The organism is Halorientalis litorea (assembly GCF_023028225.1).
In the GTDB taxonomy this organism is placed as follows: Archaea; Halobacteriota; Halobacteria; order Halobacteriales; family Haloarculaceae; genus Halorientalis; species Halorientalis litorea.
Genome location: NZ_CP095482.1, coordinates 1753267 through 1863235, shown reverse-complemented (window position 1 = coordinate 1863235; position 109969 = coordinate 1753267). Strand labels below are relative to the sequence as shown.

Sequence of the window (109969 nt, the reverse complement as noted above, 5' to 3'; positions counted from 1 at the left end):
GCGTGTCCGGTTCCTTCCGGGCGTCCACGAGTTCGATGAGTCGTGGCAGACCCTGCGTCACGTCGATTTCCGCGACACCCGCGTAGTGGAACGTGTTCATCGTCATCTGAGTCCCCGGTTCCCCGATGGACTGGGCACTGACGGTTCCCACGGGGTCGAGCGGGTCCACGCGTGTGTCGATGTACCGGTTCTCGACGGCTTTGGCGATGTCGTCGGCCTGCTCGACGGTCACGCCGTCGCGGTCCTCGATGGTGCTGTACACTTCGTCCTTCAGCCGTCGCGGGAGTTCCGTGTCCTCGACGACTGCTTCGATGTCCTCGGATACGTCGTATTCAGTCATTGTATCACCTGTTGTCAGTCGTCGCTCTGGGCCATCCACCACTCGTCTGCGTGTTCCGAGAGGTTGGTCGGCTCGGCCTTCTCACCGAGGAACCGCTGTTTCTCGGTTTCGGAGGCGAACTCGGAGTCGACGATGCGGTCGGCCACTTGCTCGACGTCGATTTCGCTGTCCGCCGAGGAGGACACCTTCACCGGACTCGTCCCGTCCTCACCGAACTCGAACTGGACGACCGTATCGGATGTATCCCGGACTGTCCCGTCGTACTGAGCCTCCAGTTCCGACAGCGCGTTGATGAGCCGTCGCTGGAGGTACCCGGATTTGGACGTCCGGACCGCCGTGTCGACCAGTCCTTCGCGGCCACCCATCGCGTGGAAGAAGAACTCCCGCGGGTCCAGACCGCCCCGGTAGGAGTGCTCCACGAAGCCGTGGGCCTCCGCCGAGAGGTCGTTCGGTTTGTAGTGGCTGAGCGTCCGGTCCTCGTAGCCGCGGTTGATGCGCTCGCCCCGAACCGCCTGCTGACCGACACAGCCGGCCATCTGGGTCAGGTTGAGCATCGACCCACGCGCCCCGGACTCGGCCATGACGACGGCCGGGTTGTCGTCGTCGAAGTGTTCCCCGGCGATGTCACCGGCGGAGTCACGGGCCTTCCCGAGCGTCTGCATTATCTTCATCTCCAGCGTCTCGTCGACGGTCCGACCCGGCAGGGATTCGAGGTCACCGCGCTCGTAGGTGTCGATGAGTTCCTGCACGCGGTCGTAGGCGTTCCCGATGGCCTCGTCGATTTGGGCCTCGGCCTCCGGTTCGATGGACTCGTCGTCGATACCGATGGAGAACCCGAAGTGCATGATGGACCGCATCGCCAGCGACGCGACTTCGTTCACGAAGATGCGCGCGCGCGTCTTCGAGTACACTTTGGCGATGGTGTCGACGATTTCCCCGCCGAACGCCCCGACGGCGTCCTCGTCGATGGTCCCTTCGAGCATCTGCCCGTCCTCGATGACGACGGTGTCGCCGGCCGAGGACGTGAACTCGACGTTCAGGTCGTCGGGCAGCAGTTCCGAGAACAGCGTCTGGCCGGTCCAGTAGGCCGTTCCGTCCTCGTCCTCGCCGTCGGGTTCGGGCAGTTCGTCGATGCGCGTCGCCCGCAGGAGGTCGAGGGCTTGGGTCTCGTTGAACTGCGGGTTCTGGTTGGTCAGCAGGTACGTCCCGCTGATGTGGTCCTGAATGGCACCGATGATGTTCTCGCCGAACCGCGGGCTGAGCATCTGTTCTTGCACGCGCATCAGGACGCGGGCCTCGGCACGGGCCTCCTCGTTCTGGAGGGCGTGCATGTTCATCTCGTCGCCGTCGAAGTCCGCGTTGTACGGCGGGCAGACGGTGGTGTTCAGCCGGAACGTCTTGTACGGCATCACGACCACTTCGTGGGCCATGATGGACATCCGGTGGAGCGACGGCTGGCGGTTGAAGATGATGATGTCCCCGTCGACCAGGTGCCGGGAGACTTCCCACTCGGGTTCTATCTTCTCGGCCAACTCCTCGCAGTTCTTCTCGGTGACCTTCAGGCGACGGCCGTCCGGCCGTTTCACGTAGTTCGCGCCGGGGTGTGCCTCCGGCCCGTTGGAGACGTAGCGGCGCGCCTCCGCGAGGTTGCGCTCGTTGACGTTCATCGTCTGGGTCATCTCCGTCGCCACGCGGTCGGGCACCCCGACCTCGTTCAGCGAGAGCGTCGGGTCGGGCGAGATGACCGTCCGTGCCGAGAAGTTCACGCGCTTGCCCGACAGCGAGCCACGGAAGCGACCCTCCTTACCCTTGAGTCGCTGGGAGAGGGTCTTCAGGGGCCGCCCGGAGCGGTGGCGTGCCGGCGGCGTGCCCGAAATCTCGTTGTCCATGAAGGTGGTGACGTGGTACTGCAGCAGTTCCCAGAGGTCCTCAATGATGAGTTGGGGCGCGCCGGCCTCGCGGTTCTCCATGAACCGCTGGTTGATGCGGATGATGTCGACCAGCTTGTGGGTCAGGTCGTCCTCGCTCCGCTGTCCGTTGTCGAGCGTAATCGAGGGGCGAGCCGTGACCGGCGGCACGGGGAGGACGGTGAGAATCATCCACTCGGGCCGCGAGCGGTCGCCGTTGATGCCCAACACGCCGATGTCCTCGTCCGGGATGTCCTCGAACCAGTCCCGGATGTCGGAGGGCATCAGCTTGTTCATGTCCTCCTCGGTCAGGTCCACGTCGAGCACCCGCTCGATGGCCTTGCGGTCCTCCTCGCGGGGGCGGAACTCGCCGCTGAGGATGTCCTGAATCCGGCTCTGGTCGATGCCGGTCTCGTCGGCGAGTTCGACCGGCGAGACGCCGCGGTCGTCCTCGTCGTCGGGGTCCGGCTCCATCGCCTCGGCGATGCGGTCCGCGTACTCCGAGGACAGCACCTGTTGGACCTCGTAGTAGGTGGTCGGCTTCTCGTGGTTGATGTCGTACTGCTGTTCGCCACAGAACGGACAGTGGTCCTTCTTGCGTGCCTGTCGGATGGCGGCCTTGGTCACGTCGTTGAGGTCGTTCCCGAGTTCCCGCGTCCTGTTCAGGCGGCCCGTGAACTCCTCGCGCTCCTCGTCGTCGAGACAGAGCCGGGAGCAGGACCGACAGGTCCCGCGGAGCAGACGACGGATGAGTTTCGCGAACCCGACGTGGATGACCGGCGCGGCGAGTTCGATGTGCCCGAAGTGGCCGTTGCACGACCCGGAGTGTTTGCCGCAGGTCTTACACTCCAGTCCGGGGTCGATGACGCCGAGTCGCGGGTCCATCAGCCCCATGTCGATGGGGAAGCCGTCGTCGTCGTAGGTGTCGGCCGTGATGACCTTCGTGGCACTCATGTCGCGGTACTCCTCGGGGTTCATCAGGCCGAAGCTGAGTTTGCCGATTTTCTTGGGTGATTGGGTACTCATACTGCGTCCTCCAGTTCGATGCGCGGGGCGATGCCCAGCGCCTTCATCTCGTCCAGCAGGAGCTTGAACGCGTAGGACATCTCTATCTCGTGGATGTCGGTCTCCTCGTCACAGTTCGGGCAGTACACCCGACGCTGGTCGACGTTCTCGACGGCCGCCATGCCACAGTTGGCACAGACGTATATCTCCTCGCGGTCGGACTCGTCGAGCAGTCGCTCTTTCAGCGTCATCGCCGCACCGTGACCGATGAACACGTCCCGTTCCATCTCCCCGATACGCAGGCCACCCTCGCGGGCACGCCCTTCCGTGGGTTGGCGGGTCAGCACCTGCACCGGGCCACGCGAGCGAGCGTGGAGCTTGTTCGAGACCATGTGGTAGAGCTTCTGGTAGAAGATAGTCCCAACGAAGATGTCGGCCTCGATCTGCTCGCCGGTCACGCCCGAGTACATGACCTCCTTGCCACTGGATTTGAAGCCCTTCTCTTCGAGGCCGGCCCGGAGGTCCTCCTCGTCCTCGCCGGTGAAGGCCGTCCCGTCGACACGGCGGCCCTCCAGCGAGCCGACCTTGCCGCCGAGCATCTCCAGCACGTGGCCCACCGTCATCCGGGACGGGAGCGCGTGCGGGTTGAGGATGAGGTCGGGGACGACGCCCTGCTCGGTAAAGGGCATGTCCTCTTGGGGTGCGATGTGGCCGACGACACCCTTCTGTCCGTGCCGTGAGGCGAACTTGTCCCCGAGTTCGGGGACGCGCTGGTCACGCACCGACACCTTCGATAGCTTCGAGCCGTCCTCGCCCTCCATCAGGGTGACGGTGTCGACGATGCCGGATTCGCCGCTCCGCATCGTGACGCTCGTCTCCCGTCGCTTCTGGGGGGAGAGACCGCCCATGTCGTCCGGCTCTTCCAGAAAGCGGGGCGGACTCGTCTTGCCGAGCAACACGTCGTTCTCGCCGACGCGAGTCTCGGGGTTGACGAGGCCGTCGTCGTCGAGGTGGGTGTACGCCTCCTCGCCGCGCGCGCCGCGCACGTCGTCGTCCGGTATCTCGAAGCGGTCCTCCTGTCCGCCGGGGTACCGGCGTTCCTCGCCCTCGTAGGTACGGAAGAAGTGCGAACGGGCGAGTGCCCGGTCGACCGACCCCTGGTTGAGCACGAGTGCGTCCTCGATGTTGAACCCCTCGTAGCTCATCACGGCGACGACGAAGTTCTGTGCGGCGGGGCGTTCGTCGTACCCGATTTGCTCGGTCGTCTGGGTCTTGACCAGCGACAGCTGCGGGTAGTGCAGGAGGTGTTGGCGCGTGTCCGGCCGAATGCGGTAGTTCGCGCTCGGCAGCCCGAGTGACTGCTTTATCATCCCCGACCCCATCGTAATCCGGGGCGAGGCGTTGTGTTCGGGGTAGGGAATCATCCCGGCACCGATACCGAAGATGAGTTGCGGGTCGATCTCCAGATGCGTGTGGTCCGCGGTTACGTCGTCCTCCTCGACGGCGACGAGGATGTCTTCCTCCTCCTCGGCGTCGATGAACTCGACGTAGCCCCGGTCGACGAGTTCCTCGAACTCCAACTCCCCGGCCTTGACGGCCGCGACTTCCTCGTCGGAGATGAGGGGTTCGCCGTTCTCGACGACCAACAGCGGGCGGCGTGCCCGCCCGGCGTCGGCGTTGACGATGACCTCGCTCGTACGTTCTTTGACCGAGACGTTCACCATCTCGCTGACGTCGCCCCGGCGGCGTGCCTGCCGGATGTCGTCCGCGAGTTTGTGCGGGTCGGGATGGGTCCCGACCAGACTACCGTTGACGTATACTTTCGCTTCTCGTCCCTTGCTCATGTTAGTCGTCCGCTGGCTGCTGGTCGATAGACTCGATGCCGGGGATACCCTGCACGCCCATCGACGCGAGTTCCTGTTTGAGTGTCTGTTCGTCCTCGACGCTCTGTGACAGTTCCATCGCCTGCGCGAAGTTCTTCACGAGGCCACAGTTGGGACCCTCCGGCGTCTCGGAGGGGCAGATGCGACCCCACTGGGTCGCGTGCAGGTCACGCGCCTCGAAGTGGGGCTGGCTCCGCGAGAGCGGCGAGCGGAGGCGTCGCAGGTGCGAGAGAACCCCCATGTAGTCCGTCCGGTCCACGAGTTGTGAGACACCGGAGCGGCCGCCGACCCAGTTCCCCGTCGCGATGGGGTGTTCCAGCCGTTCGGTCAGCACGTCCGACCGCACGACGGTCGAGACGGAGAGTTGCCGGTTGCGCATGTTGGCGCGTTCGAGTTGGTACTTCACGTCGCGTGCCAACTTGTTCAGCGCGGTGCGGAACAGGTCTTTCATCAGGTCGCCGCTGACCTTCAGTCGCTTGTTCGCGTAGTGGTCCTTGTCGTCGGAGTCGCGGCGTTCGAGCGCCAACTCGAAGCAGGCCTCGGCCATCCGGCAGAGGTAGTACGCCTTGTTGATGCGGACCTCCTCCTCGTCCACGCCGTCCTCGTGGAGGTGCGGGAGGAGATACCGGTCGATGACGTAGTTGGCGCGTTTGAGTTGGTAGTTCTTGCCCTGCCCGGAGGCGACACGTTTCCCGAGTTCCTCGATGGCACCCTCGGTAGATTGGACCTCCGCAGCCTCCAGGTTCTCCAGCATGAACTTCACGATTTCCGGGTCGTCGCTCACGCGGTGGACGATTTCCTCGTCGGACTCTAGTCCGAGCGCGCGAACGAGCGTGACGAAATTGATAGACCCGGAGACAGAGGGGAAAGAGACTTCGAGAAGGCCGTCGCGCGTCCGCTCACAGAGGACGAGCGCGCGGTACCCTCGTCGCTGGCTGAACGTCTTGGCGACCTGAATCTCGTCGCCGTACTTCGTGTCGTACTCGGCGAGAATCTTGTTCGGCGCGAGGTCCTCGCTGGTCATCAGGACGCGCTCGGACCCGTTGACGATGAAGTAGCCACCGGGGTCGGCGGGGTCCTCGCCGATGTCGATGAGTTCCTCGTCGGTGAACCCGGAGATGTTACACTTGTCCGACCCGACCATGATGGGCATCCGCCCGATTTTGGTCTCGGTCTGGTCGACGACGTGTTCCTCCTCCTCGATACCGCCCTTGATGATGGCCATCTCCATGAACACCGGCGCGGCGTAGGTGATGTTCCGGAGACGGGCCTCTTGGGGGTAGAGCAGTTCCTCGCTCCCGTCGGCCTCCCGGACGCGGGGCGTGACGACCCGCACGTCGCCGAGTTCGACGAAGACGGGTTCCTCGCCCTCCTTGTCGCCGATGTCGGTGTCGATGGTCTCTTTCTCGTCGACGACTTCCTGCATTCCCCGGCCGAGGAACGCGTTGAACGACCGGAAGTGGTGTTCTGCGAGCCGTTCCCTCGAAAAGTACTCACGCGATATTTCGCGTCTGTCTTGCGTGTTCATTATTCTACCACGAGCCGATAGACGACCGCCCGGTCGGTCGTTCGGGAGTCTCGGACGATTTCGACGACGTCGCCAACTTCCGCCTCGGTCGGCACCGCCGCGTCCGTCCGCTTTATTTTCGGCAGGTCTGTGCGCTTGATGTCGTACTCGTCGAGCACGTCCTCTACAGCGTCGTCGTCGAGGACGTTGTGCTCGGGAACGAGTTCGTGTTCGCTTACGTCTACCATGTGTTGTGGCTGGACTTGCTGGAGAAAGTTGGTGTCACGAGATACTACAGCCACGTTGCGTATGCGACCATTTAAGACTTGTCAAAACACGCGGCGCACGGCTATCCGGCCCGAGCCGCCCGTGTGGCGGCGGGGGCAGAACGGGCGTTTCTACCGTTATAGATGTGAACTTCGCACAAAGGCGTTTGGGTTGGTTGAACGACAGTGGCTACCGGCACCGTCAGCCGTGGGAACCTCTCACGACGCGTCTCGGTTTGGAAAGCCTTAATACCAGAACCGGGAAAGGAGGTAATGCGTCGGCCCGGGTGGTGTAGTGGCCCATCATACGACCCTGTCACGGTCGTGACGCGGGTTCAAATCCCGCCTCGGGCGTTCTCTGACGCGAACAACACGGCGAGTACCTCGTGTACTCGCCACCGTGAGCGTCGAACCGTCGCCAGCAGGATTTGAACCACGGAAAGCCGAGCGGCGCGAGGGTTTGCATCGGGTTCAAATCCCGCCTCGGGCGTTCTCTGACGCGAACAACACGGCGAGCATTGCGTATCCGGTTCTCCGAGGAAAGACCGTGAGCGATGGCGTGGCAGTTACGAAACGCAAATACCGCTGGGGCGTGTTCTGAAGAGACAACTGCATGTTGGAGCGTCTTCAGACACAAGTCGGGAAGGAAGACCGTGACCTGACGATTCTGCGGGTCATCGTCGCGGACGGTCCCATCGGAATCGTAAAAATCGCCGAGCGGACCGGGTTGCCGGAACACAAGGTACGGTACTCGCTGCGGATGCTCGAAAACGACGAGTTCGTCGAGCCGACGCCGAACGGTGCGATACCGGCCGACGACATCGAGGAACGGCTGCGGCAGGTCAACGAAGGCGTCGACCGCCTCACCGACCGCCTCGGCGAGGTGCGGGACGCCTTCGACGGCGACGAGTAACGCGGGACGCCGGGACGAAGTTACTTAACCCGTCCGGCACACGACGGCATACGATGGGGGTCAGAGACGCCGAGGAAACGTGCGCGGCCGTCCTCGACGAGGTACAGTCGGCAGTCATCGCGAACCGGTCGTTCCTCGAAGAGGTGCTGACCGGCCTGCTCGCGCGCGGACACGTCCTCCTCGAAGACGTGCCGGGCGTCGGTAAGACACTGACAGCACGCAGTCTCGCGACCGCGTTGGGATTGGGGTTCTCGCGGGTCCAGTTCACGCCCGACTTGCTCCCGGCGGACGTGACCGGAACGAACGTCTACGACGAGCAGGACGGGACGTTCGAGTTCTCGAAGGGGCCGATATTCGGCAACGTCGTGTTAGCCGACGAGATAAACCGGGCACCGCCGAAGACCCAAGCCGCGCTGCTCGAAGCGATGGAGGAGGGGCAGGTGACCGTCGACGGGGAGACACACGAGTTACCCGACCCCTTCTTGGTGATGGCGACGCAGAACCCGGTCGAACAGGAGGGGACGTTTTCGCTGCCGGAGGCGCAACTCGACCGCTTCATGATCAAAAGCGAGATGGGGTACCCCGACCGGGACGGCGAACTCGAACTCCTCGCGCGGCGGGCCGACCGGTCGGCACAGGCTCCGTCGGTCGAACCGGTCACCGACCGGGAGGCGGTGACGGCACTCCAGGCGGCCCCGGAGTCGGTCACCGTCGAGGAGAAAGTGCGCGAGTACGTGGTCGACCTCGGGCGGGCGACGCGGGAGGATAGCCGGGTTTCGGTCGGTGTCTCACCGCGTGGCATCCAGCGGTTGTTCGAGGCCGCCCGTGCCGTCGCGGCCATCTCGGGCCGGGAGTACGTCGTCCCGGACGACGTGAAACGGGTCGCACCGGCCGTGTTCGCCCATCGACTCGTGCTCACCGCGGAGTCGAGCGTCCGGTCCGTGTCGAAGCGGACGGTCCTCGCCGAGGTTCTCGACCGGGTTCCGGTCCCCAGCGTAGACCGGTAGTTACGCCCGCAGGGTCGAGAGCAACGCGACTGCGGTGACGGCCGCGAGCGCGCCGGCGACGCCCGCCGTCGACGACATCGCGGGCGCGAGGAGTTCGTGTTCGACGACCGCATCGACGGCCATCGACGCCACGACGGCGAGGACGCCGATGCCGACACTCGCGCCGGCGTGGACGAGTTCGCCGCGCATCGTCGCCGCGCCGTCGGGCAGTTCCTCCCGCAGTCCGGTCGCGTACTCGCCGGTGTCCCAGACGAGAATCGAGAGGACGACGGCCACCACGGCGAGGGCGGCGGACCCGCCGAGGAGTGCCAGTACGAGTGCCAGCGCGAAGACGGTCCCCGCGCCGAGTGCCGGAGCGAGCGCGCGTTCGGGGACGATGGGCGAGGCACCGAGCACCAGCAGAACGGTGAGGAGGGTTCCAGCGACGACGAGGGCGGCGACGGTTGTGAGGACGACTACCGGGAAGACGCCACCGGCGAGGAGCGATTCGACGGCAGGGTGTCCGACCGCGAGTGCCTGCGCGCGGAGTCGCTCGGCCGGGACGGCGTACTCGAGCGCGACGCCGGCGACGAGCACGGCGGTGAGGACGCCGGCGGCGGCGAACCCGTACCGGCGGAAGTCGGCGTTCGAGTAGCGACGGGCACGGCGGCGGACGCGCTCGGCGAGCAGGACCGCACCGACGAGGCCGAGCCAGACGACGAGGGTGACACGGAGCCAGACGGCCGTCAGCAGGTCCGCGACGACGGCACCGACCGGTGGGCCGAACAGCCGGGCGATAGCACCCGGCGTTGCCGTCCCCGAGAGGACGGCCGCGGCGTAGAGGGCGGCGGAGACGCCGGCGGTGACGAGCGTGGCCCAGCCGAGTGCGGTCCCGACTTCGTGTGTCCGCGCGGAGACGGCGGGGCGTTGCCGCGGTGGTGCGAGTTTCGTGAACGGAAGCGTGACCACGGCGACACGGAGCGTGAACAGCGAGAGGACGATGTACAGGAGGACGGTCAGCAGCGCGAGCGACCCGGTCGGTGCGAGGAGGAGACGGGCGACGGCGAGTACGGGGTCGGGGCTGTCGACGGCGAGTCGTGTCACGAACGAGGCGTCGCCGAGGGTAGCGGCGGCAGCGACCAACCCCACCGCGAGGAGCGGCCCGAACAGGCCGAACAGGCGGCCGAACGACGTGGCCAACAGCGTCGCCGCATCGCTGGGCACGATGGTGAACGTCGCGGCGAACGCGCCACCGGCGACGAGGAGGACGGCGACCCCGGTCAGGTGACCGAGCGGCGTGGCGGCACCGGCACCGAAACCGACACCGGCCCCGAGCGCGGCAGTGAGCAACGCGGCGGCAGGCACGACGACGAACCCACCGACGAACAGCGGACGAACGCGGTCGCTGGCCAGTGCGACGAGGCCGACTGCGAAGCAGACGCCCCCGGCGGCCGCGAGCGCGGTGAGCCGGCCGCCGAACAGGCGCGCCCCGACGAGAACCACGGCCGCGAGGGCCAGCGTGCTGCTGGCCGCGTCCGAGACGTGGAGCGTCGAGAGCGTGGCCCACACCCTGTCGGAGAGTGACGACCCGCTTTCGACAGTGAGGCGGTCGGTTTCCGTCCGGGTATCGGGGTCGGCGGTCATCGTTGCCACCGCCGTTCGTGGGCCGCGAGGGTCGCCGCGAGCGCGGCGTCGAGGGTACTGTCGGGCGACCAGTCGGTGACCGGGACGCCGAGTCGGTGGAGCGCGCTCGTCCGTGCCCGGCGGCCGAGGGCCGTCGCGGCCTGTCCCGGCGTCGCGTCGTCGTCGGGCGTCGGGTCCGGGCTGAGGACGCTCACCGGGACGTGGTTCGAGACGAGCGTCTCGACGAGGGCGACCGGAACGTCGTCGACGAGCGGCGTACAGAAGACGACCTGCGTGTGGTCGGAGAGCCGCGATACCAGTTCCAGTCCACGAGCGGTCCCCGCATCCGCACCGCTCCCGTCGGTTGCGAGCGCGGCGGTCGGGCCGACCGTGTTCGAGCCGTCAGTCGGCGGCTCGTCACCGGAGACGCCGTCGAGGAGCGTCCGCACCGCGGCCTCTGTGCCGTCGTCACGGCCCGGCGTCACCCAGTCGTCGGCACCGTCGGCGGTGAGCATCGTCACCCCCACCGGGTCACCGGCGTCGGTCAGCGTCAGGAACCCGCGGGCGGCCGCGTAGACTGCCAAGTCCGTCGTGGTCGGCCCACCCCCGGGCGGGGAGACGGCGGCGGCCGCCCGGTCGTCGACGAGAAAGAGGACGCGTGCGGCCCGTTCCTCCCGGTAGGTGACGGTGGTCACCTCGCCGGTCCGGGCGAGGCGTCGCCAGTCGATGCGGTTCGTCGGGTCGCCGCGGTGGTACTCGCGAATGCCGTGGAACGCAGTACCGTCGCCCCCGGTGTCGGTCAGGTGGCGACCGGTGAGGCGAGTGTGTCTGTCCCGGAGCGGGAACTCGTCGAGCACCGTGTCACAGGTGAGCGTCGTCGCCCCGTCGGGGTCCAGACGGACCGTCTCGACGGCCGTGCCGGGGAGCGTCCGCGCCCTGAGTGTCACCGTGCCGAACTCGTGGGTCCCACGCGGTGGGAGAACCTCGTAACTGACCGTCGTCGACTCGCCGGGCCGCAGGGCGACACACGCCGCGGGCGTGCCGCCGACCACGGGGACCCCTTCCGGGACGTCGTCGACGAGACGCAGGTCCGGGGCCGTCCGGTCCCCGTCGTTGGTGACAGTCACGGCGACAGTCACGCGTTCGCCGGGGTCGCTGTGGTCGTCGCTCAGCGTCCGCTCGACCGACAGAGACGGTGTTTTCGGGGTGGTCACGGCACCGTAGAGCGCGTACACCAGCGGCGGCAGTGCCAAGACGAGAAACACGGGGTCGGCGACGAACAGGCCGACGGCACTGGCGACGAGCGTCCCGGCGAGCGCGCCCTGCCACCGTGAGACTGTCCTCATCGGTGTCCCTCCGTCGTGTCGGCGGAGCCGTCGGCGGCGACGGCGTCCGGGTCGGTGTCGGGCGTGTCGGCCCCCTCCCGTGCGGTGTCGTCACCGAGCGCGTCGATGGCCCGGAGCGTCCGAACCGTCTGTCTGTGGAACGGCCCCTCGTCCGAGAGCGCGTCCCGGACCCAGACGCGCCACGGCACGGACGGGGCCTCCGGGCCGCCGACGAACGCCGCCGCGGCAGGGTCGTCAGTCCACGTGCCGGATTCGACCGCGAGGGCGGCCGTCGACCGGTCACAGCGGGCGGCCTGTTCGTACACGTCGATAGCGAGGCGTCGGAGGTCCGACCGGACTCGGGCCTCGGCCTCGGCGGTCTGTTCGCCGACGGCACCGGCGTCCGAGAGGTGTCTGTCGAACGCGTCGCCGGCGACTGGGCCGTGAGCTTCGACGTCGTCGTTCGTGGGCATCGGCGGCAGTGAGTCGGAGCTCGACGCCCACAGCCATCGACCGGCGGTAGCGACCGCGACGAGGGACGCGACGCGCCCGAGTGACTCGACGGCAGGAACGTCCGCCAGTACCGACCGGACGGGTCCCGGGAGCAGACCCGGGGCGAACCCGGCGAGTGCGGCCAGCGCGAGTGCGACCGCACCGAGGGCGACGACGAGTGTCGTCCGAATCATCGGCTACCCCCACCGTCGGTGAGCGTCGGGTCGTCGTCCGCGTCGGCGAGTTCGCGTTCGGCCTCGGTCACGTCGTCGACGTACTCGCTCGCGTCCCGGTTGCCGTACTCGACGGCACGGACGGCGTCACGGAGCCGCCGGACTGCCGAGCGGGGGTAGCCAGCGGCGACCGCACGCCGCGCGAGTTCCCCGGGCGTCTTCGTCGTGGTGTCGGCGACCGGCACCCGTGTCTCGAACTCGCGCCACGCTCGCCGTACCGTCGCCGTCGCGTCGGCGGCGTCGGGCGTGTCGTCGGCCGCGGGCGTCTCACGTTCGACTGTCGCGTCGGTGGCGTCGAGTGCGGACGGGCGAACGCGGGCGGCCGTCGCCGTCAGCGCGGCCACGAGACCGGCCACCGCGGCCCATATCCGTCCGGGAACTGTCCCGACCGCCGGCAGCGAGAGTGTCGGGCGGGACGGAACCCCGATAGCACGGAGCGAGGAGACCCGTCGGAGGATGTCCCGAAGTGCGGTCCGGACGTGGCCGAGGCGAACGGTGGCATCGCGAGCGAAGCGTTCGCCACGGACCGCGAGGGCAATCAGCGCGGCGACGGCCCTGCCCGGCAGTCGGCGGAGTGTGACGGCGATCTGTCGGTGGAACGGCCGACCGGCGATGTCGGCGCGTCGCCACAGCCACGCCCCCGCGGCGGCGAGCGCGAGGACGAGGGCGACCAGCGCGCCGGCGGTACCGAACCGGTAGTGGACCGGCACGGTCCGGGTCAGTCCCGCGGGCGTCTCGGCGGTCAGCGTCGCGCCCGTCGCGACCGGCAGACCCACGCTAGCCCGGCCGTCGGCACCCGTCTCGGCCGTCGCGTCCCCGACGGTCAGGGTCGCCCCCTCGACCGGACGGCCGCCGTCGGTCACTGTCACCGTCACCGACAAGCCGGGCAGCGCGAACCCGGACGTGTTCACCCGAACGTCGGCGAGGCGGAGCGTCCGGTTTCCGGACGCCGCACCGCGCGTGACGGCGACCGTGGCCGTCTCGTTCACGGGTAGCGTCACCGAGCGTTCACCCGCCGCGTCCGTCCGGCCGACGCTGTTGCCGTCGAGGGTAACGTTCGCGTCGGCGACCGGTACGTCGGCGATGGTCGCGGCGACGGTCACGGACTCGCCGGGGTCCGTCTGGCCGCGCGTCTCGATGGTGATGTCGGTCGGAAGGTCGAACACGCGGCTCGCGCCGTCGGCGTCCCCGGCTGGGTCGGTGGCGTTGACCGTGACCGCACTCGCGTACGGGACCGGTCCGCGGAGCATCCCCGACGCGTTCGTTGTCCCGACCGGACGGCCGTCGAACGTCACCGCGGCGTTCGCCACGGGGTCACCCTCACGTTCGACGCGGACCGGAACCGGACGCCCCGGGACTGGGTCGGCGGCGAGCGAGATTCGGTAGGCTGTGCCCGCCGAGTCGAACGTCTCGCCCGGACTGCCGGTTTCGGCGTGGTCGTAGCTGTCGGTGTTCGTCCCGTCGTCACCGTCGGGTCCGTCGGTTGATTGCGTGTCCGTCTCCGACTCGCCAGCGGAGTCGCCCCCGTCGGCGGAGTCGCCCGTGTCCTCGCCGGTGGCCCCACCGGTGGAGCCGCTCTGTGCGGCCTGTTGGAGGGCCTCGGACTCGGAGGACAGTCGGTCGCGGCCCGGGGTCGGGTCGAAGCGGACCCATCCGGTGTCCGGGAAGTACACTTCGACCCACGCGTGGGCGTTCATGCCGCGGACGAGGTAGGTGTCGTTCCCCTGCGGTTGGCCGGTGGAGTAGCCGACGGCGTAGCGCGCCGGAATCCCCTGTGTGCGGAGCATGACGGTCATCGACGTGGCGAAGTACTCGCAGTAGCCCGCGTCCATCTCGAAGAGGAACTGGTCGACCACGTCGCCGCCGTCGTGACTGGCGTCGAGCGAGTACCGCCGATTGGCTTCGAGCCACTCCTCGATGGCGACGGCCGTCTCGTAGGGCGTGTCGGCGTCGGCGGTTATCTCGGCGGTCCGCTCGGCGACGCGGTCAGGCACCGAGTCCGGGACACTCCGGTACCGGAACCCGACGCGGTTGGGGTAGCCGGTCCCCGCGTCGCGGAGGCGCGCTTCGTCCCGCATCGGGACGCTACTCTCGACGGTGTAGGTAGTGTTCGCCGGGAGTCGTCCCGGTGCCCGAAGCGCGCCGCGGTCGGTCACCGTGACGCCGTCTGCGAAGGACGCGTCGATGTCCGTGGGCTGCCACATCGCGGGGAGTACCTGCGCGGGTTTGCGTAGGGTGTACCGCTGTTCGACGGTCCGGCGGCCGTCGGTGTCGGCGGTCGGAGACGCGGGCAGCGAGCGTGTCTCGCCGCTCAGGCCCGCGTCCCACCCGGACCCCGTGTACGTCGCGTACGCGCGCGCTCGCCAGTACCCCGGTTCCGGACTCTGCACGAGGAAGTGAGGCGTCAAGGACTGACTTCGGAGACTCTGGCTCACACCATCGGACGTGGAGCCGACACCGGTCTGTGGCCCCGCTTCGAGCGCGCCGAACGACCCGCCGTCGCCGGCCCCCCCGAAACCGCTGCCAGCAGAAGAGCTACTCGACGGCAGTCGGCCGAACAGTCCGGAAACGAACGAATCACCGCCCGTACCGGACCCGCCCGGCAGCGACGCATCCCCCGGACTGCTCCCCGGGAGGCCGTCCGATGCAGGCGACTGAGGCGTGCCCCCACCGCCCCCGGGGAGGACAGCAGCACTCAGTAATAGCCCGGCGGCGGCGAGGAGAACGACCGCGATGTGTGCCGTTCCGTGGATAGCAGACCCGTCTTCGGAAGACATTGTGAGGGCACCGTCACGACGTGGAATCTACGGTCGTGACCGCGTTGTTGTGTTCCACCGACGGACCGGCGTGGTTAAACATTGTCGGGGAGTTATCAGCGGTGATTTTACCCGTCGAGGACGGCGAGCAGGCGGTCGATATCGTCGCGAGTGTTGAACACGTGGACGGAGGCGCGGGCCGCCTCTGGGTCTGGAATCGAGCGGACGACGACCCCAGCCTCGCCGGCGCGCTCGACCACTGCGTCCGGGTCGTCGGCGTCGAACGTGACCAGCCCCGACTCGTACTCGTGGGGCGAGCGCAGGCGGTCACCCAATCCGTCCTTGAGGTAGTCGGTGAGGTCGGCCACCCGGTCCTGAACGGTGTCCATGCCGACGGCGCCGATAGTGTCGATTGCCGTCCGCAGGGCGGCGTGCGGTGCCGGCGAGGTGGTCCCGATTTCGAGTTGCCGCGCGCCGGAACGGAGGGACGAGTCCGGCCCGCCCATCGACTCGACGCTCCGGTAACTGGCGCGACGCGGCTCCAGTGTCTCGGCGAAATCGGGCGCGACGTACAGCATCCCGGCCCCCCACAGCCCCAACAGCCACTTGTGCCCGGCCGCGGCGACGGCGTCGGCCCCCCACTCGGTCACGTCGATGGGGTGTTGGCCGGGCGACTGGACGGCGTCGACCACGACCCGTGTCCCCGCGTCGTGGGCGATATCGACTGCCTCGGCGACGCGCAGGCGCGTCCCGTAGTTCCACGAGAGCGAACTGAGACAGAGCAAGCGGGCGTCGGCGACGGCGTTCTTCAGCGCGTCGAAGTCGAGTCGCCCTGCCGTCGTCTCCAGCACCCGCGTGTCGATGCCGTGAACGTCGGCGGCGCGCTCCCACGGCAGGACGCCAGCCGGGTGTTCGAGGTCGGTGTAGACGACGGTGTCGTCGGCGTCCCAGTCGACGGCGGCCGCCACCCGCGAGATGCCGTCGGCGGTACTGTTCGTGAGTGCGATGTCCGTCTCGTCGGCCCCGAGAAATTCGGCCACTCGCTCGCGCGACTGCGCTAGTTCGCCGAATCCCACGTCGTAGGGGTCGCCGGTTGCGTGGGCCTCGTACTCGTGGCGTTCCAGACACTCGGTCGCGGCGTCGACGACGCGGCGCGGACTCGGGCCGCTCGCGCCGGTGTTCAGATAGGCCGTCTCCTCGACAGCGGGGATGTCCGCCCGCAACGTCTCCGGGTCCATGGCGGGCGTTGGAGTGCTAGAGGTTTGAAACCCGCCGTCGGAGGCGGGGCAACCGAGCGCAGTTCGGGCCGCCGCTCACGCCGTGACGATGTGGTTTTCGAGCGTCCCCAACCCCTCCACCGAGATGGCGACGGTGTCGCCGTCCTGCAGGAACTCCCCGATTTCGAGGCCACACCCCGTTCCGACGGTCCCACTCCCGAGTACGTCACCGGGGTACAGCATCTCGCTGTCGGAAGCGTGTGCGACGATGTCGCCCCACGAGTGCCCCATCTCGCCGACGGTGCCCTCTGACCAGACCGTCGTGTCGCCGTCGGCGTCGGTCACCTCGATGGCGAACGACGCGTTCGGCAGGTCGAGTTCCTCGGGCGTGACCAGATGCGGCCCGAACGCGTTGGCGAAGTCCTTGCCCTTGGCGGGGCCGAGCCGACCGTTCATCTCCCGGCCCTGTTCGTCCCGGGCCGAGAAGTCGTTGAACAGGGTGAACCCGGCGATGTACTCCTCGGCGTCGGCGGCGTCGATGTCCCGCCCGCGCTTCCCGACGACCGCCCCGATTTCCAGTTCCACGTCCATCAGGTCCGAGTACGCCGGCCAGACGACCGTCTCGCCCGGCCCCACCACCTCGTCGGCGTTGCCCTTGTAGCAGACCGGGATGTCGTACCACACGTCGGGCACCTCGCCCATCGCGTTCTGGACGTGTTCCTCGAAGGCCATGTAGTCCCGCAGTGAGTTGGGCCGCGGGACCGGTGCCAGCAGGTCGACCGTCTCGGGGTCGTACCGAAGTGTTGCCCCGTTCGGTCCCGTCTCGGCGTCGCTGTCGGGGACCGTCTCGACCACCGCACGGGCAGCCTCCAGCGCGCGCGTCCCGCGCTGGAGGAACGGGACCATCTCGGGCGGTGCGTGGGTTTCGGCCACCGCGCCCGGTGTCGCGTCACCCTCCCGGTCGAGGACGTGGGCGTACCCCGCCGTCACGTCGAGCAGTTCCCCGTCGTGTGCCACCCCGACCCGTCGCACCGGGCCGACGGCCGTCTCGACTGCGAACGTCGCGAGTCGCATGCTCGGTGACGCGCGCGCCACGAGTGTAATAGTTTGTCCGTCACCCGAGCGCGCCGGCCAGCGCGGCCCCGAGCGCGACGGCCGCGAGCGCGCCGCCGAGGTTGGCCGCGACGACGACGAGTGCCCGTTTCCGGTCGCCGGTCTCGAACAGCCGAACCGTCTCGAAGGTGAACGTCGAGAACGTCGTGAACGCGCCACAGAAGCCAGTTCCGAACAGCAAGCGGAGCGACTCGTCGACCGGTGCGGCGACCAGCGCGCCGAGGGCGAAACTCCCGAGGACGTTCACCGCGAGCGTGTCCGCCGTCCGGGTGTCGATGCGTTCGCCGAGGAGGTGGCGAGCCAGCGCGCCGAGGACGCCGCCGACGCCGACGAGGAGCGCGGAATTCACTGTGACACCCCCCGTGCGACCCAGCGGCCACAGACCACCGCGACGAACCCGAGCGTGTAGTTCAGTCCGACGTTCAGGGCCGCGAGTTCGGGCGCGAGCGCGGCCGTCTCGCTGGCGAACGTGCTGTAGGTCGTGAACGAGGAGAGAAAGCCCGTCCCGACGACCAGCCGCGTCTCCGCGCTGAGGACGCCCGCGAGGTGGGCCTCGTAGAGGAGGACGCCGAGCGCGAAACTCCCGAGGACGTTGGCCGCGAGCGTCCCCCACGGGATGACCGTGGCCGGGAGCGCGAGGGCCACGGCGTATCGGAGGACCGCACCGAGGAACCCGCCGACGGCAATCAACACCAGCGGTTCGGCGCGGGCGAGCGCGTGGTCTGCTCCGTCGGCGGCCGTCACACCCGGACCTGACACAGCGGCTACTCGACAGTTTCGATGTCGCTGGCGCGCGGACTCGCGCCGCCGTGGGGGGTCGCCCGCTCGCGCACCTGCACGGCGTGGACCGACTCGGTGGCGTCGTCGACGACCAGCACCGCACCCGGCCGCGTCGGCATCCGCGCGGCGAACGTCTCGGTGGCGTACGACGGGCGGGCCGCCGCGAGGGCGTCGCGGTCCGTGCTGTCGGTGAGCCGGTGGGCGAGGACGAGGTCGGACTGGGAGAACACCACGTCGGGCAGGGCGGCCGGTCGCTGTGTCGCGGCGACGAGACTCACGCCCGGTTGGCGGCCGCGCGTGAGGAGCGTCCGAAGCGCGGGGCCGGCGACGCCGTCGAAGAAGGCGTGGGCCTCGTCGACGAGCAGCCACGGGAGGCGGTCGGCGTCACCGTTCACCCGCGCGTCGTAGAGTGAGTGTGCGACTGCCGCGAGGACGGCGTTCATCGGCGCGCGCGAAAGCCCCGAGAGGTCCAGCACCGTGACGCCGGCCGTGTCGAGCGTGTCCGTCGTCGTGGCGTCCGGGTCGAAGATGTCCCACGATGCCGCCAGTCGGAGGTGATTGCGCGCGCCGCGGCGGGCGGCGGCCGACGCGTCCGACTCGGCGACGGCCGCCCGCATCGCCGGGAGCGTCGTCGCCGTCGCCGCGGCCTGCCAGACGACGGTCCCGGCCGGGTCGGTGGGGTCGAGGTCGAGTACCCGGCACCACGACGCCGGGTCGAGCGCGTCGGCACGTACCCGTGGGTCAACGACGGTGGCAGGCACCGCGTCGGTACCGGCATCGGAGGTGTCGGCCAGCGTCGGGAACACCCCCATCGGGTCGGCGACGACCGGGGCGAGTGCCTCGGTCCGTGCCACTTCCTCCGCGAGGACGCCGAGCGTGTAGGACTTCCCGGACCCGCGTTTGCCGACGACCGCCGCGGCGTGGGGGCCGTCGAGGTCGATGCCGACGGCCTCACCCCGACTGCCGTCCCGTGCCCGGTAGTAGCCGAGCCACCCCGTCGGTCCGTCCCCCCGCTCGCGCCCGATGACGTGCATGCCCCGGGCTGGTCACGGCTCCGTACATAAACGTGGGGCCGGGTCGCGGGGACCTGTCCGGTAGTAAGGTTCTTTGCCGTCTCGCTCGGGATATCGGTATGGACCGCCGTGGGGTGTTGCGGCTACTCGCGCTCTCGTCGCTGGGGCTGGCGGGGTGTAACAGCGACTCGAACGGTGGTCGGTTCAGGAAGGAGACCACCACCGACGGTCGAGAGACGGTCACCGAGACGCTGTCCGAACCCGCGAGGGACGTCCTGCGCGTCGCCGCCGGTGTCTCGCTCGTCGACGGCGCGTGGACGGTCCGCGTGTCGGCGGGGAACACTGCCGACGCACCCGCGACTGCTGAGTTCACCGGCGTCGTCAGCCTCGCCGACGACGGCGGCCGTATCGAGTCGGACCCGGTCGAGCAGACGGTTCCTCCCGGTGAGACGACATCGTTCGACATTCCTCTTGCCGCGCCCGGTGACCTCTCGTACACCGAGGAGACGACGCTCCGGTACGACGGGTTCGAACTCCGGTTGCTCGTGGACGGCGAGCCGAAATCGGGCGTCTGCCCGGATGCCGAGACGGTCGTTCCGACCGGTAACGGCTGTGCGTACCGGAACCCCAATCGGACGTACGTCACCGTCGAGTACGACGGGGACTGGGAGGGGTCGGTCAACGCCGACGCGTTCAGCACGAGCGTCAGCAGAGCCGAGGACGGCGCGCAGCCGGGCTACGACACCTCGTACATCGACGTGGGCGACGACGCGGAGACGGTCGCCGCGAGCATCTTCAAAACCGACGACGGCGACGGCGAACTCGTCGTCAACGTCCACAACGACGGCATCGTCGTCGCCAGCGACAGCACGACCGACCCCGATGAGATCGTCCAAGTCACTGCAACCCTGTAGTTCAAGTGGGAAGCCGGGACCAGCCCCGGCCATGTTCGAACGATTCACCGAGGACGAACGCGCAATCGAGGGACTGCCCATCAGACTCGTCATCGCCCTCGTCGTGGGCGTCGCGAGCCTCAGCGTCATGATGAACACCATCGCGGGACTGGAGACGCTGGGCGTGACGGAACTCGACGCCACGCCGGAACCCGAAGTCGTCAGCCCCGGTCAGCAGACGGTCACGGTACGGGTCGTCACCCCGCAAGGCGACCCGGTTTCGGAGGCCACCGTCGTGGCGAAGGGCGGGACGGCCACGCTCGCGAACGTCTCGACGGCGAGAACCGGACCCGACGGCAACGCGACGCTGACGCTCGACCCGAGCCTCGGGCCGAACCAGCGGGACGGCGTGGTCGAGTTCGACATCAAGCCACCGACTGGGGGACAGTACACGGACCGGCGGGCGAACACCAAACTGCTCGTCGTCTCCGCGTAGTCAGGCGTGTTCGTCCCAGTCTATCCACGTCTGTTCCCAGCCGTAGCGTCGCTCCGCGTCCCGGCGTTCGAACTCCCGGTCCTCGCGGCGGGTCCGGTTCCGCTCGGGAGTGTCGGCCTGCTCGCCCTCGACGAGCATCGGCTGGAAGGCGACGCCGCCGAGGCGTTCGACCACGGTGCCGTGGCCGGCCGCCAGCCGGCCGTCGCGCTGGTCGCCGTTCTCGACGACGGCGAGGGACTGTTCGTGCGTGCCCAGCGGCATGACGAGACGGCCGTCGTCGGCCAACTGGTCGAGGAGTGCCCGCGGCGGTTGGACGGCGGCCGCCTCCAGCAGAATCCGGTCGTACGGGGCGTACTCCGGGAGGCCGTCGGCCCCGTCCCGACGGTCGACGAGGACGCCCCTGTACCCCGCGTCGGCGAGGTTCTCGCGGGCGTCGTAGACGACGCGGCGCGTGATGTCGATGGCGTGGACGTCGCGTTCGCCGACGATTTCGGCGGCGACGGCCGCGGTGTATCCCACACCGACACCGACGACGAGAACCGAGTCGTCCGGGTCGGGCGAGAGGGCTTCGAGCAGGCGAGCCGCAGTACTGGGCGCGAGGACGCGCGTCCCGAACCGCTCGAACGGGCGGTCGGCGTAGGCTCCCCGGTCGTCCGCGACGAACTCGTGACGCGGAACGGCCCGCATCGCCACGCTCACCGCGTCGCTCCGGACACAGCCTTTGCTCTCGTGTTCGAGGCTGTCGACCATGTCGTCCCGCAGTACCGCGGGGTCCATGTCCTCCGCTCCGAACTCGACGTATATCAACCTCGCGGAGGGGCGGTCGGAGTCACTGCATCGTCACGAACCGGACGCCGCCGTGGTCCTCGCGGTCGAGCGACCCGTCCTCGCGGCGGCGGGCACGGACGAGCGTCTGGCGGTGGTCGCCGAGTGGCGCGAGGAGGAGACCGCCGGGTCGGGTCTGCTCGACGACCGGTTCCGGGAGTTCGGGCGCGGCACAAGTCAAGTACACCCGGTCGTAGGGGGCGTGTGCGGCCCATCCCTCGGCACCGTCGCCGACGCGAATCGACACGTCGCCGTACCCGAGTCGGGCGAGACGCTGGCGGGCCTGTTCGGCGAGTCGCTCGTGGTACTCGATGCTGTAGACGTGTTCGGCTCCGACGAGTTCGGCGGTGACGGCGGCGTGGTACCCACAGCCGGTACCGACTTCGAGCGTGTCGTCGCCCGCCCGCAGGTCGAGCAGGTCGGCCATGACCGCCACCATGTGCGGGGCACTGATGGTCTGTCCGTCGCCGATGGGGAGTGGGGTGTCCTCGTAGGCCGCGTGACGTTTGCCCTCAGGGACGAACTCGTGTCGCGGGACGGTCTCGAGGGCGTCGACCATCGCCGCGCGCCGGGCCGCCCAGTCCATGCTACCACGCCGACCACGCGGTACTAGTCTCGTCGCGGACGTACAGCCGGTTCACGTCCTTGGCGACGACGGTGTCGCCGTCGTAGTCGAGTTTGTCGAAGTCGTACCCAGCCGCGTCGTCGCGGACGTGGATGCCTTCGACGGTAAATTCGAGGTCGCCGAGTTCGTCGGTCTCGCCGACGACGAACTCGTAGTCGCCGGGGACCTGTAGCGTCAGGCTCTCGGTGGCGTCGTGTTGGCCCCCCTTCGGGTGTTTGGTGACGTTGACGCTGACGTTCTCTACCTCACGGGTCCAGACGGTCTCGACCTCCGACGCGGGCGCGGATTCGGTCCGGCCCTCGTCCAGTTCGAGGCTGGTGATGCGGACGGTGACGATAGCCACGTCCGTCTCGGCGACGAACTCCTCGCCGACGGCCAGTTCCTCGTCAGCGGGAGCCTCGACGGTGGCGGTGAACGATTCGCCGTCCTGTGAGATGACCACGTCGAGGTCGGTCGTGTCCTCGGTCGGTGGCGTCTCCTTGTGGACGTGTTGGCATTCGGTACAGCGGACGGTCACCCGGCCGCCGCCGGTGGAGAGTACCTCGTGGGCCGTCTCGACGGCGGGCGAACAGGCGGGACAGGTGAGGGCAATCCTGTCCGGCAACTCGGAGTGGCTCATACCCGGGCGTACTCGGTGCTGACGTAAAAGGCCGCTGAACGGACGAGTCCACGTCGTGGGCACGTCTCGGGGCCGTCACGCTGGCACACAATTTAGTGGCGAGACGTGGTACCGGCGGATATGCGACCGCGAACCGCCCGCTGTCCCTCCACGCGAGAAGCGCGTCTCGGCACACGACCGAACACCGCACGCGAGGCGTCCGATGGCTGACGCGGACACCGCTCCCGACACCGGCCGACTCGCCGTCTTCGTCGGTGTCCTCGTCGTCCTCGCGGCGGCCGTCGTCGGCGTCGCCCGACTCGTCGACGTGAGCGTCGTCACGCTCGCACCCGTGTACATGTTCACGCCGATGGTCGCTGGTCTCGCGGTCTGTTTCGGGCGGAACGTCTCGCTGGCGTCGGTCGGCGTGAGCGCGCCGCGGACGTGGTGGTTCGTGGCCGCCGCCGTGGGCGCGCTTCCGCTCGTCGGGTTGACGCTCGCGCTCGCCGTCGCCGTCCCCGGCGTCGCGTTCGACGCGTCTGTCGACCCGGTTCCGGGAATCCCCCTCCCCGGTGGCGTCCTCGGCGTCGTGGCGACGTTCGGCTTGGTCCTCGGCCTCGGCGTGACAGTCAACGCGCTGTTCGCCTTCGGCGAGGAGTTCGGCTGGCGGGGGTACCTGCTGTGGGAACTCGCACCGCTCGGCTTCTGGCGGGCGTCGGCACTCGTCGGTCTCGTCTGGGGCCTCTGGCACGCGCCGATAATCGCCGCCGGGTACAACTTCCCCTCGTTCCCGCTGGTCGGCGTCGGCGTCATGACGGCGGCGTGTCTGTCCTTCTCACCGGTGTACACCTACGCCGTCGTCCGGGCCGAGTCCGTCTTCGCCGCCGCCGTCCTCCACGGCGTGTTCAACGGCTCTGCCGGCATCGTCGTCGCGCACGCCGTCGCCGAGGAGACCGCCATCACGGAACTGGTCGCGAGTCCGGTCGGCCTCGCCGGCATCGCGGCGTTCGGACTCGCGGCGGGAGGCATCGCACTCACCGGAACGCCGACACTCTCCCGCGGGTTCGCCGACAGTGAGCGGCCCAGACGGGCGACACAGCGGACGACGGCTGGGGGCGATTGAGGGCGGCCGTTCAGACGCCCTCGGGGAGGTCGATTTCCTCGCCGTCGACGGTCACCGTCGGGTCACGGAGGACGCCGTCGAGGTGAATCGGGGCCTCGGTGTCGCCGCCGATGCCGTGGTCGTCGCCGATGGCGACGTGGACCGTCCCGGCGGCCTTTTCGTCGAGGAGGACCGAGCCGACGAGTTCGGAGGCGGCCACGTTCGTCCCGATGCCGAGTTCGGCGAAGTTGTAGGCGGCGTCGCCCGCCGTCGTCGCGGCCTCCTCGACGGCCGCTCTGAGGTCGCTGTCGTGGATGGCCGTGACCTGCCCGTCGGCCACGTCGAACGCCATCGTCCGGTCGGCGTCGAGCAGACCGGGAGGCATCATCGTCCCGTCGACGACGACGCGGCCCTCGGCGTCGACGGGGCTGACGTACACCTCGCCGGCGGGGAGGTTCGTCATCGCGCCGGCCTCGTGGACGATACCCGTGTCCGGGAACCACTCGCGGTCGCCCGGGGAGACGGTGAGGTCCGTCCCTGCGGGCGTCGAGACGTGTATCTCCTCGCTTCCCCGCACTCGGTCGAGCATCGCCTCACATTCGGCGGCGATGGACTCGTAGTCGGCGTCCATCCCGGTGAGGAACACGTCCTCGGTGATGCCGGGGAGGGTGGCGACGCGCGCGCCGGCCGCGGTGGCTGCGGTGCGGGCGGCGGTGTGGCTCAGGCTCTTGGCCGTCGGCGCGAAGACCACGTCCGCGTCGGCCATCGCGGCGGCCACCGGGGCCGGTGGCTCCTCGCCGTGTTGGTCGCCGGGCGGGTACCGGAGGAGGACGGTGTCGTCGGTCACGTCGCTGGCCACGTCGTAGAGTGCCTGCCCGATAGACAGACGGGAGCCGTCGGTGACGACGGCACAGGACTCCGCGGCACCGAGATTCAGACACTGGTGAACCGCCGTCTCGGCGGGCGTATGCAGGTCGACCATACCGCACGTCTGGCCGGGACGGGATTAGGCGTTGTGCTGGCGGCGAGGCACGGAGCGGCAACCTCGAAACGATTATCCCCGTCGGTCCGGCATTGCCGGGTATGATACAGGTCGGAATCAACGGCTACGGGACCATCGGGAAACGGGTGGCCGACGCAGTCCGGGCGCAACCGGATATGGAAGTCGTGGGCGTCGCCAAGACCCGCCCCAACTTCGAGGCCGAACAAGCCGTCGAGAACGAGTACCCGCTCTACGCCGCCGTCGAGGAGCGCGTCGACCAGTTCGCCGAGGCCGGCATCGAGTTGGCCGGCGAAGTCGAGGAACTGGTGGCGGCGAGCGACATCGTGGTCGACACCACGCCTTCCGGCATCGGTGAGCAGAACAAGCCGATGTACGAGGCCCACGACACGCCCGCACTCTATCAGGGCGGCGAGGACGCGGACCTCGTGGACGTGAGTTTCAACGCCCGCGCGAACTACGGCGAGGCCGAAGAGGCCGACCACACCCGCGTCGTCTCCTGTAACACGACGGGGCTCTCCCGACTGCTCGCACCCCTCCGCGAGGAGTACGGTGTCGAGAAGGTCCGCGCGACGCTGGTCCGACGGGGCGGTGACCCCGCACAGTCCTCGCGGGGTCCCATCAACGACACGCTCCCGGACCCGGTGACCATCCCCTCGCACCACGGGCCGGACGTGAACACCATCTTCCCGGACCTCGACATCGACACCCTCGGGATGAAGGTGCCCGCGACGCTGACACACACCCACAGCGTCAACGTCGAACTCGCCGGGGACGCGACGACCGACGAGGTGCGCGAACTGCTGGCGGGCGAGTCACGCCTGTTCGTCCTCCCCGGGCGTCTCGGTATCGACGGGTCGGGGAAACTCAAAGAGTTCGCCCTCGACGCGGGCCGCCCGCGGGGCGACGTCTGGGAGAACGCGATTTGGGGCGAGTCGATAACCGTCGAAGGGGACGACCTGTACCTGTTCCAAGCCATCCATCAGGAGTCGGACGTGGTGCCCGAGAACGTCGACGCGATTCGTGCGGTGCTGGGCGAGGCCGACGCCCGCGAGAGCATCGAGCGCACCAACGAGGCGTTGGGCGTCGGTTTCGAGGTCTGACACGTTTCGATATTCGACGCCGTCAGAACCCTTTTGCCGGCGACACTCCTATCCGGCGATGATGAGCAAAGACCGCGACGACCGCGACCCAATCGACGACATCCTGCGGGAGATAGAGCGGGTCATGAACGAGATGATGGGCGACGACATCCACATCGACCGGGGCGGGCAGGCGGGGTTCGGCTCCGACCTCCATCTCGACATCTACGAGGAAGCGGAGGCGGTCCGAGTCGTCGCGGACCTCCCGGGGTTGGAGAAAGACGCCATCGACCTGAAATGCGACGGTGAAGTGTTGACCGTCAGTGCGTCGAGTACCCGCCGCGACTACGAGGAGCGGGTCCGCCTGCCGGTCCGCGTCAACGAACACTCCGCCAGTGCCACCTACAACAACGGTATCCTCGAAATCACCTTCGACCGGGCCGACGACTCCGCGAACATCGACTTCTGAAACGCCGCCGTAACACGCCGCTGGCCCGCTACGACAGTTGCCCACGCTGGGCCCGTCCGCGCCCCAGTTTGTACAGTTCGTAACAGAACGCGAACGCCGCGACGCCCAGGAGGCCGTAGGGGACGAACGGTCCCCGGAGCCCCCACGCGTGGAGGAGACCGGCGAACAGCATCACGAACAGCGACGCCGCGAGCGCGCCGTACTGGGACTCGCGGAGCGGCCGGTACCCGTACGCGAACGTGAACGCGACGAGCAATCCACCGTACACCAGTGTCGTCCGGCCGTCGACGGTGAACAGACCCGGATACACCAGATAGTCGGCCGCGACGAGCGCGGCGAGGAAAGACCCGAGCACCACGAACGGGATGTTCAGGTCGTCCCGCAGGGAGGCGGGCATAGTCGGCCGAGTGGTTGCCTATCCATATATATATAATTTTTGTCGTGTCGGACACCCGTCCGTCCGGCGTCTGCTGGTGCCGTCCGGGGGTTCGGCGGGACGTGTCCGAACTCACTGCTGGGCGGTCCGGCGGACGAGGGCCGCGAGGTCGTCGTAGAACCCGTCCGCGTACTTCGTCGCCGCGTCGATGGTTGGGCGGGCGTTCGTCTCGGTGACGACTGCTCGGTCCTCGGTGACGAGGAGGTCGACGCCCACCCACGGGATAGCGAGCGTCTCGGCGGCCCGTTCGGCGAGCGACGCCAACTCGGGCGGGAGCGTCACACCAGTCGCGTCGGCCCCGCGGTGAACGTTGTGTTTCCACCGGCCGGCGGCCACCGCGTCGTCCGGGAGTCGGCGTTCGACCGCACCGACGCAGGTTCCGTCGATACACATCACGCGGTAGTCCCGGGCGTCGGGCAGGTACTCCTGAACGAGGAACGACTGGTCGCCCGTCGCGCGGTAGTCGTGGACCAAGTCGAGGTAGTCGACGACGCCCAGAAACGAGTCGAGGTCCCCGGCCTTGGCGACGCCGACGCCCCGCGTCGCGGAGTTAGGTTTGACGACGACGGGCGGGTCGAACCGCTCGAAGGCCGCCGCGACCGCTTCGGTGTCGGCAGGGTTCGAGACCAGCACGGTGTCCGGGACCGGGACGCCCGCCGCATCGAGTTCGGTGACGACGCCGGCCTTGTTCCGGGAGGTGAGAATCGCCTCGCGGTCGTTGACCCACGGCACCGAGAGAAGCGCGTCGGCGACGCCGCCCTCCATGACCCGGGAGGGGTAGACGAACCCAGCGTCGAAGTCGTCGAACTCGGCGGCCTCCTCGGCGTGTCGGGTACCGTCGGTCAACCCGAGCGTCCGCTCGGTCGTCCGGACGTACTCGGGGTCGATACCGCGCTCGCGGAGCGGCGACTGCATCCGCTCGTAGGTTTCTGCGTTCGTCGTCACCGCGAGACGGAGCATATCCGCTGTTGTGGCGTGAGCGGCATGATTCTTGTTCTCCAGTCTCACTCGACGTGGGCGTCGAAAACGAGGTCCATCCGGCCGGGAGCGCGGTTCATCGCGCGACTCGGGGAAAGGCAGGTATGCCACCGGCGCGACGGTACGCGGCGCGGTCGCGCGCCGCGCCACAGACCGCGTGTCGCGCACCGCGCGACGGGCGGAAGCCCCCTTGCGGGGCACTACCTGGTTGGAATACGAAGGGCGAACGACCGCGCCAGCAGTCGTGAGGACTTAGAGGTTAGGCGACTAGCAGTTCCTCGCCGCGTTCGACCTTGATGCGGCAGGGCGGGGAAATCTTGTTGTAGGCGCGACGGAACGCTTCTTTGACCTCTGCGGCCTGGTCGACTTCGCAGTAGGCGGTGAACAGCCGCTCGCCGCTACCGATGCGGGCGGCGGTGCCGACGATTTTCCCGAAGGCCTGTCGCATCCCGTCGGAAACACGGTCCGCACCGGCCCCGGTCGCCTGCTTGTTCTCCCGGATGACGTGGTGGGGGAACTTCCGCAGGACCATCTTGTAGTTGCCCTCGCCGAACTCCTTGATGAGGTGGCGGTTGGCCGAGAGGCGCGACGCCTCGATAGACCCGTGGCGAAGCTGGACCTCCTCCCCGACGAGGAGGCTTATCTGGACCGGGTAGTCCTCGGGGTCGGCCTGCTTGTCGCCCATCTGGTGCTGTGCGATTTTCGACCCGGGGATGCCGGTGATGTACTCCCGTCGCGTGTACGCGGGCTTCGAGATCTCCCGGTACATCGAGGCTGGTTTGTCCGACATAGGTACTCTTGCCGAAACGGTAGCCGACCGCGCAAATAAACCCGTCGAAGCGCGGGCGTCGAGACGCGCCGCTCGGACCGTCCCGCCCCGTAACACCGGTGTCACTGGGTCGTTTTTACGCCCGGAACCCCTACTTGATGACACGATGAACCAACTCGTCGACGGCGAGTGGCGGACGGACACGTACGAATCGACCAACGAGGACGGCGAGTTCGAACGCCAGTCGACGACGTTCCACGACAGCATCGAGGACGACCCGGACGCCGAGTTCCCCGCCGAAGCCGGACGCTACCACCTCTACGTGAGTTACGCCTGCCCGTGGGCACACCGGACGCTGCTGGTCCGCGCGCTGAAGGGACTGGAGGACGCCATCACCGTCGACGTAGTCGACCCGTTCCGGGCCGAGGACGGCTGGCAGTTCACGCCGGAAAAGGCGGGCTGTACCCCGGATACGGTCAACGGCTTCGACTACCTCCGGGAGACGTACGTGAAGGCTGACCCGGACGCCACCTGTCGCGTGACCGTCCCCGTACTGTACGACAAACAGCAGGACACCATCGTCAACAACGAATCCGCCGAGATACTGCGGATGCTCGACACCGAGATGGACGGTGTGGCGACGCGGGACGTGGACCTCTACCCGGAGGGCTACCGAGAGGAGGCCGACCGCGTCATCGACGAGATTTACGACCCCATCAACAACGGTGTCTACCGCGCCGGGTTCGCCAAGTCACAGGCGGCCTACGACGACGCAGTCGCGGAGTTGTTCGACGCCCTCGACCACTGGGACGACGTACTCGCCGACCAGCGGTACCTCGCCAGCGACCGCCTGACCGAAGCGGACATCTGCATGTTCACCACGCTGGTTCGGTTCGACCAAGTCTACCACACCCACTTCATGTGCAACAAACAGCACGTCCACGAGTACGACAACCTCTGGCCGTACCTGCGTGACCTCTACCAGACCCCCGGTGTCGCGGAGACGGTGAACATGGACCACATCAAAGAACACTACTACACGACCCACCCGGACGTGACTCCCTCGGGGATAATCGCGGCTGGGCCGGACCTCGATTTCGAGGCCGACCACGACCGCGACGAACTGCCGGGCGACCCGCCCGAGGACCTGTTGGCACTGGTCTGAACCACAGAGACTCGGAGCGTGAAGAACCAGCGCGCCGCTATACCCGCTCGACGCGGTGGCTGTACACCTGCTCGTCGAAGTCCGCTCGGCTATCCTCGGCGTCGGTTCGTCCCGACAGCATCGGGACGACAGGCACACCCGTGTTCTCCGCGTCGGTGTAGCGTCGTGTCATGTGTCTCGTCGGCGGGAACAGCGAGGACTCCCCCACCCCCACTGCCGCCGTAATCTTTCAGGGTCGTTCATTGCGTATAAAGGTAATCATCTTTCACCGCCAACAGGGCTGTCGGCGTGTTCACCCGGCAGAAGAGGGGCCATTAAGTAATTACAGTCGGTAACGACGGCCGATGAAGGGGAATTGGGGGAGGGGCAGTTCGGGTGGCGGCGACACTCGCGGCGTCAGTCAGGCCGTCAGTGTCGTGCTGTTGATTGCAATCGTCGCGTTGCTCGCGGCAGGTGTCGGGACGTACTTCGTCGCGTTCGGCGGTGAAATCGACGAACCGGCACCGCGGTTCGCGCCACTCGTCACGTACGACGACGAGTTGGACGGCGACGGACAGAAGCTCACAGTCACCCACGAAAGCGGTGACCGGATACCGACCGACCGCCTCTCCGTGAGGGTACAGGACGCGGTCGTTCACAACGGCAGCGACCCCAGCGCGCGCACCCGGGCGCGCTTCGAGGACGGTGCCATCGAGGCACAAGTCGGCGAGACGTTCAGGTCACCGGACACCATCGAGTTGAACGCATCCGCCTTCGTCGCGGCGAACGACGGACAACCGCTCGGGAGCAACGAGTCGGTCGACCTCTCGACAGCGGCCGTCCGAATCGTGTGGGAGAGCGACAGTAGCACGCGGACAGCCGTTATCTTCGAGTGGCACGGACCCAACCGGAACACGACGACATGACCGACGAGACGCTGCCCTGCGAGGCGTGTGGCGAGACGGTGCCCCGCGATGCGGCGACGCGGCGGGAGACCATGGGGTCGCTGGACCCGACCAAGTGGCAGACGCTGTGCTGTCCGACCTGCGGGGCGCGGTTGAAGACGGTGTTCGTCGGCGGGGAGTGACCTGAACGACTATCCGTCGGCAGGCCACACTGGTGGTATGCCCGTCACCAACGAGAGCGACACCTTCGATATCGGCGGCGAGTTGACCGTCCACCGACTCGGCTTCGGCGCGATGCGCCTCTGTGGCCCCGACATCGTCGGCCCGCCCGAGGACGAGGACGCCGCCCGGTCGGTACTCCAGCGGGCGGCCGAACTGGGCGTCGACTTCGTCGACACCGCCGACTCGTACGGCCCCGGGGTCAGCGAGCGACTCATCCGGGAGGCCGGCGTCGCCGAGGAGATGGTCGTGGCGACGAAGGCGGGCCTGCTCCGCAACCGCGAGAGCGACTGGCTCGCCCACGGCGACCCCGACTACATCCGCAATCAGGTGCTGGTGAGCCGTGACCGTCTGGGCGTCGACACCATCGACCTCTACCAGTTCCACCGCCCGGACCCGGACACGCCCTTCGAGGACTCCGTGCAGGCGTTCGCCGAACTGAAAGACGAGGGGCTAATCCGACACGTCGGTCTCAGCAACGTCAGCATCGAGCAACTGGAAACCGCCCGCGACATCGTGGACGTGGCGACGGTCCAGAACCGCTACAACCCCGGCGACAGGGAGGCGGCGGACGTACTCGCGGCCTGTGAGGAGTACGGTATCGGGTTCATCCCGTGGTTCCCGCTCGGGTCGGGTGACCTCGACGAGAAGGCGAGCGTCGTCGCCGACATCGCCGACAGTCACGACGCCTCACGGATGCAGGTCGCGCTGGCGTGGCACCTCCAGCACTCGCCGGTCACGCTCCCGATTCCAGGCACGTCGAGTCTCGCCCACCTCGAAGAGAACGTCGCCGCGGCCGCGTTGGAACTCACCGACGACGAACTCGCGCGACTGAGCGAGTAGGTCAGTCCTCGCGGTCCGTCCAGAAGTCGAAGGAGCGACCGGGAACGAAGACGTCCAGCCCCACGGCCACCTCGTCGCCGGTGTTCTCGACGCGGTGGGACTCCCACGGGTCGAGCCACACCGAGTCGTACTGGCCGAGCGTCGCGGTGTCGTCGTCGGTGACGACGGTGAGTTCGCCCGCCAACACGAGGCAGACTTGGCCGTTCTCGTGGTCGTGCATCGGCGAGGAGTGACCCGGCGGCTTCTCGAACCACTCGAGGGTCGCGTCCTCGCTCCCGGCCAGCGCGACCCGTCGCCACCCCTCGTCCGGTTCGTACGTCTCGGCGTCATCGAAGTCGACGCGTTCCATGTCCGTCGCTTCGGCCGCAGGGCCGAGTAGGCTCCGGTTTCCGAGTCCGACTGCTTTTGTATCCTGCCGGACACCGTACGGACATGAGCGACGGGCCGCTGTACGTCGGTGTCGACTGGAGCGACGGCGGATGGCTGGCCGTCGCGTTCGACGGCGACGGGTTCGACCACGCCGAGGTGTTCGACGGCGTCGGCGGGGTGTGGGGCGAGTACGAGGACGACGCCGAGCGCGTCCTCGTCGACGTGCCGGTCGGCCTCCTCGACGAGGGTGAGACGGAGCGACCCTGCGACCCGGCGGCGCGCGCTGTCGTGGGGCCACAGGCCGAGACGATACTCACGCCGCCCGTCCGGGAAGCCGCCCGGAAGCGGCGCTACCCGGCGGCGAACCGGGCCACCGAACGCAAGACGGGGCACCCCCTCTCGAAAGCCGCCTTCGCAATCAGCGACGGTATCGTCGCCGTCGACGAGTTACTGCAGGAGGTGACCGAGGCGCGGACGGTACTGGCCGAGTCTCACCCCGAAGTCTGCTTCCGGGCGTTCGCCGGGACGACGCTCGACCACGCGGCGGCGACGGCGGCGGGCTACGCCGAGCGGATGCGCGCACTGGCGACGTTCGACCGCGACGCGCCGCCGGTGGTTCAGGAAGTCGCCGAGGCGACTGCGGGCCACGAGATAGCCGTCGAGAGCGTGTTGGCCGCGGTGGCACTCGCGTACACCGCCGCACCGGGACCCGGCACGCTCCGGACGCTCCCGGCGGACCCGCCGACGGACGCGACGGGGCTCCCGATGGCGATTCACTACCGGGCGGAGCAACCGCTCGAACCGTGATGCGACTCGGCGGCTGAAATAACAGAACTCGGTCGTCTCTGCCGTCTCAGAGGCGGGTGACGTTGGTCGCCCGCGGCCCCTTGTCGGCCTGTTCGATGTCGAACTCGACTTCCTGTCCCTCTTCGAGGTCCGGGCCGCCGACGTCTTCCATGTGGAAGAACACGTCCTCGTCCGCGTCCTCAGTATCGATGAAACCGTACCCGCCTGTGTCGTTGAAGAAATCGACCGTACCTTGCGCCATTGCGACCCGAGAGACTATCTCCGCGGACATAACGTTTTCGAGGGACCGACGCGCGCCACGTACCCGTCCCACAGCCCCTGAGAACGCAGCTACCGTCGTCCTGACCGGCCGAGGTGGTCGTCACTCGCCGGTCAGTGCGTCCCGGATGATAGCCTCGACCTCGGTCACCGACGGGTCGAAGCCCTCGGGGCCGAGCGGGAAGAGGTGGTCGTCGAGGGTGTACTCGGCGGCACTGCGGAGTGTCGCGTCGGTCGGGTCCACGACGTCGTCGAGGCGTGTCGGGAGGTCCAGACCGGCCCGAATCTCCCGGACGGTATCGACGACGACGGCCGCCGGGTCGGCCGGGTCGCCGTCGACGAGTGCCTCGGCGAGCAACTCGCGGCGGCCGTCCACCCGGTCGAAGACGGCGGCGAGGACGTGCGGCGCGAGGACGGCGTGGGCGACGCCCTGCTGGACGCCGAACTCGGTCCTGAAGGCGTGGCCGAACGCGTGAATGACGTTGAACTTGACCGAGTCGGGCACCGAGAGCCCGTACTGGGCCAGCAGGATGCCCGTCACCGCCCGCTCCATGACCGCCGGGTCGTCGGCGTCGCGCAGTCGAGGGAGCGAAGACCGGAGGTATCGCAGCGAGCGGAGTGCCGTCGCGTCCGTGACCGGGGTCGCGTTCCGGGAGTAGACGGCTTCGAGTGCCTTGTCGAACCCGTTGAACGCCGACCCCGCGAGCACGTCCATCGGCGTCGTGTCGAAGGCGTTCGGGTCGTAGAACAGCCCCGTCGGCATCAGCGCGGCGTCGGACATCCCCGCCGCGACGCGCCCCTCGTCGGTCGGAACCGTCGTACTCCCCATCACCGAGAGGTCCGCCCCGGCGAACGTCGTCGGCACGGCGAAAGCGGGTGGTATCAAGTCGCCGTCGGGGACGGCCAGACTGCCCGTCTCCTCGACTTCGGCCTGCACCGCGTCGATGTCACGGGGTTCGGCGTGGAGGATGCCCGCGGCCTTCGCCACGTCCATGCTACTCCCCGCACCGACCGGGACCAGCGCGTCCGCACCGACCTCGCGCATCCGCGCTGCGGCCGCGAGTGCCGTCTCGACGCGTTTGTCGGGCGTCGTCTCGGCGAACACGCCCGCGAGCCGGTCCCCGAGTCCCGCCAGAATCGGGTCCATCAGGTCGTCGTTGGCCCCGACGTTTCGCCCGCAGACGACGAGCGCGCTGTCGAGGCCTCGGTCGGCCAGCGTGGCCCCGAGGTCGGCGACACAGCCGCGTCCGTAGTGAATCGCGCCGGGCTGGTAGTCGTGAACGAACGGCACTGTCTCGACTGGCATACCGTCCGCACGACCCGGGCCAGCCAAAGCGTTTCGGCGGGGAGTGTATCTCGACCGCCTCGTCGCGGCCCACAGCCGCGAGAGCGGGGTACGCTCTTGTATCTCCGGTGAGTACGCCGGACCGTGTTCCGAACCGTCCGCGACGCCGCCCCTGCCGTCCTCGTCCCGCTCGCGTGGCTGGTCGTCGACGCGGCCCACCGCGGCCTCGTCGGCACGGACGCCGTCTTCGTCGCCCACCTCGTGATGGCCGCCTTCGTCGCCGTCTTCGCCATCACCGGGTGGTCGGCGATGGGCCGCGGCGCGCTCCGGGCGTGGCGCGCCGTCCTCGTCGCCGGCCTCGGCGTCACCCTCGCCGGCATCGCCGGCTTCCGCCTGTCCTCGGAGCCGTTGTTGACCGTCAGCGTCGTCGGTTGGATGGTCCTCCCCACCGCCGGCCTCGCGTACACCGGCCGCGCGTTCCCCGCCGCCCGCCTCCCCTACTACGTGAGTGCCGCGCTCTCGGGACTGGGTGCCGTGGTGTACGTTACCACGCTCGTCCGGTCGGGACTCCTGCCCTCCAGCGTCGGCATCGCGCTCGTCGGCGTGGGTCAGACCATCGGAATGGTCGACGCCGTGCTGCGGAGTCGGTGACGCTGCCCGACTGCGGCCGTGTCGAACTGTCCCCGTCGGCGTCGAACCGTCCCCGGCAGGGGCCGACGCGTCGGTTACGCGCCGTCGGCCGTCCCACGGGCGAGGAGTTCCCGTGCGAGTGCCAGCGCGGCAGTGACGTGCGCCCGCGCCTGTTCGTTCTCGGGGTTCCCGGCGTTCTCCAGCAAGTGTCGGACCTGCTCGGCGCGTTTCTCGACCACGCTGTCTGGTGCCGTCCCGTCGGCGATGTCGGCCGCGGCGGCCTGCGCTTCGCCGAGCCAGCGGTTCGTGGTGGGGTCGATGGGGAGCCGTGCGGTGGCTTCGAGGTGGTCGTGGAGGGCCGCGACCAGTTCCGCGCGGGACAGCGTCGCCGGGTCGACGTCGGTATCGGGCATACCCCGACGATGGCACCGCGGGAGCGTAACTGTGGTGTGTGCTATCGCACGCTCGTGGGCAGACTTTCGAAATCCTTTTTCGTCCCACCGTCGCAGTCACTGACGCCCGACGGCGCGCCGCCTTAGCTCAGACTGGGAGAGCACTCGACTGAAGATCGAGCTGTCCCCGGTTCAAATCCGGGAGGCGGCATTATACTCACAGTTCACATGCCCGTGACTGACGAGTGTGCGATTTGCTATCCGAGGTTCGCCCGTCGAATCGAACTGTCGTCGATACCAGACCCATCCTCCTGGCCACGAGAGTGGCGACTGTCCGATCGAGTCTATAAAATCGTAATTAGTAAAATCGAGATTTAGATAACCGGAAACATAATCACGGCCGAGGCGGAACAGGGTGTATGGCACGCCAGCGTTTCGTCGACCGCGAGGACGAACTCGAACTGCTGGACTCGCGGTTCGAGAGCGACACTGCCGAACTGATCGTCGTCTACGGGCGACGACGGCTCGGCAAGAGTGCGCTCGTTCGCGAGGCGGTCCGAGAGCGAGAGAACGCGATCTACTGGCAGGCGACTGAGGAGACGACCGACGCACAACTCGCTAACTTCGTCGACACGGCCAGCGAGACGTTTCCGCTACTGGAAGACATTCAGCGCGACTGGGAAGCCCTGCTCCGGGCACTCGGTCGCGAAGACGCGATCGTCGTCTTGGACGAGTTCCCCTATCTCGTCGAATCAGACGACGCACTCCCGTCGAAGATACAGCGCGTCTGGGACACACATCTCGAGGAGACGGACACGACACTCGTGCTCGTCGGCTCGTCGATCAGCATCATGGAAGACAAGGTCCTCAGTGGTGGCAGTCCGCTGTACGGTCGTCGGACGGCAACTATCGACCTGCCACCGCTCGGCCTCACGGATGCACAGCAGTTCTACCCCGGTGATGACTCGGACGAGGTCATCCAGGCCTGGAGTGTCTTCGGCGGGACGCCGTACTATCTCCAGGCGCTCGATCCGTCTCGCTCGCTGGCCGAGAACGTCCAGTCGCAAGTACTCTCGGAGCACGGCGTCCTCCACAACGAACCGGAGTTCCTGTTACGGACGGAGTTCGGGATTCGAGAGCCACAGACGTACTACACGATTCTCCGGGCGATTGCGACCGGGAAACGCGCGGCAAACGAGATCGCCGGGTTCGCCGGGGTTGACTCCAACGCGCTGGGTTCGTATCTCTCGAAGCTCCGACGGCTCAGACTCGTCGAACGCGATATTCCCGTGACTGCTGACCCCAACTCGACGCGGAAGAGCCGCTACCGGCTGAAGGAACCACTGTTCCGGTTCTGGTTCCGGTACGTCTACGGCCAGCAGGGCGAACTCGTCCAGCTCGGCGAGGACGCCTACGAGCAACTGATCGAACCCACCTTCACCGACTACATGGGGACGATGTTCGAGCAAGTCTGTCAGAACGCGCTCCCATCGTTGATTCCAAAGACGTACCAGGGAATCGGCTACTGGTGGCACCAACAACACGAGATCGACGTCGTGGGACTCGCGAGTGACGGCACGCTTGTGGCGGGTGAGTGCAAGTACACCAGCCGCGAGATGACCGAGGGAGACCTCGCTGACCTCGAGCGAAGTGTGTCACAGGTTCAGTGGTCGCCACCGAACGAGAGCGGCCGCGAGGAGCAATACTGTTGTTTCTGTCGCTCCGGATTCTCCGACGGCCTGAAAGACGTGGCAGCGGACCGCGACGACGTGTTACTCTTCACACCCAGCGACATCGTGCCGGACGGTGGTAGTAAGTGAGTGAAATCGGTCCAAACTCTGGGAGGCGGCACTTCTCTGGACCCGACCGCCGAGCGAAGCGAGCCACACGCCCGGACTGTCTCGGCGAGGGTCACGATTCGAGAGGCGATATTTGCTCCGTAAATCACGAGCGTGGAGGTCACACAATTTTCGTCGCCGGTTGGCGATAGTGTGACCGTCCGACCCGGTAGAGGTGATAGGGACGTACCGTGGTCCGACTCAGGCCGTCAGTCCTTGAAACAGCATGAACACTCCCAGAAACGCGAGAATGAGGCCCAGACAGTACGCGGCGAGTTGGTCCGACAGTCCGCCGCTGTCGTAGATGGAGACCGAGTCGAGAAGACTCCGAAGCCCCATCATATCCGCGGGAACGGTAAAGAACGGGACGCTGAGGAGGGCGACGGCTACCCCGCCCCCGACGAGAGTCAGGTTAGCCATGCCGACCTCATCATAGCCAGTTGAAATAAACGTTGCCCGGCGGTCGTTGGGCTTCGGAGTCCGTCATTTGCCGTGGGCGACAGCACGCACGACACCGCCGGTGTCCCGGGCACGCATATATCAGCGTTCAGCCCGTACCCGAGACAATGGCAGAGAGGGCGGCGACCGACCGCGAGCGGGCCGAGTCGGACGTGGCAACGCGGCGTGACGCGGGGGGCGACGGCACCCCCGCGCTCGCGGTCGAGGGTGTCTCGAAGCAGTTCGGGAGTGGCGAGGACGCGGTGCTCGCCGTCGACGACGTGAGCCTGACGGTCGAACGGGGGTCCATCGTCGGTCTGCTCGGGCCCAACGGGGCCGGCAAGACGACGCTGTTGAAGTGCGTGCTGGGCATCGTCGTCCCCGACGCGGGGTCGGTCCAGGTGTTCGGCACCGACGTGGCCGACGGGCGGCGGGCGGCGTACGCCGACGTTGACGCGATGTTGGAGGGGGCGCGCAACGACTACTGGCGGCTCACCGTCCGGGAGAACCTGCGGTACTTCGCGACCATCCACGGCGTCGACCCGGATTCGGTTGCGGCGCGGCACGACCGACTGCTCGACAGACTGGGCCTCGCGGGGAAAGCCGACACACCGGTGCGGGAACTCTCGCGCGGGATGAAACAGAAGGTGTCGCTGGCGAGCGTGCTCGCGGGCGGTGCCGACCTCGTCTTTCTCGACGAGCCGACGCTCGGCCTCGACATCGAGAGTTCCCGGACGCTCCGGCGGGAACTGCGCCGACTCGCGCGTGAGGAGGGGCTCACCATCCTCGTCAGCAGCCACGACATGGCGGTCATCGAGGACGTCTGTGACCGGGTCGTGATGATGGCCGACGGGCGTATCGTCGCCGACGACACGGTGACGGCACTGCTGTCCGGGGCCGACCGCGACGCGGTTCGGGTCACGAGTGCCGACATCGACGACCACGTCGTCGCGACGCTCCGGGACCGGTTCGAGGTCAAGACGGTTGAGTCGGTCGACGGCCGCACGAGGGTCGAAGTCGCCGCGGCGGGTGACGCGCTGTACGACGTGATGGCCGTCCTCCGCGAGGCGGGCGTCACCGTCGAGGACGTTCGAACCGTACAGCCGGAACTGGAGGATGTGTTCGTCGACCTGACTGGACTGCAACCGGGTGGCGGTGACTCGGGAGGGGCACCGTGAGCCGGGACGCCGGGTCGGCGACGGCCGGCGACGGAGACAGCGTGCCGCCGCCGGACAGCAGAGCCGACGCCGAACCGCGACCAGCCACGTACTATCACCTCGCGCGGGCGGTACTCTACCGCGAGTATCTGATATTCGTCCGCTACCCCGCCAACGCGGTCGGCGGCATCGTCATCGCGCTGTTTTTCTTCGGCGTGTTGTTCTACGGCGGGCGACTGCTGGCGGGGCAAGCACTGACAGACTCCCTCGAAGGCATCATCGTCGGCTACTTCCTGTGGACGCTGTCCGTCGGCGCGTACTCGTCGGTGTCGAACGACATCGGCAGCGAGGTGCAGTGGGGGACGCTCGAACGGCACATCACGACGCCGTTCGGGTTCGCACCGGTCGCGCTGTTGAAGGGCGTGGCGAAGGTGGTCCGGACGTTCCTCACGAGTGCCGTCGTGCTGGTGGTCATGCTCGTGCTGACGGGCACGCACCTCAGCCTCGAACCCGTGACCGTGGTCGTCGTCGCGGGACTGGCGATAACCTCCGTGTTGGGGCTCGGCTTCGCGGCCGGTGGGGTCACGGTCCTGTACAAGCGAATCGGCAACTGGCTGAACCTGCTGCAGTTCGGCTTCGTCGTGTTGATTTCGGCACCCGTGCTGGACGCGCCGTGGACGCGCGTCCTCCCGTTGGCACACGGGAGCGCGCTCCTCCAGCGCGCGATGGTCGACGGCGTCCGACTGTGGGAGTTCGGCCCCGGTGACCTCGCGTTGCTCGTCGGCGTCGCCGTCGGCTACCTGCTGGGCGGCTACGTCGTGTTCCACTACGCGACGCGACGGGCGCGGCGACTCGGCGTCCTCGGCGATTACTGAACACAGTCCGTGGGGCGACGTGTCATCACACGCTGAACGGGCAGTTACGGGCGGCAACCGGGTCAGTCCGATTCGGCGAACTCCGGGGTCGTCCACGGTTGCGATTCGGTTAGTCGCGCGACCTCGGCGTCGGCGGACTCGTCGCCGGCACAGATGACGACCGGTTCGGACTGCAGTGCGTAGACGCTCATCTCCCGCCCGCGAGTGGAGTACTGGGTGTCGACTGGCTCTACGAGTTCGACGTCCGCCAACTGGCTCAGGTGATGGAGTGTGTTCTGTAGCGACGTGCCCGCGCTCTCGGCGAGGACTGACGGCGTCTTCGGTTCCTCCCTCAGTGACGCGACTATCGTCCGTGCCGTCCCCGAGGCGAGTGCGTCGAGCATCGCACCGGCGTCTTCGAGCGGTACGAATCTCGGCTCCCGGTCGGGTTCTGTGGTGTTCGACTCCGTCGGAAAGATGCTCTCTCCCATCAGTACCTGTCAGTTCCAACTCCATCGACGTATACCGACCCGCAGTGTTTCAGAACGGGAAACAGCGGTCCGTCTCCGGTGCCAACTGGCCGACCAGAACCGGCATGCGGCCGGACCTCGCCGTTAGACGGGGCGGCCGTCTAGAGAATGCCGTCGACGACACTCACGATGCCGTTCCCGAGTTCGACGAGGGCGGTTTCGTCCGGCCCACTCCCGACGAGACACTCGGCACTGTCGAGTTCAGCGTCCGTCAACTGTGCCTCGACGCAGTACACGCCCCGGTCGAGTGGCTCGAAGATGCTCACGACTGCTTGGGGAGGGACGACGTTCGTCTGACTGAACACCACCTCGTCGTCGGCGTCGAGCAGTCGGACGGTAACTTCGTGTGCGTCCGCGCTGTCGTAGTTCCGAACGACGACGCTCTCGTCGCTGACGGCCGGTTGCTCGGCGGTGGAGGGGAACGTAACGGCCTCGCGGGTTCGGTTCTGTCGCCGGAATTCGGGGGCCATACGTACGTGTAGCGGCCCCGGCTACCTATATCGGCGACCACTGTTTCTGGGCCGGAAACACGCTCACAGCGAATCAGGGACTGCGTGGGCGAAGTCGGGTGTCGGCTCCCCAGTGACGTGACGGAACGCGAGCGCGCGTGTGGCACACAGCCGTGACAGTCGCGGTGAGAGACGTGCCGGCGTTCGGGCGAGCGGGAGTTGGTCCATCGCGTGGCGCGTCAGTTCCGTCTGCCGGCGGCGGCGGCGAGTTTCGTACGCGGCGAGTGCGGCCGCCCGTTCCGAGGGGCCGTACGCGAGCGTGTCCGCGAGAACCCACGCGTCCTCGACCCCCAGTGCAGTTCCCAAGCAGTCCCCCGGAAGCGACGAGCGTGTCGACGGACCGGCGAGTGCCACGCCGTCGGCGCGAATCGACACCGGGACGGCGTGTGGAAACTGCCGGTACTGGAGCGCGTGCCGGTCGAGGGCGGTGAGCGGGTTCCCGAACGACCCGGACTCGAAGCGGTCCCCGAACTGTGCGTCGAGTGCCTCGACGTCGACGGGAGTCGCGCGTGTCTGCTCGGCGACCGAGACGAGGCGAACGTGGGCCCCGTCCCCGGCGGGAACGGAGAAGGCGGCGTGGTCGTGTCCCCACGCCTCCGTCGGACTGCTCGGAGCGGGAACCGTAGTCGGCCAGTCGAACTCCCAGACGTGGACGGTCGTCGAGCCGGGTCGTGTCCCGGCCACCGGCAGCAGCCTCGGGTCCGTCGTGACGACGGCATCGAAGGATTCCTCCAGCCCGTGGTCGAACGTCACGTCGACACCCGCCGCGGTCGGTGTGACCCCTATCACCGGTCGCTGGACCGTCCGAACGCGGTCACGGACCCGTCGGTCGAGCAGGTTCCGAAGGCTGTCCCGCCGGACGGCGAGGAGCGTGGGTACGTCCGTCCGTTCGCCCGCCCACGAGGACCCGGCAGACGGGCAGTTCAGTCGGTCGAGGCGCGTGCCGAGTCGTTCGACTGGTCGCCTGAGACCGAGCCGTTCGAGCAGTACCAGCCCCGAGTGCCAGAGCGTGACAGTTGCCGAGTGCGTTCCTGCGTTCGAGGGCGGTACCAGTACCGGGTCGAGGCCAGCCTGTTCGAGAAACCCAGCAGCGGTCGCGGCCGTCAGGTCGTCACCGACGACCAGTACCTGCCGGTCGTGTCTGTGGTCGGGCACCGTCCGGTCGGCCCGTCCGTGTCGGCCCCCGTCGTGTCGCAGACTGTCGCAGTCGGTTGGCACCCGCGTCATCCGCTCACCGACTGGGCTGGGGAGTCGGTCGCCCGCGAACGGCGGCTTCCGTCCGACGACGCACGCCTCGGTGTCCGCGTATCCATAAGCGAGCATAGGACGGAGTGTCCCCTAAACGGGTGGCGCGTGTTTCTGGCTCTGAGAACCGACGAGTCCGTCGCGACTCCGCACCGTCGGCGGCGGCTGCCGCGCCCCGGTCATTATAGATAGCCCCCTGTTGGCATCACAGTCAGTCAGCGTTGCCACCACGTTGTGGAGGGTTCGGGTCGTTGTCCTATTCGATGACGGTGAACGAGAGTCAGACCCGGTCGAGTTCCGCACCGCCCACCGCCCGGTCCCCGGGTGGACACGACGAGTCGGACGACTCGCCGGATATCCCGGTCGAGGAACTCCTCGACCTACTCGGTGACGAGTACGTCTGTGATATCCTGCGAGCGTTGGCCGGCGGTGAGATGCCAGCCAGAGACATCGCGGACCAGTGTGAGATGTCTCGCCCGACGGTATACCGGCGACTCGACCGGTTGACTGACGCTGGCGTCGTCGAGTCGCGGGTACGGCCGGAGGCAGACGGGCACCACAGACAGGGGTTCCGTCTGGCTCTCGACGAAGTCGCGTTCCGCGTCCGTGAAGACGGGTTCGATAGCAGCGTTCGGGTTCGAGACGCTGCGAGCGACTGACGCTCCCGCCCGTCATCAGCCGCCGACCGGTCCCCGCTGCCCTCTCCCGCTTCGGCCCGCCATCCGTTCGACATTCACGTCCCTGCCCCCGCACCCACGGCCCCCCGAGAACACGTACCCGTCGTCTGTCCCCCGCGGCGTTTCGGTCTCGCCTTCAGGACGTGGACCCATCGTGAGACCCGAACAGCAGGTCGAACACCGTCTGTTCACCGAGCCTGATGTGTTTGTTCACGGTCGGCTGTGTGATGCCGAGGGCGTCGGCGACGTCCTCACCGCTGTTCTCGCGCGGCCACTGGAAGTAACCCATCGCCTGTGCGGTCTCCAGTGCTTCGTACTGGCGGTCGCTCAGCCGCCGTTCGAGTCGGTCGTGGAGTTCCCGCGGTGTCGCTCCAGTCTCTCGATGGTGTCGCTGAGCGTAGAGTTCGACCCCGACGAGTTCGTCCTGGATTCGCTCGACGATGGTTCGTGTGTCCGTCTCGCTCGGGAGTTCGACGACCAGTCTGACACCGTCGTCGGTGCCGCGGGCGCGACGGAGGAGGCCGCCGTACTCGGATATCAAGGACCCGAACCACGACGAGCCACGCCGTTCGATGACTGCCACGCCGTCCCGTCGTGAGACGACCGTCACGTCGCCGGGCAACACGGCGTCTGCCGGGGCCGTTAGTTCTTCAGGGAGGTCGCCTTCGAGCCTGTAGTAGACGCTGACCGCCCCGTCCTGTCGGCGGACCGTCCGCCGGTGACGGACCCGACAGTCGAGGCGTCCTGCCAGACGGGCCATCGGCAGGTCCGTCCCGTCGCCCCGGAACTCGAGTTCGAGCGTGTCGTCGGATTCGAGCGCGCGCTGTCGGTCGGCCGCGGTGATTGCGTACCCGATAGACGTGCCGAGTTGTGCGAGGACGTCGACCTCTCTGTCACCGAACGCGTCCGGTTCGTCCGCAAGTACCGTGAGGACGCCGTGTGTGACACCCTCGTAGGAGAGCGGGATGGAACAGACCGACCTGACACCGCGACGGAGGAGGCGTTGTCGCCAGTCGCCCTGCCGTCGTCCCCCGACGAGGTCGTTGCTGACGGCGGACCGTCCCGCCTGCCACGCCTCAGCCGCCGGGTTCAGGTCGTCGGTCGCGTCCGTGTCTGCCAGAATCTGCTCGACGTCGTCGCGTGATATTCCGGCGGTCGCTCGCGGTCGCAGGATGTCAGTCCCGACTTCCGCCTCGACGACCCACGCGGCGTCGAACGGGTCGACGTCGGTCAACTCGGCACACACCGCCTCCTGAATACCCTCCCGTGAGGACTCGGTGGTTATCGCGGCTTCGACGCGCTGGGTGAGTTCCGCGATGGACTCCAAGCGGCGCGCTCGCTCGGTTTGTGCTTCGAGTTCGGCGCGTCTGGATTCGAGACGGCGTTCGCCACGGAGTCGATTGAGTGCCGCTTCGAGCGTCGCGGCGAGAATGCTCGCGGCGTCCGTATCGAAGGAGTCACCCGGCTGCCACACGACGAGCAGCCCGTTACCACCGAGCGGGAACAGGAGTGCCGTCTCGTCCGGAACGCCGTCCGTAAGCGCGTCCCTACCGTCCTCGATTCGTCGCATCCGTTCGTCGACGAACGCGGCCCACGCGGGTTCCTGTTCGGGGGTCAGTGCGGCGAGTTCCGCCGTGGGCGGTAACTCGGGTCCGGTCGCCGCCGGGTCGAGCCGTCCGGACTCGTCGTCGTACCGGTACACAACGGTCTCCGGCAGGTCGAACACGCTCGCCGCCGCTTCCACCGCGGTCCGACTGGCTTCGGCGGCCGTGTCGGCAGTCGTCAGTTCCGCCGTCGCGTCGTGGAAGGACTCGAGCGTCTGCTCGCGCTCTTTGCGCGCCGTCACGTCCCGACTCGCGACGATGATTCGTGGTCGGTCGTCTACCCAGTCCGTCGGATAATACTCCGACCTGACCCACCGGATGTCGCCGTCGGGGCGTCGGATGCGGTACTCGCGGGTGTACCTGTCGCGTGGCTCACCGCGCTCGATGTCGGCGACGATTCCCTCGACGAACGCGCGATACCCGTCGTAGTCCTCGGGGTGGAGCGTCGAGAAGAAGGCCTCGTCGTGTGTCTCCTGAATGCGCTCGAGTGGCTGTCCCCAGATGTCCTCGTACCCGGAACTCACGAACTCCGCAGCGGGAGCGCTCTCGTCGAGTTCGGTCGCCGGCGCGAGGAATATCGCCTCGTCGATGCGGTCGACGATAGCACCGAGACGGCGTTCGCTCTCGCGGAGTTGTTCGGCCCGGTGGACGCGTTCGAGCGCGCTCGCGGTGTGACCCGCGAGTACCTGCATCACGTCGACGAGGTACGGTTCGTACGCGTCCTGACCGCGCTCGCCGGCGGCGAGCAGTCCCCAGTCACCGACCGGAACGACGATGCACCGGTCGAGCGGGTTGTGTGGGTGGTGGTCACTCGGATTGTACGTCGTCGCGTCCTCGGCCTCGAACACCTCGTACTCCACGTCGCCCGGCGTGAACGAGACGGGGCCGTCGTCCATCGCCTCGACGGGGTCGGTTCCCGCGACGTACTCCAGACGGTCGCGCTCTTCGCGGTGCTGCCAGCAGGCTGTCATGGGTAGTCCCAGCACGTCCTGTGCCGTCTCGACGGCGATGTCGTAGACCGCTTCGGCCGTGTCGACGTCTTGGAGTCGCTCCGTCGCGGTCTGGAGTTGCTCGACCGCCCGTTCGCGTTCGCGCCGCTCGGTGACATCCCGGAAGTTCGCCATCGTCGCAGGTTCACCCTCGTGGCGGATGCGCGAGACTGCCAGTTCGAGTGTCCGCCGGTCGCCCGTCGCCGTCTCCACCTCGACATCGTACTGACTCGGCGGCGACTCACCGGCCACGCGACGCTCGTAGCGTTCGCGTATCAGCGCACGCGATTCGGGCGCGAACACCGCCTCGAAGGGCATCTCGAAAAGTTCCTCGGCGGAGTAATCCGTGATGTCGGTGAACTGCTCGTTGACGAACACGTACTCCCCGTCCCGAACGACGGCGACGCCGTCGGTACTTTGCTCGACGAGCGTCGAGTACTTCTGTCGCTCCTCCTCGATGGCACGCTCGCGCTCGCGCCGCTCCGTGATGTCCGTGTACCAGACGTACGCGTGGCGGTCGCCGCCACTCACGAACGGGAGCACTCTGAGCAGGAAGGTCCGGCGGCCGTCGTCGGTCTCTCGGCGGACTTCTGCCTCGACCGACTCCCCGGCGAGTGCCTGCTGCCGGATTTCCTCGTATCCCTCGCGTTCGTCTTCCGGGACGATGACGTCCGCTATCGGCCGGTCAGTCGCGGCGTCCGCCTCGAACCCGAACGCGTCCTCGAAGGCCGGATTGACCTCGGTGATGTACGGGTCGCCGTCGACGAACTCGACGCCCATTATCGGGTCCGGCGTGTTCTCGAACAGCACCGACCAGCGGTCGCGTTCGGTCGCCAACTGAGACTGCCGTTCCCGGCGCGCCGTCACGTCGCGGGAGATGGCGAGGAACCGCTCTTCCCCGTCGATGACCGCACGCGTCGGATTCACCTCGAACCACTTGGTGGTGCCTGTAGCCGTCTCTATCGCCTGTTCGTACGGTTCGACAGCTTCGCCAGCCATCACGCGGTCGATGACCGACGAGACCTGCTCGGGGTCGAACTCCGGGGTCGAGACTGTCAGCCCCTCCGCCCCGCGTTCGAGGAGGGCCTCCTCGTCGTAGCCGGTGATGTCGCACATCGTCTCGTTCACCGCCAGCATGTCGCCAGTCTCGGGGTCGTGGACGGCGATAGCGTCGTTGACGCCGTCGAAAATCTGCTCGTACTCGCGTTCCCGCCGTCGGCCCCGGTGGCCAGTCGCGTGCCCCTCGACGATCGTCTCGAGATGGGCCACGACAGTGCCAGGGTCTGTCGCGGGCAGCGACCGGGGAAGCGTACTGCTCGCGCCCGCCTCGAGTGCCGCTGTTGTGTCAGTTGTCGCGTCCGCAGCGACGAGGACGACGACCGGAGCCTCGGAGTGTGTCTCGCTCACTCGGCGCAACGTATCCTGCCAGTCCGTACTGCGGCACTGGTCGAGGAGGAGACAGTCGAAGTCGTCGGTTTCGGACAGTTCGTCCGGTGTTCGTGGCGTAGCAGTGAGTCGGTTCCCGGCGTCTGTCGTCGTACCGTGGAGTCGCTCGGCGATGTCACGGCCCCCCAATGTGGCCACTTGAAGTGTCCCGTGCGCGAGTGTCATCGGTAGCGCATCACGTTATTATTAGTAACCAACACGACGAACGACAATAAGCACCCGCACGACTGACCGTGGTCGGGGGTGACACAGCGGGTGTTCCCGGCGGTGCTGACTGTCGGTCGAGTCCCAGTCGTGCGTGTCCTCCCGTTCTGTCGTCGTTCAGGCCGTTTCGAGCGCGTCGACGGTCTGCTGGCAGGCCGCCGGCGTCGCCCGTGCCACGGCCGTCGCGACGATGTAGTCTTCGAGGACGCTATCCAGTCGCCCGTGGGAGATGTCACCGCGGAACCGCGAGAGTTCCCGGTCGGCGTGTGAGACGCGCCACGAGGCGTCGCTGACGACTGTCCGCGCCAACCCAGAGTCCGGACTTTCTTCGAGTGCGGTGTCGAGGGCGTCGTAGGCAGTGGTGCGGGCCTCGCGAACCGCCTCGGCACTCTCGGCACTGGTTATCTCCCCGGCGTCGACACGCTCCCGGACGCGGTCGAAGGCTCGGAACTTCGCGAGACGGTCGGTCGCGTCGACGACTGCACTCGCCGGTCCGGGCGCGTCGCCGGCCTGCCTCGGGTCGTCGACCTGCCGACGGAGTTCGTGGACGGTTCGTTCGACGAGCCCCCAGTCCTCGGCGGTCGGTTCCGGCGGGAGGGCCGCGCGACGCGAGCGGATGTCGGCAAACAGCGACTCCGCGGCCCGCGTCAGGACGCCCTCGACGGTCCCTGCGTCGTCGGGGAGCGACGCGGTAAGCCGGTCGTCCAAGTGCCGGGCATCGGCGACGTACGCCCGCGCCAACTCGGCCGTCTCCCCCCACTCGGCGACGGTCAGCAGTTCCCCCTCGTTGTGGGTGTGGGGCCGGTCGTTGTCGGTCACCCACTCCAGCGCGTCCTCGATGCGGGCGTGGACCAGTGCCGCCGCGACGGGGTCAGTCCCGACGTACTCGTGGTCGTTCCGGACTGACCGCGCGTCGGTGACGGCCCGCCCGTGTTCCCGTTGGAGCGGGTCGACCGACAGGCCGCGGTCGGCGACGGCCCACCCGGCGGCCGCGTACCGGGCGTGTTCACGCGCATCCCGGAGCGACTGGAGCGCGACCAGTCCGGTCCGAGCGGTGCGTGCCTCGTCGAGTCCCTCGGTGGCTGCCGCCGCGGCGTCGGTGAGACGTTGGCGGACGTGGCCGTTCGGAACGTCGTCGGGTCCCAGCGGCGTCGGCAGTTCGGCGAGCAGACTGGTGACCCGGTCACGGGTACTGGCGAAGTATCCGGGGTGGATGTCGACGGGTACCGAGGGCGCGACGACCGGTTCTGGAATCGAGTCCGCGTCGACGTCCGGCAAGTCGTACGCGCGAATCGTCGACTCACTGTCGCTCGCCAGGCCGTCGAGGGAACTACAGCCCCCGAGGACGCTCGCACCGGCGACGGCCAGCAGGCCACGACGGGTCAGGTGAGTCCCCTCGGTCGATGGCGTCCCGTCACGCATCACTGCCCACCCCCGTTCGTCGCGTTGTCCTCGGCCGGTGTCGCCTCGCCGCTCTCGGGAGCGGTCGCCACGCCCGAACTGTCGCCGACCTCGGCATCGGGGCCGGGACGGCTTCGGTGGCACGCACCGGTCCCGATAGAGGTGCTGTGGCCGTGCACGCCGTCGGCGTCGAGGGGGTCTGGGATGCGGATGAGTCGCGTCTCGAAGACCCGTTCGTCGACACCACACCGCTCGTCGTAGGGTCGGGTACGCCGACTGTAATCCGTCGACACCTCGTCGGCTTGCCAAGAGATGCGACAGAGGTCGAGTCGGAAACACTCCTCGACCCGAATCGTCTCGACGTACACCGCCTCGGCGTCGAAGTCTGTCGCGTCGAGGAACGACCCAACCGCTTCGGCGTCCACGCTGTCGGCCATCGAGAGCCGGTCCGCGCGGGCATCGGTATCGACGACGACCGAGTCGAGATGTCGCTCCCGGCGACGCGGCGTCGGCTGACCGTCCCCGTCGGAGTCGGCGAGCCAGACCGGCTTGCCGTCGCTGTCGACACGAACGAGCAGTGCCTCGGGGTCCGTCTCCGTCCCGGACGAGGGGCCGTCCGTGACCGTCCGCTCGCCGTTCCCTGCGACATCCGATGACGAGCTAGAGCTCCCAGCCAACCCGTTGCACCCGGCCAGCGTCGCGGCCGCACCGGCGAGTAGCGTAAGCGACTCACGTCTGTCCATACGTCCCCTACGGCAAACCGGTACAAGACGGCGGTGATAGGTTCAACGGCTCTTTTGATTACGAGGCCGGCCGCGATGGACACGTCCGCACGAGGTGCGGACAGCCGCCACGAGCTTATGTTCTGTCGGCCCAACTAGGTCAGGATGGCTGTCTCAGTACTCGATTCACACTTGACGTCGACCGAGCGGGTCCAACCCGGCCAAGCGAACAATTACGAGAACGCACACGGTGGAACGGTAGTCCGACTGATGGACGAACTCGCCGCAGTCTCCGCGATGCGAGTCGCGGGCGAGACGTGTGTCACCGCTCGCATCAGCAGCGTCGAGTTCGAGAACCCCATCCCCGTCGGTCACGTCGCGACGTACTCGGCGTACGTCTTCGATACGGGAGACACCAGTCTCCAAGTCAGAGTGACCGTCGAGAGCGGTGACCCGCGTACTACCGATACCCAGCGTACCACGTCGGCGTGCTTCGTCATGGTCGCCGTCAACGAGGACGGTGACCCGGTCTCTGTCCCAAATATCGCCCCCGAAACGGACCGGGGGCGGCGACTCTTGGAAGACGCCCCCTGCTGAACGACGACGCCGAGATACGACGTTGTACGCGACTCGTCCGGTTCGCGCCGCCGAACGCTTTGCTCGACACTCACGAGTCGTTCGTGCCGAGCGGCAGTGGGTTCGGGCGGATTCGAACCACGCGAAACTCACTCACGGCGTTCGCTCGTTTCTCTCGTTCGAGTCCACGGACCGCATTTACCGCTCACGGGGTGTTCGCGGCAAAAATGGGTTCGGGCGGATTCGAACCACGAGGACATCGCTTCGCTCGTCCTCTGGGCCGCGAATCGCCCTCACGGCTCGATTTGTTCCTCACGTCCGCTCGTCACAAAATCGAGTGGGTTCGGGCGGATTCGAACCACCGACCTCGGCCTTGTAAAGGCCGCGTCATAACCGACTAGACCACGAACCCGTACTCGGGAGATACTGACCGGGATGAATAACGCTTACTCTCTGGTCCGACAGTCTTACCCACCTCTCGGTGGACAGTCGGGTATGGTACAGAGACCAGCGGCCGCCCTCGCGGGGGTCCTGTTCCTCGTCTTCGCCGCCGCGGTCGCCGTCCAGAGCGGTGCGTTCGTCGGTCTCTTCGGCCCGCCGTCCGTCTCCGACGGGTACGGGAACGCGACGGTCACCGTCGCCGACGAGAACGGGACGGAGTTGGCTACCGTCGACGTTCGCATCGCCGACACGAGGGCGAAACGTATCGTCGGCCTCAGCGAGACGGCGTCGCTCGAACCGGGACAGGGGATGCTGTTCGTCCACGACAGGGCGGGGCAGTACGCCTACGTGATGCGGAACATGTCGTTCCCGCTCGACATCGTGTTCGCGGCCCCGAACGGGACGATTACCACGGTCCACCACGCCGCCGTCGAACCGGACGCCAGCGGTGGGGAGTTGACCCGCTACGAAGGACAGGGCAAGTACGTCTTGGAGGTCCCGCGGGGCTACACCAACGCAACCGGTATCGCCGTCGGGGACGAACTGCGGCTTCCCGAGGACGTGGCCTGACCCCGGTGCGACGGCCTTTTGCGGTTTCAGGCCCTGCTGTAGGTAATGGATATCGGTGCCGCCGACACGGACGACGACCCGTTCGAGGAGGCGCGCGAGCGGACCGACAACCCGATGCGGCGACTGTTCGGCGAGTACGGCCGGGAGAACGCAGGCGCGTTCGGTGTCGGCTTGGTCGCCAGCATCGCCGCCCGCCTGCTCGATTTGTTGCCGCCGGTCCTCCTCGGCCTCGCTATCGACGCTATCATCCGCGGAGACAAGGCGTTTAGCCTGCTCGGCGTCCCGCAGGCGTGGCTCCCGACGACGCAGACGGAGCAGTTGCTGGTGACCATCGGCGTCATCGCCGTCGCCTTCTTCCTCGGTGCCGGGTTCCACTGGGTCCGCAACTGGGGCTGGAACGCCTTCGCCCAGCGCATCCAACACGACATCCGGACCGACACCTACGACAGGATGCAGCGGCTGAACATGGACTTCTTCGCCGACAAGCAGACCGGCGAGATGATGTCCATCCTCAGCAACGACGTGAACAGACTGGAGAACTTCCTCAACGACGGGATGAACTCCGCGTTCCGGCTCGCGGTCATGGTGCTGGGCATCGCGGGCATCCTCTTCTGGATAAACTGGCAACTCGCCTTGGTCGCGCTGGTGCCGGTGCCGCTCATCGCCTACTTCACCTACCGGTTCATCCGGACGATTCAGCCGAAGTACGCCGACGTGCGCTCCTCCGTCGGGAAGGTCAACTCGCGGTTGGAGAACAACCTCGGCGGGATTCAGGTCATCAAGAGCGCGAACACCGAATCCTACGAGTCCGACCGCGTCGAGGACGTGTCCCGCGACTACTTCGACGCGAACTGGGGTGCCATCAAGACCCGCATCGTCTTCTTCCCGGGCCTGCGGGTCATCTCCGGCGTCGGCTTCGTCCTGACGTTCGCCATCGGCGGGTTCTGGGTGCTGTCGGTCGAGACGACCGGACAGGCTCCGTGGTTCTTCACGCTCCCGCTCTCGACGGGGGAGTTCGTCACGTTCATCCTCCTGACCCAGCGGTTCATCTGGCCGATGGCACAGTTCGGCCAAATCATCAACATGTACCAGCGCGCCCGGGCCTCCGCCGAGCGCATCTTCGGCCTGATGGACACGCCCGCCCGCATCGTCGAGGACCCCGACGCCGAGGAGTTGGCCGTCGAGGACGGCCGGGTCGAGTACGACGACGTCTCCTTCGGGTACGACGACGACCCGATTCTCGAAGACGTGTCGTTCAGCGTCGACGGCGGCGACACGTTCGCGCTCGTCGGACCGACCGGCGCGGGCAAGTCCACCGTCCTGAAACTGCTCCTCCGGATGTACGACGTGGACGACGGGGAAATCCGGGTCGACGAGACGGACGTGCGCGACGCGACGATTCGGAGCCTCCGCCAGCGCGTCGGCTACGTCAGTCAAGAGACGTTCCTGTTCTACGGTACCGTCGCCGAGAACATCACCTACGGCACCTTCGACGCCACCCGCGAGGAGGTCATCGAGGCCGCCAAACGCGCCGAGGCCCACGAGTTCATCACGAACCTCCCCGACGGCTACGACACGGAGGTCGGGGAACGCGGCGTCAAACTCTCCGGCGGCCAGCGGCAACGCATCGCCATCGCCCGTGCCATCCTCAAAGACCCCGCTATCCTCGTGTTGGACGAGGCGACCAGCGACGTCGACACCGAGACAGAGATGCTCATCCAGCGGTCGCTGGACCGCCTCGCCGAGGACCGCACCACCTTCGCCATCGCCCACCGGCTCTCGACGGTCAAGGACGCCGACGGCATCGCCGTCCTCGAAGATGGCCGCGTGGTCGAGCAGGGTACCCACGAGGAACTGCTCGCCGAGGGCGGCCTCTACGCGAACCTCTGGGCGGTGCAGGCGGGCGAAATCGACGAGTTGCCCGAGGAGTTCGTCGAACGGGCGTCCCAGCGGCGGGCCAAGACCGAGAGCGACGACTGATTTCTTGGGTCCCCGGTGTGAACGCCCGGTATGCACCTCGCCGAGGCCACGTGGACCGACGCCGACGCCGCCGACACGGCCCTCGCCGTCCTGCCGGTCGGGTCGACCGAACAGCACGGCCCGCACGCACCGCTCGGAACCGACGCTCTCACCGCCGAGGCCGTCGCCGCGGCCGGTGCCGAGCAGTTCGAGGACGCACACGAAACGGAGGTGGTCGTCGCGCCCGCAATCCCCGTCGGCGTCGCCGAGGAACACCGCCAGTTCACCGGGACGCTCTGGGTCAGCGAGGACACCTTCCGGGACTACGTGCGCGAGACCGTCGAGAGCCTCGCCAGTCACGGGTTCGACCGCGTGGTGGTCGTCAACGGCCACGGCGGCAACGTCGACGCGCTCCGGGAACTGTGCGGGCGCGTCACCCGCGACACCGACGCCTACGCCGTCCCGTTCACGTGGTTCGACGCGGTGGACGCCGAGGACGTGGAGATGGGCCACGGCGGTCCCGTCGAGACGAGCATCCTCCGGCATCTCCACCCCGAACTGGTCCGTGAGGACAGCCTCGACGCGGCGGCCGAGAACGGGGCCGACCGCTGGGGCGACTGGGAGGGTGGGGTGAACCTCGCGTACGACACGGCCGAGTTCAGCGAGAACGGAGCGGTGGGGGACCCCCGGGAGGGGAGCGAACGCGTTGGCGAGCGACTGTTCGACGAGGCGTGTGCGGCACTGGCGGCGTTACTGGCGCGGGTCGCGGACAGGGACGTGACGGTCCCGGACCACCGTTAGTCGGCCGCTTCGGCCTCGTCGGCCTCGTCCGCGTCGGCCTCCGCGTCGGCGTCGGCACTCGCTTCGTGGGCATCGTCGAGCGCGCCGCGGAGTTCCGGAACCGTACTCGCGAGGTCGCTGACCTGCTCGTGGGCGTCCTCGATGTCCTCGAAGACGGCCTCGATGGCCTCGATTTGCTCGGCGAGGTCGGCGGCGTCCTCGAAGGCGTCGGCGCGTTCGCCCATCGTGTACCACTTCTTGGCGTCCCGGAGGTGGTCCTCGGCGTCCTCCGGGTCGAGTGCCGACCGGAGACCGTTGAGGACACCGAGCGTGTTGTCGGCGTCGACGTCCCAGATGGTGTCCGACTCGGGGAGGGCCGCGCGGGCCTTCGACAGCGAGTCCTCCACGTCCTCGCGCATCTCGCTTGCGGCCTCACCGAACAGTTCGTCGTCGTCGAGTGTCGCCTGACTCATGCCTGACCGTTCGGCCGCCGAACATATAAACGCCATCCGGGCACGGTGAAAGTGAAACCACAGGAGAACGAACGGCTCACTGGACGGAACAGGCGGCGACGGTTAGCTTCGGACCGCCGCCCGGGCGTCGGGAATCACGTCGAACGTCTCGTTCGTGTCCCCGAGGATGAGCAGTGTGTAGTACCGCAGGAACGTCCGGAGCGGGACTTGGACGAACGCGGCGAGGGTCAACACGAGGAGAAGGTACGCGACGACGAGGACGGCGACGACGACGAGAACCGGCGTCGTGAACGACGCGCCGGCGGCGAACACGACGATGGCACCGACGATGGCGAACGGAATGGCGAGGACCACTGCACCGATGCCGACGGCGACGCCCGCGAGGAGGCCGATGGCGATGGTGAGGACGAGAGCCAGCAGGACGTAGGCACCGTACTGTTTCAGGTTCCCCCGGAGCGTCGGCCAGAACCGACGCCACCCGCCCAGCACCGACCGCTCCTCGAGGAGCATGACGGGGACGACGAACGCCGTCGTGAACCCGTTGACGAGACCGGTCAGCGCGAAGACGACGAACGCGGCCGGGAGCAAGACGACGAGCAACGTCAGTACGTCGGTCGCTCCCCACGTCGGTATCGGCCCGGTGACGAGCGTCGTGGCGGCGAGTGCCCCGACGCCGGCGACGAGCAGGAACCCGACCAGCGTGACGGCGAGGCGGAAACCGAACAGGCGCAGGCCGCGCCGCCAGTGTTTGCCCGTATACCGGCGGAGGCGGACCCGCTCCGAACGGAGCGATTCGACGAAGACGAACTCGAAGACGGCACCGAGGAACCCCAAGAGCAGTCCGACGAGAACCACGGCGGCGACGACGGCGGCCGCGATGACGAGGACATCGTCGGGGACGGCCGCGAGTGCCTCGCCGGGTGAGGACGGTGCCTCACCGTCGACACTCTCCGGTGGCGGCGTGCTACCGCCACCGCCACCCGGGAAACTGACACCGAAGCCGCCGACGAAGAACGTGACGACGGCGAGTCTGAGCCACCGACCGGCGTCGAACGGGAGGAGGAAGCGTTTGGTCGCCTCTACAGCGTCGGAGAGGTTGTCGACTGCGTGGAGGGCCATCGGCTGTCGGTTCGACGGGGGAGCATAAAAAGATTGAACGCGTCAGTTCCGCACGTCCGTGACTTGCATCAGCGGGTAGCCGTCCTGCATGGCCATCTCCGCGACGACTTCGACGCCCTCGTAGGCGACGACGATTTTCACGTCGAGGAAACGACCGGTCAGTTCGGTGTAGTCGGCGGGGCCGTCCGCGAGTGCGGCGGCGAGTTCCTCGGTCAGCACCTCGACGGTCACCTCGCGGCAGTGTGGCTGGTTCTCGATGGCGTCGGCCATCGCCGCCGCGAGCGAGTCGGCACTCGCGGGGCTGACCGGCGTCCCGGCGAACTGGTGGTACAGCGAACCGAACTTGATGCCCGCCTCGAAGCAGGCGGCCTGCGCGTCGGTCGGGTCCATACACGACCCAACGGCGGCGGCGACAAGTCCCTTCCCCTCGACGGGGTCGGGCGGGAGCCGACCGCCGCGTCGGTGATACAGGTCGCGGTATCACGACTCACGGAATCCACTTACGTCGTGGTCGCCTCCCGGCCGTATGGACTACGACACGAGTCTCGACCGTGCCTACGAGGAGTTGCCCGAGCGCACGGCAAGCCAGCAGCGACTCCAGATTCCCGACGCCGCCGCCCAAGCCGACGGTGCGTTCACGCGGCTGACGAATCTCAAGGCCATCGCCGACGCCCTCTCGCGGGAACCGGAACACGTTCACCGGTTCATCCAGCGCGAGTTCGGGACCAACGGCCAGTTCGAGGACGGCCGAAGCCGATACAACGGGTCGTTCGACGCCGACGACTTCGAGGCCGTCCTCGACGCTTACGCCAAAGAGTACGTCATCTGTTCGGAGTGTGGCCTGCCGGACACGAAACTCACCACCGAGGACCGCACACAGATGCTCCGCTGTGAGGCCTGCGGTGCCTTCCGCCCCGTCGAGAAGGGGTCGACCAGCAACACTACCCAGACGACCGAGGAGACACTCGAAGAGGGCGAAACCTACGAGGTCAAGATTACCGGCACCGGCCGCAAGGGCGACGGCGTGGCCGAGAAGGGGAAGTACCGCATCTTCGTCACCGGCGCGAGCGAGGGCGACATCTTGGACGTGTACATCGACAACATCAGCGGGACGCTCGCGTTCGCCCGGCCAGTGCAGTAGTGTCGGGACAGTAACGGGAACTGATACGAACCGTACCTTACTTACTGACGCCCCGGTTCAGATAGAGGCGAATGGAGGACCCGGTGTTACTCACGGGTGCGGGCGGGAGCGTCGGTGAGGCTATCCTACAGGGACTCGGCGACGAGTACGACTGGCGGCTCATGTTCCACAGCCCCCCAGCGACGGAACCGGACCACGAGTACCTCGTCGGCGACGTCGTCGACGAGGAGACTGTCCGGGAGGCAGTCGCGGGCGTCGGTGCCATCATCCACCTCGCGGGCGACCCACGCCCCTCCGCGCCGTGGGCGAGCGTCCTCTCGAACAACATCGACGGCACCCAGAAGATGTACGAGGCGGCCGTCGACACGGGCGTCGAACGGTTCGTCTACGCCTCCTCGAACCACGCCGTCGGTGCCTACGAAACCGACGAGCGCACCCCCGAGATGTACCGCACGGGCGACGACTACCGCCTCGACGGCACGGAGTTCCCCCGCCCCGGCAACCTCTACGGCGTCTCGAAGGCCACCGGCGAGGTGCTGGGCCGCTACTACCACGACGAACACGACATCAGCGTCTGTAACATCCGCATCGGGAACCTCACCGAAGGTCACCCGCCCATCGACTACGAGCGCGGACAGGCGATGTGGCTCTCCTACCGCGACTGCGCCCACATCCACGAGTGCGCGCTGGAAGCCGACTACGACTTCGAAATCGTCTACGGCATCTCCGACAACGACCGCAAGTACTACTCCATCGAGCGCGCCAAAGACGCGCTGGGCTACGAGCCGAAAGACAACTCCGCCGAGTGGGACGGCGACGAGCGAATCGACTAGTCGAACAGGCCGTCCACGTCCGCGTCGCGTCGCGCCCGCCGGTCGACGTGTTCGCCGAGACGCTGGAGCACGATACCCCGGTGCTCGGCGTCACGGGCGAAGTCCAAGACGAACGTCACGAAGTCGCTCGTCTCCTCGCCGGCGTCGAGGTCGGCACGCGCGTACTCGATTGCCTGTTCGAGAACCGCCTCGTCGTACGGCCCAGCCTCCGCGTACACCGCGGCGGCGACGGCCGCCGCCGGGAAGTCGAGCGTCGAGAGTGTCGGTGGCTCACCCCCGTGGGTCAGGGTCGGCGGATGGCGTCGCTCGACGAGTTCGGGGTCGGCCGCGAGGGCGGTGAGGAACTCCCGGACGGGCGCGAGGGCGACGCCGCGGTGGGTCGGACCGAGGCCGTCGAGGTACTCGCGCGCGCTGTCGGCGAGGCCGGTCGCACCCCCCCACTGGCGTTCGTGGGCGTGGTGGACCGCCGCGGTGAACTGGATGAGGCCGTGGAGAAACCGCTCGTCGTCGGTCCCCTCTGGGAGGTCCAGCCAGTGGTCCTCCCACGCGTCGTGGGCCTCGTGGTAGTCGCCCGCGTTGTAGACGGCGAGGCCCGCCCGGAGGGACGACTCCATACCCCGATTCCGACCGCCACGCGCAAATCGGTTGCGCTGTCGACTGCTGGCGCGCCGGCGGGCCAGCCTCCCATCGGAGGCGAAAGAGAATAGACAGGGGGGTGAGAACACCCGGTAGAGTCAACCGTCGGGTGCCGTGGGTGGTGGCGGCCGACGGTCATCGAACAATGTTTCGGAGCCTGCTCGAACTCCCGTCGCTCGGTACCGACGCCCCCGACGACTTCCCGATGATACGGGGCACAGAGGCGCGTGGGGCGTTCCCGGAGGACCCCGCGGAGTTGATTATCTACCTCCACGGGTGGCTGGACTTGGTGACCGGCGCGGCACCGGACCAGGCCAACGCCGTCCGCGGTGCGGTGGCGGCGGCCGACTACGACGCCGACGTGGTTGGGTTTTCCTACCCGTCGAACATCCCACTGTGGCAGTCGAGCAAGCGACTCGCCGCCCGAAAGGGAGGGGAACTCGCCGAGTGGCTCTGTGACTACCGCCCGGACCACCCCGACACGACGGTCCGTCTCGTGAGCCACTCGCTGGGGGCACGGCCCGCGCTGGCCTGTCTCGACGAACTCACCGCGCGCGGGGAGTCCGTGCGCTCGCTCTCGATGCTCGGGGCCGGCGTCGGCTGTGACGCCGTGGCCGAGGACGGTCGGTACTACGAGGCCGTCCGCGACGGTGCCCGAACGGTCCACAACTACCACATGACGTGGGAGTTCACGCTCGGCCTGCTCTACCGCCCCGCCGAACTCGGCGACCGAGCGTTGGGCGTCCGGGGCGTCTGTGGCACACCACCGGACAACTACACCGAACACGACGTGAGCGACGAGGTGTCGAACCACTTCACGTACCTCCGTGAGGACGGCGGCTGTCTCGGCCGCGTGGTCGACGATTTCCGGGACGGCGACGGACGGTGAACTCGTCGTGACGGGCCACACGGCGTCTGACCGCCACGGTTCCCGAGCCACCGGCCCCGTCCGGCTCCTCACCCGGAGTCAGGGGCGGCCGCGCCGAGGTCGTCGGGCACGCCGTCGGTGAACGGGTCCGCTATCTACGACTCCTCGTACGTGTGAGTGAACACGAACAAACGTACTCAGCGACTCGCAGTCTCGCTGTCTCTTGATGTGCGGACGGCCACATACGTTTACGTCGGTACCTTCTAAAGATACTTCCGGCCATAAGACGTATCAGCTCTCGTGTCACAGTATCGCCGCGCTGCAGTTCCCGTCATTTCAATCATTCTCATGGCTGCGGTCGTAGTTATTCTCGCAGCAACGGTGTCTGTGCTCGTGTTCGACATCGGAGATTCGATACGGGACCCCGGTCCGAACGTCGCCGAATCGTCGGGAGAGTTTGTGGCTGGAGCGGATGACGAGGACCAAGTTGTGCGTATTACTCACGTCGCGGGTGACACGGTCGATGTCGAGTCGATAGAAATCGTCTTGCGGGTACCCGAGCGAGGTGAACAGGTTCGGCTAGTGGACCTCCCTGGAGACGGATTCTTTACCTATACTTTAGATGATAGTAACATCCAAGGAAGTACTGACCTTGCAGATGACACCGATGTCATAGACCAGGGACCGTTTGCCAGTAACGTTAACACTGGGCCGATTTACGAGGACGCCGACGACCAGCAGTGGAGTGCAGGGGAGACGATTGCGGTTGAGCTGAGCTCAAGTTCGGGCTGGGATTTTCGAACTTCGGAGTATACTGAACTTGATGTGTACGTAGTCCACACGGAATCAGAAAAAGTATTGATACGGGAGCGTCTCTCCGCGTAACCGAAAGCAACGATAGGTAGGGGAATGAGTTGTTCGCTGGCGTTCGGTCACCGCTTCTCGCGGATGTGTCGAGAGCAGCCTGACACGGCACTCGTACGTGTCGGAGTGCGAGTGCCGCGTACGAGTGCTGCCGCGGGGTAGCCGTCGGCCGGTGCCTGTGCCATCGGCGCGAACGGTTCGCTCCGCTCACAGTCGTTGCGCCGATGGGAACGTCCTGACGGAGTCCCACGCGAGTGAAACGAGCGTGGGGCAAGTCAGGACGTGAGTGACGAGGCGGATGCTGAGCGAAGCGAAGCATCCGCGAGGAATGAACGTCCTGACGGAGATTTGAACTCCGGTCCCTGGCTCCGCAAGCCAAGAGGATAGTCCACTACCCTATCAGGACTCACTCACTGCTACCGCGGTTGCGTGTAAAGGGGTTACGATTCGGCCGCCACCCTGCCCTCGGGTGAGTCAAACGGCCCTTTTTGCCTACACAAGGGCCTTTTCCCCGGCCAGTCACAGGACGAGTATGAACCGACGGACGTTCGTGGAAGCCGTCGCTGGGACGGCAACGCTCGGCGTGTTGGCTGGCTGTACGGGTGACGGGAACGGCGGGACGGACGGCAATGGGAGCAGTCCGGGCGAGGAGACGACCACCGCACCACGGGAGACGGACACGCTCTCGGAACCGGTCGACGGCGGGACGACGGAGTCGCCGGGGAGTCCGCCACCGGCCGGGGAGCAGAGCGGGCGGATGAACGGTGTCGACTACCTGTTTCAGGTCACGGACGTATCCTGTAGCGACGCCGGGAACGACGCCGACGTGGCGTTCGACGAGGAGGCGAGCGAGGTGGTCGTGACGGGGAACATCGACGCGAGCGACCTCTGTCGGACGGCCGGCCTCGCGTCGGTCACGGACGGCGAGGACGGCCGGTCGTCGGTGGTCGTCGAGACGCGCCGCCGGGAGAATGTCGACGCCTGCGGGCAGTGTATCGCCGAAATCGAGTACGACCTCCGGTTGACCTACGACGCCGTCCCGAGCGAAATCAGCGTCACACACGACGGCCACAGCGGGCGCGTCGGGGTAACGACGGCCGCGTACGGGTCCGCGAGCGCGACGCCGCCGAAGTGAGAGGGGTATCAGTCGTCGACCAGCGACCCTGCAACGTCGCGGAGCGTGGCGTTTGCCACCGTCCCGGACACCGAGAACTGCCGCCCGTCGTCGTTGAAATGCAGGAACCGCCGGTCGCGGAACGTCGATATGGCCGCCTGCCGTCCGTCGATGGTCACCTGCCGCCCGGAGAGGTTCCCGGGTTCGGAGAACACCGAGACACGAATCGACTCGCGGTCGTCGGCCGTCGTGTAGGTCACCGAGAGGTGACGACCGTCGTCGCGGCGGTAGTACCCGCTGTCGAATTCGAACGCCTCGGGGACGGTCGGGTCGGGGACCGACCGGTCGAGCGTCGCCACCATCTCCCGCCGGGAGTCGAAGGAGTTGCTGCGCACGACGGAGACGTTCTCGGGGAGGCTACTGACGTCGAACTCGAAGGTACCGTCGGACAGGTCGGCGTCGAAGGTCACGTTCCGGGCGATCGACGTGAACTCGTAGCGGTCGCCGCGGTGGAAAGTGACCGAGTGTCGCTTGAGTGGATAGAGGTACTCCGTGTCGAGCCACAGGGTCGCCTCGGCGAGCGAGGCGTTGTCGGTCGCCGGTCGCAGTTCGACGACGTACGTCGACCGTCCGGCGACGGACTCGGTGCCGCGGTACTGGACGGTCACGCGGTTCTCGCGCCACTCGACGGACTCGTTTGCCGCTCCGGTCGACGACTGCGAATCCGCGGGAACGGTCGGGAGTTGTGAGATGCCCGGCGTCGGCCGGCGGATGGTCCCGTTGTCGTCGTCGCGGAGTTCGCCGAACAGCCGTCGGATGTCCGCGACCCGACTGCCGTTCGGCTCCGAGACGGGTGACCGAGTGACCGTGTCGCTCCGGGTGGCGTAGATGTACCTGACCGACCCGTTCGAGACGATGCGGGACCCGACGCCGAGCGAGTGGTTCGTCGCCGAGTCCGACCCGGTGGCACGGACGACGTTTCTGAAGTCGCCGGTTCCCGGCCGCATCGAGAGCCGCTGGACCGACCAACTGGTGTTCCCCGCGCGTTCGCTGGTGGCGTTTATCGTCAACTGGACGGTGTCGAGTCGTTCGTACTGCTCGGCGGCCGCCGTGGCGTTCGGAAGCGTCGCCGTCGAGTCGGCCGACTGCGCGAAGAAGCTACAGCCAGCGAGGAGTGCGACGACGACGAGAGCGAGGAGCACGAGCGGGCGTCGGTCGTCGCTGTCGAGCAGTCGGCGCATAGGTGTCGTCTGTCCCCTGAGGTACGACTCGGGCGGGAGTAACCGACGGCTGAAGTTATGTGTTCGCATTGCCCGAACCGCGTCGACGGGAACGCACGGACCCACTCGCCGCCAGTCGGCACAACGGCTTTTCACCCGGGGTGCCTGTAATAGCACCATGACTGCGAGAGCGCGACAGGGACCGTTGGACGGCTTGCGCGTCATCGACATGTCGGGTATCATCAGCGGAGCCTTCGCGACGACGCTGATGGGCGATTTCGGGGCGGACGTGGTGATGGTCGAACACCCCGAGGTGGGCGACCCCATCCGCGAGTGGCCGGTGATGACCGAGGAGGGCGTCTCGCTGGCGTGGAAGTCGTTGGGCCGGAACAAGCGGTGCGTGACGCTGGATTTGGCGACGGAGCGAGGGCGGGACATCGCGCTCGACCTCGTCGCGGACGCCGACGTGGTGTTCGAGAACTTCCGCCCGGGGACGATGGAGCAGTGGGGCCTCGGTCCCGAGGACATCCACGCGGTCAACGAGCGGGCAATCATGGTCCGGCTCTCGGGGTACGGACAGACCGGCCCGAAGTCACAGAAACCGGGCTTCGGCACCATCGCGGAGGGTATCGCGGGCTGGGCACACGCCAACGGGTTCCCCGACCGGGAACCGCTGTTGCCCCCCATCGCGCTGGCCGACCAGACCGCCGCGCAGTTCGCACTGCAGGCCACGCTGATGGCGGTGTTCGAGCGCGATGTCGGCCGTGGCGGGAGCGGCGAGGGACAGGTAATCGACGTGTCGCTCACCGAGCCGCTCTGGCGGCTGTTCTTCGGCGAGGTGGAGGCCTACGACTACGATGGTCACGTCCGCGAGCGGACGGGCAACCGCCACCCCAGCACCGCACCGCGGAACATCTACGAGACGGCCGACGGGTACATGACCCTCTCGGCGTCCAACCAGAAGGTCTTCGAGCGAGTCGCCGAGGCCATCGGCAAGCCCGAACTGATAGACGACCCGCGCTTTGCCGACAACGAGACGCGGGTCGAGAACGTCGCGGCACTGGACGCGGAAATCGAGGCGTGGACGCGCCGGCACACGACCGAGGAGGCAATCGAGATACTGGAGGCCCACGACGCCATCGTCGGTCCCGTCTACGACATGGCCGACATCCGCGCGGACGAGCAGTTTCGAGCGCGTGACGACTTCGTGACCGTCGACGACCCGGACGTGGGCGAAATCGAGACGTTCGGCCCGATACCGAAGTTCTCGCGGACGCCCGGCGACGTGGAGTTTCTCGGTCCCGCTCACGGCGAACACAACTACGAGGTGTACGGCGACGAACTGGGCTTCTCCAACGAGGAACTCGCCGAACTGGAGGTCGAGGGGGTCATCTGATGCTCCTGAACGACGTGACGCTCCGCGAGGGCGACCAGATGCCGGGGCGGTCCTACACCGCCGACCAGAAGATAGCCTGCGCCCGCGAACTGGACGCGTTGGGTCTCCCGTTCATCCAGCCGGGCTTTCCGGCGACGGGCGAGAAAGACCGGGCGGTCGTCGCGACACTCGCCGGAACGACCGACGCCGAAATCGTCGCGCTCGCCCGGGCACTCGAACCCGACATCGACGCCGCCGTCGACGCCGACGCGGACGTCGTCGAGGTGTTCGTCTCGGCGTCGGACCGGCACCTCGAACACCTGCTCGGGACCGCCCGCGAGGAGATGCTGACGATGCTGGGCGAGGCCGTCGAGTACGTCCGTGACCGGGGCGGGACGCCGCACGTCACGCTTGCCGACGCGTTCCGCACGGACCCCGCCCACCTGCGGGAGATATTCGCGACGGTGCCGGACGTGCCGTTCGTGACGCTCGCGGACACCGTGGGCGCGCGCACGCCGGTCACCGTCCGCCGGCACCTCGACGCGCTGGACGAGGCGGTGTCGTTCGACCGCGTGGGCGTCCACTTCCACGACGACATGGGCTGTGGGACGGCGAACGCGCTCGCGGCCTACGACGTGGGCGTCGGGAAGGCGGACGTGAGCGTCGCGTCGCTGGGCGAACGGGCCGGGAACAGCGCGCTCGAAGAAGTCGTCGCCGCGTGTGCGGTCGACTTGGGCGACGACCTCGGGGTCGATACGGAGACGCTGGTCCCGACCTGTCGCTCGGTGTTGGCGAGGCTCGGGGAGGGGTACGACGAGCGCAAGGCCGTGCTGGGCAGGGAGATACACGAACACGAGTCGGGCATCCACACAGCCGCGATGCTGGCCGACCCCGCGACGCTGGAGCCGTACGACCCGGCCGAATTCGGCGGGGAGCGCCATCTCGTGTTCGGCGCGCCGACGGGCGAGAGCGGGGCGCGGACGCTCCTCGACCGCGCCGGCGTCGACCCCGACCCGGAGACGGTGCAGGTGTTCCGGGAGCGACTGGCCGAGCGTGGACCGCTCGACCTCGACTCGGCACTCGCGCTGGCGGCCGAGGAGTTCGCAGAGTGACCGCACCGTCCGCGGGCACGGGGCGGTGCCGGGGGGTCCGCGGCCGGCCACCCGTCACCGTTTGCTAAACTATTTCGGGCTTGCCGCTACTATACTCGCTGAGAGTGACGGGTCCGAGGACCCGTGGTCACGAGCAATGGATGGGAAACGAACGACGACAGAGCCAGTACTGAGGAGGGACACAGGACAATGGGTGCGATAGAGGACGTGTACGCGGACCTCGACACGGACGTGTCCGAAGAGGAGTTCCGCGAAGCGGTCGAACAGAAAGTCGAACAGATGGGGGGGCTCGCCGACGACGAGACGGCGGCGATGCTCATCGCTCACGAACTGAAAGACGGCGAGGTCAACGGCATCGCCGACATCGAACCGGGGATGGACGAGGTGAAGTTCATCGCACGAGTGACGAAAGTCGGCGACCTGCGAACCTTCGAGCGCGACGGTGAGGACGAGGACGGCCGCGTCCTCAACGTCGAGGCGGCCGACGAAACCGGGTCGGTCACCCTCTCGTTTTGGGACCAACAGGCCGCGGCCGCCGCCGACGGCGAACTCGAAGCGGGCGACACGCTCCGCATCAAGGGCCACCCGAAGGACGGCTACAACGGCCTCGAAGTGAGCGTCGACAAGGTCGAACAGGACGAGGACGCCGACATCGACGTGAACCTCGACGGGCGGACGACCGTCGACACGCTGACGCTGGGACAGTCCGACGTGAACGTCCGCGGGTTGGTGCTGGACACCGAGTCCGTCCGGACCTTCGACCGCGACGACGGCACCGAGGGACAGGTCGCGAACCTCGCGCTGGGCGACGAGACCGGACAGGTCCGCGTGACGATGTGGGACGAACGGGCCGAGCGCGCCGAGGAACTGTCGGCCGGGACGGCCGTCGAGGTGGTCGACGGCTACGTCCGCGAACGCGACGGCGACCTCGAACTCCACGTCGGCGACCGCGGTGCCGTCGAGGAGGTCGAAGACACGGTCGAGTTCACGCCCGAGACGACGCCCATCGACGCGGTGGAGATCGACCAGACCGTCGACATCGGCGGGGTCGTCCGGTCGGCCGACCCCAAGCGGACGTTCGACCGCGACGACGGGAGCGAGGGACAGGTGCGGAACGTCCGGGTCCAAGACGAGAGCGGCGACATCCGCGTCGCGCTGTGGGGCGACAAGGCCGACAAGGACCTCCGGCCCGGTGACGAGGTGTTCCTCGCGGACGTCGAGGTCGACGACGGCTGGCAGGACGACCTCGAAGCGTCGGCGAACTGGCGGTCGACGGTCGTCGTCCTCGACGACGACGCGACGAACGTCTCCACAGGCGGTGCCGACGAGGCGGGCGGCGACGACGAGAACGCCGGTCTCGGGCAGTTCGCTGACGGCGCGGCGGGCGACGGCGGTACGACGACGGGCGACGCGACGGCGGGGTCGGCCGAGACCGACGGAGCCGACGCGGCCGCCGACGCGGAAGCCCCCGTCGAGTTCACCGGGACAGTCGTCCAGACGGGCGACCCCGTCGTCCTCGACGACGGCGAGGAGACGATGAGCGTCGAGACGAGTGCGACCCTCCAACTCGGGCAGGAGGTCACCGCACGCGGACACGTCGAGGACGGTCGGTTAGACGCCGACGACGTCTTCTAGCGGCTAAGCGACCGTGAACAGCCACGAAAAGGCTTAAGAACGCAACAGCCCCGGTACATCGTATGAGTGTCGAGCTCCCGTTCGCGCCGGTCGATACAGTCATCCGACGGAACGCAGGCAACCTGCGCGTGAGCGCGGGGGCGGCAGAGGAGCTCGCACGACGCATCCAGCGACGCGGCGCGCGACTGGCCGTCGACGCCGCCGAGTCGGCGACGGCCGACGGACGGAAGACGCTGATGGCGGACGACTTCGGCGTCGAGACGGTGCCGGAGAAGAGTTCGTTGGAACTGCCGGTGGCACCGGTCGACCGCATCGCACGGCTGGACATCGACGACGCCTATCGGGTGTCGATGGACGCGCGCATCGCCCTCGCGGACGTGCTCGAATCCTTCGCCGACGCCGTCGCCGCGGCCGCGGCCGAACTCGCCCACCACGCCGGGCGGCGGACGGTGAAAGCCGAGGACGTGACGATGTACTTCGAACTGGCCCAGTACTTCGAATGAAATTCGGCTACCACGAGGACTGCCTCGACCACACCACAGGGTACCGCCACCCCGAGAGTCCCGACCGTCTCCGGGCGATTCGGCGGTCGCTCGCCCGCAAACACGGCGTCGAATACGTGGCCGCCGACGCCGCGCCCGAGTCGGCCGTCCGAGCCGTCCACGACGACGAGTACGTGGACTCGTTCAAGAAGTTCTGTGACGACGGCGGCGGCGAGTGGGACGCCGACACCGTGGCCGTCGAGGCGACGTGGGACGCCGCGCTGGCGGCCGCCGGACAGGCGATGTGGGCGGCGGAACGAGCCATCGACGGCGACGCGGGGCGAACGACGCCGTTCGCGCTCGGCCGCCCGCCGGGCCACCACGCCGTCGCGGACGACGCGATGGGGTTCTGTTTCGTCAACAACGCCGCCGTCGCCGCCCGGCACGTCATCGAGGAGGGACAAGCCGACCGTGCCGCAATCTTCGACTGGGACGTCCACCACGGCAACGGCATTCAGGACATCTTCTACGAGGACGGCGACGTGTTCTACGCCTCGGTCCACGAGGACGGCATCTACCCCGGGTCCGGCGACGTGGAGGAGACTGGTGCGGGCGACGGCGAGGGGACGACGCTGAACGTCCCGTTCCCCGCCGGGAGCGGTGACCCGGAGTACTGCGCGGCCGTCGACGACATCGTCGGCCCCGCGCTCGTCGACTTCGACCCCGACGTGGTGCTTGTGAGTGCGGGCTTCGACGCCCACCGCCACGACCCCATCTCGCGGATGCGGGTCTCGACGGAGGGGTACGGCGCGCTCGCGGACCGCTTCCGCGACATCGCCGACGACGCCGACGCGGGCCTCGCGTTCGTCCTCGAAGGTGGGTACGGCCTCGACACGCTCGCAGAGAGCGTCAGTATGGTCCACGAGGTGTTCGACGGCCGGGAGCCGGTCGAACCCGACGATGACCCTGCAGACCGGGCACTGGGCGTCCTCGAATCCGTTCGTCGTCAGGGCTTCGGCGAGAAGTAACGCGCGAGTGCCGGCCCGAACTCCTCGCACAGCACCGCCGTCTCGTCGCCGACCAGCACCTCGTAGCCGTCTTCGAGTGCCGTCTCGACGTGGGCACCCAGTGCGACTTCCAAGAGAGCGTCGCTGTCGAGGAACTCGGTCGCGGTCGAAAACGCCCGCTCGCGCTCGACGACGTAGCGGTCGTCCGCGACGAAGGGGCCGTACACGCCGTCGTCGTCGGCGTAAGCCCCGCAGAAGCCCTCGGCGTGGTCGCGAACGTGGACCGGCGGCCCCTCGTGCCGTTCGACGCGTGGCCGCTCGGTGACCGCGAGTTCCGCGAAGACCACCGCGTGGTCGTCGGCGAAGGCGTCGGCCCGGAACACGTCGAACCCGCGCCGGTCGAGTTCGTCCGTGACGCCAGAGAGTGACTTCCTGAGTTGTGGCCACAGTTGGTCCTCGACCACGTCGGGCGCGTCGAACCGGACGGCGACAGGCGTCGTCCCGCGGTCCGCGACAGCCTCCCGGAACGCGGCCGGGTCGAGCGGGGCCGGGTCGTCCGGTTCGAACAGGCCCTCGCGCGGGTCGGCGAGGAGCTCGCGGGCGTAGTGTTGGAACCGCGCGAGGTTCGCCGCCGAACAGACCGCCGCGACGTTGCGCCCGGGGTCGGTGGGGTCGACGACGACGAGCGGCGTCTCGAAGGTGGTCTCCCCGTGGGCTTCGGGGTCGAGTTCGACCGGCGGGTGCCAGTCGGCGGCGGCGTCGAGGAGCGGCCGGAAGCCGCCGTACTCGACGACGAGCAGTTCCGTCAGGTAGCCCGAGAACCCCCGCGTCTTGAGGTCGCTCCCGTACACGCCGATACCCTTCAGGAAGGCCTTGCAGACGCGGACGGCGTCGGCGAGGTCGTCGTCGAGTCGGTCCTCCAGATAGGCCGTGTGGAAGGGGGTGCGGTCGACGGCCGACTGGATGGCCGTCGCGTCGGCCACGTCGTAGCAGGGCACCAAGTCGACGGTGAAACCCTCGAACTCGCCGACCGTGTAGGGGTGTTCGGCGTACTCTTCGCGGCCGTCCGGGAGAACCGCCCGTCCGATGCGGAGGCCGTACTCTTCGAGTCGCTCGCGGTCGAGGTCCGGCGGGAACTGCACGAACAGGTCCACGTCGCGGTCCCCCGCCAGCCACGTCCCGCGGGCGGTACTGCCCACGAGGACGATGTCGGCCTCGACCGGAAGGTCCGCGACGGCGGCCGCCGTGCGTTCGGTGAGTCGCTCGGTGACCGCCCGGAGGCGGTCTCGTTCCTCGGGGTCGGGCGTGACCCGTTCGCGGACTCGTTCGACGACGGCCCCGAACTCGTCGCTCATGTCCCGTCGTTTCCGGTGACCGAGTGAAAGCGTGTCGATGCCGGGACGAAACGAAAACCCTTTCAATCGACTCGGGGGTAGAAGAGAGTGCAACGGGCCGCCGTAGCTCAGTTGGTAGAGCACCTCGCTGTTACGGCGAGTAGGTCTCGCCTGTTCGCCGCAGAGACGAGGTTGTCCCAGGTTCGAATCCTGGCGGTGGCGTTCTCCCCCTCTCCCGATAGGCTAAAGACGGGGCGGGCGGAATTTCGGCACACGAGGGCCCTTAGCTTAGTCTGGTTAGAGCACCCGGCTCATATCAACTACTGTCCGTTCGGCAGGGTTGTGAGACACCGGGCGGTCGGTGGTTCAAATCCGCCAGGGCCCATGGAACCGCGCCGCACTGCGGCGCGTGTGAGACGTAGCCCGCGGATTCGAAGCAGGGAGCAACTCGTTGCGACTGCGGTTCAAATCCGCCAGGGCCCATCCATAGTTTGCACGATTGTGAGCCAACGATTTCACGCCACAGGGTGATTGAGAAGGTTAATTTATATTCTGTTGTTGCTTTCAGGTCAGATTTAGCCACCGCCGCCCGTTGCGGAGTGCCAGTTTCACTCCACCACCGTTCAGAACGTGACAATCTGGTAGTCGTCGTCGACTAGCGACTGAATGCTCGGGTGGCCATCGTGGTTGTCGAGCGTCACCACGCCGGGGTCTGCCACAGCCTCGTCGACACCGAACGCGCCCGCACAGAACTCACAGGCCGACGCGTCGTCGCGGACGGTCTGGTTTACAGGTGGGTGAGCTATCGGAACGAGTTAGTGGTCGTGTTGGTGATGACTGCCACCGCGCGAGAATTGCCCGGAGAAGGCCCGCTGGACCACCTCCGGGAGGGCCGGATGGACGTGGACGGACTCGCGGATGTCCCGCACCGTTCCGGACCCGGCTTTCATCGCCACGACGACCTCCTGTATCAGCGTCGAGGCATCGGGACCGACGACGTGACAGCCCAGAATCTCGCCGTCGAGGTCCACGATGGCCTTCACGAACCCGTCGGCGTGCATCGCGTCGCCGCGGGCAGTGTCTTCGTAGCGGTACGTGTTGGTCGCGTACTCGCGCCCTGCGTCCTGGAGGTCCGGTTCGCGGGCCCCCACGCCCGCCACCTCCGGCGAGGCGAAGACGGCGTACGGCATCGCGGTGTAGTCGACCGGTTCGAGGTTCTCACCGTAGACGTTCCGGGCGACCGTCCGGGCCTCGTGGTTCGCACTGTGTTTCAGGAGATACTCGCCGACGATGTCGCCCAACGCCCACACGCCGTCGGCAGTGGTCCGCAGGTACTCGTCGGTCTCGACGAACCCGTCGTCGTCAGTCTCGATGCCCGCCGCGTCGAGGTTCAGCGTGTCGGTGTTGGGCACTCGACCGGCCGCCACCAGCAACTCCTCGCCGGTGGCGGTTACGGTCTCCCCGCCCTCGACGACGCCGCCGTCGGGGCCGTACTCGTAGGGCCGCGCTTCGACGGAGACTCCGTCGCCGTTGGCCGAGACGGCCGTGGCAGCGTGGCCGGTGTGGAGTGTAAATCGGTCGGCGTACAGGTCGGTGAACGCCGCGGCCACCTCGGGGTCTGCCTCGGGGAGGAGGTACGGACGGCGGCCGACGACGGTCACGTCGGTGCCGAACGTCCCGAAGAAGTGCCCCAACTCGGCCGCGATGTACCCCCCGCCCACGACGACCATGCTGTCCGGCGGTGTTTCGAGTTGCAGAGCCTCGGTGCTGGTCAGGTAGTCCACCCCGTCTATCCCGTCGATGTCGGGGACAGCGGGCCGGGTTCCGGCGGCGACGAGGACCGTCTCCGCACGGAGGCGTGCCCCGTCGTCCTCGCCACCCGAGACGTCCACCGTGCGCTCGTCCACGAACCGGGCCTCGCCCTCGAACAGCGTGTGCTGGGACGACGAGCGGAGCCCACGCCGGATCGATGCGGCGTCCTCGGCCACGTCCTCGGTGACCTCGCGCACGATGTCCCCGAAGGCCACGTCCTCGACAGTGGCTTCGATACCGAACTCGTCGGCGCGTTCGATAGTCTCGAGCACGTCGGCGTGGTACAGGAGCATCTTCGAAGGGATACAGCCACGGTTGAGACAGGTCCCGCCGAGTGGTCCCTTCTCGACGACGGCGACGGACTCACCGCGGTTGGCCGCGACGCTCGCCACCTCGAGGCCTGACCCCGAACCGATGACCAAGAAGTCGAACTCCTCCATGCCCACCGTGATGCCGTCCTCGCTATTGAACCCCCAGTTACGGTCGAGTGACCCGCTCGGAGCCAGCAGTCTCCCGGCACGAGCGGGTTCGACCCGAACGCACTGCGGTTACGCTCGCGTATCCCGGTTGCCGTCCGCTTACCGGCTTACCCGGACGTTACAAAATAGTGATGGGTTTGCCGCGGGAACGACGAGCTGTGTCACAGCACGCTCCCGAGGAGACGGCCACGCCGTCGTTCGAGTTGCCGAACGTCGGCGTCGGGCCGGACCCCCTCTCGCTCGCACAGGTCGCCGAGACGGCCGACTTCGCCGTCTTGCTCCTGCTCCGGGACTACCACTGCCCGAAGTGCAAGGCACAGGTCCAGTCGGTGGCGGAACAGGCACGGTCGTTCGCCGAGCTGAACGCCGCGGTGGTCCCGATTCTGCCGGACTCCCGGGAGAAGGCCGCCGACTGGCAGGACTCGTTCGACCTCCCCTTCCCCCTGTTGGCGGACCCGGGCAAGGAAGTCGCCGAGAAGTACGACCAGCCCACGCGGTTCGGCGCGCTGGGCCAGCTCCACGACGTCATCGGGCGGATGCCCGAAACGGTCATCCTCGACACGCGCGAGGGTGACCCCGAAATCGTCTACGCCTACGAGGGCGAGACGCCGGGCGACCGGCCCGACGTGGAGACGATGGTCGAGGAGGTCGAGAACCTGCAGGAGGCGTTCGTCTTCGACTGTGACCTCGTGGACTGCTGACGCGCGGGGTCAGACCGGCACGTCCTCAAAAGCGTACTCGACGGCCTTGTTCAGCGTCGGGTGGGCGTGGATGGTGTCCCGGATATCGTGGACGTGGCCCGACCCGGCCCGCATCGCTACCACCACCTCGTGAATCATCGTGGTCGCCTCGTAGCCCAGTGCGTGACAGCCCAGAATCTCGCCGTCCGGCGCGGCGAGTACCTTCACGAACCCCGCGTCGAGTTTCTTCGCCCGGCCCATCGGCGTGTCCGGCAGTGACTGCCGACCGACGACGTACTCCCGGTCGGTGTCGGCGAGGTCGGCCTCCGTCTCCCCGACGCCGGCCATCTGTGGCTCGGTGAAGATTGCGTGGGGCATCGCGGTGAAGTCCGCGGTGGCGTCGCCGTCGTGGACCGCGTTCTCGACCACGGTTTCGGTCTCGTAGTCACCGGAGTGTTTGAACATCGCGTTGTCGGCGATGTCGCCCTGCGCCCAGACGTTCTCGGCGGACGTTTCGAGGCGGTCGTTCGTGACGACGAAGCCGTCGTCGTCCGTCTCGATACCGGCGGCCTCGACCGAGAGCGTGTCCGTGTTCGGGCGGCGACCGAACGCGGCCAGCAGTTCGTCGCCCGAGACCCGAATCTCGTCGCCGTCCTCGGCCTCGGCGTGTGCGACGACACCGTCGCCGTCGGATTCGACGGCAGTGACGCGGTAACCGGTGTACACGTCGTGGCGGTCGTGTGCGATATCGGTGAACGTCTCGGCCACGTCCGGGTCCTCCCGCGGCACAAGTGAGTCGAGCATCTCGACGATGGTCACGTCGGTCCCCATCGACTCGAAGAAGTACCCCAACTCCACGGCGATGTACCCGCCGCCCAGAATCACGAGCGAGTCGGGCTGGTCGCGAAGGTACAGCGCGTCGTCACTCGTGAGTGGGTCGACCTCGTCCAGTCCGTCGATGGGTGGGACCAGCGGGCGGGACCCCGCGGCGACCACGACCTTGTCGGCACTGACACGCTCGCCGTCCACGTCGACGGTCCGCTCGTCCACGAACTCGACGTACTCACCGTACAGCGTGAGGTTCTCACGCTCGCGGTAGTCGTCGGCCATCCCCTCGGCCAGTCCCGACAGCGTCTCGTCCATGTCGTCGACCACGGCGGCGAAGTCCACGCCCTCCAGCGTGGCGTCAACGTTGAATCGGTCGGCCTCGCGGACGTGATTGGCGGCCGTCGCCGCCTGGATGAGCATCTTCGAGGGGTTACAGCCCCGGTTCAGACACGTCCCGCCGAGCGGCCCCGGCTCTATCAACGCGGTGTCCAGTCCCGCGTCCGCGCCCGCCGCCGCGACGTTGTTCCCGGTGCCGCCGCCGACCACCAGCAGGTCGTGGTGGGCCATCTCACTCGCCCTCCGCCGGTGCGACGGCACGTCCGTCCCCCGATTCGGGCTGGTCGTCGGCGTCGTAGGCGTCCCCCCACGAGACCATCTCCTCGATGAGCGGTTCGAGCGACGCGCCGCGCTCGGTGAGCGCGTACTCGACTCGGACCGGACTGTCGCTGACGATGGCGCGTTCGACCACGCCGGCGGCGTCGAGCGCGTCGAGGCTCTCAGAGAGCATCTTCGAGGAGATGCCGTCGACGCGGCCCTTGAGCGAACTGAACCCCAGCGGGCCGTCCGCGAGGAGGTGGTAGACGATGGGCGGATGCCACTTCCGGCCGACGATGTCCTGCATCGACACCAGCGTCTCGTCGACGTCGGTGGACACCGAGGCGGTACTGCGGTCGATACCGGGCCGTTCGGTCGCGTAGTGTGAGTCCGAACTCATGGGTGGACCGACGCCAGCCACCCGTATGAAGACGCTTCCGAGGCGCGTCGCCGCTCCACGTCACCGGTAGATACTTGTATCAGGACTCGCGCTCGAACCGTTCCCAGAACACCTCGTCCAAGCCCTCGCTGTAGTCCTCGTCGAGGTACTCCGCTTTGGTGACGTTGGCCTCCTCGATGAGCACCGCCGCCTCGCCCGCCCACGCGTAGAATCCCACGAGCGTCTCCCGGCGCATCGTCGCCACGTCGATGGAGTGGTAGACGTTGACGAAGCCGCCGTCCTCGCGGTTGAGCTGTGACTTCTGGAGGAGGCCGATGTCCACGAGGCGGTTGAGATACCGGCGGACGGTCGACTCGTCGTAGCCCAACTCGTCGGCCACGTCGGCCGGTGGCATCGGGCCGTCGCCGATGACACAGAGGCAGATGTCGAGTCCGGGCTTGGGGAGGTCGAACGCGTCCAGCAGGACCTGCTTGATGTCGGGCGGTTGCACGTCGATTGCGAGGTCGGTCACTCGCTCCATCGGCTCGCCGTGACAGGTCATCCCGCCGTCGCAGTCCCGCAAAGTGAGCGCGACGTTCTCGCAGTCGTTGCACTGGTAGATACCGTACTGCCGGTCGCGCAGGTCCAGTTCGGTCCCGCTGTCGTCGTCGGTCATGTGGGTCGGTCGGTACTGGAGTGTCACGGGCCGGGAGCAAAATAGTGTGCCCTCTCACGGGTCCGGGTCGACCACCACCACGTCGCCGTCACAGTCGAGCGCGAGGAGTTCGCGTGCGGTGACCGTCGGGCGATATCCCCCTTCGACGGCGGAGAGCAGGTCACAGTCGGCCAGTCGCTCGAACCGGGCCGCGACGGTGGCTGGCGGCACGTCGAGGTCGGTTGCCGCGTCGGTGGCTGTGAGCGGGCAGCCCTGCTCGTCGTAGCGGTCGACGACGAACGCGAGCAGCCGGGTCGGGGACACGGTCATGGGAGTTGGTGCCGATTGTTCCGACGTTCGAGTCAGGCCACAATACGCCTTCCGTACCTCCGACTCACCCCGTTACGCGAACCTCAGTCAGGCTCAAACGGCGGTCACGAAAAGTGACTCGCGTGCACCAAATCCGAGACACGCGTCGCCGCCACGACGGAGCCGGGTAACGTGTCGGAGCGACCGCCGCGAGCGGAGCTGTTCGTCCGCTCGCTCGCGCCGACCGACGCCCGCGACCAGCAGGAGCAGGTGGTCGAGCGGCTCCGGACGCTCGACGCCGAGGGGCGGGTCAGTACCCTCGACGTTCGGCTCTGTGGCGAGTGTGTCTGCCCCGAGTCGGTGACCGCCGAGACCGAACCCGGCAGGCGGCTGCTCGACCGGTACGAGGCCTTCCGGCAGTGGGCCGACGAGCGGGGCCGCGAACTGGTCGGGTTCGAGGAACGGGATACGAAGTCACTGCTGACGGGGTCGCGGGTCACGGGCATCGTCTTCCCGCGAATCGTGCTCGCCGAGTACCGGGACGGCGACCTGACCCACGTGACTCCCTCGCGGAACGGTACCGAGCGAACGAGCGTCAGCGACCGGCTCGACGCCCTATAGGACGCCGACGCCGACGAGCGCGCCGAGGACGACGCCGTAGACGAGGTGGAAGAAGGTGAACATCGCCACCTGCGGCGGCTCCGGCTCCATCCCGAGGACGATGCGCATCCACAGGACCGCGCCGACCACCGTCAGGCCGAGCCCGTAGGCTATCCCGAGCCCAACCGCCGTCGTCAGCGTGACCGTCAGACCCAACAGCGGCACGGCGAGCGCGAACGCCACGCCAGCACCGAGCCCGTACAGCATGTGCAGGGCCATCCCGGGCATCATGTAGTCCTCAGGCGGGCCGTCGCCGACGTACTTCGCCCACAGCACCGCCGTCGGCGGCGGTGAGTCGTCGCCCAGTGCCATCATGAAGACGGTCATGACTATCGTCGCCACTACGCCACCCGCGAGTCCGTTGACCAGAGTTGCTTGTACCATGTGTGTGACCACTCCGTGCAGGTTCGCCCGGAAAACAGGTTACTTCTGGTAACTGCTTTGCGACCGGGGTACAAATGCCGTGTTGAGGTTCGCGAAAGTCCGTTACACGGAGGTAACTCAGGCGAGGACGAACTCGGTGACGAGGATGAGCGTCCCCACGAGGCCGAAGACGATGCCCAACCCCACCTCCATCAGGTCGCTCGGGAGGTACTTGCCGACCCGGGTCCCGACCGTGCCGCCGACGAGGACGCCGGGAATCGACCACGCGACGACGTACCAGACCGGCGTCGCAGTGAGCGCGTGGACGAGTGCCCCGGCCGCGGCGGCGATTGCGAGGACGAACACGCTCGTCGCCACGGCCACGCGCGGCGGCACGCGACAGCGCACGACCAGTTGTGTGGTCACGATTTCGGGCAACCCCGCACTGATGAGGCCGGTGACGAACGCGCCGACCGTCGAGAGCGCGACGCCCGGCGGCCGCCAGCAGGTGTCGTAGGTGAACGTCTCGCCGTCGGCGGCCTCGACGGTGGTCGTCCCGCGGCCGGTGTTCTTCCGCCGGAGGTACTCGCCTTCACACTCCCCGGGGACACACTCCTCGGCCGGGTCGTAGTAGACCAGAAAGCCCCCGAGGACGAGCAGGCCGACGCCGAAAATCGCCTTCAGAACGTCCGGGTCGACGAAGTGAGCGGCGAACGCGCCGACGACCACGGCGGGGACCGCCCCGACCAGCAACCACTTCGCGGTCTGGAAGTCCACGACCCGCTGTTTGACGTACGAGCGCAAGCCGTTGCCCATCCCGAACACCTCCGTCAGCAGTCCCGCGCCGATGGCCTGGGAGGGCGTCAGGCCGACGCCGAGCAGGAAGAAGGGGCTGAAGAAGAGTGCCCCCGACACGCCCGAGGCCAGCGCGACCGTCGAGAAGGCTATCGAGGCGGGGAACACCCACCAGTGAGCGAGAAAGCGGTCCACCGGGAACCCGGCGGGGACGGGCACACCGCCGCCTGTCGCGCCGAGTGCCGTCCCGGCCGTGACGGCGACGCCGACAGTGACCAGCGCGCCGCCGACCAGTCGCCGTCTCATCCGAACAGCTCGGCGACGGTTTCGTCCTCGGGCGTCCACCCGACGAACTCGCCGCCCTCGAAGGGCAACTCGACCGAGGCGACGTAGTTGCAGAGTCCGACGTAGAAGTCCACGAGCAATCCGACGGCGACGATCTCGCTCGGGTCGTAGTGGCGTGCCAGCGCGGCGTGAATCTGGTCGGTCACCTCCCCGGTCGCCACGGCTTCGGCGTACTGACAGAGGACGAACTCCGCCTCGGGGAACGCGGAGAAGTCGCCGCCGCCGATGGCCCGCATCTCGTCGGTTGCGACACCTTTCTCGCGGGCGATGTCGACGTGCTGGTGCCACTCGTACCGAGCCCCGCGAGTCCACGCCACGGTCAGGATGACCAGTTCCTTCCGGCGCGGCGTCAACTGGTCGTAGAGCGTGTTCAGGTACTCCAAGGTCGCTTCCAGCACGTCGGGGTTGTGCGCCCAGGCCCGGAAGATGTGCCGGTCCCCGAGATACTCGTCGGTGAACAGGTAGTGGTACTCCTCGGGGATGTCGTCGATGTCGAGCAAGTCCACGCGCGTCATGGCCCCTGGTTCCACGCCGGGCGGAAAAACCGTAGCTCACGCCGCAGTAACCCGGTGAGCCGCGGGTCGGGGCAGGCTTAGGTGCGTGGCCGAGGAACCGGCGAGTGTGTCAGAGACGTTCCGGACTCCGGGCGGCGACGTTCCCGCCGTCACCGCCGCCGAGATGCGCGAGGTGGACCGCGTGGCCGTCGCGGACGTGGGCGTGACCCTCCTCCAGATGATGGAGAACGCCGGCCGTGGCCTCGCCCGGGCGGTCCGGTACGCCACCGACGGCCCCGTGACGGTGCTCGCGGGAAACGGCGGGAACGGCGGAGGCGGCCTCGTCTGCGCTCGCCACCTCGCCAACCGCGGCCGCGAGGTCCGGGTGGTCACGGACCGGAGCCCCGACGAACTGGAGGGCGCGGCGGCCCACCAGCACGGCATCCTGTCCGCGATGGACGTGCCCGTGACCGTCGGCCCGGACGCGGTTCCGGCGTCGGGACCGGTCGTGGACGCGCTGGTCGGCTACGGGCTGACGGGACCGCTGGGCGGCACGGCCGCCGAGATGGCGACGGCACTCGCCGACGACGGGCCAGTCGTCTCGCTGGACGTGCCCTCGGGCGTGGACGCGACGACGGGCGACGCCCCCGGCCCGCACGTCCGCCCCGACCTGACCGTGACGCTCGCGCTGCCGAAGACCGGACTGACCCCCGACCAGTACTGCCTCCTGCTCGCGGACATCGGCCTCCCGGCCGTCGTGTTCCGGCGGGCCGGTATCGACTACCGGAACCCCTTCGACGGCGGCCTCGTGACGCTGCAGGGGTGACCCGGCGGCCGGCGACCGGTCCCCGGGACCGTCGCCGCCGCGGACCGGCTGGAGGACGACGCCGTCGGTATAAGCGTCCGCGAACTCGGCCCACGTGGCCGTCGCCGTCAGAACCGTCGTGAGCCGACGGCCCTCGAACGCGCCGGCGAGGCACTCGCCCGACGGCTGTCGCCACTCGGAGTCGGTCTCGCGGTCGTACATCACGAGGGCGTCGTCGGTTTCTCCTTGCTTCCCCTCCAGTGACCGGGTTACCCGGGGGTGAGATGACGTTATCCGCGCGGGACGGGTCTGTTCGGTAGAGTCACGAATGACCGACGACTTCGACCTCAGCGCGCCCGAACTGACGCGAGACGACCTGCTCGTCCTCGAGGACCCGTACTTCCACGACGGGACCGTCGCCATCGTGACGGGGGCGGCCTCGGGCATCGGCCGGGCGACGGCCGTCGGCCTGGCGGCCAACGGCCTCACCGTCGTCGGCGCGGACATCGACGAGGACGGCCTGAACGAGACGAAAGCCATCGCGGACGACCTCGGCGCGTCGGGACCGATTCACGCCGTCGAGAGCGACCTCACGGACGACGAGGACGTGGCGGCGGTCGCGGAAACCGCCGCCGCCGAGGGTGACCTTCGGTTCGTCGCCAACATCGCCGGGATGCAACACATCGCGAGCATCCCCGAGTTCCCGATGGAAAAGTACGACCTCCTGACCGACATCATGCTCCGTTCGCCCTTCAAAATGGCACAGGAGACGATGCCGTACATCCGCGGGACGGACGACGGGCACGGGGCAATCGCGAACATGTCCTCGGTCCACGGCCACTACGCGACGAAGGACAAGCCCGCCTACATCACCGCCAAACACGGCATCACGGGACTGACCCGTGCGATTGCGGCCGAGGGCGACGGCACGCTCCGTGGCTTTTCGGTCTCGGTCGGGTACGTCTTGACCCCGCTGATGGTCAACCAGATTCAGGACACGGCCGTGGAGCGGGACATCTCCGAGCAGGCAGTCGTCGAGGACGTGATGCTCGGCCAGGCCCGCACCAAGGAGATGATGACCCCTGCGGAGGTGGCGAACCTCTTCACGTTCGGCTTCTCCAGTCACGCCGCCCACCTGAACGGTGCCGACCTGCTGTTCGACGGCGGCTACACCCACACCTATGAGTGAGGCCACAGGCGAGACAGCCGACGGCGAGGACACCACGAACGTCGCCATCGCTTGCCAAGGCGGTGGGAGTCACACCGCGTTCACTGCTGGCGTCCTTCAGCAGCTCCTCGAGGAATGGGACGACGAGTACGAACTCGTCGGAATCAGCGGCACGTCCGGCGGTGCCTACAACGCGCTGGCGGCGTGGTACGGTATCGTCACCGGCGACCACGAGACGGCCGTCGACATCCTCGACGCCATCTGGGACGACCTCGCCGCCGATAGCTGGTCGGATAAGATGCTGAACCAGTGGGTGACGGGCGTGAGCCGACTCGAGAGCACCGGCTTTCCGTTGCCATCGCTCAGCCCGTACCAGATTCCCGGCCCCGAAGTCGGGAAAGAAGAGATTACCGAGACGCTCGAACGCCACCTCGACTTCGACGCCATCGCGGACCTGTGTACCGCCGACGCCCCGGAACTGGTCGTCGGGACGGTCAACGTCAACGCCGGCGTCTTCGAGACGTTCACGAACGAGGACGTCACCACCGACGCGGTGCTGGCGTCGGCCGCCGTCCCCAACCTCTTCGAGGCCGTCGAAATCAACGGCCACTTCCACTGGGACGGCTTGTTCTCCCAGAACCCACCCGTCGACGACCTCATGGCGGTCCCACCGGAGCGCAAACCCGACGAACTCTGGGTCGTCCAAATCAACCCCCAGGAGTTCGAGGGAGAACCGACGACGATAGACGTCATCGCGGACCGCCGCAATGAACTCTCGGGCAACATCTCGCTCAACCAGGAGTTGCGGTTCATCGGACGCGTCAACGAGTGGGTCAGGGAGGGCCACCTCCCGGCCGACCAGTTCTCGACGACCGAGGTCCACCGCATCGAGATGGGCGAACGGTTCCACTGTTCGACGAAGGTCGACCGTGACCCGGCCTTCCTCGACGAGTTGATGACGCTGGGTCGGGAGCGTGCGTCGGCGTTTCTGGCGGAACGACAATCCGAGGCACCGGGTAGTCGATAGCCACTCTCCAGATGCGCGGCTAGAGTTGCTGTCTCAGGCTCTCAATCCACTCGAAACTACTGGCTCACGGCCCTGCAGATTGCGGATCCGCCAAGGCCCATCGAATCGCGCCGCACTACGGCGCGTGCGCGCTGTAGCCTGCGGCTTTGAGGGAGGGGTCGCATCGGTGAACTACCGACTGTCCACGAATATAGCTGAGCCGGTCAGTACGGCAACTTCCGTGATATATAATGGCGATAAGTCATTTGGACGGATAGTCGAATTTGGGAGTATGGGAGACACGCAAGATTCTTACTACGAACCAGCGGGTGGTGAAGAGCTAAGCACGTCAGTCGTGACGGCGGTTGCAAGAGCTCACGACGAGAATGTGCTCGAACAACAGTGGCGTATTAGTGAAGATATCAACACGGACGCACTGGACGGCCTGTTCAACGAGAGTAATCTCAAGATGAGCCTCCAGTTCGAGGCAGATTCGTCGATGGTAACTATCGTTGCCGACCAGAGCGGGGACCCGGTCATCAAAGTCGAATCACACCGCTGAGTCTGCGGACAAACCGAGTGGCCAGTTCGGCACCCCGTTCTAAAGGTAGACGGGGGTGTGCGGTCGGACGGGCCCAGACGAGGGAGTCAGGACACCCGCTCACTCCACCGCCGGGTCGTCGGTCTCGCTCTCGTGGACCCACACCGTCGAAATTCGGGTCCCCTCGACGCCCGTCACCTCGACGACGTGCCCGGCGACTTCGACGCGGTCACCGAGTTCCGGCGCGCGGTTGAGGTGTCCGAGCACCAGTCCGCCCATCGTTTCGACCTCCTCGCTCTCGAAGTCGCCCGCGAGGGTGTCGTTCACTTTCGACAGTTGGACGCCGCCGTCGATGTCGTATCCTTCGTCGTCCCGCCGGCGTATCGAGGGTTCACGCTCGTCGAGGTCGAACCCATCCCGAAGGTCACCGACGAGTGCTTCGACGATGTCCTCGACCGTTGCGATTCCCTCGAATACACCCCACTCGTCGATGACTGCGGCCATCTGCTGTCGGTCCTCCCTGAACTGTATCAGGAGGTCCCTGATGGTCATCGTCTCCGGGACGACGAGAATCTCGCGGGCGAGGTCATCGACTCGCTCGGCGTCCCCGTTGTCCACTTCCGCTCGCAACACGTCCTTGACGTCGACGAATCCGACCGCTTGGTCGCCCTCCTCGGCATCGAGGACCGGATAGCGCGTGTGTCCGGCCTCCAAGACGACCGCATGGAGGTCGGAGAGCGTGGCGTCCGCCGGAACGCTCACCACGTCCGGCCGTGGGACCATGACCTCCCGCACCAAGATGTCGTCGAGGTCGAAGACGCGCTCTATCATCGTCACTTCTGCCACGTCGATGTCCCCGCCCTCGCCGGACTGTGTGAGTACCCGGAGGAGTTCCCGCTCACCGAGTGTCTCGTCCGTCTCGGAGGCGGGCGGCACACCGAGCGACCGGGTAAACGCGTTGGCCGCTCCGTTGAAGACGACGATGCCCGGGTAGAGCACGTAGTAGAAGAGTTTCATCGGCGGCGCGAGGAACAGCGAGAGTCGCTCGGTCTGGGCGATTGCGAGTGTCTTGGGCGCGAGTTCCCCGAAGACGACGTGGAGAAACGTGATGAGGCTGAACCCGACCGCAAACGCGACGAGGTGGACGAGATTCGCCGGGAGAATCGGTGCCAAGACGGGGTCGATGAGTGCCGCCACCGCGGGTTCACCGACCCACCCCAGTCCGAGCGAAGCGATAGTGATGCCGAGTTGCGTCGTGGCGAGGTAGTCGTCGAGGTTCGCCATCACTTCTTGGAGCGACCCCGAACCGGGCCGCCGCTCCTCGGCGAGTTGGTCGACAGAGGTCCCCCGAATCCGGACGAAGGCGAACTCTGCGGCGACGAAGAAGCCGTTCAGTACCACGAGAACCAACGCCAAGACGAGTTGTGCCGCCGAGAGCGCGACGTTCACCATCGATGGTCCCGGAGGGTCCCGCCGTTCGGTTGGAGTGTGTCCATACTCCCGCATCCCGTTCCATTCACTAAAAGCCCCTAAACGGAACGCGGGGGACCGACTTCTGGCGGTGGTGAATCAATATCGGTTCCTCCCGACGAGCGTCGCTGTACTCGGGAGACTGCTGCCGACAGTCCCGTAGGTTCTGGACGACACCGTTCGGTTCGTGTGACCGAACCGTACGGGCACGCCGGGTGACGATACCGTAGCCGTGTGCTGAAACAGCAGCATGTGCCGGTCAGTTGCCCGTCCAGTAACGGTATCACGGTCGGCGTGGACTGTCTCGCAAATGTCACCCTCCATTCGTTCGCTGGTCGACCGCCATCGCATCGCCAGCTTTCTGCTCGTCACCTACGCGTTCACGTGGACGATACAGGCGTACCTCGTCGTGACGGGGATGGGAGCGTCTTGGACGTTGTCGATTCTCGCCGGGTTCGGGGGGTTCGGGCCGCCGGTCGGTGCGGCAGTCGTCGTCTGGGCGTCGGGCGGCAGTCTACGGGCGTGGTTCGGGCAGTTTCTGCAGTGGCGCGTCGGTGCAAAGTGGTGGCTGCTCGCGCTCGGACTCCCGCTCGTCATCCTCGCGGCCGGGAGCGCGCTGTTCGTTTTCGTCGGCGGCCCGGTCGACGTGAGCGCGTTACCGTCACCGCTCATCTACCTGTTCGTGCTGGCGTGGGGCACCATCTGGGGTGGCGGACAGGAGGAACTCGGCTGGCGCGGGTTCATGCTCCCGCTCCTTCAGGACCGGTACAGCGCGCTCGTCTCGAGCCTCTTGGTCGGTGCCGCGTGGACGCTCTGGCACCTTCCGCTCCTGTTGAACGCCAACACGACTCACGGCGGGTGGCCGCTCTCCCAGCAACTCCTCTGGGGAGCCACCATCTTCGCGGGGTCCATCCTCTGGACGTGGATGTACAACTCGACCGGGAGCGTCCTCGCAGTCGCCGTGTTCCACGCCGGCATCAACAGTATGGGGCTGTACCATCCTGCCGACAAGGACGCACTCGTCCCCGGCGGCGTCCCCGACCCGTGGCTGAATCTCCTCGCCGAGGGGACGGCTGCGGTGGTGCTCGTGGGCCTCGTAATCACACTGGTTGTGGTTTACGGCCCCGAGCGACTCGCGAACCGCGATGTGCCCGGGCCGGCGGTCCTCGGACTCGAGTGATGCTGTCGCCAGCCGATGTGATACTCACGAGGGGGCCGTAGCCCTCGATCTCCCCTTGCGTACGCCCTTTCTGCTCACTGTCGAGCGGGAGACGACGGTGAGACGCCCTACCCGTCCGCGTCGTCCGCTGCCTGACTGGCCCACGCCGGTTCGGTGACCGTCGTCGAGCCGACGCCGTCGTATCCGATGTCGAGGGTGTAGACGTACGTGGTGTTCTCGTTTACCTGTCCGGTCAGCCGGGTCGTGAGCGAGCGGACGACGCCGTCGTCGGTGACCAGCAGACGGCTCTCGACGTGGGTCACGTCCGAGGAGGAGAACGGCCCGACGGTCCGTGGCTGGGCCAACCCGAGGCCGTCGCTCGTGACCGTGTAGTTGTGGAGCAGTTGCCCGTCTCGCTCGACGGTCCCGCGGTGTGTGTAGTTGAGCCCGTCGAACTGGCCGTCGAGGTTCGGGCGGACGTAGCCGGTGACGTTCACGTCGTCCGCGGCGACCGTTTCGACGCGGGACTGCCCCTGCGCGGAGACGCGACGGACGGCGGTGCCGTTCCCGTCAGAGTACCCCTCGACGACGGCACGGTCACCGAGACGCTGACGGACGTAGAGGGCCCCCGTGGCCGTGTTCACTCGGGCGGTGACGTTCTGTGAGGGTTGCTGGTCCGACCCGTCCCGTGCCGAGATACTCGTCGAGGCGTTGTACCGGAACGAGTCGCTCGATTCGATGGTCTGCTGGTGCCCGTCGAGAACGTCGGGCATCGTCGTCGATGGGCCGTACACTGGCTCGCTGTCCATCGGCGCGGCGTTGCACCCCGCGAGGACTGCGAGGGCGACCACCCCGAGACTGAGGAGCGTGCGCGTGTTCATCAGTTCCGGGTACCCCCCGCCGACTGAAAAAGCGTTTTCTCTCGGTGTGGGGGCGTCCGCACCAGACCGCAACCGGCTTTTTCCCCGGACCCGAATCGAAGATATGGACCGCCGTACGTTCCTCCAGACCGGCACCGTCGCCGCGGGGTCGCTAACGCTGGCCGGGTGTTCCGGCCTGTTCGAGACCGAGTCGCGGGCAATCGGCATCCCGCCGGTGCCGGAGGACCGGCCGGACGGCGTGTACGTGCCCGGCCACATCGAGGGGATGGAGATGTCGGGGATGGAGACGACCGGTGACTACGCGTTCGGCCTCATGTACAGCTACCCCCACCGGTTCTGGAACGTCAACGGAGGGGACACGTCGCTCACGGAAATCGACGACGGCGACGACGTGCATCTCATGACGAGCGTGTGGGACCCCGAGACGGGTACCGTCCTCCCGGACACGGGCCTGAGCGCGGCCGTCTACCGGGAGGGCGAGCTGGTCACCGAGGAAGTCATCTATCCCATGCTCTCACAGCCGATGGGGTTTCACTACGGCGCGAACTTCGGGTTGGACGGCGACGGCACCTACACCGTCGAGTTGAGCGTCGGCGCGATGTCCACCCGGCGAACCGGGTCGTTCGCCGACCGCTTCGGCGACCCCGCGACCGTCGAGGTCCCCTTCGAGTACAGCCAGCAGGCCAAAGAAGAGATTTCCTTCGAGTTGCTGGACGAGCGGGCGACCGAACGGGGTGCGGTCGACCCGATGCAGATGGAGATGGTTCCACAGTCGACCGCACCGGCAGAGAGCGAGTTACCGGGCCGCGTCGTCGGGTCCACGATGAGCGACGACGCCCGGTTCGTCGTGACGGTCCTCGACGAATCCCCGGCCGGTATCGACGCCGACGGCGAGTACCTCGCCGTCTCGGCGCGGACGCGGTACACCGAGAGCGTCGTCCCCGCGATGGGGTTGGCGGGGACGCTGACCCGCGACGGCGAGACTGTGTTCGACGGCGAGTTGACGCGGACGCTGGACCCGGACCTGCACTATCACTACGGGACTGTCGTCGACGAGGTGCAGTCGGGGGACGAACTCACGCTGTCGGTCACGGTCCAGCCACAGACGGCCCGCCACGAGGGGTACGAAACCGCCTTCGGCGGCGTGAAAGGGGAGATGCCCGACGCGACGCTGACCGTCGAGTGACCGTTCGGCGGCCACCTCCGCGACAGCACGGCAGGGAGGTGTGGCCCCCTCGACACGGACTGTCGCCGCTCAGTCCTCACGGGTGCCAGTAATCGTTATCACGCCGAGCGAGAGGAAGGCGACGGTGCTGGCGATTTTCCACAGCGGGCCGGGGGCATAGACGGCAGCCCCCAACGCGAGCGTGAACCACGCGAGCGCGAACGCCCACACTTGCCACTCCGGCGGGTCACGGTCACGCTCGAACTCCGGCGAGTCGCGCACGCTCACGTTTGGCCGTCGACCGGCAAAAGCCGCTCGCGGAACCGACGGGTCAAGCGTCCCACGGCGTCGTCTCGTCCCCACGGGGCCGCTGGTCGCGGGTCGCCTCGCGGCCGGCCGCGGTCAGTCGCCACCGGCGGACCCCACGGTGCGTGTTGAACCCGACCAGTCCTTGGAGCGCGAGTTGCTGGAGGTGGGTCGTCAGGTACGGGCCGGGCGCGTCGAGGTCGGCCGCGAGCGTGGCTGTCGGCACCGCGGTCCGGTCCCGGTGAGCGAGCGCGGTCAGCACCGCATCGGTGGTGAGGGCGTCGAGCGTCACGGTCATAGCAGGGACGCCGGGCACTCGAATCTGACGGGGTTGCACGTCCGCCACACGTGTTTTTTCAGCCTGTACTACCTAACCCGAGCGATGCAGGACCTGTACCCAGACCTGTCGGGACGGACAGCTCTCGTGACTGGTTCCGCGAAGCGCGTCGGCCGCGAGGTACTGCTCAGGCTCGCGGCTGCGGGGGCCGACGTAGCAGTTCACTACCGGACGAGCGCGGACGACGCCGTGGAGACGGCCGCGGCGGCACGCGACCACGGGGTGGCGGCTACGACCGTCCAAGGCGACGTCACCGACCCCGACGCCGTCGACGACCTCTTTGCCACCTGCGAGGCCGACCTCGGGGCCGTCGACGTGCTGGTCAACGCCGTCGGCCCACTCCCGCAGGGTGAGTGGGACGACCTCTCGCTGGCGGACTGGCAATCGACCGTCGCTGGGAGTCTCTACGGGACGTTCCTCTGTTCGCGACGGGCACTGCCGGCGATGCGTGAGCAGGGGTGGGGTCGGGTCGTCAACTTCGGCGTCGCCGACGCGCGTGACGACCGGTCGGTCCCGATGAACTTCCCGTACTTCGCGGCGAAGAAGGCAGTCCTCATGTTCACCCGCACGCTCGCCCACGACACCCAGAACGACGGTATCACGGTCAACGCCGTCTCACCGTTCGCCGTGGAGAACACCGTCACCGACCCCGCAGAGTTCCCGCGGGGCCGACCGGCGTCGTTCGACGACGTCGCCGCACCGATTCTGTTCTTCTGTAGCGACGCCGCCGCCTACATCTCCGGCCAAAACGTCGCCGTCGACGGCGGACGGTTACAGGAGGCTTGACGGCGGCAGGCAGTCCGAACAGGACAGGACTGCCCCGGCCGGTCCGTGACGGTGCCGCTCAGGAGACGACCACGCGGTCGGTGAGCCAGCACCCGCGGAACGGACCGGTCGACTGCACCGACACCCCGAACGTGTAGGTCCGCGTCCGGCCGTCGGGACCGGTAACGGTCACCCGCTGTTCCGCGTAGTTCGCCGTTCGGTCGACCGGCCCGCTGACCGCCTCGACGTGGTCGACGAGTGGAGCGTACCGCGGTGAGGTGACCATCGCGACGAACCGGTCGCGCGGTCCGGTGTTCCGACGGTTGGCCGGTGACGCGAAGTTGTACGCGGTCAGAATCCCGGCGTCGTCGAACGGGTCGTCGTTGGTCGAGAGCGCGTCGAGTTGGAGCGCGATGACGTCGTCCGGGCCGAAGTCCGGGTCCGGTGTGGCGAGTCCCTCGACGGGATGGTCGGTGTCGGACATAACTGTCTATTTCCCGGTCGTACGGGCCAGAGCCGTATGAACGTCGCGGCCACCCAACGTTCAGCCGAGGAGCGCGGCCACCTCGTCGAGACCCGCGAGGTCGTACGTCGGGGTCACTGTGAGAGTCCGGTCGGCGTTGTGCGACCGCCGAAGAAAGGCTACGTCGACACCGGCCCGCCGTGCGGCTTGGATGTCGGTCTCGCTGTCGCCGACGTACAGCGGCGTCGTCGCGTCCAGACGCTCGACCGCCGCTGTCAGCAGTGCCGGGTGAGGTTTCTTCCGGTGGAGGCTGTCGAACGTCGACTCGCGGGCGTGAACCGCCGCAAACAGGTCTGATATGTCGTGATGGTCGAGGATGTACGAAACCGTCCGCGCTTGATTGTTGCTCGCGATTCCGAGCGGACAGTCGAGGTCCCGCAACACACCGATATCGTCGTAGGGGCCCTTCGCACCTGTAACCGTCGCGTCCTGCAGTGCCTCGTGGACCGCCGCCTCGCGGTACTCCCACAGCGTCGCAGGGTCGAGGCCATGCCGTCCGGCGACCGCCCGCACGTCCTCGGGGTCGACGCCGACGGTCAGCTTGTCGATATCGGCCGGTCGTGGGTCGGTGACGCCGGCGGCCGCGAACGCCGCCGCTACCGCTTCGGTGACCGTCTCGGACGCGGCCATCCCCACCAAGACACCGTCGTGGTCGAGTACCAAACCGTCGTAGGCCATCGACGGACATCACGGGCTGCGGAAAGGTGAGTCCACCGGCGTCGTGGGCGGTCGGTGAGACACCGTGCCACGGCCTCAGCTCACGAACAACCGCCGGTCAGCGCGCTCGTGGTCGGCCGAGAGCACGTCGACCAGCGGCGCGAACGGCGTCATCTCGTCGAGCGAGCGGTCGGCACTGGCGTCGACGGCTTCGACGCTGACCGGACGCAGTTCGTCGAGGAGTCGCTGGGCGTCGGTGTGCCCCAGCGAGAGGAGTCGCTGGGCGGCACCGAGCAGTCCGGTGACGAACCCGTGACAGCACAGCAGGCAGGCGACCCGCTCCTCGACACCGGCGACTGCAGTCGCGAGTCCCAACACGACGGCGTAGTTGCCCGGGGCGTCGCCCGCGTCGACGCGGGCGGCGTACGCGTCGAGCGTGTCGTCCGCCCGGAGGTCACGCTGGAGCGAGAGCAGGCGCGCACCCGACTTCTGGGCACTCTCGCGGAACTCCGCGGAGAGCGTCGTGGCGGTCAGCCGTCGGTCCGCCTCGCAGACGGCGGCCACGTCGCCCGCCGTGGCGGCGGTGTGTGCCGCCCGAAGCGCGACCAACTCGGCCGGTCCGACCTGCCGCCGGAGGTACGTGGCGAGCAACGCCCGGAGGTCGGCGGCGTCGGTCACGCGCTCGTCCTGTACGAACTGTTCGAGACCGTAGGAGACGGTGTAGGTCCCCACCGGGAGGAAAGAGTCAGCCAGTCGGAAGGCCGCCAACGTACTTTCGTCGGTCATCTGCCGCCCTCCCCCAACGAGCGCGGCCCGTGCGAGTGAGCGTGGTTGCCGTCGGCGTGGTCGTGCCCCGTGTGCCCGTGAGAGTGGTCGTCCCCGTGTCGGTGGTCCGGCCCGCCGTCGAACAGTGCCGGTGACACGGACTCGAAGCGGACCGGAGTCCCGTCCGGGCACAGGTCCGCGAGGGTGCGCTCGGTCCGCTCGCGGGAGTCCGCGACAGCGACGACCACCTCGTCGTCACGCACCGCCACGTCCCGGTGGCGGTTCCCGAGCGCGTGGCCCACCTGCAGGGCCGTCGTCGGCGACACGTCAGTTCCTTCGAGGGATACAATCGCCGCCTCGATGTCCGCGAGGTCGACTAACACGAGGGCACCGGACTCGGTTTCGAGGATATCGCCGTCCGTGAGGTCACGAGCGACCACGATACCGATGTCTCGCCCGTCGTCGGTCTCGGTGCGAACCCGGGAGCGGCGGCGGTCGGTCGCCGAGAGGACGACGCGGGACGGGTCGGCCCCGTCGAGGCGGGCCGCCACGTCGTCGTCCGTCCGGTGGCCGAGGTAGGTGTCGGCGACCAGCATCAGAGCTTCCTCCCGGAGGGTGCGGGCGCGTCCAGTATGTCGCGGCGAGCACAGTCCCACGCCGCGTGGAGCGTGGCCTGTACTGTCTCCGCACGGTCACCGAGCGCGCGCACGGCGACGCCGGCACCATTGGGCAGTTCGGTCGCACCGGCGCGGGCCTCGGCGTCGGTGACCGCCGCGTGTAGCCGGTCGCTCAGTGCGGCCGTGTCCCGCTCGGGGGCGACCACGAACGCCGTCCCGTAGACGGTGAACTCGCCGAGGACGCCCGGTGCTGTCGGGTCCGCGTCGGCGGGCGTGAGGTGCGTGGCGTCGGTGAACAGCAGGCCGTCCGGTCCCTCAACCCGAATCCGCGAGAGGTATCGCTCGAACTCGAACCGTTCGTCGCGGGCGAGACGGCCCGGCACCACTACGTCGCTGACCACCGCCGTCGCGCCGGGGGCGAGCGTGAGCGTCGTCTCCCGACAGTACCGGGCGTCGGCGTGGAGAATCGTCGGCTCGGGTACGTAGTCGAGGTGGGCACCGGGACCGACCGACAGCGTGGCGTCGGCGGCGGCGTAGTTGCAGTCCATCGACTGCACCTTGGTCGAACTCTGGGTGGAGACGTGGGCGACGGCGTCCGCCTCGGCGCGGATGGTCACGTCGTGACGGTCACCCTGTGCGACGCCGCCCGTCGGCGACTGGAGGAACACCGTCTCGGCGTCGGGGTGCGGGTCGTGGCCCAGCGTCCCCGAGACGTGGAACGGGACCGTCGCGTAGTCGTGGACGAGTGCCGTCCCACCCTCGGTGGCGGCGAAGGTCAGTTCCAACACGCCGTCCTTCCCGGGCGACCCGACGGCCGCCTGCGGGACGGGTTCGGCCGCGTAGCCCTCGAAGGCAGGGTGGGGTGCGTCCGGCGGGTCGGTATCGGCGTCCGTCTCGCCGTCGGCGGCCATCAGGCGAACAGCACCCCGTCCCGGACGTGGCCGAGTACCTCGTCGATGCCCTCGCTGGCCTTACAGTCGGTGAAGACGACGGGGCCGTCGCGGACGGCCTCGGCGTCGCGTTCCATCAGGTCGAGGTCAGCACCGACGTGGGGCGCGAGGTCGGTCTTGTTCACGACCAGCAGGTCACAGTCGACGACGCCGGGGCCGCGCTTGCGCGGGATGTCGTCGCCCTCCGCGACGCTGATGACGTACAGCGAGTAGTCCGCGAGTTCGGGGTTGAACGTCGCTGCGAGGTTGTCGCCACCGCTCTCGATTAACACGAGGTCCAACTCGGGGTGGGAGTCGAGGAACGCGTCTATCTGCTGGAGATTCATCGAGGGGTCCTCCCGGATACCCGTGTGTGGACACGCCCCCGTCTCGACCCCGGCCACGAGGTCCGCGGGCACGACGCCTGCGAACCGCTCGCGGAGGCGGTCGGCGTCCTCCTGTGTGAGGATGTCGTTGGCGATGACGCCCACGTCAAGCCCCGCGTCGCGCAGTCGCGGGACGAGTTCGGTCAGCAACGAGGTCTTTCCCGACCCCACTGGGCCGCCGATACCGACCGTCGCCACGTCCCGATGGGTGAGGCTCATGGCTCGGTCTCGTCGTCGGTCCCCGTGGCTCCCGCGTCCACACCGCCGTCGGTGGCGGCGTCCTCGTCTGCGGCCTCGGCCCCGCCGACGCTGTCGGACCGAATCGGGTCGTGGACGGTGACGAGTTTCGTCCCGTCGGGGAACACCGGTTCGACCTGTATCATGTCGACCATCGCGGGGACGCCGTCCATCACGTCGTCGCGGCCCAGCAGTTGGGACGCGCCGGAACGTATCTCCGCGACGGACTGCCCCTCGCGGGCGCGTTCGATGCACCAGTCGCTGATGTAGGCGACCGCTTCGGGATGGTTCAGCAGGACGCCGCGCTCCTTGCGGCGTCGTGCGACCTCTGCGGCGGTGAAGACCGTGAGCCGTTCCTGCTCTTTGGGTGTGAGTTTCATAGCATGTACCGCTGTGCGAGTGGGAGTTCCGAAGCCGGTTCACAGGTGACGTGGTCACCGTCGACTTTCACCTCGAAGGTTTCCGGGTCCACGTCGATGTCGTCCGGGCAGTAGTCGTTGTACACCATGTCCGCCTTGCCGGGCGTGCGGGTCCCTGCAACGGGGACGACGGGCGTGTCGAGACCGTACTGGTCGCCCACGTCGGCCTCGGCGGCCGCCGGGGAGACGAACGAGAGCGAGAGGGCGTGTTTGGCCTTCCCGACCGCACCCGCCCGTTCGCGCTGGAGGATGGGTTCACAGGTCATCAGCGACCCGTTGGCCTCGCCCATCTCGGAGTGGACGGGGAACCCGCCCTTGAACACCATCGCCGGCTTGACGCCGAAGAACGCGGGGTCCCACAGTGCCACGTCGGCCAGTTTCCCGGGTTCGAGCGTCCCGACGTAGTCGTCGATGCCAGCCGAGATGGCTGGGTTGACGGTGTACTTGGCGACGTAGCGTTTGATGCGGAAGTTGTCCGCGCCGGTCCCCTCGTCCTCGGGGAGGGGGCCGCGCTGGGCCTTCATCTGCGAGGCCGTCTGCCACGTCCGGGGGACGAGTTCGGCCATCCGTCCCATCGCTTGGGAGTCGGTCGTCATCATCGAGATGGCCCCCATGTCGTGGAGGACGTCCTCGGCGGCGATGGTCTCGGCCCGGACGCGGGACTCGGCGAAGGCCACGTCCTCGGGCACGTCCGGGTTGAGGTGGTGACACACCATCACCATGTCCAGATGCTCGTCGAACGTGTTGTCGGTGTAGGGCATCGAGGGGTTCGTCGACGAGGGGAGCATGTTCGGTTCGCCGACCATCTCCATGATGTCGGGGGCGTGGCCGCCGCCCGCACCCTCGATGTGGAACAGGTGCATCGTCCGGCCGTCCACGGCGTCGAAGGTGTTCTCCACGAACCCCGCCTCGTTGAGCGTGTCCGTGTGCATGCACACCTGTACGTCCTCGTCCTCGGCCACGTCGAGGGCGGTGTCGATGGCCGCGGGCATCGACCCCCAGTCCTCGTGGAGTTTCAGCGTGCAGGCCCCCGCCCGTATCTGCTCCCGGAGCGGTTCCGGGTCCGAGGCGTTGCCCTTGGCGTAGAAGCCGACGTTGACCGGCCACGCCTCGGCGGCCTGCAGGTGTCGCTTGACGTTCTCCGGGCCGGTCGTGCAGGTGGTCGCGCCGCCGCCGTAGCCGCCCCCGAGCATCGTCGTGATGCCGCCGGCCAGCGCGTGTTCGTGCAGTTGTGCGGAGTTCCAGTGGACGTGGATGTCCAGCGCGCCCGCGGTGGCTATCTTGCCCTCGGCCGGATACACGTCCGTCGACGGGCCGACCACCATGTCGACGCCGTCCATCGTGTCCGGGTTGCCGGCCTTCCCGACGCCGACTATCTCGCCGTTCCGGATGCCGATGTCGCCGGCGACGATACCCAGTACGGGGTCGATGACCGTCGCGTTCGTGATGACCCAGTCCAGTGCCCCTTCCTCCTGCGTGACGCCGGGGGCCATCCCGAGGCCGTCGCGGAGAGTCTTGCCGCCGCCGAAGACCGCCTCGTCGCCGTGGGTCCGGTAGTCCCGTTCGACTTCGGCGAACAGTTCGGTGTCGCCGAGTCGGACCTTGTCGCCCTCGGTGGGGCCGTACAGTTCGGCGTATGCCTCGCGGTCGATGTCGCGGGTCACTCCTCGCCCCCCGTGTCGCCGAAGCCCTGCGCCCGCATCCGCTCGACGGCGTCGTCGGTGTCGCCGTCGACGCTGCCGTTCACGAGGCCGTTCATCCCGTGAGCGCGGCGCTTCCCGCCGATGGCGACCAACTCGACGGTCTGCTCGTCGCCGGGTTCGAACCGGACGGCCGTGCCCGCGGGGACGTTCAGCCGCATCCCCATCGCAGCCTCGCGGTCGAAGGTCAGAGCCGCGTTGGCCTCGAAGAAGTGAAAGTGCGACCCGACCTGTACCGGCCGGTCACCCGTGTTCCCGACGACCACGTCGGTCGTCTCCCGGCCCTCGTTCAGGGTCACGTCGCCGTCACCCGTGACCACCTCGCCGGGAACGATGTCCTCAGCCATGGTGCCACCTCGTCGCTACTGTTTTCGACTGTCCGTCCAACATGTGCGTCGTTCTTTCGATAGACGCGTCAAAAGGCTTCGGCTCGGAGCAAGTACCACCACGTGGAGAGGTGGGAACAATAAATTTGTTTTCTCGGTCCGGGGACTGGACGAACGGACAGCGGGCCAGCGGCGGCGGCACAACCAGCAACGGATGCCGCCAGGAACGGTCGCCAGTCGGTATTCTACGAACATCCAAATATTTGCGCGTCCGTTACTCGAATACAGAAATTTATCGAGCTCTCCTTACCTTTCCTTATACACAATAGCCTCTCTGAAGGGAAGTATAACAGTCAGTTGGTAACCCTTATTTACTCCCTGCAAAAGACAAGGGATGTGAGCGAAACAGTGCACAGTCGTGTGGGATTAGTCGCCAGTGGTGTCGATATGTTCAGTAAAGCCGAACGTTACGACGCGAACGCACGCCCGGCTACGGAGGTGGCCCGATGAGCCGCGACCGGACGACTCGCCGTGGGTTCCTCGGCTCGGCAGCCGTCATCGCTGGGACGGCACTCGCAGGGTGTAGCGGCGGCGGCGACGGCGGCGGCGATGGCGGTGGCGGTGGCGGCACTGGCGGGACTGCGAGCGGCGGCGGCACCATCACGCTCGGCGTTCTGGAGGACCGCTCGGGCAACTTCTCGCTGGTCGGCACGCCCAAGCACAAGGCGTCCTTGCTGGCCATCGAGGAGATAAACAACAACGGCGGTATCGACGGCCAGCAGATCGAGGTGTTCGACCCCGACCCGCGGTCGGACAACTCCCGGTACAACCGCCTGACGAATCAGGCCATCCAGCAGGAGAACGTGGACGCGCTGTGGGCGGGGTACTCCTCCGCGACGCGGGAGGCCATCCGCCCCATCATCGACCGCGAGGACCAGTTGTACTTCTACACCACCCAGTACGAGGGCGGTGTCTGTGACCACAACGTGTTCGCGGTGGGACCGACGGCCCGCCAGCAACTCGGGAGCGTCCTGCCGTACCTCCGCGAGGAATTCGGCCCGGACATCTACACCATCGCCGCCGACTACAACTTCGGTCAGTTGTCGGCGGACTGGGTGCGCGTGCTGGCCAACGAGAACGACGCCAACGTCATCGGCGAGGAGTTCATCCCGCTGTCGAACTCCAGTTTCGGCTCGACCATCAACCGGATTCAGGAAGCCGACCCCGACTTCGTGATGTCGATGCTCGTCGGCAACAACCACACCTCCTTCTACCGGCAGAAGGCCTCGGCGGGACTGGACGTGCCCATCGGCACGTCGACGGCGATGGCACAGGGCTACGAGCACCGTCGCCTCGACCCGCCGGCGATGGCCGACATCTACGCCGGGGTCAACTACATGGAGGAGATTCCGACGCAGCGCAACACGGAGGAGGGCGGCTTCGTGGACCGCTACTTCGAGATGTTCCCCGACGCACCCTACCTCAACGAGGAGGCCCAGACCAACTACTTCTCCATCTACATGTACAAGGAGGCGGTCGAGCAGGCGGGCACGACCGACCAGGAGGAGGTCAAGGCGGCGCTGGAGTCGGGCATCACCTACGGCGCGCCCGAGGCCCCCGAGGACGAGGAGATCGCGCTGGTCCCGGAGACCCACCACGTCGACCACCACATGTGGGTCATGCGGGCCGACGACGAGCACAACGTCGAGGCCGTGGACAACCGCGTCATCCCCGAGACGTTCCTGAAGGACACGGTCGGCTGTGACCTCACCCAAGAAGACGAGGAGACCCAGTACACGCCACAGGACTACTACGAGGTGGCTGGCTGAGCCACGACCGACTGACGCACCGGCACACGACCACGCTTTCAGTACCAGACGGGACAACGGAACCGGACCACGACACGACAGATTATGACCCACACCACCCGGGACGACACCGACGTATCGACTCCGCCCGACCGCCGGGACGGCACGGACAGTCACGGCACGGCGACTGCCGAGGAGGGACGGTAGGATGGTCAACGGACTCAACCTCCTCTTTCAGTTCCTCGATAACTTCGCGTTCATCGTGCTCGCGGCGTCGGGACTGGCCATCATCTTCGGCATCATGGGCGTCATCAACCTCGCCCACGGGGAGTTCATCCTCGTCGGCGCGTACGCGACGACACTTCTGAGCGCCACCGGCACGCCGTTTCTGGCGGGCGTGAGCCTCCCGCTCCCGGTGGCGATTCTCGTCGGGGTCGTCGTCGCGGGCGTGTTCGGCCTCGTCGTCGAGCGTGCCGTCATCTCCGGGGCGCTCCCGAACTGGCTGTGGGCGAAGACGCGACCACCGCTCGCGAACGCCCTGCCCGACGGCGCGAGCCGGAAACTCCCGAAGACGCCGCTGGTCAGCCCGCTGTACGACCGGCTCGTGGACTCGATGGTCGCCACGTGGGGGCTGAGCCTCATCACGGTCCAACTCGTCCGCATCGTGTTCGGGACCTCGATACCGCAGGCCGGCACGCCGTTCGGCGCTATCAACTACGCCGGCGGCGCGTTCTCGTACTCGGTGTACCCGCTGGTACTCTCGGGTGTCGCCGTCGTCGTCCTCGCGGGAACCTACCTGCTGTTCACCCGCACCGAGTTCGGGATGCGCGCCCGGGCCACGATTCAGGACGAGGACACCGCCCGCGCGATGGGCGTCGACACCGAGCGGACCTACACCGCCACCTTCGTCGTCGGGTCGATGCTCGCCGGGTTGGCGGGCGCGCTGTACGCCCCGTTCCTGAACCTCGGGCCGCAGTTCGGCGAGTCGTTCCTCGTCGAGTCGTTCGTCGCCGTCGTCGCCGGCGGCACGTCCGTCGTCGTCGGGACGACGGCAGCCGGGGGCTTGCTGGGTGGCGTCAACGCGCTGGTGACGAACCTGACGGAAGCGCCCTTCTTCGGCCGCATCGCACTGCTCGTGACCGCGCTGCTCATCCTCCGATTCCTGCCGGGCGGTGTCAGCGGCTACGTCGAACGCCTGCGTGAACGCAGGAAGGAGGCCTGAGATGGCGGCAGAGACCACCGGAGACGGCGGCGGTTCCGAGGGCATCGGCGGCCCGATAGCCCGGATTCGCAACCGCCTCGAGGGGCCGAACACGCTCGGCAACTCCCGGGGCTTCTGGCTCGGCTTCGTCGTCGCCGTCGGGTTGCTGGCGGCGTACCCGTTCGCGCCGGGGGCCATCAAGTCGATACTCGTCTCGACGCGCACACTGTCGTCGTTTCTGGCCTACGGCTTCCTCGCGCTGTCGCTCGCGGTCGTCTGGGGGTACGGCGGCATCCTCAGTTTCGGCCAGTCGGTCTTCTTCGGCGTCGCGGGGTACGTCTTCGGCATCGTCCTCATCAACGTCAACTCGCCGCTGGGCGGGACGGTCGGGTTGCTGGTCGGCGTCGGCGGCGGCGCGCTGATGGCCGCCGTGCTGGGCTACTTCATCTTCTACGGCGGCGTCCGGGACGTGTACGCGACCATCATCACGCTCGTCTCGACGCTCGTCCTGAAGACGTTCATGGACCAGACCGCCGGCGACGAGTGGACCATCGGCGAGGCGGCGCTGGGCGGGTTCAACGGGATGAACGTCCCGCAACTCGCGCTCGGCGTCGGCGAGACGTCGGTGGTCATCACCAGTTACAACAGTTCGTTCTTCTACTTCGTGCTGGCGGTGTTGGTCGTGACCTACCTGCTGTTGCGGGTGCTGGTCAACTCGGACTACGGCCGCGTGATGGTCGCCATGCGCGAGGACGAACAGCGCACGCGGATGTTCGGCTACCGGACCGAACGCGTGAAACTGACCGTGTTCGTCATCGGCGGGGCACTGGCGGGGATGTCCGGCGTCCTCTTCACGACGTGGCAGTTCTACATCACGCCCGCGAAGTTCGGCCTCGTGGCCGCCTCGTTGCCGGTCATCTGGGTCGGTCTCGGCGGCCGGAAGACGCTCATCGGGCCGGTCATCGCGGCCATCGCCCTGCAGTTCGTGGCGAATTCGCTCGGCAGTCTGTGGGCGAACGTCATCCGCGGCGCGCTGCTGGTCGTGTTCATCATGCTGTTGCCTGGCGGCATCGTCCCGCGAGCGCGGGACCTCATCGTGTTCGCCCAGTACCGGCTGTTCGGCGGCGGGCCGACGGCGCCGGACCCCGCCGAGGAGGCGGACCCGGAGGTGAGTGACTCGTGAGCACCGACGAGGACACGGCCGAGGACCCTGCCGTCCGGCAGACACCGGCGGGCAGGGCCACCGGGCCACAGACGGACACGCTGTTACAGACCGAGAGCCTGCGCAAGGACTTCGGCGGGTTCACCGCCATCGACGACGTCGACTTCGCCGTCTCCGAGGGCGAACTCCGCTGTCTCATCGGACCCAACGGGGCTGGCAAGTCGACGCTGATGAAACTCATCGCCGGCATCCACATGCCCACGTCCGGGAGCGTCTACTACGACGGGACGGACTTCACCGACCTCGCGCCCCACGACCGGGTGAAACAGGGCCTCAGCATGAAGTTCCAAGTCCCGGCGGTGTACGGCGACCTCACCGTGCGCGAGAACATCCGCCTGCCGGTCCAGCAGTCCGCGAGCGGGCGGGAACGCCGCGAGCGCATCGCAGAGGCCATCGAGACGGCGGGACTGACCGGCTACGAGGACGTCGCGGCCAACGCGCTCTCCCACGGCCAGCAACAGCAACTCGAAATCGGGATGGCGGCGGCACTGGACCCGGACCTGCTCCTGCTCGACGAACCGGTGGCCGGACTGGACGTCGAGGAGCGCCGGGAGATCGCCGAGCGCATCACCCGACTCAACGAGGAGGCGGGCATCGCCTTCGTCGTCATCGAACACGACACGGACTTCGTGGCCGACATCGCCGACGAGGTGACCGTCCTCCACAACGGCGAGGTGTTCCGCGAGGGACCCATCGAGGACATCAAGGCGGACCCGGCCGTCCAGCGCATCTACCTGGGGGAAGACGAATGACACTGCTCGAACTCGACGACGTGACCGCGGCGTACGACCGGACACCCATCCTGCGGGACGTGGACCTCTCCGTCGCGGAGGGCGAAATCGTCGGCGTGATGGGGAAAAACGGCGTCGGCAAGACGACGCTCCTGAAGACGGTCATCGGTCTGCTCGAACCGACTGCCGGAACCATCACTTACGCCGGGCAGGACGTGACGACGGCGAGTGCCGACGAACGCGCCCGGACGGGGATGGGCTACATCCCGCAGGGCCGTGACGTGTTCCCGAAACTCTCCGTCGAGCAGAACATCAAGATGGGCGAGACGGTCAACGCCGACAGCACCGAGACGCTGTACGACGAGATATACGGCTACTTCCCGATTCTGGAGGAGCGGTCGGACCAGCAGGCCGGCACGCTCTCGGGCGGCCAACAGCAGATGCTCGCCATCGCACGGGCACTCGTGGCGAATCCGGACCTGCTCCTGCTCGACGAACCGAGCGAGGGCATCCAGCCCTCCATCGTCGACCAGATAAGCACCGACATGCGCGGTATCAACGAGGAACTCGGGACGACCATCCTCTTCGTCGAGCAGAACCTCGGCGTCATCCGTGACATGGCCGACCGGTGTTACGCGATGGAGCGGGGCGAAATCGTCGACGAAGTCGGGCCGGAGTCGCTGGCCGACGAGGACGCCATCGCCGAGTATCTGGCAGTTTGAGCCGACCACAGCGGTGCGGTCCCGTGCGGTACTTTTTTCCGGCCGCCATCAGCGGAATAGATGCGGGATGGGTATTCCTGCTTATTAACCATAGTGTATTGCCTGCAGTATTTTTATATATTGGCACAAAGATAGCGAAGTAGCAACGTGGCGAGAGACTCGAAAGTGAGTCGCTTGAATTGGAACACTGGGTGGGGGCAGTCGGACGACTTCATGCATGTACGATAAAAACCGAATCGCCGCCGGCCTCGGCACGGCGTTGGTGCTCTGGGCCGTCGTCGGCATGATTATCATGAGTTCGGGGGTAGCACTGGGGGGCTATCCAGTCGCAGGTGTCGGCGGGTTCGTTCTGTCCGGGTCCAATATTAACGCACAGCAGATGCTCGTGTATCCGGGGACAGCGGAATCACGGAACGGGACGACGCCGGCGGCAATAATCGAGTTTCAGCAGGTGACTATCGAGGACTTCACGCTCGCAATCAAGCAGGACATCAGCGACCTACCGGGGGTGAAGGGGACGGTCAACATCAGACTCACCTCAGTCAACGACGCGAATCTACAAGCAGAGGGTGTCATCGTCAAAGCGAGTGCCATCCGGTCTGACTTCGCACAGTTCCAGAACCTCGTCGTCGAGGACAGTTATGGGACGAGGCCGAGCGAGAAGCTCACTCTGACCGGGACACAGGCGGACCTCGTTGGAGGGGTGAAAATACAGGCCCACTACCTAGCTGTTCGGTCGTTCGACTTCCCCGCCTTTGAGGCCGATGTCTGGTGGGACACGAACAACGACGGACGGTACGAATTCGGAGGGCCGAACTAAATGGACGGATATACCACAACACTCCGAGAGCGGTACCGAGAGTTCACCGAGTGGCGGCGGACGCGCCCGTTTGCTGGTGCAGTCCTCCTGATTCTCGGCGGGATGATAGTCGGGTACGTTCCGATGCAACTCCTCGTCGACGTCACGCTTCTTAGCGGGTCGTTCAGTTTCATCGGATTGGTGTTCGCCATCCTCATCTCGCTGTCCGGCGTCTTCGTGCTTCTTCGGCCGGAACACTCGACGTTCTTCGGCGTGGCTGGCGTCCTGCTCTCGACGGCGTCCATCCTCGGCGCGCTCGGGGGCCTGTTCGTCGGCATGACAGTCGGCACTGTCGGCGGCGTTCTCTGCTTCGCGTGGCGTCCGCCGAGCGAAGACGAGACAGCAGAGGGTCCGAGAACGGACGACAGTCGCACCAACTCTCTCGGGTCGCGGCTTCGGCGCAATCCCGGGAACGCACTGCTCGTCGTTGGCATCGGACTGTTGCTGCTGTACTTCCTCTGGCCGGTGCTTCCGACGACGATTCAGACGGCACCGGCCGCCGAAGGATACACTTTCAATGGATGTAACCCGAGTACCGGAACGACGATTCTGCTCCCCTGTCAGAACCCGCCGGTCGAGCAGGGTATCGGTGGAGTTGGACTCCGTATCGGGGACTTCTCGACGAACGGCATCACCCAGAACACGCGATACGTAGAGACATCGACCGTCGAGCGAAATGCACAGGGAGAGGGTATCGCAGTCGGGAGAATCGAAATCGACAATCCAGACTACACGAACGGGCTCTCGGCACGCAAGAACTTCGAGACACCGGGTGGACAGAGGTACTCACTGCTGCTGAAGTCGAGTAGTGGGACAATCGAAGGGGGGTCGGACAACGCGATTACCGTCGACATGTCCGAGTTGTACGGCGAACAGATCACTGGGACCGTGCTCGGAATCCCCCTTGACTTCAACAACGAAATCACGTGTGAGCCGCGAAACTCCGGAACGCTGAGTCTCGGGGACGGATTGGGTGCACAGGTCGACGTGACCAACCTCATCATCAACGCACACTACATCCAAGCCTCGCAGTGGACGCTCAACGACTTCGAGTTGACGCTCTCGCCGGGGACGAAGCGGCGAGAAACGCCCGCGAATCTGGAGACGGTGGATAACTGTCCCGGAAACCATCCACGGGGAACGAACTAGCCATGTCCTGCAACGTCAGCTACGAACCGCTATGCCAAGGTCAGTCACCGCCCGGGGACCGAGTGGCTGTTTCACAGCGGCACTGGCGTGCAAACGCCACTTGTCTGTTCGGTAAACCACGGGGTAGGACAAACAGAGTCGACGCTACGGTACGCGTTCCACGGGCCGACGGTCGGCCGGAGGGGCGTGGAAAGGGAGGAGAGTGGTGAGCATGTATCGCAAGCGGATGCTCGCAACGGCTCTCGGGTTGTGTACGGCAGCCGTCGCACTGACGTTGTTGGTCATGATGAGCGTCGGCGCGGCGAACGCCGCGCTCATCGGGGGCGTCGGTGGGTTCACCGTCGAGGCCAGTACTGTCGAGGCGGAAAACGTACTGATTTACCCCGACAGCGGTCCAGTGACCGGGAGTAGCGTTTCGGACTATCCGCTCCTTCACTTGGAGTTGGACAGTGCGACGATAACGGACCTCCGGCTGACAAAGCGTATCGACGACCCCCTCGGTATGGGTGGGGAAGCACGTCTCGTCGTGACACAACCGGCCGGGAACCAGGTAGAACTGGGCCAGACGCTCCTGAAGACCTCGTCGTTCAACGCGTCCGGGTCGACGTTCAGGGGGCTCCAGATACGCGAGACGCCGACGACCGACGCGAGCAGAAAGCTGAACGTGACAGCAGGAAACGACGCGTCCGACCTCGACAACATCGACCCAGCGACGGCACAGGAGGTCACCATCACCGGTCCCGGGCCCAACGAGGCGGGCATTACGATTACCGACGCAAACATCAGAACACACTACCTGACCACCGCGAGTCTCACCCTCGACGGACTCATCGTCGGCGTCGAGTACTACGACTCGAACGGGGACCCGATAGCGACACTCCAATAATGAAGTCACGACTCGCCGAAACACTCCGGTCGCTCGCCACGCGTGTGCTGGGAGCGGAGCGACTCCGGGCGGTCAGTCGTACACTCTCACCGGTTACCGACAGAGTAGCCGACAGGCGCGACCGGTTCCGGGAGTGGCGACGACACCGGCCGGTCGCTGGCGGTGTGGTGATGATACTGGGTGCAGTCGTCATCGGCTACATGCCGACGGTTATCGCACTCCAGCGGGTGACGCTCAGTGGCGGCCGGGCCTCGTTCGGGATGCTCTGTGCCGTACTCGTCGGCGTCTCGGGCATCGGTGCCGTGACGCGGCCCGTGCGGTCGACGCTGTTCGGCGTCGCAGGGTCGGTCTGTTCGTTGCTGTCACTCGTCGGGACGCTCGGTGGCTTCCTCGTCGGAACGATGTTGGGGGTCGTCGGGGGAAGCCTCTGTGTCGCGTGGACCGACGAAGAACAGCGGGACAGGACGGAAGACGGCCTACCGACGGACGAGGTGGCACAATGAACGGGCTGGCGTCGGCTCACCGACTGTTCGGCCAGCAAACGGGACAAAAATACTTCAAGACAGTGTGTCTACACATCGACGGCGAACCGACTCTCGGGGGGACAAGCTAACATGTACAACAAGAAGAAGCTCGCACTGGGGACTGCGGTGGCGTACAGCGTACTCGTACTCATCGTCCTCAGCACGTTGTATCTGGGGACGGTCGTAGCGTATCCGATCGCTGGGGTCGGCGGGTTCACCGTCGAGGCCAACCAAGTGACTGCACAGGACGTGTACATTCACCCCGGCGTCTCCCCGACATCGAGTGGGAGCGGCCCTGCCTCGCGAAGCGTCGACGTCGAGCAACCGAACTATGAGCTCTACCGGGGAGATTACCACCAAGAGGTTTCTACCGGGTTATTTAGTAGCGCGAGCGGATGTGGCCAAGACACGACGAACCCAGACACGTTCGCGTGTATGCCGAACTACGCCGACTCGAACTACGTCAGGTCGGGCTCTAATCTTAACATAAATAATCTTCCTGCAAACAAGGGTGACGAGTTCGCCCTCCGGATGGAGCAGGAGATCGAGATTCAGAACGGCGGAACCTACACGTTCTACCTCGATTCCGACGACGGGAGTCAACTCTACATCGACGGAAATCTCTTGGTCGATGCGAACGGGTACGAATCTGACGGGAGGACTCCCCCCGAGACATCCGACACCATATCTCTCTCACCAGGAACATACGATATCCGAGTAGATTACTTCGAGGGGACGGGCGGACAGTCCCTCCTAGCCGAGTACTCCGGGCCCGATACCAACAGCCAGAGAACCTCACTCGACAGTTCCGTCCTCTCCTACGACACAGTGAGGGACCCGAGCTACCGGTACTACGAGTCGGGGACGTTCGAGCGCGTCATCGAGGGAATGCCGTCGTTCGGTCGGTACAACCTCGCCGAAGTCGGTAATACGACCAGCCTCAACGACATCAGCCTCAGAAGGAGAAGCAACAACTACGGGCTCCGGTTCCGGAAGTGTCTCGATGTCCCGACCAGTGGTACGTACAACTTCACGACCACGTCCGACGACGGAAGTCAACTGTTCGTCGACGAAGAGCTTGTGGTCGATAATGGCGGTAACCACGCCGCAGAAACGGAGTTCGGCCTCACGAGTCTGGAAAGTGGCGAACACAGCATCAGGGTCGACTACTTCCAAGGCATCGGTGGCCAGTCACTCGACGTAACGTGGGCGGGTCCACCAACGGGTGGGACGGATACGCAACAGCAGATTCCGGCGTCGGCACTGTCGGACTTGCCCTGTGAGTCGACCCAGACTTCGGAACAGTACCCCACGCTCATCCTCGAACTGTCACAGGTCGAGTTCAGTAACATCGTGCTGACGAAGGACATCGACGTGAGCGGGCTTCCCGGGCTCAGTGGGACCGCACAGATACGCCTGAACGGCGGGAACACGTTCAACACGAACCAGCTTCTGTTCAAGGCCTCGTCGCTCCGGGCCGACACCTCGACGTTCAACGGTTTCATCGCCGACGAGCGACAGGACCCCGACTCGAGACGGCAACTCCGTGTCGCCACTGGTCCCGGGTCGCCGGCTGATCCCACGCGGTCGCTGGTCGATTTGAACGCGTCGGCGGGGCAGGACGGGCTGACACTCGGGACAGTCAAAATCCAGTCACACTACCTCGCGGCCGACTCCGTCCCGCTGGCGAGCGTCCAACTCGGCGTCCAGTACGACCCCAACGACGACGGAACGTTCGAGTATCAGTTCACATGAGCGACGGCGACACGCACAGCCACGGAAACGGGCTACTGGCGGCCGTTTCGACCGTGAGTCGACGACGGCTCGCGCGTGCCAACCGGTGGCGACGGGGACGACCGTTCGGCGGCGGCGTCCTCCTGATTCTCGGCGGGCTGATGGTCACGTACGTCTCCGGTGGGTACGCCCGTGACCTGCTGCTCATCGGCGGTGCCTACACGAGCATCGGGCTGGTCGTCGCGCTGTTGATGGTGCTGTCCGGTATCGCCGCGCTGGCGATGCCCGAGGAGTCGTCTATCGTCGGCATCGTCGGGACGGCGATGGCCCTGTTGTCGCTGCTCACCGCGCTCGGCGGTCTCCTGATAGGAATGTTGCTCGGCATCCACGGCGGCGTCGCGGTGTGGGCGTGGGAGCGAGAGGACGAGGAATGAGTCAGGCGTCGGCGGCGTCGGCGAAGAGACGCTCCGTGAGGCCAGACAGCCGACGGCGGACGGCGGTGAACAGCCCGGAACAACAGAGGACTGCGAGCAGGGCGAGGCGAAGTCGGCCACTGACCACGAGCAGAGTCGGGAGGCAGCACAGCACCGCCAGCGCGAGGTCCTCCGGGGCACCGGCGTAGCGGACCCACCGGCGCGGGACTATCCAGCGGCCGGTCGCGTGGTTGAACACGCCCTTCTCGGAGGTGGCCTCCCACGGCCGCACCTCGACGCCACCGCCGAGGGCGTCCATGAGAGCGTGTGTGGCCGCACTGGCGAGGAAGACGGCGAAGAGGACACCGGCCGGCGACGGAGCGACGGCGACAGCGGCCATCACGGGGAGGGCCGCGGCCGTCGCGTAGACGGGATAGTGTGTGGAGCGACGGTGAGTCGCCAGCAAGTCGATATCCGGGAGGGCACCACCGACGAACCCGACGACGACGGCAGTCGGCGTGAGGGACGGCGCGAACAGCACTGTCGTCGCGCCGAGGAGCGCGCCGACGAAGGCGTGAGTCGGCGTCATCATGGCTATCATTTCAACGGACTGGTCCTCTATAGCACTATCGATGGGTACGTTCTGTTGGGGATTCGGTATCGGCTCGCAACCGCAATGTAGGGCGACGACGAACGTCGCCGTATGGCTCGCACGTCCCTGCTGGTTCGGTCGGGACTCTGGCGCGTGACCCGCCACGCGGCCGTCCGCCGGCTCGCCCACAGACTGGCCGACGCCGGTGTCTTCGTCGCACAGCTGGACCGGTTCGAGCGGGCGGCCGGCGATACCACGCCACAGTATCCCCAGGGCGTCCGCCTCGACATCGTGCCCGCCGACACGTGGGTACCGGACCGGTTGGCGGACGCACCGCTGTCACCCGAGGATGTCCTCGTACGCGCCGAGCGGGACGGTGAGGCAGTCGGGTACTGCTGTCTCAGCAATCGGCCGGTGTACGTGCCGGAACTCGACAGGCGAGTGGCGTTGTCCGGGGCGTACCTCTGGCGGCTCTTCGTCGTCCCCGCGGAACGGGAGTGCGGTATCGGGACGGCGATAATCGCACGGGCGGTGGCGGCCGCCGCCGACGAACTCGGTGCCGAACGCATCAGCGCGCTCGTCGCCCCGGACAACCTTCCGTCTCGGGCGGCCTTTCGCGGCCTCGGGTTTCGACCGACCGAACGGTTCAGCAGTGCCGGCATCGGTGGCTGGGAACGCCACCGCCACCGACACCTCACCCCCAGTGCGTAGCGGTCCGTGTAAATATAATCTTCTACATATATTTATATAATGGGGAATTATATATTTTCGGCCGGAACGAGCGAGTGAGGACATGTCCGACGAAACCAGTCCATCCGGATGGGCACTCCCCGAGGTAGTCGTCACGCAGATGGAACGCCGTTGGGACAGTTCAGTTGGAATGCAGTTGTTCGGGCGGTTGACGGGTGCCGACTACTTGAGTCTCGTCGCGTTGTTGTTCGCGTGGTCGAGTGCGGTGTTGTTCCTGCGCGGAGCAGTCGACGTGGCCGTGCTCGTGATGTTCGGTGCCTTCGTGTTCGACAAACTCGACGGGTACTACGCCCGTGCGAACGGCCTCTCGTCGCCGTTCGGGCGACAGGTCGACTCGTTCATCGACGTGTTCGCGTACCTCGTGACCGGGGCACTCCTCTATCACGTCGCGCTCTCGCCGTCCGTGTGGATGACCGTGTTCGTCGGGTTCGCCATCCTCGCGTTCGGCGGTCTCCGCCTCGTTCGACACGCGAGTGACGGCTTCGGTGAGTCCGAGGGAGAGAGCTACTACGTCGGGTTCACCGTCGTCCACGTCAACTTCGCCGTCCTGCTCACGTACTACCTCGACGTGTTCGTCGCCGCGTGGAACGGGTGGCTGGCTGCCGTACCCATCCTCCTCACCTGTCCGCTGATGGTCTCGGGATACAAGAGCTACAAGACGTGGACCGGCCACCTGCTCGCGGGCGGACTCGCGCTGACCGCGGCCGCCCTGAGCCTGTCGTTGGCACTCGGGTGGATTGGGGGCAGTTGATGACCGAGACAGCGACCATCCAACTCGACCCGCACGTCCACACGGGAGCCTCCTACGACGGGCACGGGTCCGTCCGCGAACTCCTCACGCACTGTCACAACGGTCCGCTCGACGCCGTTGCCATCACCGACCACGACACGACCGTCGCCGCGCGTGAAGCCGTCTCACTGCAGGAACGCTACGACGTGACCGTCGTCCCCGGCGTCGAGGTGTCGACGGCCGACGGGCACGTCCTCGGCATCGGAATCCGCGACCGGCCGCCGGTCGGTGAGCCGTTGGCCACGAGCGTCGCCCGCATCCGCAACCAGGGCGGCCTCGCAGTTGTTCCCCACCCCTTCCAACTCAGCCGTCACGGCGTCCGGAAGCGGGACCTCACGGCGTGTGATGGCATCGAAGTATTCAACGCGTGGTCGATGACCGGTATCCAGAACCGGCGGGCGAAACTGTTCGCCGCTCGCAACGATTATCCGCAACTCGGCGCGAGCGACGCCCACACGCCCGAGACGGTCGGTCGTGGCTGCACCGAGGTCGAACTACCGGACACGGCGGACGAACTCTCCGCCGACGCTATCCTCGACGCGCTCGCGGCGGGTCGGACGCGGCCGGTCGGGGAGTCTACCTCGGCGCGGCGGTACATCGGGAAGTACACGCGGTCGGTCGGACGGCAGGTCCTCGACCGCGTGGACTGAGCGGCGCGGCACTTAACGCCGTCCAGCCCCTACCGATGGGCATGACGGACGACCACGAACGGGCGACGCTCGCCGGTGGCTGTTTCTGGTGCATCGAGGCGGCACTCGAAGAACTCGACGGCGTCCACGAGGCCACGTCCGGCTACTGCGGCGGCCACGTCGAGGACCCGACCTACAGGCAGGTCTGTTCGGGGTCGACGGGCCACGCCGAGGCGGTGCAGGTAACCTACGACCCCGATATCGTGGCGTACGAGGACTTGCTCGAAGTGTTCTTCAGCATCCACACGCCCACGACCAAGGACAGGGAAGGGCCTGACGTGGGGAGCCAGTACCGCTCGGCCGTCTACTACCACGACGAAGCCCAACGCGAGACTGTCGAGGCGTTCGTCGACGAACTGGAGCGAGAGGGCGTCTACGACGACCCCATCGTGACCGAAGTCGAGCCGCTGGAGACGTTCTACGAGGCGGAGGCGAAGCATCAGAACTACTTCGAGAAACATCCGAACAAGCCCTACTGTGCGGCCAACGTCCGGCCGAAAGTCGAGAAGGTCCGCGAACAGTTCGCCACGCGGGCGAACTGAGTGAGCCGGGGACGAAGGCGGGCGGCGACCCGGGACCACTCACCGCCGCCCGAGGAGGAACAGGACGAGTGCCGCGAGGGCCGTCCCGACGCCGAAGCCCGGCCCACTCGTCGGCGTGACGACGACGGTGGTCTGTCCCCGGTCGGGTCGTGTGGGCGTCGCGGTGTCGGTGGCCGCAGTCGCCGTGTCGGTCGTCGTCTCGGTCTCTGGCATCGGCGTCGCGGTGCGTGTTCGAGTCGTCGTGTCGGGTGGCGGCGGGCCGACGTCGACGGTCGCCAGCGGCGGACCGGTGGGGTCGAACAGTCGGTCAGGGCCGTCGGCGTCGAGTCGCCCGTTCCCGTCGATGTCGAGATAAGCCTGCACCACGAGGCGGTCGGCGGACCGGTCCACCGGAATCAATCGTGTCTCGCTCTCCCCGGCACCGAACGAGCGAGCCGCGAGTATCTCGCCGTCCGTCGTGTTTCGCCTGACGACGAGGAATCCGGGGTGAGAGGACGTAGGGCTTCGGATTCGGAGGATGTCTCCCGGCGAAACCCGCGACGGGACGCGTGCGGTCGCACTGGGCGTCTCGATTCGCCCCGTCCGGCCGCCGAGCGTCCGGTCGCCACGGCGGACGACGACGGTCACGTTCGTCCCAGCCGGGGCATCCGAGAGGTCGAACGTGGCAGTAAACGTCGAATCGTCGTCGACCGTGGCTCGGCGCGTCTGGACGAACGAAGGGTCGCCGGTAGTCGTGAAGACGACAGAGAGGTTCGTGCCGGCGGGGAGCGTCGTCGTGCCGGACACTGACTGGCCTGCGCCCGCGAGAAACGATAACGGACCCTCTGTGGTGGGGGCGAGGGTCGCCGAAGGGTTTTCGAACCGGATATCCGTCCGTGCCGTGGTGCCCTCGTAGGTGAAGCGCAGTCGATACGATTCTGGCGGCTGGACGGACGCGGTACCGCCGTCGTCGGCGAGGCCGTTGCCGTTCCGGTCGTGCATCGCCGACAGGCGCGAAACGTTCACCGCCAACGCGACGATGTCGGCGTTCACTCGCACCGCCGTCGTCGCGGCACTGTCGGTGAGTGCAAGCGTCTTCGGTGTGTCGACCACCCCACTCTGTGACGAACGGAGTACGGCGCGGTCGCTCGCGAGCAGCGAGCGGAGACGTTCGCTCGTATCGTCACCGGACTGTCGGCTGACGGCCGTTTGGAGGTCGGGTGCCGACAGCAAGACGACGAGCGTCGCCCGGGGGTAGACCACCTCGGATTCCGTCGTGGACACGTTCTGTATTTCGTCCGCTGTCTCCGCTTCCCGTGCAGCGACGAACAACCGCTGTGGCCCGGTAAGTGTCGAGATGGAGACGTTCGTCGTCTGCTCGCTCGCGGCAGCGGTCGAGGCAGCACCGTCGTCCGTGACGGCCGCCACACTCCCGGCCGCCGCGCCACCGGCGACAGCACCGAGAACCACCAGACAGAGTACCCACCCGAACCGTGTCATCTCGGCTGATATTCCGGGAGCGAGTACTAGTGTTTGGCGGTACTACAAGTGTTCGCGCTGGTAGGAGCCGTCGTAGGTCCCGTCGTGGTCGGCCGCCGCGAGCGTGAGTTGGGCGATGCGCGCGCCGCGTTCGAGTTCGATGTCGTGGTGGACCTGCAACAGCCCCTCGCCGCGGCCCTCGTAGCCCGCGTCCCAGACGGCCGTGTTCAGCATACAGGAGTTGCGCAGGAGCGACGAGCGCGGGTAGAGGAAGCCGACGTGTTCGTCGGGTATCGCGATACGCTCGGCGTAGCGGACGACGTACCCACCGGGCGAGAGCGTGAACACGCCGTCCTCGGCGTCGAGTTCGCGGCGGGCACCGACTGTCTTGTCGCCGCGCTCGATGCGGCCCGGGTCAGTCTGCTCGAAGACGGTGCCCAGCGTGAGGTCGACGCCGTTCGGTTGAACCTGTGACTCGCGGAGGTCACCGAGGTGGTCGGCGACGAACGCGCCACTGCGGAACATGGCCGAGTGGCGGACCAGCGCGGGCAAAACCCTGCCGGTTCGACCGAGACCGGACCGATATGGAGCGATACGGAGGATGTCAAAGGTGTACTAGGGATGCAGTATACGTGCCCGGCGGAGACTCAAATGATTTATCACCGCGGACAGTCGAAGTGGGAACGTTATGGGACAGACGCTTACAG

At 67.2% G+C, this 109969-nt stretch carries 119 protein-coding genes, 6 tRNA genes and 2 pseudogenes (2 of these 127 running past the window's edge); 60 read left to right on the top strand and 67 right to left on the bottom strand.

Features of this window, described 5'->3' with window-relative positions:
• The 5 genes in view from rpoA2 to MUG95_RS10070 are tightly spaced (at most 14 nt apart) and all read right to left on the bottom strand, a layout consistent with a single transcriptional unit that may run on beyond the window.
• Positions 1-340 carry the 5' portion of a DNA-directed RNA polymerase subunit A'' gene (rpoA2, locus tag MUG95_RS10090; protein WP_247006279.1) on the bottom strand. The gene continues 884 nt to the left of window position 1, outside the view, so the window shows 340 of its 1224 coding nt (coding positions 1-340); the start codon lies at positions 338-340; its stop codon lies beyond the left edge, outside the window.
• A gap of 14 nt (positions 341-354) precedes the next feature.
• A complete protein-coding gene (locus tag MUG95_RS10085) occupies positions 355-3273 on the bottom strand; it encodes a DNA-directed RNA polymerase subunit A' (protein ID WP_247006277.1) in 2919 nt (972 codons plus the stop codon).
• Entirely contained in the window at positions 3270-5096 is a 1827-nt protein-coding gene (gene rpoB / locus MUG95_RS10080) for a DNA-directed RNA polymerase subunit B (RefSeq protein WP_247006269.1), read from the bottom strand. Before rpoB ends, MUG95_RS10085 begins: the two co-directional genes overlap by 4 nt.
• Position 5097: 1 nt before the next feature.
• Positions 5098-6663 (bottom strand): DNA-directed RNA polymerase subunit B'', encoded by a 1566-nt coding sequence (locus tag MUG95_RS10075; protein WP_247006267.1) that lies wholly within the window; start codon positions 6661-6663, stop codon positions 5098-5100.
• On the bottom strand, positions 6663-6890 hold the full coding sequence (locus MUG95_RS10070) for a DNA-directed RNA polymerase subunit H (RefSeq protein WP_247006265.1): 228 nt from the start codon (positions 6888-6890) through the stop codon (positions 6663-6665). The genes MUG95_RS10075 and MUG95_RS10070 overlap by 1 nt, the downstream gene beginning before the upstream one ends.
• 299 nt (positions 6891-7189) lie before the next feature.
• Here MUG95_RS10070 and MUG95_RS10065 point away from each other — a divergent pair.
• From MUG95_RS10065 to MUG95_RS10055, 3 genes are all read left to right on the top strand, one after another.
• Positions 7190-7262, top strand: a tRNA-Asp gene (locus MUG95_RS10065).
• A 259-nt stretch (positions 7263-7521) separates the two neighbouring features.
• The gene (locus tag MUG95_RS10060) at positions 7522-7821 is read left to right on the top strand and encodes a winged helix-turn-helix transcriptional regulator (protein ID WP_247006263.1); all 300 of its coding nucleotides are present in this window, start codon (positions 7522-7524) and stop codon (positions 7819-7821) included.
• A gap of 53 nt (positions 7822-7874) precedes the next feature.
• The gene (locus MUG95_RS10055) at positions 7875-8828 is read left to right on the top strand and encodes an AAA family ATPase (RefSeq protein WP_247006256.1); all 954 of its coding nucleotides are present in this window, start codon (positions 7875-7877) and stop codon (positions 8826-8828) included.
• Here MUG95_RS10055 and MUG95_RS10050 read toward each other — a convergent pair whose 3' ends face one another.
• The 9 genes from MUG95_RS10050 to MUG95_RS10010 all read right to left on the bottom strand — a co-directional run bounded on the left by MUG95_RS10050 (position 8829) and on the right by MUG95_RS10010 (position 19380).
• Positions 8829-10451, bottom strand: a complete 1623-nt coding sequence (locus MUG95_RS10050) for a DUF7519 family protein (RefSeq protein ID WP_247006255.1) — start codon at positions 10449-10451, stop codon at positions 8829-8831. It lies immediately after the preceding gene.
• Complete coding sequence (locus MUG95_RS10045; protein WP_247006253.1) at positions 10448-11776, bottom strand: DUF58 domain-containing protein; 1329 nt, start codon at positions 11774-11776, stop codon at positions 10448-10450. Before MUG95_RS10045 ends, MUG95_RS10050 begins: the two co-directional genes overlap by 4 nt.
• Positions 11773-12441 (bottom strand): DUF7269 family protein, encoded by a 669-nt coding sequence (locus tag MUG95_RS10040; protein ID WP_247006251.1) that lies wholly within the window; start codon positions 12439-12441, stop codon positions 11773-11775. Before MUG95_RS10040 ends, MUG95_RS10045 begins: the two co-directional genes overlap by 4 nt.
• Positions 12438-15257 (bottom strand): transglutaminase domain-containing protein, encoded by a 2820-nt coding sequence (locus tag MUG95_RS10035; RefSeq protein WP_247006250.1) that lies wholly within the window; start codon positions 15255-15257, stop codon positions 12438-12440. The genes MUG95_RS10040 and MUG95_RS10035 overlap by 4 nt, the downstream gene beginning before the upstream one ends.
• A gap of 107 nt (positions 15258-15364) precedes the next feature.
• Positions 15365-16474, bottom strand: coding sequence for an aminotransferase class V-fold PLP-dependent enzyme (locus MUG95_RS10030; RefSeq protein ID WP_247006248.1), 1110 nt, complete (start codon positions 16472-16474; stop codon positions 15365-15367).
• A 75-nt stretch (positions 16475-16549) separates the two neighbouring features.
• Positions 16550-17527 (bottom strand): fumarylacetoacetate hydrolase family protein, encoded by a 978-nt coding sequence (locus MUG95_RS10025; RefSeq protein WP_247006246.1) that lies wholly within the window; start codon positions 17525-17527, stop codon positions 16550-16552.
• A 40-nt stretch (positions 17528-17567) separates the two neighbouring features.
• The gene (gene crcB / locus MUG95_RS10020) at positions 17568-17915 is read right to left on the bottom strand and encodes a fluoride efflux transporter CrcB (RefSeq protein ID WP_247006244.1); all 348 of its coding nucleotides are present in this window, start codon (positions 17913-17915) and stop codon (positions 17568-17570) included.
• Positions 17912-18325, bottom strand: coding sequence for a fluoride efflux transporter FluC (locus MUG95_RS10015; RefSeq protein WP_247006227.1), 414 nt, complete (start codon positions 18323-18325; stop codon positions 17912-17914). The genes crcB and MUG95_RS10015 overlap by 4 nt, the downstream gene beginning before the upstream one ends.
• A 5-nt stretch (positions 18326-18330) precedes the next feature.
• Complete coding sequence (locus MUG95_RS10010) at positions 18331-19380, bottom strand: ATP-binding protein (RefSeq protein WP_247006225.1); 1050 nt, start codon at positions 19378-19380, stop codon at positions 18331-18333.
• Between the two features lie 98 nt (positions 19381-19478).
• Here MUG95_RS10010 and MUG95_RS10005 point away from each other — a divergent pair, with 98 nt between their 5' ends.
• The gene (locus MUG95_RS10005) at positions 19479-20273 is read left to right on the top strand and encodes a hypothetical protein (protein WP_247006224.1); all 795 of its coding nucleotides are present in this window, start codon (positions 19479-19481) and stop codon (positions 20271-20273) included.
• A gap of 31 nt (positions 20274-20304) precedes the next feature.
• The gene (locus tag MUG95_RS10000) at positions 20305-20748 is read left to right on the top strand and encodes a DUF7382 domain-containing protein (protein WP_247006222.1); all 444 of its coding nucleotides are present in this window, start codon (positions 20305-20307) and stop codon (positions 20746-20748) included.
• Here MUG95_RS10000 and MUG95_RS09995 read toward each other — a convergent pair whose 3' ends face one another.
• The 3 genes from MUG95_RS09995 to MUG95_RS09985 are packed head-to-tail and all read right to left on the bottom strand — an operon-like array spanning position 20749 to position 22817.
• The gene (locus MUG95_RS09995; protein WP_247006220.1) at positions 20749-21525 is read right to left on the bottom strand and encodes a protein-L-isoaspartate O-methyltransferase family protein; all 777 of its coding nucleotides are present in this window, start codon (positions 21523-21525) and stop codon (positions 20749-20751) included.
• A gap of 52 nt (positions 21526-21577) precedes the next feature.
• The gene (locus MUG95_RS09990) at positions 21578-22159 is read right to left on the bottom strand and encodes a protein-L-isoaspartate(D-aspartate) O-methyltransferase (protein ID WP_247006218.1); all 582 of its coding nucleotides are present in this window, start codon (positions 22157-22159) and stop codon (positions 21578-21580) included.
• A 1-nt stretch (position 22160) separates the two neighbouring features.
• Entirely contained in the window at positions 22161-22817 is a 657-nt protein-coding gene (locus tag MUG95_RS09985; RefSeq protein ID WP_247006216.1) for an HVO_0476 family zinc finger protein, read from the bottom strand.
• 202 nt (positions 22818-23019) lie between these two features.
• Here MUG95_RS09985 and MUG95_RS09980 point away from each other — a divergent pair, with 202 nt between their 5' ends.
• Positions 23020-23919, top strand: coding sequence for a CPBP family intramembrane glutamic endopeptidase (locus MUG95_RS09980; RefSeq protein WP_247006214.1), 900 nt, complete (start codon positions 23020-23022; stop codon positions 23917-23919).
• 10 nt (positions 23920-23929) lie between these two features.
• On the opposite strand, the gene MUG95_RS09975 is transcribed toward MUG95_RS09980, so the two are convergent.
• On the bottom strand, positions 23930-24880 hold the full coding sequence (locus MUG95_RS09975) for an aminopeptidase (protein WP_247006212.1): 951 nt from the start codon (positions 24878-24880) through the stop codon (positions 23930-23932).
• A 101-nt stretch (positions 24881-24981) separates the two neighbouring features.
• Here MUG95_RS09975 and MUG95_RS09970 point away from each other — a divergent pair, with 101 nt between their 5' ends.
• Positions 24982-26001 carry a type II glyceraldehyde-3-phosphate dehydrogenase gene (locus MUG95_RS09970; RefSeq protein ID WP_247006209.1) on the top strand — a complete coding sequence of 340 codons (1020 nt, stop codon included), beginning with the start codon at positions 24982-24984 and terminating at the stop codon, positions 25999-26001.
• Positions 26002-26062: 61 nt separating this feature from the next.
• Positions 26063-26449 carry an Hsp20/alpha crystallin family protein gene (locus MUG95_RS09965; protein WP_247006201.1) on the top strand — a complete coding sequence of 129 codons (387 nt, stop codon included), beginning with the start codon at positions 26063-26065 and terminating at the stop codon, positions 26447-26449.
• Positions 26450-26477: 28 nt separating this feature from the next.
• Here MUG95_RS09965 and MUG95_RS09960 read toward each other — a convergent pair whose 3' ends face one another.
• From MUG95_RS09960 to MUG95_RS09950, 3 genes are all read right to left on the bottom strand, one after another.
• Positions 26478-26846 carry a hypothetical protein gene (locus MUG95_RS09960; protein WP_247006199.1) on the bottom strand — a complete coding sequence of 123 codons (369 nt, stop codon included), beginning with the start codon at positions 26844-26846 and terminating at the stop codon, positions 26478-26480.
• A gap of 111 nt (positions 26847-26957) precedes the next feature.
• Positions 26958-27845, bottom strand: coding sequence for an ATP-grasp domain-containing protein (locus MUG95_RS09955; protein ID WP_247006197.1), 888 nt, complete (start codon positions 27843-27845; stop codon positions 26958-26960).
• 277 nt (positions 27846-28122) lie between these two features.
• Positions 28123-28653, bottom strand: a complete 531-nt coding sequence (locus MUG95_RS09950; RefSeq protein ID WP_247006196.1) for a 50S ribosomal protein L16 — start codon at positions 28651-28653, stop codon at positions 28123-28125.
• Positions 28654-28798: 145 nt separating this feature from the next.
• Between MUG95_RS09950 and MUG95_RS09945 the strand changes: the two genes are divergently transcribed.
• Positions 28799-29797 (top strand): glutathione S-transferase family protein, encoded by a 999-nt coding sequence (locus tag MUG95_RS09945; protein WP_247006194.1) that lies wholly within the window; start codon positions 28799-28801, stop codon positions 29795-29797.
• 37 nt (positions 29798-29834) lie between these two features.
• Here MUG95_RS09945 and MUG95_RS16905 read toward each other — a convergent pair whose 3' ends face one another.
• Positions 29835-29969, bottom strand: a complete 135-nt coding sequence (locus tag MUG95_RS16905) for a hypothetical protein (RefSeq protein ID WP_256463851.1) — start codon at positions 29967-29969, stop codon at positions 29835-29837.
• Positions 29970-30141: 172 nt separating this feature from the next.
• On the opposite strand from MUG95_RS16905, the gene MUG95_RS09940 reads away from it, so the two are divergent.
• From MUG95_RS09940 to MUG95_RS09930, 3 genes are read left to right on the top strand one after another with little or no spacing between them, the layout of a single operon-like run.
• Positions 30142-30702, top strand: a complete 561-nt coding sequence (locus MUG95_RS09940; RefSeq protein WP_247006192.1) for a type IV pilin domain-containing protein — start codon at positions 30142-30144, stop codon at positions 30700-30702.
• Entirely contained in the window at positions 30699-30863 is a 165-nt protein-coding gene (locus MUG95_RS09935) for a hypothetical protein (RefSeq protein WP_247006190.1), read from the top strand. Before MUG95_RS09940 ends, MUG95_RS09935 begins: the two co-directional genes overlap by 4 nt.
• 37 nt (positions 30864-30900) lie before the next feature.
• The gene (locus tag MUG95_RS09930; protein ID WP_247006188.1) at positions 30901-31743 is read left to right on the top strand and encodes an aldo/keto reductase; all 843 of its coding nucleotides are present in this window, start codon (positions 30901-30903) and stop codon (positions 31741-31743) included.
• A gap of 1 nt (position 31744) precedes the next feature.
• Here MUG95_RS09930 and MUG95_RS09925 read toward each other — a convergent pair whose 3' ends face one another.
• On the bottom strand, positions 31745-32092 hold the full coding sequence (locus MUG95_RS09925; protein WP_247006186.1) for a cupin domain-containing protein: 348 nt from the start codon (positions 32090-32092) through the stop codon (positions 31745-31747).
• Between the two features lie 83 nt (positions 32093-32175).
• On the opposite strand from MUG95_RS09925, the gene MUG95_RS09920 reads away from it, so the two are divergent.
• Positions 32176-32919: a DUF429 domain-containing protein gene (locus MUG95_RS09920; protein WP_247006184.1), complete on the top strand. Its 744-nt coding sequence runs from the start codon at positions 32176-32178 to the stop codon at positions 32917-32919.
• 46 nt (positions 32920-32965) lie between these two features.
• On the opposite strand, the gene MUG95_RS09915 is transcribed toward MUG95_RS09920, so the two are convergent.
• Entirely contained in the window at positions 32966-33160 is a 195-nt protein-coding gene (locus MUG95_RS09915) for a cold-shock protein (protein WP_247006182.1), read from the bottom strand.
• Between the two features lie 120 nt (positions 33161-33280).
• Positions 33281-34483, bottom strand: a complete 1203-nt coding sequence (locus MUG95_RS09910; protein ID WP_247006180.1) for an iron-containing alcohol dehydrogenase family protein — start codon at positions 34481-34483, stop codon at positions 33281-33283.
• A 123-nt stretch (positions 34484-34606) separates the two neighbouring features.
• Here MUG95_RS09910 and MUG95_RS09905 point away from each other — a divergent pair, with 123 nt between their 5' ends.
• Entirely contained in the window at positions 34607-35113 is a 507-nt protein-coding gene (locus MUG95_RS09905; RefSeq protein WP_247006179.1) for a hypothetical protein, read from the top strand.
• Between the two features lie 74 nt (positions 35114-35187).
• Here MUG95_RS09905 and MUG95_RS09900 read toward each other — a convergent pair whose 3' ends face one another.
• Positions 35188-35505 (bottom strand): DUF8152 family protein, encoded by a 318-nt coding sequence (locus MUG95_RS09900; protein ID WP_247006177.1) that lies wholly within the window; start codon positions 35503-35505, stop codon positions 35188-35190.
• Positions 35506-35621: 116 nt separating this feature from the next.
• Between MUG95_RS09900 and MUG95_RS09895 the strand changes: the two genes are divergently transcribed.
• Together MUG95_RS09895 and MUG95_RS09890 are read left to right on the top strand one after the other, a co-directional pair.
• A tRNA-Phe gene (locus MUG95_RS09895) sits at positions 35622-35695 on the top strand.
• A 208-nt stretch (positions 35696-35903) separates the two neighbouring features.
• Positions 35904-37304: an ATP-binding protein gene (locus tag MUG95_RS09890; RefSeq protein ID WP_247006175.1), complete on the top strand. Its 1401-nt coding sequence runs from the start codon at positions 35904-35906 to the stop codon at positions 37302-37304.
• A gap of 219 nt (positions 37305-37523) precedes the next feature.
• Here MUG95_RS09890 and MUG95_RS09885 read toward each other — a convergent pair whose 3' ends face one another.
• Entirely contained in the window at positions 37524-37742 is a 219-nt protein-coding gene (locus MUG95_RS09885) for a hypothetical protein (RefSeq protein WP_247006173.1), read from the bottom strand.
• Between the two features lie 146 nt (positions 37743-37888).
• Between MUG95_RS09885 and MUG95_RS09880 the strand changes: the two genes are divergently transcribed.
• Together MUG95_RS09880 and MUG95_RS09875 are read left to right on the top strand one after the other, a co-directional pair.
• Positions 37889-38938, top strand: a complete 1050-nt coding sequence (locus tag MUG95_RS09880; protein WP_247006171.1) for an ABC transporter ATP-binding protein — start codon at positions 37889-37891, stop codon at positions 38936-38938.
• A complete protein-coding gene (locus MUG95_RS09875; protein ID WP_247006169.1) occupies positions 38935-39792 on the top strand; it encodes an ABC transporter permease in 858 nt (285 codons plus the stop codon). The genes MUG95_RS09880 and MUG95_RS09875 overlap by 4 nt, the downstream gene beginning before the upstream one ends.
• A 62-nt stretch (positions 39793-39854) precedes the next feature.
• Here MUG95_RS09875 and MUG95_RS09870 read toward each other — a convergent pair whose 3' ends face one another.
• The 3 genes from MUG95_RS09870 to MUG95_RS09860 all read right to left on the bottom strand — a co-directional run bounded on the left by MUG95_RS09870 (position 39855) and on the right by MUG95_RS09860 (position 42133).
• A complete protein-coding gene (locus tag MUG95_RS09870) occupies positions 39855-40262 on the bottom strand; it encodes an ArsR/SmtB family transcription factor (protein ID WP_247006168.1) in 408 nt (135 codons plus the stop codon).
• Positions 40263-40402: 140 nt separating this feature from the next.
• On the bottom strand, positions 40403-40771 hold the full coding sequence (locus MUG95_RS09865; protein ID WP_247006166.1) for an Ig-like domain-containing protein: 369 nt from the start codon (positions 40769-40771) through the stop codon (positions 40403-40405).
• A gap of 63 nt (positions 40772-40834) precedes the next feature.
• Positions 40835-42133 (bottom strand): FAD-dependent oxidoreductase, encoded by a 1299-nt coding sequence (locus MUG95_RS09860; protein WP_247006164.1) that lies wholly within the window; start codon positions 42131-42133, stop codon positions 40835-40837.
• 185 nt (positions 42134-42318) lie between these two features.
• On the opposite strand from MUG95_RS09860, the gene MUG95_RS09855 reads away from it, so the two are divergent.
• Positions 42319-42714 carry an ArsR/SmtB family transcription factor gene (locus tag MUG95_RS09855; protein WP_247006162.1) on the top strand — a complete coding sequence of 132 codons (396 nt, stop codon included), beginning with the start codon at positions 42319-42321 and terminating at the stop codon, positions 42712-42714.
• Positions 42715-42868: 154 nt separating this feature from the next.
• Here MUG95_RS09855 and MUG95_RS09850 read toward each other — a convergent pair whose 3' ends face one another.
• The 3 genes from MUG95_RS09850 to MUG95_RS09840 all read right to left on the bottom strand — a co-directional run bounded on the left by MUG95_RS09850 (position 42869) and on the right by MUG95_RS09840 (position 49119).
• The gene (locus MUG95_RS09850; RefSeq protein ID WP_247006160.1) at positions 42869-46936 is read right to left on the bottom strand and encodes a PAS domain S-box protein; all 4068 of its coding nucleotides are present in this window, start codon (positions 46934-46936) and stop codon (positions 42869-42871) included.
• A 156-nt stretch (positions 46937-47092) separates the two neighbouring features.
• The gene (locus tag MUG95_RS09845; protein WP_247006153.1) at positions 47093-48397 is read right to left on the bottom strand and encodes a hypothetical protein; all 1305 of its coding nucleotides are present in this window, start codon (positions 48395-48397) and stop codon (positions 47093-47095) included.
• The gene (locus MUG95_RS09840; RefSeq protein ID WP_247006145.1) at positions 48397-49119 is read right to left on the bottom strand and encodes a hypothetical protein; all 723 of its coding nucleotides are present in this window, start codon (positions 49117-49119) and stop codon (positions 48397-48399) included. The genes MUG95_RS09845 and MUG95_RS09840 overlap by 1 nt, the downstream gene beginning before the upstream one ends.
• A gap of 144 nt (positions 49120-49263) precedes the next feature.
• Here MUG95_RS09840 and MUG95_RS09835 point away from each other — a divergent pair, with 144 nt between their 5' ends.
• On the top strand, positions 49264-49695 hold the full coding sequence (locus tag MUG95_RS09835) for an acyl-CoA thioesterase (RefSeq protein WP_247006140.1): 432 nt from the start codon (positions 49264-49266) through the stop codon (positions 49693-49695).
• A gap of 317 nt (positions 49696-50012) precedes the next feature.
• On the opposite strand, the gene MUG95_RS09830 is transcribed toward MUG95_RS09835, so the two are convergent.
• A tRNA-Val gene (locus MUG95_RS09830) sits at positions 50013-50086 on the bottom strand.
• A gap of 83 nt (positions 50087-50169) precedes the next feature.
• Between MUG95_RS09830 and MUG95_RS09825 the strand changes: the two genes are divergently transcribed.
• From MUG95_RS09825 to MUG95_RS09815, 3 genes are read left to right on the top strand one after another with little or no spacing between them, the layout of a single operon-like run.
• On the top strand, positions 50170-50685 hold the full coding sequence (locus MUG95_RS09825; protein WP_247006138.1) for a DUF192 domain-containing protein: 516 nt from the start codon (positions 50170-50172) through the stop codon (positions 50683-50685).
• A gap of 45 nt (positions 50686-50730) precedes the next feature.
• Positions 50731-52665, top strand: coding sequence for an ABC transporter ATP-binding protein (locus MUG95_RS09820; RefSeq protein ID WP_247006136.1), 1935 nt, complete (start codon positions 50731-50733; stop codon positions 52663-52665).
• A gap of 30 nt (positions 52666-52695) precedes the next feature.
• The gene (locus tag MUG95_RS09815; protein WP_247006128.1) at positions 52696-53445 is read left to right on the top strand and encodes a creatininase family protein; all 750 of its coding nucleotides are present in this window, start codon (positions 52696-52698) and stop codon (positions 53443-53445) included.
• Here the strand turns inward: MUG95_RS09815 and MUG95_RS09810 are convergent.
• From MUG95_RS09810 to MUG95_RS09800, 3 genes are all read right to left on the bottom strand, one after another.
• Positions 53442-53897: a DUF5790 family protein gene (locus tag MUG95_RS09810; RefSeq protein ID WP_247006126.1), complete on the bottom strand. Its 456-nt coding sequence runs from the start codon at positions 53895-53897 to the stop codon at positions 53442-53444. The two genes, MUG95_RS09815 and MUG95_RS09810, sit on opposite strands and share 4 nt — an antisense overlap.
• A 102-nt stretch (positions 53898-53999) precedes the next feature.
• Positions 54000-55016: a DUF7544 domain-containing protein gene (locus tag MUG95_RS09805; RefSeq protein ID WP_247006124.1), complete on the bottom strand. Its 1017-nt coding sequence runs from the start codon at positions 55014-55016 to the stop codon at positions 54000-54002.
• A gap of 42 nt (positions 55017-55058) precedes the next feature.
• On the bottom strand, positions 55059-55406 hold the full coding sequence (locus MUG95_RS09800; protein WP_247006122.1) for a dihydroneopterin aldolase family protein: 348 nt from the start codon (positions 55404-55406) through the stop codon (positions 55059-55061).
• Between the two features lie 136 nt (positions 55407-55542).
• On the opposite strand from MUG95_RS09800, the gene MUG95_RS09795 reads away from it, so the two are divergent.
• Both MUG95_RS09795 and azf read left to right on the top strand, forming a co-directional pair.
• Positions 55543-56157 (top strand): translation initiation factor IF-2 subunit beta, encoded by a 615-nt coding sequence (locus tag MUG95_RS09795; protein ID WP_247006120.1) that lies wholly within the window; start codon positions 55543-55545, stop codon positions 56155-56157.
• A gap of 71 nt (positions 56158-56228) precedes the next feature.
• Positions 56229-56990 carry an NAD-dependent glucose-6-phosphate dehydrogenase Azf gene (gene azf / locus MUG95_RS09790; RefSeq protein WP_247006118.1) on the top strand — a complete coding sequence of 254 codons (762 nt, stop codon included), beginning with the start codon at positions 56229-56231 and terminating at the stop codon, positions 56988-56990.
• On the opposite strand, the gene MUG95_RS09785 is transcribed toward azf, so the two are convergent.
• On the bottom strand, positions 56987-57604 hold the full coding sequence (locus MUG95_RS09785) for a DUF309 domain-containing protein (protein ID WP_247006116.1): 618 nt from the start codon (positions 57602-57604) through the stop codon (positions 56987-56989). The two genes, azf and MUG95_RS09785, sit on opposite strands and share 4 nt — an antisense overlap.
• A gap of 167 nt (positions 57605-57771) precedes the next feature.
• Between MUG95_RS09785 and MUG95_RS09780 the strand changes: the two genes are divergently transcribed.
• Positions 57772-58515: a DUF726 domain-containing protein gene (locus tag MUG95_RS09780; RefSeq protein ID WP_247006115.1), complete on the top strand. Its 744-nt coding sequence runs from the start codon at positions 57772-57774 to the stop codon at positions 58513-58515.
• A gap of 279 nt (positions 58516-58794) precedes the next feature.
• Entirely contained in the window at positions 58795-59379 is a 585-nt protein-coding gene (locus tag MUG95_RS09775) for a type IV pilin domain-containing protein (RefSeq protein ID WP_247006113.1), read from the top strand.
• A gap of 312 nt (positions 59380-59691) precedes the next feature.
• Here MUG95_RS09775 and MUG95_RS09770 read toward each other — a convergent pair.
• Positions 59692-59764: transfer RNA gene (locus tag MUG95_RS09770), tRNA-Arg, on the bottom strand.
• 126 nt (positions 59765-59890) lie between these two features.
• Between MUG95_RS09770 and MUG95_RS09765 the strand changes: the two genes are divergently transcribed.
• A complete protein-coding gene (locus MUG95_RS09765) occupies positions 59891-60493 on the top strand; it encodes a hypothetical protein (RefSeq protein WP_247006110.1) in 603 nt (200 codons plus the stop codon).
• Between the two features lie 8 nt (positions 60494-60501).
• On the opposite strand, the gene MUG95_RS09760 is transcribed toward MUG95_RS09765, so the two are convergent.
• On the bottom strand, positions 60502-61713 hold the full coding sequence (locus tag MUG95_RS09760) for a hypothetical protein (RefSeq protein WP_247006108.1): 1212 nt from the start codon (positions 61711-61713) through the stop codon (positions 60502-60504).
• Positions 61714-61870: 157 nt separating this feature from the next.
• Between MUG95_RS09760 and MUG95_RS09755 the strand changes: the two genes are divergently transcribed.
• From MUG95_RS09755 to MUG95_RS09730, 5 genes are all read left to right on the top strand, one after another.
• On the top strand, positions 61871-63088 hold the full coding sequence (locus MUG95_RS09755; protein ID WP_247006105.1) for a CaiB/BaiF CoA transferase family protein: 1218 nt from the start codon (positions 61871-61873) through the stop codon (positions 63086-63088).
• A complete protein-coding gene (locus tag MUG95_RS09750; RefSeq protein WP_247006104.1) occupies positions 63088-64179 on the top strand; it encodes a LeuA family protein in 1092 nt (363 codons plus the stop codon). Before MUG95_RS09755 ends, MUG95_RS09750 begins: the two co-directional genes overlap by 1 nt.
• Before the next feature lie 189 nt (positions 64180-64368).
• A complete protein-coding gene (locus MUG95_RS09745; RefSeq protein WP_247006102.1) occupies positions 64369-65814 on the top strand; it encodes a single-stranded DNA binding protein in 1446 nt (481 codons plus the stop codon).
• Positions 65815-65876: 62 nt separating this feature from the next.
• The gene (locus MUG95_RS16950) at positions 65877-66317 is read left to right on the top strand and encodes a histone (RefSeq protein WP_308219562.1); all 441 of its coding nucleotides are present in this window, start codon (positions 65877-65879) and stop codon (positions 66315-66317) included.
• The gene (locus MUG95_RS09730) at positions 66314-67324 is read left to right on the top strand and encodes a histone deacetylase family protein (RefSeq protein WP_247006101.1); all 1011 of its coding nucleotides are present in this window, start codon (positions 66314-66316) and stop codon (positions 67322-67324) included. Before MUG95_RS16950 ends, MUG95_RS09730 begins: the two co-directional genes overlap by 4 nt.
• Here MUG95_RS09730 and cca read toward each other — a convergent pair.
• Positions 67303-68658 (bottom strand): CCA tRNA nucleotidyltransferase, encoded by a 1356-nt coding sequence (gene cca, locus MUG95_RS09725; RefSeq protein ID WP_247006099.1) that lies wholly within the window; start codon positions 68656-68658, stop codon positions 67303-67305. The two genes, MUG95_RS09730 and cca, sit on opposite strands and share 22 nt — an antisense overlap.
• Before the next feature lie 96 nt (positions 68659-68754).
• On the opposite strand from cca, the gene MUG95_RS09720 reads away from it, so the two are divergent.
• Positions 68755-68859: transfer RNA gene (locus MUG95_RS09720), tRNA-Asn, on the top strand.
• A 55-nt stretch (positions 68860-68914) separates the two neighbouring features.
• Positions 68915-69022, top strand: a tRNA-Ile gene (locus MUG95_RS09715).
• A 238-nt stretch (positions 69023-69260) separates the two neighbouring features.
• Here MUG95_RS09715 and MUG95_RS17100 read toward each other — a convergent pair.
• Together MUG95_RS17100 and MUG95_RS09710 are read right to left on the bottom strand one after the other, a co-directional pair.
• Positions 69261-69422: pseudogene (locus MUG95_RS17100) on the bottom strand (DsrE family protein); the annotation flags it as partial.
• A 30-nt stretch (positions 69423-69452) separates the two neighbouring features.
• Entirely contained in the window at positions 69453-70889 is a 1437-nt protein-coding gene (locus MUG95_RS09710; RefSeq protein WP_247006097.1) for a dihydrolipoyl dehydrogenase, read from the bottom strand.
• A gap of 197 nt (positions 70890-71086) precedes the next feature.
• Between MUG95_RS09710 and MUG95_RS09705 the strand changes: the two genes are divergently transcribed.
• Positions 71087-71629 (top strand): peroxiredoxin family protein, encoded by a 543-nt coding sequence (locus MUG95_RS09705; protein ID WP_247006095.1) that lies wholly within the window; start codon positions 71087-71089, stop codon positions 71627-71629.
• Positions 71630-71638: 9 nt separating this feature from the next.
• Here MUG95_RS09705 and MUG95_RS09700 read toward each other — a convergent pair whose 3' ends face one another.
• The 4 genes from MUG95_RS09700 to MUG95_RS09685 all read right to left on the bottom strand — a co-directional run bounded on the left by MUG95_RS09700 (position 71639) and on the right by MUG95_RS09685 (position 74394).
• A complete protein-coding gene (locus MUG95_RS09700) occupies positions 71639-73003 on the bottom strand; it encodes a dihydrolipoyl dehydrogenase (RefSeq protein WP_247006093.1) in 1365 nt (454 codons plus the stop codon).
• A 1-nt stretch (position 73004) separates the two neighbouring features.
• Entirely contained in the window at positions 73005-73430 is a 426-nt protein-coding gene (locus MUG95_RS09695) for a winged helix-turn-helix transcriptional regulator (protein WP_372608171.1), read from the bottom strand.
• Positions 73431-73509: 79 nt separating this feature from the next.
• On the bottom strand, positions 73510-74085 hold the full coding sequence (locus MUG95_RS09690; RefSeq protein ID WP_247006091.1) for a helix-turn-helix domain-containing protein: 576 nt from the start codon (positions 74083-74085) through the stop codon (positions 73510-73512).
• 54 nt (positions 74086-74139) lie between these two features.
• Entirely contained in the window at positions 74140-74394 is a 255-nt protein-coding gene (locus tag MUG95_RS09685; RefSeq protein WP_247006089.1) for a helix-turn-helix domain-containing protein, read from the bottom strand.
• Positions 74395-74565: 171 nt separating this feature from the next.
• Here MUG95_RS09685 and MUG95_RS09680 point away from each other — a divergent pair, with 171 nt between their 5' ends.
• A complete protein-coding gene (locus tag MUG95_RS09680) occupies positions 74566-74994 on the top strand; it encodes an HTH domain-containing protein (RefSeq protein WP_247006084.1) in 429 nt (142 codons plus the stop codon).
• Here MUG95_RS09680 and MUG95_RS09675 read toward each other — a convergent pair.
• From MUG95_RS09675 to MUG95_RS09665, 3 genes are all read right to left on the bottom strand, one after another.
• Positions 74989-75417, bottom strand: coding sequence for a hypothetical protein (locus MUG95_RS09675; RefSeq protein ID WP_247006083.1), 429 nt, complete (start codon positions 75415-75417; stop codon positions 74989-74991). The two genes, MUG95_RS09680 and MUG95_RS09675, sit on opposite strands and share 6 nt — an antisense overlap.
• 117 nt (positions 75418-75534) lie before the next feature.
• A complete protein-coding gene (locus tag MUG95_RS09670) occupies positions 75535-76497 on the bottom strand; it encodes a sulfite exporter TauE/SafE family protein (RefSeq protein ID WP_247006081.1) in 963 nt (320 codons plus the stop codon).
• Positions 76494-77051, bottom strand: a complete 558-nt coding sequence (locus MUG95_RS09665; RefSeq protein ID WP_247006079.1) for a carboxymuconolactone decarboxylase family protein — start codon at positions 77049-77051, stop codon at positions 76494-76496. Before MUG95_RS09665 ends, MUG95_RS09670 begins: the two co-directional genes overlap by 4 nt.
• Before the next feature lie 106 nt (positions 77052-77157).
• Between MUG95_RS09665 and MUG95_RS09660 the strand changes: the two genes are divergently transcribed.
• Positions 77158-77856 carry an NAD(P)H-hydrate epimerase gene (locus MUG95_RS09660; RefSeq protein ID WP_247006077.1) on the top strand — a complete coding sequence of 233 codons (699 nt, stop codon included), beginning with the start codon at positions 77158-77160 and terminating at the stop codon, positions 77854-77856.
• A 57-nt stretch (positions 77857-77913) separates the two neighbouring features.
• Here MUG95_RS09660 and MUG95_RS17050 read toward each other — a convergent pair.
• Positions 77914-78057: pseudogene (locus tag MUG95_RS17050) on the bottom strand (DUF3179 domain-containing (seleno)protein); the annotation flags it as partial.
• Positions 78058-78163: 106 nt separating this feature from the next.
• On the opposite strand from MUG95_RS17050, the gene MUG95_RS09650 reads away from it, so the two are divergent.
• The 3 genes from MUG95_RS09650 to MUG95_RS09640 all read left to right on the top strand — a co-directional run bounded on the left by MUG95_RS09650 (position 78164) and on the right by MUG95_RS09640 (position 80571).
• Positions 78164-79024, top strand: a complete 861-nt coding sequence (locus MUG95_RS09650) for an SDR family oxidoreductase (protein ID WP_247006075.1) — start codon at positions 78164-78166, stop codon at positions 79022-79024.
• On the top strand, positions 79017-80030 hold the full coding sequence (locus tag MUG95_RS09645; protein ID WP_247006073.1) for a patatin-like phospholipase family protein: 1014 nt from the start codon (positions 79017-79019) through the stop codon (positions 80028-80030). The genes MUG95_RS09650 and MUG95_RS09645 overlap by 8 nt, the downstream gene beginning before the upstream one ends.
• A 271-nt stretch (positions 80031-80301) precedes the next feature.
• On the top strand, positions 80302-80571 hold the full coding sequence (locus MUG95_RS09640) for a HalOD1 output domain-containing protein (protein WP_247006072.1): 270 nt from the start codon (positions 80302-80304) through the stop codon (positions 80569-80571).
• A gap of 99 nt (positions 80572-80670) precedes the next feature.
• On the opposite strand, the gene MUG95_RS09635 is transcribed toward MUG95_RS09640, so the two are convergent.
• A complete protein-coding gene (locus tag MUG95_RS09635; RefSeq protein ID WP_247006070.1) occupies positions 80671-82002 on the bottom strand; it encodes a hemolysin family protein in 1332 nt (443 codons plus the stop codon).
• 328 nt (positions 82003-82330) lie between these two features.
• Between MUG95_RS09635 and MUG95_RS09630 the strand changes: the two genes are divergently transcribed.
• Positions 82331-83200, top strand: coding sequence for a type II CAAX endopeptidase family protein (locus tag MUG95_RS09630; RefSeq protein WP_247006068.1), 870 nt, complete (start codon positions 82331-82333; stop codon positions 83198-83200).
• Between the two features lie 107 nt (positions 83201-83307).
• Here the strand turns inward: MUG95_RS09630 and MUG95_RS09625 are convergent, their stop codons facing one another.
• Positions 83308-84060 carry a DUF7537 family lipoprotein gene (locus MUG95_RS09625; protein WP_247006066.1) on the bottom strand — a complete coding sequence of 251 codons (753 nt, stop codon included), beginning with the start codon at positions 84058-84060 and terminating at the stop codon, positions 83308-83310.
• Positions 84061-84163: 103 nt separating this feature from the next.
• Between MUG95_RS09625 and MUG95_RS09620 the strand changes: the two genes are divergently transcribed.
• Positions 84164-85246, top strand: coding sequence for an iron transporter (locus MUG95_RS09620; protein ID WP_247006064.1), 1083 nt, complete (start codon positions 84164-84166; stop codon positions 85244-85246).
• Positions 85247-85315: 69 nt separating this feature from the next.
• On the opposite strand, the gene MUG95_RS09615 is transcribed toward MUG95_RS09620, so the two are convergent.
• Both MUG95_RS09615 and MUG95_RS09610 read right to left on the bottom strand, forming a co-directional pair.
• Positions 85316-85513, bottom strand: coding sequence for a hypothetical protein (locus MUG95_RS09615; protein ID WP_247006062.1), 198 nt, complete (start codon positions 85511-85513; stop codon positions 85316-85318).
• 43 nt (positions 85514-85556) lie between these two features.
• On the bottom strand, positions 85557-85829 hold the full coding sequence (locus MUG95_RS09610) for a hypothetical protein (protein WP_247006060.1): 273 nt from the start codon (positions 85827-85829) through the stop codon (positions 85557-85559).
• Positions 85830-85913: 84 nt separating this feature from the next.
• Here MUG95_RS09610 and MUG95_RS09605 point away from each other — a divergent pair, with 84 nt between their 5' ends.
• On the top strand, positions 85914-86654 hold the full coding sequence (locus MUG95_RS09605; protein ID WP_247006058.1) for an SDR family NAD(P)-dependent oxidoreductase: 741 nt from the start codon (positions 85914-85916) through the stop codon (positions 86652-86654).
• Positions 86655-86712: 58 nt separating this feature from the next.
• Here MUG95_RS09605 and MUG95_RS09600 read toward each other — a convergent pair whose 3' ends face one another.
• From MUG95_RS09600 to MUG95_RS09560, 9 genes are all read right to left on the bottom strand, one after another.
• Positions 86713-87117 (bottom strand): DUF4864 domain-containing protein, encoded by a 405-nt coding sequence (locus tag MUG95_RS09600; protein WP_247006056.1) that lies wholly within the window; start codon positions 87115-87117, stop codon positions 86713-86715.
• A 60-nt stretch (positions 87118-87177) separates the two neighbouring features.
• Positions 87178-87834 (bottom strand): HAD family hydrolase, encoded by a 657-nt coding sequence (locus tag MUG95_RS09595; protein WP_247006054.1) that lies wholly within the window; start codon positions 87832-87834, stop codon positions 87178-87180.
• Between the two features lie 75 nt (positions 87835-87909).
• A complete protein-coding gene (locus MUG95_RS09590) occupies positions 87910-88599 on the bottom strand; it encodes an urease accessory protein UreF (protein ID WP_247006052.1) in 690 nt (229 codons plus the stop codon).
• Entirely contained in the window at positions 88596-89174 is a 579-nt protein-coding gene (locus MUG95_RS09585; protein ID WP_247006049.1) for an urease accessory protein UreE, read from the bottom strand. Before MUG95_RS09585 ends, MUG95_RS09590 begins: the two co-directional genes overlap by 4 nt.
• Positions 89174-90106 (bottom strand): urease accessory protein UreD, encoded by a 933-nt coding sequence (ureD, locus tag MUG95_RS09580; protein WP_247006048.1) that lies wholly within the window; start codon positions 90104-90106, stop codon positions 89174-89176. Before ureD ends, MUG95_RS09585 begins: the two co-directional genes overlap by 1 nt.
• Complete coding sequence (gene ureG / locus MUG95_RS09575; protein ID WP_247006045.1) at positions 90106-90729, bottom strand: urease accessory protein UreG; 624 nt, start codon at positions 90727-90729, stop codon at positions 90106-90108. The genes ureD and ureG overlap by 1 nt, the downstream gene beginning before the upstream one ends.
• Positions 90726-91127 carry an urease subunit gamma gene (locus tag MUG95_RS09570; RefSeq protein WP_247006043.1) on the bottom strand — a complete coding sequence of 134 codons (402 nt, stop codon included), beginning with the start codon at positions 91125-91127 and terminating at the stop codon, positions 90726-90728. Before MUG95_RS09570 ends, ureG begins: the two co-directional genes overlap by 4 nt.
• Positions 91124-92830, bottom strand: coding sequence for an urease subunit alpha (gene ureC, locus MUG95_RS09565; RefSeq protein ID WP_247006041.1), 1707 nt, complete (start codon positions 92828-92830; stop codon positions 91124-91126). Before ureC ends, MUG95_RS09570 begins: the two co-directional genes overlap by 4 nt.
• On the bottom strand, positions 92827-93213 hold the full coding sequence (locus MUG95_RS09560) for an urease subunit beta (protein WP_247006039.1): 387 nt from the start codon (positions 93211-93213) through the stop codon (positions 92827-92829). Before MUG95_RS09560 ends, ureC begins: the two co-directional genes overlap by 4 nt.
• Before the next feature lie 485 nt (positions 93214-93698).
• Here MUG95_RS09560 and MUG95_RS09555 point away from each other — a divergent pair, with 485 nt between their 5' ends.
• The 11 genes from MUG95_RS09555 (at position 93699) to MUG95_RS09505 (ending at position 104462) form a co-directional block, all read left to right on the top strand.
• A complete protein-coding gene (locus MUG95_RS09555) occupies positions 93699-95021 on the top strand; it encodes an urea ABC transporter substrate-binding protein (protein ID WP_247006031.1) in 1323 nt (440 codons plus the stop codon).
• Between the two features lie 187 nt (positions 95022-95208).
• Positions 95209-96222 carry an urea ABC transporter, permease protein UrtB gene (gene urtB / locus MUG95_RS09550; protein WP_247006029.1) on the top strand — a complete coding sequence of 338 codons (1014 nt, stop codon included), beginning with the start codon at positions 95209-95211 and terminating at the stop codon, positions 96220-96222.
• A 1-nt stretch (position 96223) separates the two neighbouring features.
• Positions 96224-97384 carry an ABC transporter permease subunit gene (locus MUG95_RS09545; protein ID WP_247006027.1) on the top strand — a complete coding sequence of 387 codons (1161 nt, stop codon included), beginning with the start codon at positions 96224-96226 and terminating at the stop codon, positions 97382-97384.
• Positions 97381-98175 (top strand): ABC transporter ATP-binding protein, encoded by a 795-nt coding sequence (locus MUG95_RS09540; protein WP_247006024.1) that lies wholly within the window; start codon positions 97381-97383, stop codon positions 98173-98175. Before MUG95_RS09545 ends, MUG95_RS09540 begins: the two co-directional genes overlap by 4 nt.
• Before the next feature lie 2 nt (positions 98176-98177).
• A complete protein-coding gene (locus MUG95_RS09535; RefSeq protein ID WP_247010473.1) occupies positions 98178-98876 on the top strand; it encodes an ABC transporter ATP-binding protein in 699 nt (232 codons plus the stop codon).
• 217 nt (positions 98877-99093) lie between these two features.
• Positions 99094-99696, top strand: coding sequence for a DUF6230 family protein (locus tag MUG95_RS09530; RefSeq protein ID WP_247006022.1), 603 nt, complete (start codon positions 99094-99096; stop codon positions 99694-99696).
• The gene (locus MUG95_RS09525) at positions 99697-100884 is read left to right on the top strand and encodes a DUF6114 domain-containing protein (protein ID WP_247006020.1); all 1188 of its coding nucleotides are present in this window, start codon (positions 99697-99699) and stop codon (positions 100882-100884) included.
• 205 nt (positions 100885-101089) lie between these two features.
• The gene (locus MUG95_RS09520; protein ID WP_247006018.1) at positions 101090-101770 is read left to right on the top strand and encodes a DUF6230 family protein; all 681 of its coding nucleotides are present in this window, start codon (positions 101090-101092) and stop codon (positions 101768-101770) included.
• Positions 101770-102273: a DUF6114 domain-containing protein gene (locus tag MUG95_RS09515; protein WP_247006008.1), complete on the top strand. Its 504-nt coding sequence runs from the start codon at positions 101770-101772 to the stop codon at positions 102271-102273. Before MUG95_RS09520 ends, MUG95_RS09515 begins: the two co-directional genes overlap by 1 nt.
• 111 nt (positions 102274-102384) lie before the next feature.
• Entirely contained in the window at positions 102385-104049 is a 1665-nt protein-coding gene (locus tag MUG95_RS09510; protein WP_247006007.1) for a PA14 domain-containing protein, read from the top strand.
• Complete coding sequence (locus MUG95_RS09505) at positions 104046-104462, top strand: DUF6114 domain-containing protein (RefSeq protein WP_247006005.1); 417 nt, start codon at positions 104046-104048, stop codon at positions 104460-104462. Before MUG95_RS09510 ends, MUG95_RS09505 begins: the two co-directional genes overlap by 4 nt.
• Position 104463: 1 nt before the next feature.
• Here the strand turns inward: MUG95_RS09505 and MUG95_RS09500 are convergent, their stop codons facing one another.
• Entirely contained in the window at positions 104464-105033 is a 570-nt protein-coding gene (locus MUG95_RS09500; RefSeq protein WP_247006003.1) for a metal-dependent hydrolase, read from the bottom strand.
• A gap of 111 nt (positions 105034-105144) precedes the next feature.
• Here MUG95_RS09500 and MUG95_RS09495 point away from each other — a divergent pair, with 111 nt between their 5' ends.
• From MUG95_RS09495 to msrA, 4 genes are all read left to right on the top strand, one after another.
• The gene (locus tag MUG95_RS09495) at positions 105145-105744 is read left to right on the top strand and encodes a GNAT family N-acetyltransferase (RefSeq protein ID WP_247005993.1); all 600 of its coding nucleotides are present in this window, start codon (positions 105145-105147) and stop codon (positions 105742-105744) included.
• 82 nt (positions 105745-105826) lie between these two features.
• Positions 105827-106534: a CDP-alcohol phosphatidyltransferase family protein gene (locus MUG95_RS09490; protein ID WP_247005991.1), complete on the top strand. Its 708-nt coding sequence runs from the start codon at positions 105827-105829 to the stop codon at positions 106532-106534.
• Positions 106534-107223 carry a PHP domain-containing protein gene (locus MUG95_RS09485; RefSeq protein WP_247005989.1) on the top strand — a complete coding sequence of 230 codons (690 nt, stop codon included), beginning with the start codon at positions 106534-106536 and terminating at the stop codon, positions 107221-107223. Before MUG95_RS09490 ends, MUG95_RS09485 begins: the two co-directional genes overlap by 1 nt.
• Positions 107224-107264: 41 nt before the next feature.
• Positions 107265-107804, top strand: a complete 540-nt coding sequence (msrA, locus tag MUG95_RS09480) for a peptide-methionine (S)-S-oxide reductase MsrA (protein ID WP_247005987.1) — start codon at positions 107265-107267, stop codon at positions 107802-107804.
• Between the two features lie 39 nt (positions 107805-107843).
• Here msrA and MUG95_RS09475 read toward each other — a convergent pair whose 3' ends face one another.
• Together MUG95_RS09475 and MUG95_RS09470 are read right to left on the bottom strand one after the other, a co-directional pair.
• Positions 107844-109283 (bottom strand): BGTF surface domain-containing protein, encoded by a 1440-nt coding sequence (locus MUG95_RS09475; protein WP_247005985.1) that lies wholly within the window; start codon positions 109281-109283, stop codon positions 107844-107846.
• Between the two features lie 42 nt (positions 109284-109325).
• The gene (locus MUG95_RS09470; protein WP_247005983.1) at positions 109326-109787 is read right to left on the bottom strand and encodes a deoxyuridine 5'-triphosphate nucleotidohydrolase; all 462 of its coding nucleotides are present in this window, start codon (positions 109785-109787) and stop codon (positions 109326-109328) included.
• 163 nt (positions 109788-109950) lie between these two features.
• Here MUG95_RS09470 and MUG95_RS09465 point away from each other — a divergent pair, with 163 nt between their 5' ends.
• Positions 109951-109969, top strand: partial view of an aconitate hydratase gene (locus MUG95_RS09465; protein WP_247005981.1) — the start only. The gene runs 1952 nt beyond the window's last position; only the first 19 of its 1971 coding nucleotides appear in the window; its start codon is at positions 109951-109953; its stop codon lies beyond the right edge, outside the window.

Coding starts and splice junctions, on each gene's coding strand:
- MUG95_RS10085 (WP_247006277.1), bottom strand. CDS start 3,273: ATGAGTACCCAATCACCCAAGAAAATCGGCAAACTCAGCTTCGGCCTG.
- rpoB (WP_247006269.1), bottom strand. CDS start 5,096: ATGAGCAAGGGACGAGAAGCGAAAGTATACGTCAACGGTAGTCTGGTC.
- MUG95_RS10075 (WP_247006267.1), bottom strand. CDS start 6,663: ATGAACACGCAAGACAGACGCGAAATATCGCGTGAGTACTTTTCGAGG.
- MUG95_RS10070 (WP_247006265.1), bottom strand. CDS start 6,890: ATGGTAGACGTAAGCGAACACGAACTCGTTCCCGAGCACAACGTCCTC.
- MUG95_RS10060 (WP_247006263.1), top strand. CDS start 7,522: ATGTTGGAGCGTCTTCAGACACAAGTCGGGAAGGAAGACCGTGACCTG.
- MUG95_RS10055 (WP_247006256.1), top strand. CDS start 7,875: ATGGGGGTCAGAGACGCCGAGGAAACGTGCGCGGCCGTCCTCGACGAG.
- MUG95_RS10050 (WP_247006255.1), bottom strand. CDS start 10,451: ATGACCGCCGACCCCGATACCCGGACGGAAACCGACCGCCTCACTGTC.
- MUG95_RS10045 (WP_247006253.1), bottom strand. CDS start 11,776: ATGAGGACAGTCTCACGGTGGCAGGGCGCGCTCGCCGGGACGCTCGTC.
- MUG95_RS10040 (WP_247006251.1), bottom strand. CDS start 12,441: ATGATTCGGACGACACTCGTCGTCGCCCTCGGTGCGGTCGCACTCGCG.
- MUG95_RS10035 (WP_247006250.1), bottom strand. CDS start 15,257: ATGTCTTCCGAAGACGGGTCTGCTATCCACGGAACGGCACACATCGCG.
- MUG95_RS10030 (WP_247006248.1), bottom strand. CDS start 16,474: ATGGACCCGGAGACGTTGCGGGCGGACATCCCCGCTGTCGAGGAGACG.
- MUG95_RS10025 (WP_247006246.1), bottom strand. CDS start 17,527: ATGCGACTCGCGACGTTCGCAGTCGAGACGGCCGTCGGCCCGGTGCGA.
- MUG95_RS10010 (WP_247006225.1), bottom strand. CDS start 19,380: ATGCACGTCATCGGGCGCGAGCGGGGGGACGGACCGACGGGGTGGCTC.
- MUG95_RS10005 (WP_247006224.1), top strand. CDS start 19,479: ATGGACCGCCGTGGGGTGTTGCGGCTACTCGCGCTCTCGTCGCTGGGG.
- MUG95_RS10000 (WP_247006222.1), top strand. CDS start 20,305: ATGTTCGAACGATTCACCGAGGACGAACGCGCAATCGAGGGACTGCCC.
- MUG95_RS09995 (WP_247006220.1), bottom strand. CDS start 21,525: ATGGACCCCGCGGTACTGCGGGACGACATGGTCGACAGCCTCGAACAC.
- MUG95_RS09990 (WP_247006218.1), bottom strand. CDS start 22,159: ATGGACTGGGCGGCCCGGCGCGCGGCGATGGTCGACGCCCTCGAGACC.
- MUG95_RS09985 (WP_247006216.1), bottom strand. CDS start 22,817: ATGAGCCACTCCGAGTTGCCGGACAGGATTGCCCTCACCTGTCCCGCC.
- MUG95_RS09980 (WP_247006214.1), top strand. CDS start 23,020: ATGGCTGACGCGGACACCGCTCCCGACACCGGCCGACTCGCCGTCTTC.
- MUG95_RS09975 (WP_247006212.1), bottom strand. CDS start 24,880: ATGGTCGACCTGCATACGCCCGCCGAGACGGCGGTTCACCAGTGTCTG.
- MUG95_RS09970 (WP_247006209.1), top strand. CDS start 24,982: ATGATACAGGTCGGAATCAACGGCTACGGGACCATCGGGAAACGGGTG.
- MUG95_RS09965 (WP_247006201.1), top strand. CDS start 26,063: ATGAGCAAAGACCGCGACGACCGCGACCCAATCGACGACATCCTGCGG.
- MUG95_RS09960 (WP_247006199.1), bottom strand. CDS start 26,846: ATGCCCGCCTCCCTGCGGGACGACCTGAACATCCCGTTCGTGGTGCTC.
- MUG95_RS09955 (WP_247006197.1), bottom strand. CDS start 27,845: ATGCTCCGTCTCGCGGTGACGACGAACGCAGAAACCTACGAGCGGATG.
- MUG95_RS09950 (WP_247006196.1), bottom strand. CDS start 28,653: ATGTCGGACAAACCAGCCTCGATGTACCGGGAGATCTCGAAGCCCGCG.
- MUG95_RS09945 (WP_247006194.1), top strand. CDS start 28,799: ATGAACCAACTCGTCGACGGCGAGTGGCGGACGGACACGTACGAATCG.
- MUG95_RS16905 (WP_256463851.1), bottom strand. CDS start 29,969: ATGACACGACGCTACACCGACGCGGAGAACACGGGTGTGCCTGTCGTC.
- MUG95_RS09940 (WP_247006192.1), top strand. CDS start 30,142: ATGAAGGGGAATTGGGGGAGGGGCAGTTCGGGTGGCGGCGACACTCGC.
- MUG95_RS09935 (WP_247006190.1), top strand. CDS start 30,699: ATGACCGACGAGACGCTGCCCTGCGAGGCGTGTGGCGAGACGGTGCCC.
- MUG95_RS09930 (WP_247006188.1), top strand. CDS start 30,901: ATGCCCGTCACCAACGAGAGCGACACCTTCGATATCGGCGGCGAGTTG.
- MUG95_RS09925 (WP_247006186.1), bottom strand. CDS start 32,092: ATGGAACGCGTCGACTTCGATGACGCCGAGACGTACGAACCGGACGAG.
- MUG95_RS09920 (WP_247006184.1), top strand. CDS start 32,176: ATGAGCGACGGGCCGCTGTACGTCGGTGTCGACTGGAGCGACGGCGGA.
- MUG95_RS09915 (WP_247006182.1), bottom strand. CDS start 33,160: ATGGCGCAAGGTACGGTCGATTTCTTCAACGACACAGGCGGGTACGGT.
- MUG95_RS09910 (WP_247006180.1), bottom strand. CDS start 34,483: ATGCCAGTCGAGACAGTGCCGTTCGTTCACGACTACCAGCCCGGCGCG.
- MUG95_RS09900 (WP_247006177.1), bottom strand. CDS start 35,505: ATGCCCGATACCGACGTCGACCCGGCGACGCTGTCCCGCGCGGAACTG.
- MUG95_RS09890 (WP_247006175.1), top strand. CDS start 35,904: ATGGCACGCCAGCGTTTCGTCGACCGCGAGGACGAACTCGAACTGCTG.
- MUG95_RS09885 (WP_247006173.1), bottom strand. CDS start 37,742: ATGGCTAACCTGACTCTCGTCGGGGGCGGGGTAGCCGTCGCCCTCCTC.
- MUG95_RS09880 (WP_247006171.1), top strand. CDS start 37,889: ATGGCAGAGAGGGCGGCGACCGACCGCGAGCGGGCCGAGTCGGACGTG.
- MUG95_RS09870 (WP_247006168.1), bottom strand. CDS start 40,262: ATGGGAGAGAGCATCTTTCCGACGGAGTCGAACACCACAGAACCCGAC.
- MUG95_RS09865 (WP_247006166.1), bottom strand. CDS start 40,771: ATGGCCCCCGAATTCCGGCGACAGAACCGAACCCGCGAGGCCGTTACG.
- MUG95_RS09860 (WP_247006164.1), bottom strand. CDS start 42,133: ATGCTCGCTTATGGATACGCGGACACCGAGGCGTGCGTCGTCGGACGG.
- MUG95_RS09855 (WP_247006162.1), top strand. CDS start 42,319: ATGACGGTGAACGAGAGTCAGACCCGGTCGAGTTCCGCACCGCCCACC.
- MUG95_RS09850 (WP_247006160.1), bottom strand. CDS start 46,936: ATGACACTCGCGCACGGGACACTTCAAGTGGCCACATTGGGGGGCCGT.
- MUG95_RS09845 (WP_247006153.1), bottom strand. CDS start 48,397: ATGCGTGACGGGACGCCATCGACCGAGGGGACTCACCTGACCCGTCGT.
- MUG95_RS09840 (WP_247006145.1), bottom strand. CDS start 49,119: ATGGACAGACGTGAGTCGCTTACGCTACTCGCCGGTGCGGCCGCGACG.
- MUG95_RS09835 (WP_247006140.1), top strand. CDS start 49,264: ATGGCTGTCTCAGTACTCGATTCACACTTGACGTCGACCGAGCGGGTC.
- MUG95_RS09825 (WP_247006138.1), top strand. CDS start 50,170: ATGGTACAGAGACCAGCGGCCGCCCTCGCGGGGGTCCTGTTCCTCGTC.
- MUG95_RS09820 (WP_247006136.1), top strand. CDS start 50,731: ATGGATATCGGTGCCGCCGACACGGACGACGACCCGTTCGAGGAGGCG.
- MUG95_RS09815 (WP_247006128.1), top strand. CDS start 52,696: ATGCACCTCGCCGAGGCCACGTGGACCGACGCCGACGCCGCCGACACG.
- MUG95_RS09810 (WP_247006126.1), bottom strand. CDS start 53,897: ATGAGTCAGGCGACACTCGACGACGACGAACTGTTCGGTGAGGCCGCA.
- MUG95_RS09805 (WP_247006124.1), bottom strand. CDS start 55,016: ATGGCCCTCCACGCAGTCGACAACCTCTCCGACGCTGTAGAGGCGACC.
- MUG95_RS09800 (WP_247006122.1), bottom strand. CDS start 55,406: ATGGACCCGACCGACGCGCAGGCCGCCTGCTTCGAGGCGGGCATCAAG.
- MUG95_RS09795 (WP_247006120.1), top strand. CDS start 55,543: ATGGACTACGACACGAGTCTCGACCGTGCCTACGAGGAGTTGCCCGAG.
- azf (WP_247006118.1), top strand. CDS start 56,229: ATGGAGGACCCGGTGTTACTCACGGGTGCGGGCGGGAGCGTCGGTGAG.
- MUG95_RS09785 (WP_247006116.1), bottom strand. CDS start 57,604: ATGGAGTCGTCCCTCCGGGCGGGCCTCGCCGTCTACAACGCGGGCGAC.
- MUG95_RS09780 (WP_247006115.1), top strand. CDS start 57,772: ATGTTTCGGAGCCTGCTCGAACTCCCGTCGCTCGGTACCGACGCCCCC.
- MUG95_RS09765 (WP_247006110.1), top strand. CDS start 59,891: ATGAACCGACGGACGTTCGTGGAAGCCGTCGCTGGGACGGCAACGCTC.
- MUG95_RS09760 (WP_247006108.1), bottom strand. CDS start 61,713: ATGCGCCGACTGCTCGACAGCGACGACCGACGCCCGCTCGTGCTCCTC.
- MUG95_RS09755 (WP_247006105.1), top strand. CDS start 61,871: ATGACTGCGAGAGCGCGACAGGGACCGTTGGACGGCTTGCGCGTCATC.
- MUG95_RS09750 (WP_247006104.1), top strand. CDS start 63,088: ATGCTCCTGAACGACGTGACGCTCCGCGAGGGCGACCAGATGCCGGGG.
- MUG95_RS09745 (WP_247006102.1), top strand. CDS start 64,369: ATGGGTGCGATAGAGGACGTGTACGCGGACCTCGACACGGACGTGTCC.
- MUG95_RS16950 (WP_308219562.1), top strand. CDS start 65,877: ATGAGTGTCGAGCTCCCGTTCGCGCCGGTCGATACAGTCATCCGACGG.
- MUG95_RS09730 (WP_247006101.1), top strand. CDS start 66,314: ATGAAATTCGGCTACCACGAGGACTGCCTCGACCACACCACAGGGTAC.
- cca (WP_247006099.1), bottom strand. CDS start 68,658: ATGAGCGACGAGTTCGGGGCCGTCGTCGAACGAGTCCGCGAACGGGTC.
- MUG95_RS09710 (WP_247006097.1), bottom strand. CDS start 70,889: ATGGAGGAGTTCGACTTCTTGGTCATCGGTTCGGGGTCAGGCCTCGAG.
- MUG95_RS09700 (WP_247006093.1), bottom strand. CDS start 73,003: ATGGCCCACCACGACCTGCTGGTGGTCGGCGGCGGCACCGGGAACAAC.
- MUG95_RS09695 (WP_372608171.1), bottom strand. CDS start 73,430: ATGAGTTCGGACTCACACTACGCGACCGAACGGCCCGGTATCGACCGC.
- MUG95_RS09690 (WP_247006091.1), bottom strand. CDS start 74,085: ATGACCGACGACGACAGCGGGACCGAACTGGACCTGCGCGACCGGCAG.
- MUG95_RS09685 (WP_247006089.1), bottom strand. CDS start 74,394: ATGACCGTGTCCCCGACCCGGCTGCTCGCGTTCGTCGTCGACCGCTAC.
- MUG95_RS09675 (WP_247006083.1), bottom strand. CDS start 75,417: ATGGTACAAGCAACTCTGGTCAACGGACTCGCGGGTGGCGTAGTGGCG.
- MUG95_RS09670 (WP_247006081.1), bottom strand. CDS start 76,497: ATGAGACGGCGACTGGTCGGCGGCGCGCTGGTCACTGTCGGCGTCGCC.
- MUG95_RS09665 (WP_247006079.1), bottom strand. CDS start 77,051: ATGACGCGCGTGGACTTGCTCGACATCGACGACATCCCCGAGGAGTAC.
- MUG95_RS09650 (WP_247006075.1), top strand. CDS start 78,164: ATGACCGACGACTTCGACCTCAGCGCGCCCGAACTGACGCGAGACGAC.
- MUG95_RS09645 (WP_247006073.1), top strand. CDS start 79,017: ATGAGTGAGGCCACAGGCGAGACAGCCGACGGCGAGGACACCACGAAC.
- MUG95_RS09640 (WP_247006072.1), top strand. CDS start 80,302: ATGGGAGACACGCAAGATTCTTACTACGAACCAGCGGGTGGTGAAGAG.
- MUG95_RS09635 (WP_247006070.1), bottom strand. CDS start 82,002: ATGGTGAACGTCGCGCTCTCGGCGGCACAACTCGTCTTGGCGTTGGTT.
- MUG95_RS09630 (WP_247006068.1), top strand. CDS start 82,331: ATGTCACCCTCCATTCGTTCGCTGGTCGACCGCCATCGCATCGCCAGC.
- MUG95_RS09625 (WP_247006066.1), bottom strand. CDS start 84,060: ATGAACACGCGCACGCTCCTCAGTCTCGGGGTGGTCGCCCTCGCAGTC.
- MUG95_RS09620 (WP_247006064.1), top strand. CDS start 84,164: ATGGACCGCCGTACGTTCCTCCAGACCGGCACCGTCGCCGCGGGGTCG.
- MUG95_RS09610 (WP_247006060.1), bottom strand. CDS start 85,829: ATGACCGTGACGCTCGACGCCCTCACCACCGATGCGGTGCTGACCGCG.
- MUG95_RS09605 (WP_247006058.1), top strand. CDS start 85,914: ATGCAGGACCTGTACCCAGACCTGTCGGGACGGACAGCTCTCGTGACT.
- MUG95_RS09600 (WP_247006056.1), bottom strand. CDS start 87,117: ATGTCCGACACCGACCATCCCGTCGAGGGACTCGCCACACCGGACCCG.
- MUG95_RS09595 (WP_247006054.1), bottom strand. CDS start 87,834: ATGGCCTACGACGGTTTGGTACTCGACCACGACGGTGTCTTGGTGGGG.
- MUG95_RS09590 (WP_247006052.1), bottom strand. CDS start 88,599: ATGACCGACGAAAGTACGTTGGCGGCCTTCCGACTGGCTGACTCTTTC.
- MUG95_RS09585 (WP_247006049.1), bottom strand. CDS start 89,174: ATGCTGGTCGCCGACACCTACCTCGGCCACCGGACGGACGACGACGTG.
- ureD (WP_247006048.1), bottom strand. CDS start 90,106: ATGGCCGCCGACGGCGAGACGGACGCCGATACCGACCCGCCGGACGCA.
- ureG (WP_247006045.1), bottom strand. CDS start 90,729: ATGAGCCTCACCCATCGGGACGTGGCGACGGTCGGTATCGGCGGCCCA.
- MUG95_RS09570 (WP_247006043.1), bottom strand. CDS start 91,127: ATGAAACTCACACCCAAAGAGCAGGAACGGCTCACGGTCTTCACCGCC.
- MUG95_RS09560 (WP_247006039.1), bottom strand. CDS start 93,213: ATGGCTGAGGACATCGTTCCCGGCGAGGTGGTCACGGGTGACGGCGAC.
- MUG95_RS09555 (WP_247006031.1), top strand. CDS start 93,699: ATGAGCCGCGACCGGACGACTCGCCGTGGGTTCCTCGGCTCGGCAGCC.
- urtB (WP_247006029.1), top strand. CDS start 95,209: ATGGTCAACGGACTCAACCTCCTCTTTCAGTTCCTCGATAACTTCGCG.
- MUG95_RS09545 (WP_247006027.1), top strand. CDS start 96,224: ATGGCGGCAGAGACCACCGGAGACGGCGGCGGTTCCGAGGGCATCGGC.
- MUG95_RS09530 (WP_247006022.1), top strand. CDS start 99,094: ATGTACGATAAAAACCGAATCGCCGCCGGCCTCGGCACGGCGTTGGTG.
- MUG95_RS09525 (WP_247006020.1), top strand. CDS start 99,697: ATGGACGGATATACCACAACACTCCGAGAGCGGTACCGAGAGTTCACC.
- MUG95_RS09515 (WP_247006008.1), top strand. CDS start 101,770: ATGAAGTCACGACTCGCCGAAACACTCCGGTCGCTCGCCACGCGTGTG.
- MUG95_RS09510 (WP_247006007.1), top strand. CDS start 102,385: ATGTACAACAAGAAGAAGCTCGCACTGGGGACTGCGGTGGCGTACAGC.
- MUG95_RS09505 (WP_247006005.1), top strand. CDS start 104,046: ATGAGCGACGGCGACACGCACAGCCACGGAAACGGGCTACTGGCGGCC.
- MUG95_RS09500 (WP_247006003.1), bottom strand. CDS start 105,033: ATGATGACGCCGACTCACGCCTTCGTCGGCGCGCTCCTCGGCGCGACG.
- MUG95_RS09495 (WP_247005993.1), top strand. CDS start 105,145: ATGGCTCGCACGTCCCTGCTGGTTCGGTCGGGACTCTGGCGCGTGACC.
- MUG95_RS09490 (WP_247005991.1), top strand. CDS start 105,827: ATGTCCGACGAAACCAGTCCATCCGGATGGGCACTCCCCGAGGTAGTC.
- MUG95_RS09485 (WP_247005989.1), top strand. CDS start 106,534: ATGACCGAGACAGCGACCATCCAACTCGACCCGCACGTCCACACGGGA.
- msrA (WP_247005987.1), top strand. CDS start 107,265: ATGACGGACGACCACGAACGGGCGACGCTCGCCGGTGGCTGTTTCTGG.
- MUG95_RS09475 (WP_247005985.1), bottom strand. CDS start 109,283: ATGACACGGTTCGGGTGGGTACTCTGTCTGGTGGTTCTCGGTGCTGTC.
- MUG95_RS09470 (WP_247005983.1), bottom strand. CDS start 109,787: ATGTTCCGCAGTGGCGCGTTCGTCGCCGACCACCTCGGTGACCTCCGC.